The 115,343-nt window shown below is 55.2% G+C and carries 104 protein-coding genes, 3 tRNA genes, 1 rRNA gene and 1 pseudogene (1 of these 109 running past the window's edge); 77 read left to right on the forward strand and 32 right to left on the reverse strand.

All coding sequences use genetic code 11. The annotated features are described in order from the left end of the window. Nucleotides 1-111 precede the first annotated feature (111 nt). From rrf to dkgB, 3 genes are all read left to right on the forward strand, one after another. A 5S ribosomal RNA gene (gene rrf / locus QMN93_RS01795) occupies nucleotides 112-227 on the forward strand. Between the two features lie 54 nt (nucleotides 228-281). After that, nucleotides 282-358 (forward strand) — tRNA-Asp (locus tag QMN93_RS01800). 160 nt (nucleotides 359-518) lie between these two features. Then, nucleotides 519-1,322, forward strand: coding sequence for a 2,5-didehydrogluconate reductase DkgB (dkgB, locus tag QMN93_RS01805; RefSeq protein ID WP_193138858.1), 804 nt, complete (start codon nucleotides 519-521; stop codon nucleotides 1,320-1,322). A 29-nt stretch (nucleotides 1,323-1,351) separates the two neighbouring features. On the opposite strand, the gene yafC is transcribed toward dkgB, so the two are convergent. After that, nucleotides 1,352-2,257 carry a DNA-binding transcriptional regulator YafC gene (gene yafC / locus QMN93_RS01810; RefSeq protein WP_182383064.1) on the reverse strand — a complete coding sequence of 302 codons (906 nt, stop codon included), beginning with the start codon at nucleotides 2,255-2,257 and terminating at the stop codon, nucleotides 1,352-1,354. 104 nt (nucleotides 2,258-2,361) lie between these two features. Here yafC and QMN93_RS01815 point away from each other — a divergent pair, with 104 nt between their 5' ends. From QMN93_RS01815 to QMN93_RS01825, 3 genes are all read left to right on the forward strand, one after another. Next, a complete protein-coding gene (locus QMN93_RS01815; protein ID WP_323620007.1) occupies nucleotides 2,362-3,537 on the forward strand; it encodes an MFS transporter in 1,176 nt (391 codons plus the stop codon). Between the two features lie 136 nt (nucleotides 3,538-3,673). Continuing rightward, nucleotides 3,674-4,474: an endonuclease/exonuclease/phosphatase family protein gene (locus QMN93_RS01820; protein ID WP_024909448.1), complete on the forward strand. Its 801-nt coding sequence runs from the start codon at nucleotides 3,674-3,676 to the stop codon at nucleotides 4,472-4,474. A 75-nt stretch (nucleotides 4,475-4,549) separates the two neighbouring features. Then, nucleotides 4,550-5,323: a class I SAM-dependent methyltransferase gene (locus QMN93_RS01825; protein ID WP_182383066.1), complete on the forward strand. Its 774-nt coding sequence runs from the start codon at nucleotides 4,550-4,552 to the stop codon at nucleotides 5,321-5,323. 53 nt (nucleotides 5,324-5,376) lie between these two features. Here the strand turns inward: QMN93_RS01825 and mltD are convergent, their stop codons facing one another. After that, complete coding sequence (mltD, locus tag QMN93_RS01830; RefSeq protein ID WP_032661729.1) at nucleotides 5,377-6,741, reverse strand: murein transglycosylase D; 1,365 nt, start codon at nucleotides 6,739-6,741, stop codon at nucleotides 5,377-5,379. Between the two features lie 68 nt (nucleotides 6,742-6,809). Continuing rightward, nucleotides 6,810-7,568: a hydroxyacylglutathione hydrolase gene (gene gloB, locus QMN93_RS01835; protein WP_069303691.1), complete on the reverse strand. Its 759-nt coding sequence runs from the start codon at nucleotides 7,566-7,568 to the stop codon at nucleotides 6,810-6,812. Nucleotides 7,569-7,600: 32 nt separating this feature from the next. Between gloB and QMN93_RS01840 the strand changes: the two genes are divergently transcribed. Beyond that, a complete protein-coding gene (locus QMN93_RS01840; RefSeq protein WP_023310484.1) occupies nucleotides 7,601-8,320 on the forward strand; it encodes a class I SAM-dependent methyltransferase in 720 nt (239 codons plus the stop codon). Here QMN93_RS01840 and rnhA read toward each other — a convergent pair. After that, nucleotides 8,317-8,817 (reverse strand): ribonuclease HI, encoded by a 501-nt coding sequence (gene rnhA, locus QMN93_RS01845; protein ID WP_223239960.1) that lies wholly within the window; start codon nucleotides 8,815-8,817, stop codon nucleotides 8,317-8,319. The genes QMN93_RS01840 and rnhA overlap by 4 nt on opposite strands. Nucleotides 8,818-8,848: 31 nt before the next feature. Between rnhA and dnaQ the strand changes: the two genes are divergently transcribed. The 9 genes from dnaQ to QMN93_RS01890 all read left to right on the forward strand — a co-directional run bounded on the left by dnaQ (nucleotide 8,849) and on the right by QMN93_RS01890 (nucleotide 17,943). Beyond that, entirely contained in the window at nucleotides 8,849-9,580 is a 732-nt protein-coding gene (gene dnaQ, locus QMN93_RS01850; RefSeq protein ID WP_055703371.1) for a DNA polymerase III subunit epsilon, read from the forward strand. Between the two features lie 132 nt (nucleotides 9,581-9,712). Further along, nucleotides 9,713-9,789, forward strand: a tRNA-Asp gene (locus tag QMN93_RS01855). A 379-nt stretch (nucleotides 9,790-10,168) separates the two neighbouring features. Next, the gene (locus QMN93_RS01860; protein WP_023334601.1) at nucleotides 10,169-10,888 is read left to right on the forward strand and encodes a FadR/GntR family transcriptional regulator; all 720 of its coding nucleotides are present in this window, start codon (nucleotides 10,169-10,171) and stop codon (nucleotides 10,886-10,888) included. Next, entirely contained in the window at nucleotides 10,885-11,898 is a 1,014-nt protein-coding gene (locus tag QMN93_RS01865; protein WP_182383068.1) for an ABC transporter ATP-binding protein, read from the forward strand. The genes QMN93_RS01860 and QMN93_RS01865 overlap by 4 nt, the downstream gene beginning before the upstream one ends. Further along, on the forward strand, nucleotides 11,895-12,977 hold the full coding sequence (locus tag QMN93_RS01870) for an ABC transporter ATP-binding protein (protein ID WP_039263859.1): 1,083 nt from the start codon (nucleotides 11,895-11,897) through the stop codon (nucleotides 12,975-12,977). The genes QMN93_RS01865 and QMN93_RS01870 overlap by 4 nt, the downstream gene beginning before the upstream one ends. Before the next feature lie 2 nt (nucleotides 12,978-12,979). Continuing rightward, nucleotides 12,980-14,494, forward strand: coding sequence for an ABC transporter substrate-binding protein (locus QMN93_RS01875; protein WP_029739693.1), 1,515 nt, complete (start codon nucleotides 12,980-12,982; stop codon nucleotides 14,492-14,494). An 18-nt stretch (nucleotides 14,495-14,512) separates the two neighbouring features. After that, on the forward strand, nucleotides 14,513-15,454 hold the full coding sequence (locus QMN93_RS01880) for an ABC transporter permease (protein WP_023310491.1): 942 nt from the start codon (nucleotides 14,513-14,515) through the stop codon (nucleotides 15,452-15,454). Nucleotides 15,455-15,456: 2 nt separating this feature from the next. Continuing rightward, entirely contained in the window at nucleotides 15,457-16,332 is an 876-nt protein-coding gene (locus tag QMN93_RS01885) for an ABC transporter permease (RefSeq protein ID WP_029739694.1), read from the forward strand. A 9-nt stretch (nucleotides 16,333-16,341) separates the two neighbouring features. Then, the gene (locus tag QMN93_RS01890) at nucleotides 16,342-17,943 is read left to right on the forward strand and encodes a gamma-glutamyltransferase family protein (protein WP_182383947.1); all 1,602 of its coding nucleotides are present in this window, start codon (nucleotides 16,342-16,344) and stop codon (nucleotides 17,941-17,943) included. Between the two features lie 51 nt (nucleotides 17,944-17,994). Here QMN93_RS01890 and QMN93_RS01895 read toward each other — a convergent pair whose 3' ends face one another. Continuing rightward, nucleotides 17,995-18,765 carry an amidohydrolase gene (locus tag QMN93_RS01895; protein WP_039263863.1) on the reverse strand — a complete coding sequence of 257 codons (771 nt, stop codon included), beginning with the start codon at nucleotides 18,763-18,765 and terminating at the stop codon, nucleotides 17,995-17,997. Nucleotides 18,766-18,873: 108 nt separating this feature from the next. Then, complete coding sequence (fadE, locus tag QMN93_RS01900; protein WP_182383069.1) at nucleotides 18,874-21,318, reverse strand: acyl-CoA dehydrogenase FadE; 2,445 nt, start codon at nucleotides 21,316-21,318, stop codon at nucleotides 18,874-18,876. Nucleotides 21,319-21,557: 239 nt separating this feature from the next. On the opposite strand from fadE, the gene lpcA reads away from it, so the two are divergent. Next, nucleotides 21,558-22,136 carry a D-sedoheptulose 7-phosphate isomerase gene (gene lpcA, locus QMN93_RS01905; RefSeq protein WP_010427884.1) on the forward strand — a complete coding sequence of 193 codons (579 nt, stop codon included), beginning with the start codon at nucleotides 21,558-21,560 and terminating at the stop codon, nucleotides 22,134-22,136. A gap of 46 nt (nucleotides 22,137-22,182) precedes the next feature. After that, nucleotides 22,183-22,950 (forward strand): class II glutamine amidotransferase, encoded by a 768-nt coding sequence (locus QMN93_RS01910; RefSeq protein ID WP_023310496.1) that lies wholly within the window; start codon nucleotides 22,183-22,185, stop codon nucleotides 22,948-22,950. Here the strand turns inward: QMN93_RS01910 and dpaA are convergent. Further along, complete coding sequence (gene dpaA, locus QMN93_RS01915; protein WP_033144698.1) at nucleotides 22,921-23,661, reverse strand: peptidoglycan meso-diaminopimelic acid protein amidase; 741 nt, start codon at nucleotides 23,659-23,661, stop codon at nucleotides 22,921-22,923. The genes QMN93_RS01910 and dpaA overlap by 30 nt on opposite strands. Nucleotides 23,662-23,959: 298 nt before the next feature. Between dpaA and QMN93_RS01920 the strand changes: the two genes are divergently transcribed. The 8 genes from QMN93_RS01920 (at nucleotide 23,960) to dinB (ending at nucleotide 31,168) form a co-directional block, all read left to right on the forward strand. Further along, nucleotides 23,960-25,303, forward strand: a complete 1,344-nt coding sequence (locus tag QMN93_RS01920) for a Na(+)-translocating NADH-quinone reductase subunit A (RefSeq protein WP_193138859.1) — start codon at nucleotides 23,960-23,962, stop codon at nucleotides 25,301-25,303. Nucleotides 25,304-25,306: 3 nt separating this feature from the next. Next, a complete protein-coding gene (locus QMN93_RS01925) occupies nucleotides 25,307-26,542 on the forward strand; it encodes an NADH:ubiquinone reductase (Na(+)-transporting) subunit B (protein WP_029739701.1) in 1,236 nt (411 codons plus the stop codon). Continuing rightward, on the forward strand, nucleotides 26,535-27,329 hold the full coding sequence (locus QMN93_RS01930) for a Na(+)-translocating NADH-quinone reductase subunit C (protein WP_048976533.1): 795 nt from the start codon (nucleotides 26,535-26,537) through the stop codon (nucleotides 27,327-27,329). Before QMN93_RS01925 ends, QMN93_RS01930 begins: the two co-directional genes overlap by 8 nt. Further along, entirely contained in the window at nucleotides 27,322-27,960 is a 639-nt protein-coding gene (locus QMN93_RS01935) for an NADH:ubiquinone reductase (Na(+)-transporting) subunit D (RefSeq protein ID WP_014882676.1), read from the forward strand. Before QMN93_RS01930 ends, QMN93_RS01935 begins: the two co-directional genes overlap by 8 nt. Nucleotides 27,961-27,966: 6 nt before the next feature. After that, nucleotides 27,967-28,563, forward strand: coding sequence for an NADH:ubiquinone reductase (Na(+)-transporting) subunit E (gene nqrE, locus QMN93_RS01940; RefSeq protein ID WP_008500255.1), 597 nt, complete (start codon nucleotides 27,967-27,969; stop codon nucleotides 28,561-28,563). 10 nt (nucleotides 28,564-28,573) lie between these two features. Next, the gene (gene nqrF, locus QMN93_RS01945) at nucleotides 28,574-29,797 is read left to right on the forward strand and encodes an NADH:ubiquinone reductase (Na(+)-transporting) subunit F (protein WP_193138860.1); all 1,224 of its coding nucleotides are present in this window, start codon (nucleotides 28,574-28,576) and stop codon (nucleotides 29,795-29,797) included. After that, nucleotides 29,797-30,000 carry a (Na+)-NQR maturation NqrM gene (gene nqrM, locus QMN93_RS01950; RefSeq protein ID WP_023615899.1) on the forward strand — a complete coding sequence of 68 codons (204 nt, stop codon included), beginning with the start codon at nucleotides 29,797-29,799 and terminating at the stop codon, nucleotides 29,998-30,000. Before nqrF ends, nqrM begins: the two co-directional genes overlap by 1 nt. 109 nt (nucleotides 30,001-30,109) lie before the next feature. Then, on the forward strand, nucleotides 30,110-31,168 hold the full coding sequence (gene dinB, locus QMN93_RS01955) for a DNA polymerase IV (RefSeq protein WP_064673479.1): 1,059 nt from the start codon (nucleotides 30,110-30,112) through the stop codon (nucleotides 31,166-31,168). Nucleotides 31,169-31,245: 77 nt separating this feature from the next. Here the strand turns inward: dinB and pepD are convergent, their stop codons facing one another. Beyond that, the gene (gene pepD, locus QMN93_RS01960) at nucleotides 31,246-32,703 is read right to left on the reverse strand and encodes a cytosol nonspecific dipeptidase (protein ID WP_064673478.1); all 1,458 of its coding nucleotides are present in this window, start codon (nucleotides 32,701-32,703) and stop codon (nucleotides 31,246-31,248) included. 260 nt (nucleotides 32,704-32,963) lie between these two features. Between pepD and gpt the strand changes: the two genes are divergently transcribed. The 3 genes from gpt to crl all read left to right on the forward strand — a co-directional run bounded on the left by gpt (nucleotide 32,964) and on the right by crl (nucleotide 35,230). Next, entirely contained in the window at nucleotides 32,964-33,422 is a 459-nt protein-coding gene (gene gpt, locus QMN93_RS01965; protein ID WP_010427903.1) for a xanthine phosphoribosyltransferase, read from the forward strand. A gap of 104 nt (nucleotides 33,423-33,526) precedes the next feature. Continuing rightward, complete coding sequence (frsA, locus tag QMN93_RS01970; RefSeq protein ID WP_039263866.1) at nucleotides 33,527-34,771, forward strand: esterase FrsA; 1,245 nt, start codon at nucleotides 33,527-33,529, stop codon at nucleotides 34,769-34,771. A 57-nt stretch (nucleotides 34,772-34,828) separates the two neighbouring features. Then, the gene (gene crl, locus QMN93_RS01975) at nucleotides 34,829-35,230 is read left to right on the forward strand and encodes a sigma factor-binding protein Crl (protein ID WP_023310506.1); all 402 of its coding nucleotides are present in this window, start codon (nucleotides 34,829-34,831) and stop codon (nucleotides 35,228-35,230) included. A 150-nt stretch (nucleotides 35,231-35,380) separates the two neighbouring features. Here crl and phoE read toward each other — a convergent pair whose 3' ends face one another. Then, nucleotides 35,381-36,433 carry a phosphoporin PhoE gene (gene phoE / locus QMN93_RS01980; RefSeq protein ID WP_033144705.1) on the reverse strand — a complete coding sequence of 351 codons (1,053 nt, stop codon included), beginning with the start codon at nucleotides 36,431-36,433 and terminating at the stop codon, nucleotides 35,381-35,383. A 304-nt stretch (nucleotides 36,434-36,737) separates the two neighbouring features. On the opposite strand from phoE, the gene proB reads away from it, so the two are divergent. From proB to QMN93_RS02000, 4 genes are all read left to right on the forward strand, one after another. Next, a complete protein-coding gene (gene proB, locus QMN93_RS01985) occupies nucleotides 36,738-37,841 on the forward strand; it encodes a glutamate 5-kinase (RefSeq protein ID WP_069303698.1) in 1,104 nt (367 codons plus the stop codon). 11 nt (nucleotides 37,842-37,852) lie between these two features. Next, nucleotides 37,853-39,106, forward strand: coding sequence for a glutamate-5-semialdehyde dehydrogenase (gene proA / locus QMN93_RS01990; RefSeq protein WP_193138861.1), 1,254 nt, complete (start codon nucleotides 37,853-37,855; stop codon nucleotides 39,104-39,106). Nucleotides 39,107-39,217: 111 nt separating this feature from the next. After that, nucleotides 39,218-39,293 (forward strand) — tRNA-Thr (locus QMN93_RS01995). Between the two features lie 714 nt (nucleotides 39,294-40,007). Next, nucleotides 40,008-41,993, forward strand: coding sequence for an ATP-binding protein (locus QMN93_RS02000; RefSeq protein WP_323619997.1), 1,986 nt, complete (start codon nucleotides 40,008-40,010; stop codon nucleotides 41,991-41,993). A 129-nt stretch (nucleotides 41,994-42,122) separates the two neighbouring features. Here QMN93_RS02000 and catA read toward each other — a convergent pair whose 3' ends face one another. The 8 genes and pseudogenes from catA to QMN93_RS02040 form a co-directional block, all read right to left on the reverse strand. Next, entirely contained in the window at nucleotides 42,123-42,800 is a 678-nt protein-coding gene (catA, locus tag QMN93_RS02005) for a type A chloramphenicol O-acetyltransferase (RefSeq protein WP_193138863.1), read from the reverse strand. Between the two features lie 63 nt (nucleotides 42,801-42,863). Next, nucleotides 42,864-44,795 (reverse strand): bifunctional diguanylate cyclase/phosphodiesterase, encoded by a 1,932-nt coding sequence (locus QMN93_RS02010; protein ID WP_193138864.1) that lies wholly within the window; start codon nucleotides 44,793-44,795, stop codon nucleotides 42,864-42,866. A gap of 17 nt (nucleotides 44,796-44,812) precedes the next feature. Further along, nucleotides 44,813-45,306, reverse strand: a pseudogene (locus QMN93_RS02015) (molybdopterin-dependent oxidoreductase). A 676-nt stretch (nucleotides 45,307-45,982) separates the two neighbouring features. Further along, entirely contained in the window at nucleotides 45,983-46,678 is a 696-nt protein-coding gene (locus QMN93_RS02020) for a potassium channel family protein (RefSeq protein WP_069303709.1), read from the reverse strand. 92 nt (nucleotides 46,679-46,770) lie between these two features. Then, entirely contained in the window at nucleotides 46,771-47,067 is a 297-nt protein-coding gene (locus tag QMN93_RS02025) for a hypothetical protein (protein WP_048979327.1), read from the reverse strand. Nucleotides 47,068-47,116: 49 nt separating this feature from the next. Next, entirely contained in the window at nucleotides 47,117-48,661 is a 1,545-nt protein-coding gene (locus QMN93_RS02030; RefSeq protein WP_226852603.1) for a DHA2 family efflux MFS transporter permease subunit, read from the reverse strand. A gap of 13 nt (nucleotides 48,662-48,674) precedes the next feature. Further along, the gene (locus tag QMN93_RS02035; RefSeq protein WP_193138865.1) at nucleotides 48,675-49,817 is read right to left on the reverse strand and encodes an HlyD family efflux transporter periplasmic adaptor subunit; all 1,143 of its coding nucleotides are present in this window, start codon (nucleotides 49,815-49,817) and stop codon (nucleotides 48,675-48,677) included. A 49-nt stretch (nucleotides 49,818-49,866) separates the two neighbouring features. Further along, nucleotides 49,867-51,363, reverse strand: coding sequence for an efflux transporter outer membrane subunit (locus QMN93_RS02040; protein ID WP_319987995.1), 1,497 nt, complete (start codon nucleotides 51,361-51,363; stop codon nucleotides 49,867-49,869). A 179-nt stretch (nucleotides 51,364-51,542) separates the two neighbouring features. Here QMN93_RS02040 and QMN93_RS02045 point away from each other — a divergent pair, with 179 nt between their 5' ends. Together QMN93_RS02045 and QMN93_RS02050 are read left to right on the forward strand one after the other, a co-directional pair. Then, nucleotides 51,543-52,187, forward strand: a complete 645-nt coding sequence (locus QMN93_RS02045) for a TetR/AcrR family transcriptional regulator (protein ID WP_048975098.1) — start codon at nucleotides 51,543-51,545, stop codon at nucleotides 52,185-52,187. A 123-nt stretch (nucleotides 52,188-52,310) separates the two neighbouring features. Further along, entirely contained in the window at nucleotides 52,311-52,715 is a 405-nt protein-coding gene (locus QMN93_RS02050) for a helix-turn-helix domain-containing protein (RefSeq protein ID WP_029739732.1), read from the forward strand. Nucleotides 52,716-52,727: 12 nt separating this feature from the next. Here QMN93_RS02050 and QMN93_RS02055 read toward each other — a convergent pair whose 3' ends face one another. Both QMN93_RS02055 and QMN93_RS02060 read right to left on the reverse strand, forming a co-directional pair. Further along, nucleotides 52,728-54,512, reverse strand: coding sequence for a diguanylate cyclase (locus QMN93_RS02055; RefSeq protein WP_193138867.1), 1,785 nt, complete (start codon nucleotides 54,510-54,512; stop codon nucleotides 52,728-52,730). A gap of 120 nt (nucleotides 54,513-54,632) precedes the next feature. Then, a complete protein-coding gene (locus tag QMN93_RS02060) occupies nucleotides 54,633-55,742 on the reverse strand; it encodes an AI-2E family transporter (RefSeq protein WP_033144729.1) in 1,110 nt (369 codons plus the stop codon). Nucleotides 55,743-55,910: 168 nt separating this feature from the next. Here QMN93_RS02060 and QMN93_RS02065 point away from each other — a divergent pair, with 168 nt between their 5' ends. The 7 genes from QMN93_RS02065 (at nucleotide 55,911) to tauD (ending at nucleotide 62,953) form a co-directional block, all read left to right on the forward strand. Then, complete coding sequence (locus QMN93_RS02065; protein WP_182383096.1) at nucleotides 55,911-56,294, forward strand: GFA family protein; 384 nt, start codon at nucleotides 55,911-55,913, stop codon at nucleotides 56,292-56,294. Between the two features lie 253 nt (nucleotides 56,295-56,547). Further along, the gene (gene mmuP, locus QMN93_RS02070; RefSeq protein ID WP_032661626.1) at nucleotides 56,548-57,948 is read left to right on the forward strand and encodes an S-methylmethionine permease; all 1,401 of its coding nucleotides are present in this window, start codon (nucleotides 56,548-56,550) and stop codon (nucleotides 57,946-57,948) included. After that, nucleotides 57,935-58,867, forward strand: a complete 933-nt coding sequence (gene mmuM / locus QMN93_RS02075; protein ID WP_182383097.1) for a homocysteine S-methyltransferase — start codon at nucleotides 57,935-57,937, stop codon at nucleotides 58,865-58,867. Before mmuP ends, mmuM begins: the two co-directional genes overlap by 14 nt. A gap of 673 nt (nucleotides 58,868-59,540) precedes the next feature. Further along, the gene (gene tauA, locus QMN93_RS02080) at nucleotides 59,541-60,503 is read left to right on the forward strand and encodes a taurine ABC transporter substrate-binding protein (RefSeq protein ID WP_069303717.1); all 963 of its coding nucleotides are present in this window, start codon (nucleotides 59,541-59,543) and stop codon (nucleotides 60,501-60,503) included. A gap of 10 nt (nucleotides 60,504-60,513) precedes the next feature. Further along, a complete protein-coding gene (gene tauB / locus QMN93_RS02085; protein WP_069303718.1) occupies nucleotides 60,514-61,281 on the forward strand; it encodes a taurine ABC transporter ATP-binding subunit in 768 nt (255 codons plus the stop codon). Further along, complete coding sequence (tauC, locus tag QMN93_RS02090; protein WP_010427972.1) at nucleotides 61,278-62,105, forward strand: taurine ABC transporter permease TauC; 828 nt, start codon at nucleotides 61,278-61,280, stop codon at nucleotides 62,103-62,105. The genes tauB and tauC overlap by 4 nt, the downstream gene beginning before the upstream one ends. Beyond that, nucleotides 62,102-62,953, forward strand: a complete 852-nt coding sequence (tauD, locus tag QMN93_RS02095) for a taurine dioxygenase (RefSeq protein ID WP_033144732.1) — start codon at nucleotides 62,102-62,104, stop codon at nucleotides 62,951-62,953. Before tauC ends, tauD begins: the two co-directional genes overlap by 4 nt. 69 nt (nucleotides 62,954-63,022) lie before the next feature. Here tauD and QMN93_RS02100 read toward each other — a convergent pair whose 3' ends face one another. Both QMN93_RS02100 and hemB read right to left on the reverse strand, forming a co-directional pair. After that, nucleotides 63,023-64,747: a lysophospholipid acyltransferase family protein gene (locus tag QMN93_RS02100; protein ID WP_182383098.1), complete on the reverse strand. Its 1,725-nt coding sequence runs from the start codon at nucleotides 64,745-64,747 to the stop codon at nucleotides 63,023-63,025. 127 nt (nucleotides 64,748-64,874) lie between these two features. Further along, on the reverse strand, nucleotides 64,875-65,849 hold the full coding sequence (gene hemB, locus QMN93_RS02105) for a porphobilinogen synthase (protein WP_021241687.1): 975 nt from the start codon (nucleotides 65,847-65,849) through the stop codon (nucleotides 64,875-64,877). Nucleotides 65,850-66,300: 451 nt separating this feature from the next. Here hemB and QMN93_RS02110 point away from each other — a divergent pair, with 451 nt between their 5' ends. Further along, nucleotides 66,301-69,075 (forward strand): autotransporter outer membrane beta-barrel domain-containing protein, encoded by a 2,775-nt coding sequence (locus QMN93_RS02110; RefSeq protein ID WP_182410780.1) that lies wholly within the window; start codon nucleotides 66,301-66,303, stop codon nucleotides 69,073-69,075. A gap of 94 nt (nucleotides 69,076-69,169) precedes the next feature. Continuing rightward, nucleotides 69,170-69,793 carry a helix-turn-helix domain-containing protein gene (locus QMN93_RS02115; protein WP_033144736.1) on the forward strand — a complete coding sequence of 208 codons (624 nt, stop codon included), beginning with the start codon at nucleotides 69,170-69,172 and terminating at the stop codon, nucleotides 69,791-69,793. A 1-nt stretch (nucleotide 69,794) separates the two neighbouring features. On the opposite strand, the gene ampH is transcribed toward QMN93_RS02115, so the two are convergent. Continuing rightward, a complete protein-coding gene (gene ampH / locus QMN93_RS02120; protein ID WP_023310524.1) occupies nucleotides 69,795-70,955 on the reverse strand; it encodes a D-alanyl-D-alanine-carboxypeptidase/endopeptidase AmpH in 1,161 nt (386 codons plus the stop codon). A 204-nt stretch (nucleotides 70,956-71,159) separates the two neighbouring features. On the opposite strand from ampH, the gene QMN93_RS02125 reads away from it, so the two are divergent. The 3 genes from QMN93_RS02125 (at nucleotide 71,160) to QMN93_RS02135 (ending at nucleotide 74,141) form a co-directional block, all read left to right on the forward strand. Continuing rightward, nucleotides 71,160-71,693 (forward strand): isochorismatase family protein, encoded by a 534-nt coding sequence (locus tag QMN93_RS02125; protein WP_033144738.1) that lies wholly within the window; start codon nucleotides 71,160-71,162, stop codon nucleotides 71,691-71,693. A gap of 115 nt (nucleotides 71,694-71,808) precedes the next feature. Beyond that, nucleotides 71,809-73,029, forward strand: coding sequence for a peptide antibiotic transporter SbmA (gene sbmA / locus QMN93_RS02130; RefSeq protein WP_033144739.1), 1,221 nt, complete (start codon nucleotides 71,809-71,811; stop codon nucleotides 73,027-73,029). 14 nt (nucleotides 73,030-73,043) lie between these two features. Continuing rightward, nucleotides 73,044-74,141 (forward strand): DUF1615 domain-containing protein, encoded by a 1,098-nt coding sequence (locus QMN93_RS02135; protein ID WP_126796918.1) that lies wholly within the window; start codon nucleotides 73,044-73,046, stop codon nucleotides 74,139-74,141. Here the strand turns inward: QMN93_RS02135 and QMN93_RS02140 are convergent. Continuing rightward, nucleotides 74,138-74,437, reverse strand: coding sequence for a DUF2755 family protein (locus tag QMN93_RS02140; RefSeq protein WP_008503287.1), 300 nt, complete (start codon nucleotides 74,435-74,437; stop codon nucleotides 74,138-74,140). The genes QMN93_RS02135 and QMN93_RS02140 overlap by 4 nt on opposite strands. 249 nt (nucleotides 74,438-74,686) lie before the next feature. Here QMN93_RS02140 and QMN93_RS02145 point away from each other — a divergent pair, with 249 nt between their 5' ends. Beyond that, nucleotides 74,687-74,914 (forward strand): DUF2754 domain-containing protein, encoded by a 228-nt coding sequence (locus QMN93_RS02145; RefSeq protein ID WP_033144741.1) that lies wholly within the window; start codon nucleotides 74,687-74,689, stop codon nucleotides 74,912-74,914. Here the strand turns inward: QMN93_RS02145 and ddlA are convergent. Further along, nucleotides 74,911-76,011 (reverse strand): D-alanine--D-alanine ligase, encoded by a 1,101-nt coding sequence (ddlA, locus tag QMN93_RS02150; protein ID WP_029739746.1) that lies wholly within the window; start codon nucleotides 76,009-76,011, stop codon nucleotides 74,911-74,913. The genes QMN93_RS02145 and ddlA overlap by 4 nt on opposite strands. Before the next feature lie 103 nt (nucleotides 76,012-76,114). Between ddlA and QMN93_RS02155 the strand changes: the two genes are divergently transcribed. The 6 genes from QMN93_RS02155 to adrA all read left to right on the forward strand — a co-directional run bounded on the left by QMN93_RS02155 (nucleotide 76,115) and on the right by adrA (nucleotide 81,784). Beyond that, nucleotides 76,115-76,798: an extensin family protein gene (locus QMN93_RS02155; protein ID WP_182383100.1), complete on the forward strand. Its 684-nt coding sequence runs from the start codon at nucleotides 76,115-76,117 to the stop codon at nucleotides 76,796-76,798. A 168-nt stretch (nucleotides 76,799-76,966) separates the two neighbouring features. Then, complete coding sequence (locus QMN93_RS02160) at nucleotides 76,967-78,181, forward strand: multidrug efflux MFS transporter (RefSeq protein WP_063620927.1); 1,215 nt, start codon at nucleotides 76,967-76,969, stop codon at nucleotides 78,179-78,181. 210 nt (nucleotides 78,182-78,391) lie between these two features. Then, nucleotides 78,392-78,652: an anti-adapter protein IraP gene (iraP, locus tag QMN93_RS02165; protein WP_069303723.1), complete on the forward strand. Its 261-nt coding sequence runs from the start codon at nucleotides 78,392-78,394 to the stop codon at nucleotides 78,650-78,652. Nucleotides 78,653-78,752: 100 nt separating this feature from the next. After that, nucleotides 78,753-80,168 (forward strand): alkaline phosphatase, encoded by a 1,416-nt coding sequence (phoA, locus tag QMN93_RS02170; RefSeq protein ID WP_182383101.1) that lies wholly within the window; start codon nucleotides 78,753-78,755, stop codon nucleotides 80,166-80,168. Nucleotides 80,169-80,257: 89 nt separating this feature from the next. Further along, nucleotides 80,258-80,578 (forward strand): phosphate starvation-inducible protein PsiF, encoded by a 321-nt coding sequence (psiF, locus tag QMN93_RS02175; RefSeq protein ID WP_023334671.1) that lies wholly within the window; start codon nucleotides 80,258-80,260, stop codon nucleotides 80,576-80,578. A 102-nt stretch (nucleotides 80,579-80,680) separates the two neighbouring features. Continuing rightward, a complete protein-coding gene (adrA, locus tag QMN93_RS02180) occupies nucleotides 80,681-81,784 on the forward strand; it encodes a diguanylate cyclase AdrA (protein ID WP_182383102.1) in 1,104 nt (367 codons plus the stop codon). A gap of 14 nt (nucleotides 81,785-81,798) precedes the next feature. Here the strand turns inward: adrA and proC are convergent, their stop codons facing one another. Next, the gene (gene proC, locus QMN93_RS02185; RefSeq protein ID WP_024906789.1) at nucleotides 81,799-82,608 is read right to left on the reverse strand and encodes a pyrroline-5-carboxylate reductase; all 810 of its coding nucleotides are present in this window, start codon (nucleotides 82,606-82,608) and stop codon (nucleotides 81,799-81,801) included. A 97-nt stretch (nucleotides 82,609-82,705) separates the two neighbouring features. On the opposite strand from proC, the gene QMN93_RS02190 reads away from it, so the two are divergent. From QMN93_RS02190 to ppnP, 5 genes are all read left to right on the forward strand, one after another. Then, nucleotides 82,706-83,164, forward strand: coding sequence for a YaiI/YqxD family protein (locus QMN93_RS02190; RefSeq protein WP_010428006.1), 459 nt, complete (start codon nucleotides 82,706-82,708; stop codon nucleotides 83,162-83,164). Between the two features lie 143 nt (nucleotides 83,165-83,307). Beyond that, nucleotides 83,308-83,832 (forward strand): shikimate kinase AroL, encoded by a 525-nt coding sequence (gene aroL / locus QMN93_RS02195; RefSeq protein ID WP_029739752.1) that lies wholly within the window; start codon nucleotides 83,308-83,310, stop codon nucleotides 83,830-83,832. Between the two features lie 44 nt (nucleotides 83,833-83,876). Beyond that, entirely contained in the window at nucleotides 83,877-84,068 is a 192-nt protein-coding gene (yaiA, locus tag QMN93_RS02200; protein ID WP_032638425.1) for a protein YaiA, read from the forward strand. A gap of 237 nt (nucleotides 84,069-84,305) precedes the next feature. Continuing rightward, nucleotides 84,306-84,983 carry an AroM family protein gene (locus QMN93_RS02205; RefSeq protein ID WP_008503271.1) on the forward strand — a complete coding sequence of 226 codons (678 nt, stop codon included), beginning with the start codon at nucleotides 84,306-84,308 and terminating at the stop codon, nucleotides 84,981-84,983. Between the two features lie 71 nt (nucleotides 84,984-85,054). Then, complete coding sequence (gene ppnP, locus QMN93_RS02210) at nucleotides 85,055-85,342, forward strand: pyrimidine/purine nucleoside phosphorylase (protein WP_008503270.1); 288 nt, start codon at nucleotides 85,055-85,057, stop codon at nucleotides 85,340-85,342. A gap of 48 nt (nucleotides 85,343-85,390) precedes the next feature. Here ppnP and rdgC read toward each other — a convergent pair whose 3' ends face one another. Then, nucleotides 85,391-86,305, reverse strand: coding sequence for a recombination-associated protein RdgC (rdgC, locus tag QMN93_RS02215; RefSeq protein ID WP_023310540.1), 915 nt, complete (start codon nucleotides 86,303-86,305; stop codon nucleotides 85,391-85,393). A gap of 123 nt (nucleotides 86,306-86,428) precedes the next feature. Here rdgC and mak point away from each other — a divergent pair, with 123 nt between their 5' ends. Next, on the forward strand, nucleotides 86,429-87,334 hold the full coding sequence (mak, locus tag QMN93_RS02220) for a fructokinase (protein ID WP_069303724.1): 906 nt from the start codon (nucleotides 86,429-86,431) through the stop codon (nucleotides 87,332-87,334). A 156-nt stretch (nucleotides 87,335-87,490) separates the two neighbouring features. On the opposite strand, the gene sbcC is transcribed toward mak, so the two are convergent. Together sbcC and sbcD are read right to left on the reverse strand one after the other, a co-directional pair. Beyond that, nucleotides 87,491-90,622, reverse strand: a complete 3,132-nt coding sequence (sbcC, locus tag QMN93_RS02225) for an exonuclease subunit SbcC (RefSeq protein WP_193138869.1) — start codon at nucleotides 90,620-90,622, stop codon at nucleotides 87,491-87,493. Next, nucleotides 90,619-91,824, reverse strand: a complete 1,206-nt coding sequence (gene sbcD, locus QMN93_RS02230; RefSeq protein WP_182383104.1) for an exonuclease subunit SbcD — start codon at nucleotides 91,822-91,824, stop codon at nucleotides 90,619-90,621. The genes sbcC and sbcD overlap by 4 nt, the downstream gene beginning before the upstream one ends. Before the next feature lie 187 nt (nucleotides 91,825-92,011). Between sbcD and phoB the strand changes: the two genes are divergently transcribed. From phoB to QMN93_RS02265, 7 genes are all read left to right on the forward strand, one after another. Beyond that, entirely contained in the window at nucleotides 92,012-92,701 is a 690-nt protein-coding gene (gene phoB, locus QMN93_RS02235; RefSeq protein WP_008503265.1) for a phosphate response regulator transcription factor PhoB, read from the forward strand. A gap of 21 nt (nucleotides 92,702-92,722) precedes the next feature. After that, the gene (gene phoR / locus QMN93_RS02240; protein WP_048975262.1) at nucleotides 92,723-94,018 is read left to right on the forward strand and encodes a phosphate regulon sensor histidine kinase PhoR; all 1,296 of its coding nucleotides are present in this window, start codon (nucleotides 92,723-92,725) and stop codon (nucleotides 94,016-94,018) included. A 409-nt stretch (nucleotides 94,019-94,427) separates the two neighbouring features. Further along, nucleotides 94,428-95,747 (forward strand): branched-chain amino acid transporter carrier protein BrnQ, encoded by a 1,320-nt coding sequence (gene brnQ / locus QMN93_RS02245; RefSeq protein ID WP_024906795.1) that lies wholly within the window; start codon nucleotides 94,428-94,430, stop codon nucleotides 95,745-95,747. Nucleotides 95,748-95,828: 81 nt separating this feature from the next. Further along, complete coding sequence (proY, locus tag QMN93_RS02250; RefSeq protein WP_029739758.1) at nucleotides 95,829-97,202, forward strand: proline-specific permease ProY; 1,374 nt, start codon at nucleotides 95,829-95,831, stop codon at nucleotides 97,200-97,202. 139 nt (nucleotides 97,203-97,341) lie between these two features. Beyond that, entirely contained in the window at nucleotides 97,342-99,159 is a 1,818-nt protein-coding gene (malZ, locus tag QMN93_RS02255; protein ID WP_182383105.1) for a maltodextrin glucosidase, read from the forward strand. A gap of 88 nt (nucleotides 99,160-99,247) precedes the next feature. Next, entirely contained in the window at nucleotides 99,248-101,863 is a 2,616-nt protein-coding gene (locus tag QMN93_RS02260; RefSeq protein ID WP_193138870.1) for a DUF2339 domain-containing protein, read from the forward strand. Further along, on the forward strand, nucleotides 101,860-103,245 hold the full coding sequence (locus QMN93_RS02265; RefSeq protein WP_182383107.1) for a DUF3999 domain-containing protein: 1,386 nt from the start codon (nucleotides 101,860-101,862) through the stop codon (nucleotides 103,243-103,245). The genes QMN93_RS02260 and QMN93_RS02265 overlap by 4 nt, the downstream gene beginning before the upstream one ends. A 43-nt stretch (nucleotides 103,246-103,288) precedes the next feature. On the opposite strand, the gene QMN93_RS02270 is transcribed toward QMN93_RS02265, so the two are convergent. Continuing rightward, nucleotides 103,289-103,891, reverse strand: a complete 603-nt coding sequence (locus QMN93_RS02270) for a peroxiredoxin (protein ID WP_014168840.1) — start codon at nucleotides 103,889-103,891, stop codon at nucleotides 103,289-103,291. A 127-nt stretch (nucleotides 103,892-104,018) separates the two neighbouring features. Then, nucleotides 104,019-104,600, reverse strand: coding sequence for an ACP phosphodiesterase (gene acpH / locus QMN93_RS02275; RefSeq protein ID WP_029741678.1), 582 nt, complete (start codon nucleotides 104,598-104,600; stop codon nucleotides 104,019-104,021). A gap of 92 nt (nucleotides 104,601-104,692) precedes the next feature. On the opposite strand from acpH, the gene queA reads away from it, so the two are divergent. From queA to QMN93_RS02310, 7 genes are all read left to right on the forward strand, one after another. Then, the gene (queA, locus tag QMN93_RS02280; RefSeq protein WP_023310550.1) at nucleotides 104,693-105,763 is read left to right on the forward strand and encodes a tRNA preQ1(34) S-adenosylmethionine ribosyltransferase-isomerase QueA; all 1,071 of its coding nucleotides are present in this window, start codon (nucleotides 104,693-104,695) and stop codon (nucleotides 105,761-105,763) included. Nucleotides 105,764-105,816: 53 nt separating this feature from the next. Further along, on the forward strand, nucleotides 105,817-106,944 hold the full coding sequence (gene tgt, locus QMN93_RS02285) for a tRNA guanosine(34) transglycosylase Tgt (RefSeq protein WP_003859110.1): 1,128 nt from the start codon (nucleotides 105,817-105,819) through the stop codon (nucleotides 106,942-106,944). Between the two features lie 22 nt (nucleotides 106,945-106,966). Further along, the gene (yajC, locus tag QMN93_RS02290) at nucleotides 106,967-107,299 is read left to right on the forward strand and encodes a preprotein translocase subunit YajC (RefSeq protein ID WP_003859109.1); all 333 of its coding nucleotides are present in this window, start codon (nucleotides 106,967-106,969) and stop codon (nucleotides 107,297-107,299) included. A gap of 27 nt (nucleotides 107,300-107,326) precedes the next feature. Continuing rightward, nucleotides 107,327-109,174, forward strand: a complete 1,848-nt coding sequence (secD, locus tag QMN93_RS02295) for a protein translocase subunit SecD (RefSeq protein WP_071789390.1) — start codon at nucleotides 107,327-107,329, stop codon at nucleotides 109,172-109,174. 10 nt (nucleotides 109,175-109,184) lie between these two features. Further along, complete coding sequence (gene secF, locus QMN93_RS02300; RefSeq protein ID WP_023334689.1) at nucleotides 109,185-110,156, forward strand: protein translocase subunit SecF; 972 nt, start codon at nucleotides 109,185-109,187, stop codon at nucleotides 110,154-110,156. A gap of 142 nt (nucleotides 110,157-110,298) precedes the next feature. Beyond that, nucleotides 110,299-110,664 (forward strand): VOC family protein, encoded by a 366-nt coding sequence (locus QMN93_RS02305; RefSeq protein ID WP_033144761.1) that lies wholly within the window; start codon nucleotides 110,299-110,301, stop codon nucleotides 110,662-110,664. A gap of 14 nt (nucleotides 110,665-110,678) precedes the next feature. Beyond that, nucleotides 110,679-111,359 carry a YafY family protein gene (locus tag QMN93_RS02310; RefSeq protein ID WP_047061231.1) on the forward strand — a complete coding sequence of 227 codons (681 nt, stop codon included), beginning with the start codon at nucleotides 110,679-110,681 and terminating at the stop codon, nucleotides 111,357-111,359. Nucleotides 111,360-111,504: 145 nt separating this feature from the next. On the opposite strand, the gene QMN93_RS02315 is transcribed toward QMN93_RS02310, so the two are convergent. Both QMN93_RS02315 and QMN93_RS02320 read right to left on the reverse strand, forming a co-directional pair. Continuing rightward, nucleotides 111,505-112,383, reverse strand: coding sequence for a nucleoside-specific channel-forming protein Tsx (locus tag QMN93_RS02315; protein ID WP_039264090.1), 879 nt, complete (start codon nucleotides 112,381-112,383; stop codon nucleotides 111,505-111,507). Between the two features lie 267 nt (nucleotides 112,384-112,650). Further along, on the reverse strand, nucleotides 112,651-113,190 hold the full coding sequence (locus tag QMN93_RS02320) for a DUF3251 domain-containing protein (RefSeq protein WP_033146491.1): 540 nt from the start codon (nucleotides 113,188-113,190) through the stop codon (nucleotides 112,651-112,653). 152 nt (nucleotides 113,191-113,342) lie between these two features. Here QMN93_RS02320 and nrdR point away from each other — a divergent pair, with 152 nt between their 5' ends. The 3 genes from nrdR to ribE form a co-directional block, all read left to right on the forward strand. Continuing rightward, nucleotides 113,343-113,792 (forward strand): transcriptional regulator NrdR, encoded by a 450-nt coding sequence (nrdR, locus tag QMN93_RS02325; protein WP_008503337.1) that lies wholly within the window; start codon nucleotides 113,343-113,345, stop codon nucleotides 113,790-113,792. Between the two features lie 4 nt (nucleotides 113,793-113,796). Further along, nucleotides 113,797-114,900: a bifunctional diaminohydroxyphosphoribosylaminopyrimidine deaminase/5-amino-6-(5-phosphoribosylamino)uracil reductase RibD gene (ribD, locus tag QMN93_RS02330; protein ID WP_069303731.1), complete on the forward strand. Its 1,104-nt coding sequence runs from the start codon at nucleotides 113,797-113,799 to the stop codon at nucleotides 114,898-114,900. Between the two features lie 87 nt (nucleotides 114,901-114,987). Further along, nucleotides 114,988-115,343: the 5' portion of a 6,7-dimethyl-8-ribityllumazine synthase gene (ribE, locus tag QMN93_RS02335; RefSeq protein ID WP_006176874.1), read on the forward strand. It continues 115 nt past the right edge of the window; only the first 356 of its 471 coding nucleotides appear in the window; the start codon lies at nucleotides 114,988-114,990; its stop codon lies beyond the right edge, outside the window.

Genomic DNA, 115,343 nt, shown 5'->3' on the forward strand with positions numbered 1-115,343 from the left:
GTTGAGCTAACCGATACTAATGAACCGTGAGGCTTAACCTTACAACGCCGAAGCTGTTTCGGCGGATGAGACAGACATGATTTTCAGCCTGATACAGATTAACAGAATTTGCCTGGCGGCTTTAGCGCGGTGGTCCCACCTGACCCCATGCCGAACTCAGAAGTGAAACGCCGTAGCGCCGATGGTAGTGTGGGGTCTCCCCATGTGAGAGTAGGGAACTGCCAGGCATCAATTAAGTAGTAAGCCGGTGCATAAATCCGGTGGTTACAGCAGTCTTCGGTGGAGCGGTAGTTCAGTCGGTTAGAATACCTGCCTGTCACGCAGGGGGTCGCGGGTTCGAGTCCCGTCCGTTCCGCCACTTATTAGAAGCCCTGAGCTAACGCTCAGGGCTTTTTTCTTATCTGTCGTTTAATTATTGCGAAATTAGCAAAAATCCTCTGCGTTTTGCGCTCTTTTTCTCTATAACAACCCCAGCGATAATCTTCCTCAGTTTACGAACATAATGATTGAGGAATAGTATGACTCTCCCTGCATTTGGTCTGGGCACTTTCCGCCTGAAAGACGACGTTGTTATCGCATCTGTTAAAATCGCACTCGAACTGGGCTATCGTGCAGTTGATACGGCACAGATCTATGAAAACGAAGCTGCCGTTGGACAAGCTCTCGAAGAGAGTGGTGTACCGCGTAACGAACTGTTTATCACCACGAAAATCTGGATTGAGAATCTCAGCAAAGATAAGCTGATCCCTAGCCTGAAAGAAAGTCTGAAAAAACTGCGTACTGACTACGTAGATCTGACCCTTATCCACTGGCCATCACCGAATGATGCCGTCTCAGTAGAAGAATACATGCAGGCGCTGCTGGAAGCGAAAAAGCAGGGCTTAACCCGTGAAATTGGGATCTCCAACTTCACCATTCCGCTGATGGAAAAAGCCATTGCTGCTGTTGGTGCAGAAAATATTGCAACCAACCAGATTGAGCTGTCTCCATACCTTCAAAACCGCAAAGTCGTGGACTGGGCAAAACAGCACGGGATCCACATCACCTCCTACATGACGCTGGCCTACGGTAAAGCGCTGAAAGATGAGGTAATTACGCGTATCGCAGAGAAACATAACGCGACTGCTGCGCAGGTGATTCTGGCATGGGCAATCGGTGAAGGTTATGCCGTGATCCCATCATCAACTAAGCGTGAAAACCTGGCCAGCAACCTGTTAGCAACGGATCTTCATCTGGATGCAAATGATAAAAAAGCGATCGCAGCGCTGGAGTGCAACGATCGCCTGGTAAGCCCGGAAGGTTTAGCTCCTGACTGGGATTAAGTTTGACCCGCCCTCTGTAACCTGAACCCTCACACAGCTCCTCCGGGAGCTGTTTTTATATGTTCACTCAGGAAGTCAATAAAGGCACGAATGCGCGTACTCACCGCTCTGTCACTGTAATACACTGCGCTAAAAGGCATTTCGACCGGCAGGCGTTTATCGGCCATTAGCTCCACCAGTTCACCCCGGGCTATCTCCTTATCAATCATATAGTCTGACAAGCAGGCGATACCATTTCCTTCGAGACACAGCTGCTTCAGCGTTTCCCCGCTGTTTGACGATATTCCGCAGGTAATTTCATGAAGTTGACCATCATGACAGGCGACAGGCCAGGTGTTCAGCGACACCGGCTCCGTAAAGCCAAGGCACAGATGCTGCTTCAAATCTTCAACCGTTTCCGGTTTCCCATGTTCGGCAATATACTCTGGCGATGCGATAATTTTGCGGTAGCTGGCAAACAGAGGGCGGGCACGCAAGCTTGAATCTGTCAGGGTTCCCGCCCGGATAGCCACATCCACTTTCCGCTCGATGAGGTTGATAAACGTCTCTGAGGAGACCAGCGATAGCGTCATCTCCGGATAGCGTTCGCGGAAAGGTTTGATCAGCGGCATCAGAAAATGGAGCACAACCGGCGTGGCCGCATCAATGCGCAGCAAACCACGCGGCGTGCTGCGGGTCTCCATAATCTCCGTCTCCGCTGCAGCCATCTCCTGCAGTACCGACTGCACGCGGCGGAAGTAACGCTCTCCCTCTTCCGTCAGGCTCAGCTGCCGCGTCGTTCGGTTAAGCAGACTCACTCCAAGCTTCATCTCCAGTTTTTTTACCGAACGGCTGATGGCTGAGTTAGCCTGACCCAGCTGTTCGGCCGCGCGGCTAAAGCTGCCGCTTTCAACGACGGCGACAAAGATTGTCAGCTCTTCCGATGTTGCTTTCATTTTTGCACCACCTGCAAAATTCTATTGAGATTTTGACCATTTTTGTTATTTAAGCACTGGCGCATACTGCCTGTCATCTTAATCCTGATGATACGGAGTATTTTATGCCACTGGCGCTACTTGCCCTGACGATCAGTGCCTTCGCAATTGGCACGACCGAATTTGTTATCGTGGGTCTGGTTCCCACTATTGCTAACCAGCTTGCGATCTCGTTGCCTTCCGCCGGATTGCTGGTGTCTATCTACGCCCTGGGCGTCGCCGTCGGTGCGCCAGTGCTGACGGCCCTGACCGGACGTTTTCCGCGTAAGCAGCTGTTAGTCGCGCTGATGGTGCTGTTCACCGCTGGCAACATTCTGGCCTGGCAGGCGCCGGACTACACCACGCTGGTGATTGCGCGTCTGTTAACCGGCCTTGCACACGGCGTGTTCTTCTCGATTGGTTCCACCATTGCAACCAGCCTGGTGCCCAAAGAGAAAGCGGCTTCGGCGATTGCGATCATGTTTGGTGGACTGACCGTCGCACTCGTTACGGGCGTACCGTTGGGAACGTTTATCGGACAACACTTCAGCTGGCGTGAAACGTTCCTGGCCGTCTCCTTACTGGGCGTCATCGCCCTGGTGACCAGCCTGCTGCTGGTACCGTCGAATATCCATGGCCGGGCGAGCGCCAGCCTGCGCGATCAGCTGAAGGTGCTCACGCATCCGCGTTTGCTGATTATCTACGCGGTAACTGCATTGGGCTATGGCGGCGTATTCACGGCTTTCACCTTCCTGGCGCCGATGATGCAGGACCTGGCAGGCTTTTCACCTAATGCCGTGAGCTGGATTTTGCTGGGATACGGTATTTCCGTTGCCGTTGGCAATATCTGGGGCGGCAAGCTTGCGGATAAGCATGGTGCGGTACCGGCGCTGAAATTCATCTTCGCCGCCCTGGTGGTTCTGCTGATGATTTTCCAGTTCACGGCTTCGGTACACTACGCCGCGCTGGTCACTGTGCTGGTCATGGGGATCTTTGCCTTTGGTAATGTCCCCGGGCTTCAGGTTTACGTTGTCCAGAAAGCCGAGCTCTATACGCCAAATGCGGTGGATGTGGCGTCCGGTCTGAACATTGCCGCATTTAATATCGGCATCGCGCTGGGCTCCATCATTGGCGGACAAACCGTAGCGCATATTGGATTAGCCCAGACTCCGTGGATTGGCGCGGTGATTGTCCTGGTCGCCTTCCTGCTGATTGGACTGAGTGGACGTCTCGATAAGCCAGCCAGGGTCGCGCTGGGTTAACATCAGTAAGTGCTTGCTTACAAAACTGGAAAGCGGTTTCTCAGAAATTGCGTTGAAAGTATGACCTAAAGTCCCTATAACATTAGAACCAGTCCGTTTTCCGGGCTGGTTCATGTTACAGAGGCTGTTTCCAAAAGTGCGAAAAAATACCTATGCCATGCGTTATGTTGCCGGAATGCCCGCGGAGAGGATCTTGCCTCCGGGGTCATTTGCGAGCATAAGCCAGGCATTACCCGCCGGCACACCGTTAAGCAGCGATGAGAAAATCCGTGTACTGGTGTGGAATATCTTTAAGCAGCAGCGTGCCGAATGGTTATCGGTACTCAAGAATTTTGGAAAAGATGCCCACCTGGTTCTGCTCCAGGAGGCACAAACCACCCCTGAACTGGTACGCTTTGCCACCACGAACTATCTTGCCGCCGACCAGGTGCCTGCGTTTGTCCTGCCACAACACCCCTCAGGTGTGATGACGCTTTCAGCAGCACATCCGGTCTATTGCTGTCCGCTGCGCGAACGTGAACCTATCCTGCGTCTGGCAAAATCGGCGCTGGTGACGGTCTATCCGCTGCCGGATACCCGAATGCTGATGGTCGTGAATATCCACGCGGTAAACTTCAGCCTGGGCGTGGATGTCTACAGTAAGCAGTTACTTCCGATCGGCGATCAGATTGCCCATCACAGCGGGCCCATCATTATGGCCGGCGATTTCAATGCCTGGAGCCGTCCGCGCATGAATGCGCTGTATCGCTTTGCGCGCGAAATGTCGCTGCGTGAAGTTCGTTTTAGCGATGACCAGCGCAAAAAAGCCTTTGGTCGTCCTCTCGATTTTGTCTTCTATCGTGGTTTGAGCGTGCACGACGCCTCGGTTCTGGTGACGCGCGCCTCGGATCATAACCCTCTACTAGTCGAATTCAGTCCCGGCAAACCTGATAAATAATGGTGTGTCAGGTCTGCCGTGGGGCAGGCCTGTGCGGGTGCTGCCCTTTATTTTTCACTCACAAAGGACAGTACGATGACAACAACACGCTCCCATCATGACAACGTAGAAAAACAGTTTGGTTCTCAGGCAAGTGCCTATCTGAGCAGCGCCGTGCATGCTTCTGGCCGCGATCTGGTGCGTCTCGGTGAACGTCTGGCGGCGTTCCCGCAGGCACACGTGCTGGATTTAGGCTGCGGGGCAGGGCATGCCAGCTTTACCGCTGCGCAGCGGGTCGCGCACGTTACCGCGTATGACTTATCCAGCCAGATGCTGGACGTCGTTGCCGGGGCGGCAAAAGCGAAAGGGCTGAACAACATCAATACGCGCCAGGGCTATGCCGAATCCTTACCGTTCGATGATGCATCGTTTGAGGTGGTGATCAGCCGTTATTCCGCGCACCACTGGCACGATGTCGGCCAGGCATTGCGCGAGGTCAAACGTGTTCTGAAGCCGGGCGGCACCTTCATCATTATGGATGTAATGTCTCCTGGACACCCGGTGCGCAATATCTGGCTGCAGACGGTAGAAGCGCTGCGCGATACCTCGCACGTGCAAAACTACGCCAGCGGAGAGTGGTTGTCGCTTATCACTGAAGCGGGGCTGATCGCGCGCGCGTTGATTACCGATCGCTTACCGCTGGAGTTCAGCTCCTGGATCGCGCGTATGCGCACCCCGGAAGTATTGAGCCAGGCGATCAGACTGTATCAGGAGAGTGCGTCCGCGGAGGTAAAGGCGTACTTTGAACTGCAGGCCGATGGATCGTTTACCAGCGATACCATCATGGCCGAAGCGCAAAAAGCGGAATAAATAAAAAAAGGCACCGAGGGGAATCGGTGCCTTTTTATCTTTCGATCGTGCTATCAGGAGTCTGGCGTCGCGCTGTTCTTCACAAACAGCGTCAGCTGGTCGCCAGGTTTCAGATTGTCAGTATCATTGTTCCAGCGCATCACATCCTTGATGTTCACGCCGTGCCGTTTTGCGATACTGGACAGTGAATCGCCCTTGCGTACGCGATAGGTAATGCTATCGCTGTTGCTGGCGAGGCGCTGTGCGCTGCTACCTGCACCTACCGTCAGAGTCTGACCCACTTTCAGGCCGGAACTGCGCAGATTATTCCACTGCTGCAGATCTTTCGCATTCACGCCAAGACGTGACGCGATGCCCGAAAGCGTATCACCTGAACGAACCTTATAGCTGCGGCTGTTAACTGATGATGCATCCGCGATCAGCGTTGACTGAACGGCGGCGATTTCACCAGAAGCTAAAGACTCGCGTAACTGCTCAGCATGTTTCTGCGGAACCATTACATACTGCGGGCCACTTGCCCCCAGGGTTGAGCCTTTAACGCCAGCATTAAAGGTTTTCAATTTACTTACCGACATACCCGTCATATCAGCAACCTGTTGAATATCAACTGGATTGCTGAGGCGAACACGCGCCAGTGCACGACTTTCGTCTGGTGTTGGCAGTTGTACACCGTAACGCTTGCTGTTCTTGAGAATATCGCTCAATGCCAGCATTTTCGGTACGTAAATCTTTGTTTCCTGTGGCAGTGAGAGCGACCAAAAATCGGTGGATTTACCCCGTGCTTTATTCGCTTTCATTGCCTTCAGTACACGACCTTCGCCACTATTATACGCTGCGACCGTTAATAGCCAGTCGCCGTCAAACATCTTGTTCAGACGTTGCATCATGTCGAGAGCGGCTGTCGTTGAAGCGACAACATCGCGACGCGCATCATAGTTGCGGGTCTGTTTCAGACCATAGTTTCGCCCGGTGCTCGGAATGATCTGCCAAATGCCTGCGGCATTGGCGCCAGACGTCGCGTGTGGGTCAAAAGCGCTCTCCACTATGGGTAGGAGTACCAGCTCCATAGGCATGTTACGTTTCTTAACTTGCCCGGCTATCCAGTACATATACGGCTCTGCCCGTAACGTTACATCGTGGAGATAGCTCTTATTACTTAAATACTTCTGTTTCTGTTCGCGAATCCGGGGATTTTCCGGAATTCCCATCTTTAGCTCGTCGCCAATAGAGGTCCACAAGTCTTGATCCTGCGCGTAAGATGTTCCATCGTCCATCCAGCGCGCCGAACTTGCAAACTTCCCTGCTTCCCCTTGACCAGCTGCAGAAAGGCTCTGTGCGTGCTGTTGTACGTTGCTGCCGTTTTGCGACTGGCAACCTACAAGCAGGACAGAGGCGAGTAATATCGCTTTTGCCTTCATGTGTGTGTCAATAGTTGCTTAAAAGACGAGCGATGATAACGGCGAAATTTTGAAAAGGCAACCCGCAATTATCTGAAGTTATCTTTCTTTGACCTTAACCATGCAAATCGCTGTTCTGGTTGTTGCAAATTTGTTTCTTGGTTAATTTTATTAATTAAATCAATATCATCTGTGCGTAAAAATAAATTAATTTGGCGCTCATTTTTCAGAATTACGGGGAGTGTTTTTTGGTTTTTTGCACGTAACTCCTTCACTTTGTGATAATAATCCTGAATCGCTCGATCCTCGGGTAAGAGGCTCACGGCAAACTTCATATTTTCTAATGTATACTCATGGGCGCAACAAATGAGTGTCTCATCGGGTAGCGCGTTAATCTTCTGTAAAGACTGATACATTTGAGCTGGCGTGCCTTCAAATAGTCTTCCGCAGCCTCCAGAGAAGAGCGTATCGCCGCAAAAAAGATAAGGCTTACTGTAGAAACACAGATGTCCCAAAGTGTGACCCGGTGTAGCAAATACGGAAAACTCCCACTCGCGTATGAGGATATTTTCGCCTTCTTCGACTACATGCGTGATTCCCTTATCTTGTGCCTCTGCCGGTCCGTAAACCACAAGATGCGGAAAATGAGCGCGCAGTTCAGGCACGCCGCCAGTGTGATCGCTATGATGATGCGTCAACAGAATGGCTTCTGGCTGCCAGCCGTTCTCTTTTATGGCGTGCAGTACAGGGGCGGATTCTCCGGGATCGACAATGACGCAGCGGCGATCGTCGTCAACCAAAACCCAGATGTAATTGTCCTGAAACGCTGGAATACTGATAAGATTCATACATTACCTCTTAGAGCGTGGCGGGTGTTTTGATGAAACCGGCAAGGATACCTCAGACTGTCGCAGCACCGGAACGTTGGGCGGAATTGCCCTGGGGTGAATACTATCGCGAAGCGTTAGAACAGCAGCTGAAGCCCTGGCTCGCGAAAATGTATGGCTTTCACCTGCTTAAGATTGGCAATCTCAGCGCGGAAATCAATACCGAAAGCTGCGCTATCTCGCATCAGGTTAACGTCTCTCTCGGCGGATCGCCGGTTCAGGTGAAAGCAGACCCGTTGCATCTGCCGTTTGCGGAAAAATCCGTCGATGCGTGTTTGCTCGCACATACGCTACCCTGGTGCAGCGATCCGCATCGTCTGCTTCGCGAAGCCGATCGCGTGCTGATTGATGACGGCTGGCTGGTACTTAGCGGATTCAATCCGCTAAGCCTGATGGGCCTGCGTAAGCTGGTACCGGTGCTACGCCGGACTCCACCTTACAACAGCCGGATGTTCACCATGATGCGCCAGCTCGACTGGCTTTCACTGCTGAACTTTGAAGTGCTTTGCTACGGAGGTTTTCAGGTGCTGCCCTGGGCGCGGCAGGGGGGCGTGGTACTGAGCACCCATCTCCCCGCGTTGGGCTGTTTGCAGTTTATCGTTGCGCGTAAGCGAACCATTCCTCTTACGCTTAACCCCATGAAGCAGAGCAAGTCGAAAACGCCCATCCGCCAGACCGTCGGCGCCACGCGGCAGTACAAAAAAACCGATTAGGCGTCGGGCTGATAGCCCGCATCTTCATGTGCGGGATTGGATGCCGCAGCACGCGCCAGTTCGTCGCAGCGTTCGTTTTCCGGGTGGCCTGCGTGGCCTTTAACCCACTCCCACTTAATCTGGTGCTGGCCCAGCGCAGCATCAAGACGTTTCCAGAGATCGACGTTCTTGACCGGCTTCTTATCGGCGGTCTTCCAGCCGCGTTTTTTCCAGTTATGGATCCACTGGGTGATCCCCTGACGCACGTACTGACTGTCGGTGCTTAATACCACGTCACAATGTTCTTTTAACGCCTCCAGCGCCACGATGGCCGCCATCAACTCCATCCGGTTGTTGGTGGTCAGAAAATAGCCTTCGCTAAAGGTTTTTTCGTGCTGGCGATAGCGCATAATCGCGCCGTAGCCGCCGGGTCCTGGGTTACCGAGACAAGATCCATCGGTGAAAATTTCTACCTGTTTACGCATCTCTGGTAGACTTCCTGTATTCGAAACGTTCAGTTAAACGATAAGTCTGACATAAATGACCGCTATGAGCACTGCAATTACTCGCCAGATTGTCCTCGATACCGAAACCACCGGTATGAACCAGATCGGCGCGCACTACGAAGGGCATAAGATCATCGAGATCGGTGCCGTTGAAGTGGTGAACCGTCGTCTTACGGGGAACAACTTCCACGTCTACCTCAAACCCGATCGGCTGGTTGATCCGGAAGCATTCGGCGTTCACGGTATTGCCGATGAGTTCTTGCTGGATAAGCCGACTTTTGCGGATGTCGCTGACGAGTTCCTGGAATACATCAAGGGCGCCGAGCTTGTCATCCATAACGCATCGTTCGATATCGGCTTTATGGATTATGAATTCAGCAAGCTTAATCGTGATATTCCGAAGACGAACACCTTCTGTAAGGTGACGGACAGCCTGGCGCTGGCAAGGAAGATGTTCCCCGGCAAGCGTAACAGCCTGGATGCACTCTGCTCGCGCTACGAGATAGACAATACCAAGCGAACGCTCCACGGGGCGTTGCTCGATGCCCAGATCCTGGCCGATGTCTATCTGACGATGACCGGCGGGCAGACGTCAATGAAGTTCAGTATGGAAAATGAATCCCAGCAGACGCAAGGCGAAGCGGGCATTCAGCGCGTTGTTCGTCAGGCCAGTCGGTTGCGGGTTATTTTAGCCAGTGACGAAGAGCTTCTTAACCACGAATCCCGGCTTGATCTGGTCCAGAAGAAGGGCGGCAGCTGTTTGTGGCGCGCCTGAAAAAACGCCTTAATGCCTGTAAAATCATCGTTTGGGCGATTTTTGCAGCAAACGATTCAAAACGTGAGAAAAAGCGTTGACGAGATCGGAGGCGCACCGTAATATGCGCCTCGTTCCCCAAACGGGAACAGTGGAGCGGTAGTTCAGTCGGTTAGAATACCTGCCTGTCACGCAGGGGGTCGCGGGTTCGAGTCCCGTCCGTTCCGCCACTATTCAGAAAGCCTGAATCAGAAATGATTCAGGCTTTCGTCGTTTCAGCCTTCAGTAATCTCATTCTCTCCCTTATCGTTAACAAAAAATTAATATGCATAGTGCAATTTATTAACAATTGCACGGATATAGTGCATTATTTGCACTGTAATTGTGCATTACTCCATCACTCCTCTCTTCGCACCTCATTCAGAATGTTTCTTTCTGTAAAAATAATTCACGCAGAATCATCTGGTTATCTCCTGCTTTCCAAAAATATACCGAACCAATTGCGTATTGGTTTGGTTATTGCTTAATCATTAGCACGATAAGCTTCATTCCATATCAATAACTTATCGTTAATAAAAATAAAGTCATGATGAAAGCGAGCGAACCAATATGGAAAAACCGTCACGGTTTCTGGCCAATTCCAGCACCGCGCTTGAGCAGTTGCGCGGGCTTATCAACCAGCATGAGTCAACACCAGGCATACCGCTGCCCACGGAACGTGAGCTGTCGGACACTCTCGGCGTAGGACGACGTGAAGTGCGTCGTGCGCTGGACGTGCTGGAAGAAGAGGGGCGCATCTGGCGTAAGCAGGGCAAAGGGACCTTTATTGGCCCGGCGGCACCTGTTGAACCGCTGGCCCTTCAGGGATTGGTTCAGCAAACCAACCTTCTGGAAGTGATGGAAGCTCGTCTACAGCTCGAACCCGGCTTAGCCCGGCTTGCGGCACTGCGTGCCACCAGGGAAAACCTCGCGCTCATGCAGCGCATGCTGGAACGCATCGACAAGGTCAGCCCGGACGACCGCGATCTCAACGAACTCTGGGACAGCGCATTTCATCGAGCGATTGCCGAGGCGGCGGGCAACCGTCTGATGCTCGGCCTGTTTGATGCCATTGATGCCGTTCGGCGCGAACCGGGCTGGCAGCATCTGCGCGAGCTGGCACGCACCCCCGAACGTGTCGACAGCTATAACGACCACCACCATAAGATCATGTCTGCGATTATCCATCGCCAGCCTAATGAAGCCGCGGCCGCCATGCGCGAACACTTGCTCAGCCTGCAAACCGCCCTGATTCAGGCGATCCACCTTGAGGACGACTTCACGCCATGACGACAATACCCTTTAAGGACGCCACACCCGTATTGCGAGTGCAAAACCTCAACGTTACGTTTGCTGGCTCGCCGGTTAGCGTGCTTGATGGTATCTCGCTGACCGTCAGGGCGGGCGAAACGCTGGCGCTGGTGGGGGAGTCAGGATGCGGGAAAAGTATCACCTCCCTGGCGCTGATGGGATTACTGCCCGCCAGCGCGCAGATTGTCAGCGGTGAGATGCAGTTTCGCCGCCACAATCTGCGAAAGCTCTCACCGCGGGAGTATGCCGATCTGCGCGGCAGCGAGCTGGCGATGATTTTTCAGGAGCCGATGACCTCGCTCAATCCGGCGTTCACGCTGGGGGATCAGCTGAGCGAGGCGGTTATGCGACACCAGAACGTCTCGCGCGCAGAGGCGATGAAGGTCGCGCTGCAGATCCTCGAGAAGGTGCAGATCCCGGCGGCAGAGATGCGCCTGAAAGCATATCCCCACCAGCTTTCCGGCGGCATGCGCCAGCGCGTGATGATTGCGATGGCGTTGATTAACCACCCCAAACTGCTGATTGCCGACGAGCCGACCACAGCGCTCGACGTCACCATCCAGGCGCAAATCCTCGCCTTGCTCAACGCCTTAAAAGAGGAAACCGGCACGGCGGTGCTGATGATCACCCACGATTTAGGCGTGGTGGCAGAAGTCGCCCAGCAGGTCGCGGTGATGTATGCCGGGCAGGTGGTGGAGCAGGGGAGCGTGGAGGCAATATTCGCCGACCCGCAGCACCCGTACACCATCGGCCTGATGGGGTCGATCCCCTCGCTGGGCGCACGCAAGGGCCAGCTCTCCACCATTCCCGGCGCGGTCCCGCTCCCGGAATCCATGCCGAAAGGCTGCCGTTTTGCCACCCGCTGCCCGTTTGCGCAGTCGCGCTGCCATGATGAAAAACCGCCGCTCACCGCGCTCGGCGCGGGCCATCAGGTCGCCTGCTTCCGCGTGCCGCTCGAACACCACATTGCCCTGGGAGAGACCGCATGACCACGCCCATTCTTGAAGCCCGTGACCTCAGCAAGCTTTTCCCCGGCCCCAAAAAACTCTTTACCCCGGCACGGTTTGTCACCGCGGTCGATCGCGTTTCGCTTGCCGTAATGCCGGGCGAAACGCTGGCGATCGTCGGCGAGTCCGGCTCCGGGAAATCTACGCTCGGTCGTCTGCTGCTGCGCCTGCTGGCCGCCAGCGAAGGGCGCGTGTTTTATCAGGGGGAGGAGATCACCGACGCCTCCGGTGCCCGCCTGAACCAGCTCCGGCGCGAGCTGCAAATCATCTTTCAGGATCCCTTCGCCTCGCTCAACCCGCGCATGACGGTGGAGCAAATCGTCGGGGAGCCGCTGTGGCTGCATCAGAACATGAAAAAAGCGGATCGCCAGTACCGCGTTGCCGAGCTGCTTAAAACCGTGGGCCTGCCTGCCGCCTGGGCCGGGCGCTATCCGCACGAGTTTTCCGGCGGGCAGCGCCAGCGTATCGGCATTGCGCGTGCGCTGGCTTCCGGGCCGAAGCTGCTGCTGGGCGATGAGCCGGTATCCGCGCTGGATGTGTCCGTTCAGGCGCAGGTGGTTAATCTGCTGGAGAGCCTGAAGCACCAGCTGGGGCTGACGATGGTGATTGTCGCCCACGGTCTGGCGGTGATCCGCCATATGAGCGACCGAGTGGCGGTCATGTATCTCGGGCAAATCGTCGAGCTTGCCACCGTCGACGAGATTTTTGACGCGCCGCTGCACCCCTACACCCAGGCGCTGATTGCCTCGGCACCGCAGATGCAGCCGGGCGTTGAGCGAGATGCGCCGCTGCTGCAGGGGGATCTGCCCAACCCGGCCAGCCCGCCGTCCGGCTGCCGTTTCCACACCCGCTGCCCGTACGTCACCGATGAATGCCGCCAGGTTGAGCCGATCAATCAGGTGCTCGACGGCGGACGTCAGGTTGCCTGCCACCGCTGGCAGGAGATCAACCGCGATCGCAGCGTTATTCAGATCGCACCGCCATCCGCCGCCTTTCTGCGCCGCCGCGCGCTGTTTGAACACGCGGCCACTCACTCGTCCCTTCCTTCAAGGAACTCATGATAATGACAATGCGTAATTCTCTTTTGACCGTACTGGGAAGTGTTATGTTGCTTGGCGCGGCGCTGCCCGCCCATTCTGAAAGCGTGCTGCGAATCGGCCTGGGCGCTGACCCGGACATGCTCGACCCGCATCTGGCGCGCACCTACTATGGCCGCTTCGTCTTTGCCTCCCTGTGCGACAGGCTGGTGGACGTGGATGAAAATCTGAAGGTCGTCCCCGGCCTGGCTAAAGACTGGGCGTGGAGCGAGGACGGTAAAACCCTGACGCTTAATCTGCGCGAAGGCGTCACCTTCCACGACGGTGAGAAATTCGATGCCGCCGCGGCAAAATACAACCTCGACCGCGCCCTGACCCTGAAAGGATCCCTGCGTAAGAGCGAGATCTCCTCCGTTGAATCGGTCGAGGTCACCGGCCCGATGCAGATTGCGCTGCACCTGAAGACCCCCGATGCCGCGCTGCTGATGCAGCTCACCGACCGCGCCGGGGCAATGATGGCCCCGGAGGCGGCGAAAAAGCCGGACTTTGCCGCCCACCCGGTCTGCTCCGGCCCGTATAAATTCGACAGCCGCGTGTCCCAGGACCGCATCGTTCTGACCCGCTTCGACAACTACTGGAACAAAGACGCTTACCACTTCGACAAAATTATCTATCTGCCGATCCCGGATGCCTCCGTGCGACTCGCGAACCTCCGCGCGGGCGATCTCGACCTGACCGAAGGCATCGCCGCCAGCGACGTTAAAACCGTTGAAGCCGACAGCAAGCTGGCGCTGGCGAAGGTAACCGGTCTCGGCTATCAGGGCATTACCTTCAACATCAACAACGGCAAGGTACCGGCCAACGATCCCTTCAAGGACGCCCGCGTGCGCGAGGCGTTTTCTCAGGCCATCGACCGCGATGCGTTAAACCAGGTAGTCTTCGAAGGGCTTTACACCCCGGCAAACCAGGCGTTTTCCCCGGTCAGCCCGTATCACGTTAACCTGCCGGTTCCGCCGCGTGACGTCGACAAAGCCAAAGCGCTGCTGAAGGCGGCAGGCGTCACCGCGCCGCTGACCGTCAACCTGCTGGTGCCGAACAACCCAACCTCTCAGCAGGTGGGCCAGGTGCTGCAGGCGATGGTCGCCGAGGCCGGATTTAACCTGAACCTGCAGATGACCGAATTCGCCACGCTGCTCGACCGCCAGCAGAGCGGCGACTATCAGCTGAGCTTCTCCGGCTGGTCGGGACGCCCGGATCCGGACGGCAGCATCTACGGCTTTATCAACAGCAAAGGCACCCTTAACGACGGCCGCTACAGCAACGCGCAGGTCGATGAGTGGCTGACCCAGGCGCGCCAGAGCACCGACCAGGCCGCACGCCAGCCGCTGTACGACAAGGTGGTGAAGCAGCTGCAAACCGACATGCCGATTGCCTACCTCTACTTCGAGCCGCGCATTTTCGGTCTGAACAAAAGCGTGCAGGGCTTTAAGCCGTACCCGGACGGCATCGTGCGTCTGGCGGGTTTGACGCTGGCGAAATAAAGGTCCCGAGGAGAACCCATGCTGGAACTGATTTGCAAACGTCTGCTGCTGGCTATACCAACCCTGCTGCTGGTGAGCATGATGGTCTTCGGGCTGCAAAAGCTGCTGCCCGGCGACCCGCTGATCGCCATGGCCGGGGAGGAGCGCGACCCGGCGGTCATCGCCCAGCTGCGCGCGGAACTGAACCTCGATGCGCCAATCCCCGTGCAGTATTTCCACTGGCTGACGCGCGCGCTGCAGGGCGATCTGGGCGTCTCCTTACGCACGCACGAACCGGTGACGCAGCTGATCGCGAGCAAGCTGCCGGTCACGCTGGAGCTGTCTCTGCTGGCGATGATTATCGCGCTGGTGTTTGGCATCAGCATGGGGATCCTCGCGGCGGTGAACAAAAACAGCTGGGTCGATCACGGGGCGAACTTCGTGGCGATCTCGGGGATCTCGATCCCGCACTTCTGGCTGGGGATCCTGCTGATTCTGGTCTTTTCGGTGAACCTGCAGTGGCTGCCCGCGTCCGGCTACGTGCCGTTCAGTGAAGATCCGCTCCAGAACCTGCGCACGCTGCTGCTGCCCGCGTCCGTGCTCGGAACGGGCCTTGCGGCGACGCTGATGCGCCATACCCGCGCCTCGATGATTGCGGTTCTGAAGGCGGATTACATCCGCACCGCGCGCGCTAAGGGGCTGCTGCCAAAGGCGGTGATCCTGAAGCACGCGTTTCGCAACGCGCTGGTGCCGGTCATCACCCTCACCACGCTGCTGTTTGGCGAGCTGCTGGGCGGCGCGGTGCTGACCGAGCAGGTCTTCACCATTCCAGGCTTCGGCAAGATGATCGTCGACTCGGTATTTAACCGTGACTACGCGGTGGTGCAGGGCGTGGTGCTGATCGTGGCGATCGGCTTCCTGATGCTCAACCTGCTGGCCGACGTGCTCTACGTCCTTATCAACCCGAAAATGCGAGGTTAACCATGGCGGAACTGACGACGCAAACCGTTACGCCCGCGCTGCCGCGCGCGCAGAACCGGGTGCTGAAGAAATTCCTTGCCAACAAAAGTGCGGTGATTGGCGCGGTGGTGGTGGGATTCTTTGTGCTGGTGGCGCTGCTGGCGCCGTGGATTGCCCCGTTCGACCCGGTCAAAGCCAACTTCCTGGCGGTGCGCAAAGCGCCGTCGGCGATGTACTGGTTCGGCACCGACGAGCTGGGGCGCGACATTTTATCCCGCATTATCTGGGGTGCGCGCACCTCGCTGATGGCAGGCTGTATGTCGGTCGTTATCGCGGTGGTCATCGGCGTGCCGCTGGGGCTGGTGGCGGGTTACTTCCAGAAGATGTGGGACGGCGTGATCTCGCGGTTTATCGAGGCGCTGCTGGCCTGTCCGTTCCTGATCATGGCGATCGCGCTGGGGGCGTTTTTGGGCCCGAGCCTGACGAACGCCATGATCGCCATCGGTCTTTCGGCGATGCCGATCTTCGCCCGCCTGACGCGCGGCCAGGTGATCGCCATTCGCAACGAAGAGTATATCGACGGCGCGCGGGCGATTGGCCTGCCGGATCGCTGGATCATCATTAAATACGTCCTGCCGAACGTGATGTCGCCGATCCTGGTGCAGGCCACGCTGGCGATTGCCTCGGCAATTATCGCCGAAGCCAGCCTGTCGTTTTTAGGGCTGGGGCAGCAGCCGCCCAATCCGTCCTGGGGCTCCATGCTCAACACCGCGAAAGGGTTTCTTGAGCAGGCGCCGTGGATGTCCGTCTTCCCCGGCGTGGCGATTTTTCTCGCCGTGCAGGGCTTTAATTTACTCGGTGACGGGCTGCGCGATGCGCTCGATCCGCGCCACGACTAAGGAGTCATGATGACCAAAGCGCTTGATTTTACGTCCGGTTACGCTTCACGACGCCCGCCAATGATGGGCCATAACGCCGTTGCCACGTCGCAACCGCTGGCGGCGCAGGCTGGAATGAAAATGCTGCAGCTGGGCGGCAACGCCGTTGATGCGGCGATTGCCACCGCGATGGCGCTGACGGTGGTTGAGCCGACCGGCAACGGGATCGGCAGCGACGCCTTTGCCATCGTCTGGGACGGTGAAAAGCTGCACGGTCTGAACGCCTCGGGCCGCTCGCCTGCGAGCTGGCATGCGGATCTGTTTGCCGGTAAAACGGCGGTGCCGGAAATTGGCTGGGACGCGGTGACCGTGCCGGGAGCGGTATCCGGCTGGGTCGCGCTGGCGGAACGCTTCGGCACGCTGCCGCTGACCACCCTGGCGCAGCCAGCCATTGACTACGCGCGCAACGGTTTCCCTGTCTCCCCGCTGATCGGCCATCTCTGGCAGCGCGGCTATAGCAAGCTGAAAGATCAGCCGGGCTTCAGCGCCTGCTTCGCGCCGGAAGGCCGCGCCCCGCGCGTGGGGGAAATCTTCCGTAACCCGGCGCAGGCGAACTCGCTGGAGCTGATTGCCCGCACCAACGGTGAAGCCTTTTACCGCGGCGAGCTGGCGCAGAAAATTGCCGCTTTCGCCAAAGAACACGGCGCGCACCTGACGGCTGAAGATCTGGCAAACCACCGCGTGGACTGGGTAGAGCTGCTGTCGCGCGACTTCGCGGGCGGTTCGGTGCAGGAATTGCCGCCAAACGGCCAGGGGATCGCCACGCTGATTGCGCTCGGCATTCTGGAGCAGTGCGGCATTGAGAAGCATCACCCGGATTCCGTGCAGTCCCTGCACCTGTCCATTGAGGCGATGAAGCTGGCGCTGGCGGATCTCGACCGCTACGTGGCGGATGAAGACCATATGGCGTTCGCGGCGAAAGAGCTGCTGAGCGACCCTTATCTAAAGTCGCGCGCGGCGCTTATCAATCACGAGCACGCCTCTGATTTCGTTTACGGTTCCCCGACGCAGAGCGGCACGGTCTACATCAGCACCGCCGACGCCAGCGGGATGATGGTTTCGTTTATTCAGTCCAACTACATGGGCTTCGGTTCAGGCATTGTGGTGCCGGATACGGGGATCAGCCTGCAAAACCGGGGTTGCGGGTTTGTGCTGGATCCCAATCACCCGAACGCGCTGGCGGGCAGCAAGCGACCGTTCCACACCATCATTCCGGGCTTTGCGATGGACGGCAGCGGCCAGCCGCTGATGTCTTTCGGCGTGATGGGTGGCCCGATGCAGGCGCAGGGGCACATGCAGATGGCATTGCGCATTATGCTGCACGGGCAAAACCCACAGGCGGCAATCGATGCCCCGCGCTGGCGCGTGGTGCAGGGCAGGGAGGTGATCGTTGAATCGACCTTCGATCGCAATACTATCGCCGCGCTGCGCGAGCGGGGTCATCAGATCGTGGTGGAAGATCCGCTTCAGGATTACAACTTCGGCGGGGCGCAGGTGATTTATCGCCTGCCGGAAGGGCACTACGTGGCCGCGACGGAAAGCCGTAAAGACGGGCAGGCGCTGGTGAGTTAATGTTTTATCCTCCCTCTCCCGTTGGGAGAGGGGCGGGGTGAGGGGAAAATTTCAGCCAATGCTAAACGGATCCGCATCCTGCCAGGCCGGAAACTTCTCGCGATACTCCTGCAGCGCCGTCAGCGACAGCTCCGCATCAATGCGCGTCGCCTGATGCGGCTCGGCGGTGGCAATGATCTCGCCCTGCGGATTCACCACCCGGCTGTCGCCGCGGTAGTGATGCCCGTTGCCGTCGGTTCCCACGCGGTTACAGCCCACCACGTACGCCTGGTTCTCAATCGCGCGCGCTACCAGCAGCGACTGCCAGTGGAGGGAGCGCGGTGCAGGCCAGTTGGCAACATACAGCGCCAGGTCGTAATCGTTGCGGTTGCGCGACCACACCGGGAAGCGCAGGTCGTAGCAGACCAGCGGCAAAATACGCCAGCCGCGCCACTCGAACACCACGCGCTCGTGACCCGCTTCATAGTGATGATGCTCATCCGCCATGCGGAACAGGTGGCGTTTATCGTAAAAATGCACTTTCCCTTCCGGCTCCACCAGCAGGAAGCGGTTCACCGGCCCGCGATCCGTTTGCAGGGCGGCGCTCCCGGCGATCAGCGCGTTGGTCTGCTGCGCTTTGGCATGCATCCAGGCCACCACCTCATCCTGCGGCATTGACTGTTGTGCCGCTTCCATGGCGAAGCCGGTGGTGAACATTTCCGGCAGGACAATCACATCACGCCCGGTAATCTCTTCCAGTTGACGATCAAAGTGGCGCAGGTTGGCGGGGCCATCCATCCACACTAAAGGTTGCTGCAAAATAGAAATCTTCAAACCAGGCACGATACAGACTCCTCAAAAGACCGCTTTTTGACACTGTAGCACGTCATTACGAGAAAATGTGGCAATAAAAAACCCCGCGCGAGGCGGGGTTTGTATAAGCGAAACGCGTTACGCCGCTTCAGGCTTGCGGTGCTTCTCCGGGAGCTTTACCGGCTGCGTCGCCAGCTCATCGGGTTCGAAATCATCCACGTTAATGCTGCGCAGACGGCTCTCTTCGGCTTTCACCAGCAGCGCGGCTTCATCTTTATTGATAATGCCGCCGGCCAGCGCCTGTTTTGCCAGTTCGTCCAGACGGGTAAACGGCAGGTTTTTGCCCAGCTGTTTACAGATCTTCTGGTGAATCGGATCGGCAGCCATCACGTCCAGCAGCGCCTCTTCCAGCAGACCCACCGGGTTATGCGGCGTCGGCGTCAGATACTGACCACGACCGATACGGGAGCGGGTTGCGCTCGGTACCTGCAGGATCTTCGCCACCTTGTGGTCCAGCTTGTCGGACGGCGCAAGGTGGTGACGTCCGGTCGGGAAGATCACCGCGCGCAGAGCGCCCGCCACGAAGCGGTTCGGGAAGTTCGCCAGCAGGTCGTCAATCGCCTGTTCAGCCTGATACATCGCATCCTGAACGCCCCAGTGCACCAGCGGCAGATCCGCTTCCTGACGGCCTTCGTCGTCGTAACGCTTCAGGACCGCAGAGGCCAGGAAGATCTGGCTCAGCACATCTCCCAGACGGGCAGAGATACGCTCGCGACGCTTCAGGCTTCCGCCCAGCACCGCCATGGAGACGTCAGACAGCAGAGCCAGGTTGGCGCTCAGACGGTTCAGATGCTGATAGTAACGTTTGGTCGCATCGCCGGTCGGCGTCGCGCTGGTAAGACCGCGCGTCAGGCCCAGCCAGAAGCTGCGTACCTTGTTGCTGCCCACGTGACCGATATGTTTGAACAGCAGCTTATCGAAGGCATCCACGTCGTTGTTCTGCGCGGCAGCCATCTCTTCCAGCACGTACGGATGGCAGCGAATTGCGCCCTGACCAAAGATCATCATGCTGCGGGTCAGGATGTTTGCCCCTTCCACGGTGATGGCAATCGGTGCGCCCTGGTAGCCGCGCGCCAGGAAGTTGCCTTCGCCGAGCATAATGCCTTTACCGCCTGCGATATCCATCGCGTCAATGATCGACTGCTGCGCGCGGTGGGTACAGTGGTACTTCACAATCGCGGACAGCACGGCCGGTTTTTCGCCCAGCATAATGCCGTAGGTAATCAGAGAAGCCGCGGCATCCATTACGTAGGCGTTGCCCGCGATACGCGCCAGCGGCTCTTCGATACCTTCCATCTTGCCGATGGAGATTTTGAACTGACGGCGGATGTGGGCGTACGCGCCAATCCCCATCGCGACCGACTTCAGACCGCCGGTTGAGTTCGACGGCAGGGTAATGCCGCGGCCCACGGACAGACATTCCACCAGCATGCGCCAGCCCTGACCGGCCATTTTCGGGCCACCGATGATGTAGTCAATCGGCACAAAGATGTCCTGACCGCGGGTTGGACCGTTCTGGAACGGCACGTTCAGCGGGAAGTGACGGCGACCAATTTCAACGCCTGGAGTAGAGGTTGGGATCAGCGCACAGGTAATGCCCAGATCTTCTTCACCGCCCAGCAGTTTTTCCGGGTCAGAGAGCTTAAAGGCCAGACCCAGCACGGTGGCGATTGGCGCCAGGGTGATATAACGCTTGTTCCAGGTCAGGCGCATGCCCAGCACCTGCTCGCCCTGCCACTCGCCCATGCAGACCACGCCGGTATCCGGGATCGCGCCTGCATCGGAGCCCGCTTCCGGGCTGGTCAGCGCGAAGCAAGGGATTTCCTGACCGCGTGCCAGACGCGGCAGGTAGTGATCTTTCTGCTCTTCCGTACCGTAATGCTGCAGCAGTTCGCCCGGGCCTAAGGAGTTAGGCACGCCAACGGTAATCGCCAGGATCCCGGAGACGCCAGCCAGCTTTTGCAGGACGCGAGCCTGAGCGTAAGCGGAGAATTCCAGGCCGCCATACTCTTTCTTGATGATCATCGCGAAGAAGCGATGTTCTTTCAGATACGCCCACAGCTCTGGCGGCAGGTCGGCCATTTCATGGGTGATGGCAAAGTCATTGGCCATGCGGCACGCTTCTTCCACCGGGCCGTCAATAAAGGCCTGCTCTTCTGAGGTCAGGCGCGGCTGCGGATAGTTGTGCAGCTTTTTCCAGTCCGGGTTGCCCTGGAACAGATCGCCTTCCCACCAGGTGGTGCCCGCATCAATCGCTTCTTTCTCGGTGCGCGACATGGGCGGCATCACTTTGCGAAAGCCCTTGAACACCGGCGCAGAGATCATTGATTTACGCATCGGCGCCAGGTTAAACGGCAGAAGAATGATGGCAAGAGGGACTAAAAGCCAGATATTCCAGAGGCCTGCGACGCCAAGCGCAGCCGTCCAGGCCAGAAGAATCAGGCTGCTCAGGAATAAACTTACGCGGTGATAGAACAACACACCGAGCAGTACAACGGTTGCGAGAATGCTCAAAATCATCATAAAGAAAAGCTCCCTTGCTTGTAGGAGGTCTGACCACTTGTGATGATATGGTTGTAGTTGATGTAAATTCCTTTAGCAATGTGTTTACAAAATAATTACAACCTGGTTCACATTGTTCGTGTTTTAGCCGGCACAAAAAATCAAAACGCCGGACGATTCGCATGGCTTTAGCTTCTCGCTTTTCCCGCTATCCGGTACACTCCACTGTGTTATTTCATCAATACTGAAGGATTATCCTCATGTACCAGGATCTTATTCGTAACGAACTGAACGAAGCGGCGGAAACGCTGGCGAACTTTCTGAAAGATGATGCCAATATTCACGCTATTCAGCGCGCAGCGGTCCTGCTGGCCGACAGCTTCAAAGCCGGTGGCAAAGTGCTTTCCTGCGGTAACGGCGGCTCCCACTGTGACGCTATGCACTTCGCAGAAGAGCTGACCGGACGCTATCGCGAAAACCGCCCGGGCTACCCGGCGATTGCGATTTCAGACGTGAGCCACATCTCCTGCGTAGGCAACGACTTCGGTTACGACCACATCTTCTCCCGCTACGTTGAAGCGGTAGGCCGTGAAGGCGACGTGCTGCTGGGGATCTCTACCTCTGGTAACTCCGGTAACGTGATCAAAGCGATCGCCGCCGCGCGTGAAAAAGGGATGAAAGTCATCACCCTGACCGGTAAAGATGGCGGTAAGATGGACGGTACGGCGGATGTCGAAATTCGCGTTCCGCACTTCGGTTATGCTGACCGTATTCAGGAAATTCACATCAAAGTGATCCACATCCTGATCCAGCTGATCGAAAAAGAGATGGTTAAGTAAGACTTCGCTGGGGGCACTCTTGCCCCCGCTGTTGTGGAGGTGACGTATGTGCGAACTGCTCGGGATGAGCGCCAATGTGCCAACCGATATCTGCTTTAGTTTCACCGGGCTGGTTCAGCGCGGTGGAGGAACCGGGCCGCATAAAGACGGCTGGGGCATCACCTTCTACGAAGGCAAAGGATGTCGCACGTTCAAAGATCCACAGCCCAGCTTTAACTCACCGATTGCCAAACTGGTTCAGGACTACCCGATCAAGTCCCGCTCGGTAATCGCCCACATCCGTCAGGCCAACCGTGGCGAAGTGGCGCTGGAAAATACCCATCCGTTTACCCGTGAACTGTGGGGCCGTAACTGGACCTATGCGCACAACGGGCAGCTCACGGGCTATAAGTCACTGGAGACGGGCAATTTCCGCCCGGTCGGGGAGACGGACAGCGAAAAAGCCTTCTGCTGGCTGCTGCACAAGCTGACGGAGCGCTATCCCCGCACGCCCGGCAACATGACTGCCGTGTTCAAATACATCGCGACGCTGGCATCTGAACTGCGTGAAAAAGGCGTGTTCAACATGCTGCTCTCTGATGGCCGCTATGTGATGGCGTTCTGCTCGACGAATCTGTTCTGGATCACCCGCCGTGCGCCGTTTGGCGTTGCGACGCTGCTCGATCAGGATGTGGAGATAGACTTTCAGAAGGAGACCACACCGAACGATGTGGTCACTGTTATCGCAACGCAGCCGCTGACGGGCAACGAAACCTGGCAAAAGATTATGCCAGGCGAGTGGGTGCTATTTTGTCTCGGGGACCGTGTAATTTGACGCCAGCTGTGGATGGACGACTTCGTGGCTCAGCGGTTTGCTGACCACGTAACGGCCATCGACGATAGAGACCACTGGCGGCTTGTGGGTCTGCTCAAAGTAGTCGTAACCCGGCTTCAGCTGTTTCCAGAAATCCGCGTAGTATGAGTACTTGTGACGCGTCATGTTGGCGTCCGTCATGCGGAACGGATAGATGCTGACCTGTACGTTAGGCTGCCCAAAGACCAGCGCGCCCGTCACGAACTGGAAAATCTCATCAATGCCGGAGTCGGTCATCGCATAACAGCCGATAGACACGCAGGCACCGTGGATCATCAGATATTTACCTTCATAACCGTGTGCACGGTCATAGGCATTCGGGAAGCCGATGTTAATGGCTTTATAGAAGCGGCTGTCAGGCTTGAGCTGGCTGCGCTGAACGTTGTAGAACCCTTCCGGACTTTTGAAGTCGCCCTGACGCTGTTTTGGCCCCAGTCCGCCGGAGTAGTTACAAATTTTGTAACTATCAAGCAGCTGATATGTCTCGCCCATTTTGACAAACAGATCGAGAGTGCGCTCTTCCTTGAAGATCTGAATATAAACCGGCGATCCCATTAACTGCTGTTTATATTCCTTGCTGACCGGCGTCGTTGAGCTATTACTGCTGAGCAGTCCGGCAAACGACATGCACGGCATCAGAAGCATCGCAATGAACAATGCGATTTTACGCATACTACTAGTTCCTTGATAAAACCATGACCAACTTGCCAGGACGGCAAAAGAGACCCGAAATCAGATTATTCTGTTAGGAGCGCTCACATTAGCACCGCTATAGATTTTCGCAAGAGCCGGGCGGTGAGTTTACAAATTAGTTTTACTTTATAAACCATCAAAATTGCGATGGCTCCAGGAACTTTGCGCATTAGCTCGCAATTTGGCGCGCGTGACGGCGGATTCCCTGCCCGCGTGAAGGGGAAAATGTTACACTTTGCGCCCACTGGATTGTTGTTCATGGAAACCTGCTAACCACATGTTTAAAATTAAAAAAGGACTTGATCTGCCGATTGCAGGCGTGCCAGCGCAGCACGTTTCGACAGGCGCAAGTGTCCGTCATGTCGCCATTTTGGGCGAAGACTACCTGGGTATGCGTCCTTCAATGCTGGTACAGGAGGGCGATCGCGTTATCAAAGGACAGGCGCTCTTTGAGGACAAAAAAAATCCCGGCGTGATGTTCACGGCCCCCGCGAGCGGCACCGTTGTGGCCATCAACCGTGGCGAACGGCGCGTTCTGCAGTCGGTGGTTATCCGCATTGAGGGCGATGAAAAGCGTGAATTTGCCCATTACGATATAGCAGAACTCGCGTCGCTGAACCGCGACGCCGTTCAGGATCAGCTCCTGGCATCCGGTTTATGGACCGCGCTTCGTACGCGCCCCTTCAGCAAATCCCCTGTTCCGGGCACGGAACCGGCCGCGATTTTCGTCACGGCCATCGACACCAACCCGCTCAGCGTGGACCCGGAACCGGTTATCCTGGCGCAGCGAAAAGCTTTTGATGCAGGACTCACTATTCTAACCCGCCTCACGCCCGGAAAAGTGCACGTTTGCCAGGCCGGCGGCGGCAAGCCTGGCGGGCATCCGCTGGGGCAGGTCACGTTTAATGAATTTTCTGGCCCGCATCCGGCGGGGCTGGTCGGGACGCACATCCATTTCCTTGAGCCAGTCAGCCTGACGAAACAGGTCTGGCACCTTAACTATCAGGACGTCATCGCCATCGGTAAGCTCTTTACTACGGGTGAGCTCTGCGCTGAACGGATAATCGCCATCGGCGGACCGCAGGCTGCAAATCCGCGCCTGGTGAAGACGCTGCTGGGTGCTGACATCAACGAACTGCTGGTGGGGGAAACGAAAGAGGGCGAAAACCGCCTGATTTCCGGCTCGGTCCTCAGCGGCCGCCATGCGGCCAATGCGCACGCGTACCTGGGACGCTTCCATTTGCAGGTCAGCATTGTGCAGGAAGGGAGTGAGAAAGAGCTATTTGGCTGGGTTCTGCCAGGCGCGGAAAAATACTCCGTCACCCGAACCACGCTGGGCCACTTCCTGCGTAATAAGCTGTTTAGCTTCTCAACCAGCACGCACGGCGGCGAGCGCGCCATGGTCCCGATTGGCAACTACGAGCGCGTCATGCCGCTGGATATTCTGCCCACCGTGCTGCTGCGCGATCTGCTTGCTGGCGATACCGACGGCGCGCAGGCGCTGGGCTGTCTGGAGCTTGACGAGGAAGATCTGGCGCTCTGTACCTATGTCTGTCCGGGCAAATATGAATATGGACCGGTATTGCGCGAGGTGTTAACCCGCATTGAGCAGGAAGGATAACCGATGGGCTTAAAACACCTCTTTGAAAAAATTGAGCCGCACTTTACCGAAGGGAAGCTCAAAAAGTACTACCCGCTGTATGAAGCAACGACGACCATTTTCTACACGCCGGGGCTGGTGACGAAAGGGGCGGCGCACGTTCGCGATGCCATCGACCTGAAACGCATGATGATCCTGGTGTGGTTTGCGGTCTTCCCGGCGATGTTCTGGGGAATGTACAACGTCGGCCTGCAGACCATTCCGGCGCTGCACCACATGTACGATGCACAGCAGCTGGCGCAGGTGATCCAGTCCGACTGGCACTACCGTCTGGCCCAGTCGTTAGGGGTAAGCTTCGCTGCAGACGCGGGCTGGCTGAGCATGATGACGCTGGGTGCCGTGTTCTTCCTGCCGATTTACATCACGGTATTTGTCGTGGGCGGCTTCTGGGAAGTGCTGTTTGCCATCATCCGTAAACATGAGATCAACGAAGGCTTCTTCGTGACCTCTATTCTGTTTGCCCTGATTGTTCCCCCGACGCTACCGCTCTGGCAGGCGGCGCTTGGCATCAGCTTCGGCGTGGTGATTGCCAAAGAGATCTTCGGCGGCACCGGGCGGAACTTCCTCAACCCGGCGCTGGCGGGACGCGCGTTTCTGTTCTTTGCTTATCCGGCGCAAATCTCGGGCGACCTCGTGTGGACTGCGGCAGACGGTTTTTCCGGCGCGACGCCGCTTTCACAGTGGGCGGCACACGGCGGCGAAACGCTGGTTAACAACGCGACGGGTCAGCCAGTCACCTGGTTTGATGCCTTTATTGGCAACATTCCGGGCTCCATCGGAGAAGTCTCTACGCTGATGATTTTGCTTGGCGGCGCGATCATTCTTTTTGGTCGCGTGGCCTCCTGGCGGATCGTTGCGGGCGTGATGATCGGCATGGTGCTGACCGCCACCCTGTTCAACGTTATCGGTTCGACCACCAATCCGATGTTCTCCATGCCGTGGTACTGGCATCTGGTGCTGGGTGGCTTCGCGTTCGGCATGATGTTCATGGCGACGGACCCCGTCTCTGCATCGTTTACAGACAAAGGTAAATGGAGCTATGGCGTGCTCATTGGCGCGATGTGCGTTCTGATCCGCGTGGTCAACCCGGCGTATCCGGAAGGGATGATGTTGGCCATTCTGTTTGCCAACCTGTTTGCGCCGCTCTTCGATTACCTGGTGGTGCGGGCCAATATCAAGCGGAGGAAGGCGCGTGGCTGAGGTTAAAAATAACGACAGCATCAGCAAAACGCTGCTGGTGGTGCTGGTGCTCTGTCTGGTCTGTTCTATTGTCGTGGCCGGCTCTGCCGTGGGGTTAAAACCCCTGCAGCAGGAGCAACGTGCGCTGGATAAACAGCGCAACATCCTGGCCGTCGCCGGGCTGATGCAGGAAGGAATGAGCGCGGACGAGGTTTCGGCCGTCTTTGCTGAACGTATTTCGGCGCGTCTGGTGGATTTAAAAACGGGTGAACTGCTGGATAAAGACCCGGCAAAATTCAACCAGGCGCTGGCGCTTAAAGATCCGCAGATGAGCCTGACGCTGGAGGCATCGCAAGATCCCGCCGGGATTAAGCGTCGCAGCAACCTGGCCGAAATCTATCTGGTTCGCGATCCCCAAAAACGCATTCAGGAAGTGGTACTGCCTGTTTACGGTAACGGTCTGTGGTCAATGATGTACGCGTTTGTGGCCCTTGATACCGATGGGCGCACGGTCAAAGGCATTACGTATTACGACCAGGGTGAAACGCCGGGGCTGGGTGGCGAAGTTGAAAACCCTAACTGGCGGGCACAGTTTGTCGGCAAAAAAGTGCTCGACGATAACGGCCTGCCTGCGCTGAAGGTGATGAAAGGGGCGGCACGTCCCGGTGACGACTACGCCGTTGACGGGCTTTCCGGCGCTACGCTCACCTCAAAAGGCGTGCAGCACAGTTTTGATTTCTGGATGGGCGAGCTGGGCTTTGGTCCTTTCCTGAAAAACGTACGTGAAGGAGCGCTGAACAATGGCTGATACCGGTGAACTGAAAGAAGTTAAAAAGGTGCTCATTGGCCCACTGTTAGCCAATAACCCGATCACGCTCCAGGTGCTGGGTGTCTGTTCTGCTCTGGCGGTGACGACCAAGCTGGAAACGGCAGTCGTGATGACGCTGGCGGTCACGCTGGTCACGGCGTTCTCCAGCATGTTTATCTCGATGATCCGCCACCATATCCCCAACAGCGTGAGGATCATCGTACAGATGGCGATCATCGCCTCGCTGGTGATCGTGGTCGATCAGCTGCTGCGCGCCTTTGCCTATGAAACCTCCAAACAGCTCTCGGTGTTTGTCGGGCTGATTATCACCAACTGTATCGTCATGGGGCGTGCGGAAGCCTACGCCATGAAAATGCCGCCGCTGGCGAGCTTTATGGACGGCATCGGCAACGGCCTGGGCTACGGCGTGATCCTGCTGACCGTGGGGTTCCTGCGCGAGCTGATTGGCAGCGGCAAGCTGTTTGGCATCACGGTGCTGGACACGGTGCAGAACGGCGGCTGGTATCTGCCAAACGGCCTGTTCCTGCTGGCCCCTAGCGCATTTTTCATTATCGGTTTGTTGATCTGGCTGATTCGTACGCTGAAGCCAGAACAGCAGGAAAAGGAGTAACCGACGATGGCTCATTACCTGAGTTTGTTTGTGCGGGCGGTGTTTGTTGAAAACATGGCGCTCGCGTTTTTCCTCGGCATGTGTACGTTCCTTGCGGTTTCCAAAAAAGTGTCGACGGCATTTGGTCTCGGTATCGCGGTTACCGTGGTGCTCGGCCTATCTGTACCGATCAACAATCTGGTGTACAACTTTGTGCTGCGGGACGGCGCGCTGGTGGAAGGGGTTGATCTCAGCTTCCTGAACTTCATCACCTTTATCGGGGTGATCGCGGCGCTGGTGCAAATCCTCGAGATGATCCTCGATAAGTATTTCCCGTCGCTCTACAACGCGCTGGGGATCTTCCTGCCGCTGATCGCGGTGAACTGCGCCATCTTTGGTGGCGTCTCGTTTATGGTGCAGCGTGATTACAACTTCAGCGAATCCGTGGTGTACGGTTTTGGTTCCGGCATCGGCTGGATGCTGGCGATTGTCACCATGGCGGGGATCCGCGAGAAAATGAAATATGCCAACGTGCCTGCGGGTCTGCGTGGCCTGGGGATCACCTTTATCACCACCGGGCTGATGGCGCTGGGCTTTATGTCCTTCTCCGGTGTGCAGCTATAAGGGCAAACAGATGGAAATTATCCTTGGCGTGGTGATGTTCACGCTGATTGTACTGGTGCTGTCAGGGCTTATTCTGGCGGCGCGCGCGAAGCTGGTGAATTCCGGCGACGTGGTCATTGATATTAACGACGAGCCGCAGAATCAGATCCGCACGCCGGCGGGAGACAAGCTGCTCAACACGCTCTCCGGTAACGGCATTTTTGTCTCCTCAGCCTGCGGCGGCGGCGGTTCCTGCGGGCAGTGCCGCGTGACGGTAAAAGAGGGCGGTGGCGATATTTTGCCAACCGAGCTGGCGCATATCACAAAGCGTGAGGCAAAAGAGGGCTGTCGTCTGGCCTGCCAGGTCGCGGTGCGTCAGAACATGAAGATTGAGCTGCCGGAAGAGATCTTCGGCGTTAAAAAATGGGAGTGCGAGGTTATCTCTAATGATAACAAAGCCACCTTTATTAAAGAGCTGAAGCTTCGGGTGCCGGAAGGGGAAGATGTTCCGTTCCGCGCCGGGGGATACATTCAGATTGAGTGTCCTGAGCATACCGTGTCCTATGCGGACTTCGACGTGCCGGATGAATACCGCGCCGACTGGGACAAATTCAATCTCTTCCGCTTTGTATCAGAGGTAAAAGAGCCGACGCTGCGCGCCTACTCGATGGCCAACTACCCGGAAGAGAAGGGCATTATCATGCTCAACGTGCGTATCGCCACGCCGCCACCGAATGTGCCGGACGCGCCGCCGGGCGTGATGTCGTCATACATCTGGTCTCTGAAGGCGGGAGATAAGGTGACCATCTCCGGTCCGTTTGGGGAGTTCTTCGCGAAAGATACCGATGCGGAAATGGTCTTTATCGGCGGCGGTGCCGGTATGGCCCCGATGCGCTCGCACATCTTCGACCAGCTCAAACGTCTTAGCAGCAAGCGTAAAATTAGCTTCTGGTACGGGGCACGCTCGCTGCGCGAGATGTTCTATGAAGATGAGTTTGAACAGCTGGCGCGTGAAAACCCGAACTTCACCTTCCATGTGGCGCTTTCCGATCCGCAGCCGGAAGATAACTGGACGGGCTATACGGGGTTCATCCACAACGTGCTGTATGAAAACTACCTCAAACAGCACCCGGCGCCTGAGGACTGCGAGTTCTATATGTGTGGTCCGCCGATGATGAACGCCGCCGTGATTAAGATGCTGAAAGATCTCGGTGTTGAAGATGAGAACATTATGCTCGATGACTTTGGAGGCTGATGATGCTGACGTTTCTGGCAACCTTTGTGGTTTTTGTGCTTGTCATCTTCGGCATGTCGTTAGGCTGGATCGTTAAGCGGAAAAGCATTCAGGGCAGCTGCGGCGGCATTTCCTCTATTGGGATGGAAAAGGTCTGCGACTGCCCGGAACCGTGCGATGCGCGGAAGAAAAGGATGGCCCGCGAGCAGCAGCGCATTATTTAATTTTTTTGTAGGCCGGGTAAGGCAAAGCCGCCACCCGGCGTTCTCACATCTGCTTCTCAATCCTCATTTGTTTACTGTATACTTATCCAGTGATGAGTGAGGGCTTACTATGCGCAAAATAATCCATGTCGATATGGACTGCTTTTTTGCCGCAGTGGAGATGCGTGACAACCCGGCGCTGCGGGACATTCCCATCGCCATTGGCGGCAGCCGCGTTCAGCGTGGTGTCATCAGCACCGCCAACTATCCTGCGCGCAAATTTGGCGTGCGCAGCGCGATGCCGACGGCGATGGCCTTAAAGCTTTGCCCTCATCTCACGCTTCTGCCCGGCCGGTTTGAAGCCTATAAAGAGGCTTCCCTCCATATTCGGGAAATCTTCTCCCGCTATACCTCTCTGATAGAGCCGCTGTCGCTGGACGAAGCCTATCTGGATGTGACCGACAGCGTGCACTGCCACGGCTCCGCCACGCTGATGGCGCAGGAGATCCGCCAGACGATTTTCCACGAGCTGAATCTGACGGCATCGGCGGGCGTCGCGCCCGTTAAATTCCTCGCCAAAATCGCCTCCGATTTAAATAAGCCCAACGGTCAATACGTCATCACGCCTGACGAGGTGCCGGCGTTTTTGAAAACGCTGCCGCTCGGCAAAATCCCCGGCGTGGGAAAAGTCTCCGCCGCAAAGCTGGAAAGCATGGGGCTACGGACCTGCGAAGACGTGCAGCGAAGCGATCTCGCCATGCTGCTCAAGCGCTTTGGAAAGTTTGGCCGCGTGCTGTGGGAGCGCAGCCAGGGAATTGACGATCGCGATGTGAACAGCGAGCGGCTGCGGAAATCCGTCGGCGTTGAGCGCACCCTCATTGAAGATATTCATGACTGGTCTGAATGCGAAACCATTATCACGGAACAGCTTTACCCTGAGCTGGAACGACGCTTAAGCAAGGTGAAGCCGGACCTGCTCATTGCCCGTCAGGGTATCAAATTAAAATTCAACGACTTCCAGCAGACCACGCAGGAACACGTCTGGCCGCGTCTGAATAAAGACGATCTTATCGCGACGGCGAAAAAGGCATGGGAAGAGCGCCGGGGCGGGCGAGGGGTCAGGCTGGTGGGATTACACGTCACGCTGCTGGATCCGCAGTTAGAGCGACAGCTGGTTCTGGGATTGTAAAAAAGCCCGGTGGCGCTACGCTTACCGGGCCTACGTTTTTCACCCTCTCCCTGTGGGAGAGGGCTGGAGTGAGGGTATTACTTAACGGGGATCGCTTTCAGCAGTTCAGTCAGCAGCGTCCAGTAGTGACCGACGCTTTCGATATGAACCTGCTCATCCGGCGAATGCGGACCGGTAATGGTTGGCCCGATGGACACCATATCCATATCCGGATACGGTTTCTTGAACAGGCCACATTCCAGACCGGCGTGGATCACCTGAATGTTCGGCGTGCTGTTGAACAGACGCTGATAGGTTTCACGCACCAGCGCCATCACCGGAGAACTTGCATCCGGCTGCCAGCCCGGGTAGCTGCCTTTTGCAGACGTTTTGGCGCCCGCCAGCGTGCCCAGTGATTCAAGCATGCTCACCACGTACTCTTTACCGCTGTCGATAAGGGAGCGGATCAGGCAGATGATTTCCGCGCTGTCGTCGCTCATGGTCACCACGCCCACGTTCAGCGAGGTTTCCACCACGCCTTTCGCCACGTCAGAGTTGCGGATCACGCCGTTTGGCGTCGCGTTCAGCAGCTGAACGAAGGTGTCACGAGACTGCGCGGTCAGCGCGTCTTTATCCGTAGATACGGATTCCAGCACCACGGTCAGGTTTTTCTCTTTCGCCGACAGTTCGTTTTTCAGGATATCCAGGTATACGGTGGAGAGTTTTTTCAGCTCGTCCGCTTTTGCCGCTGGAACCGCTACGGTGGCGAAGGCTTCACGCGGGATTGCGTTACGCAGGGTACCGCCGTTGAAGTCCACCAGACGCAGATCCAGCTCGGCCGCATGGCCTGCCAGGAAGCGCGCCAGCAGCTTGTTGGCGTTACCCAGACCCAGGTGAATATCACCGCCGGAGTGGCCGCCTTTCAGCCCTTTCAGCGTCAGCTTGAAGGTCTGGAAGCCAGCAGGAATCGCTTCGCGCTTCAGCGGCAGGGTAGAGATGAAATCAATCCCGCCCGCGCAGCCCATGTAGATCTCGCCTTCTTCTTCAGAGTCGGTGTTGATCAGGATGTCCGCCTGCAGCCAGTTCGCCTGCAGACCGAACGCGCCGTCCATGCCCGCTTCTTCGGTCATGGTCAGCAGCACTTCCAGCGGACCGTGCTCAACGCTGTCGTCGGCCAGCACGGCCAGCGCAGAGGCCATACCGATGCCGTTATCCGCGCCCAGCGTGGTGCCGCGTGCTTTCACCCAGTCGCCGTCGATGTACGGTTGAATCGGGTCTTTGGTGAAGTCGTGAACGGTGTCGTTGTTCTTCTGTGGCACCATGTCCAGGTGCGCCTGCAGCACAACCGGTTTGCGGTTTTCCATGCCTGCGGTAGCCGGTTTGCGGATCAGAATGTTGCCAACCTGGTCGCGTTCAGCATGCAGACCTTTTTCCTTCGCCCAGCCCATAATATGTTCGGCAAGCTGTTCTTCGTGGTAGGAAGGGTGTGGAATGGAGCAGATTTTCGCAAAAATATCCCACAGCGGCTGCGGAGATAATTGAGACAGTTCAGACACGATAAGTCTCCTTGTCGAGGCGCTGCAAACAGGGTTGCAGGTCACAGGGTTAGCAGGTTAATAGTTACCACAAGTCAGGCTTGCGAGATGAAACTGAGAATACCACTTTCTCTGCTGGCTGGTAGCATAAAGCATGTAAAAACTCAGGCAGAGGGCGCTAAACACTGGTTTTTAGTGCGTCAGATCTCTATAATCTCGCGCAACCTATTTCCCCCTCGAACACTTTTTAAGCCGTATAAAAACAGGCTGGGACACTTCACATGAGCGAAAAATACGTCGTCACCTGGGACATGTTGCAGATTCACGCACGCAAACTGGCTGCGCGTCTGATGCCTTCCGAACAGTGGAAAGGCATTATTGCCGTCAGCCGTGGCGGTCTGGTACCGGGGGCGCTGCTGGCACGTGAGCTGGGTATTCGTCATGTCGATACCGTTTGCATCTCCAGTTATGACCATGACAACCAGCGCGAGCTGACCGTGCTGAAACGTGCGGAAGGCGACGGCGAAGGTTTCATCGTTATTGATGACCTGGTGGATACCGGCGGTACTGCGGTCGCTATCCGCGAAATGTATCCGAAAGCGCATTTCGTTACTATCTTCGCGAAGCCTGCTGGCCGCCCGCTGGTTGACGATTACGTGATTGATATCCCGCAGGACACCTGGATTGAACAGCCATGGGATATGGGCGTGGTCTTCGTACCGCCTATTTCAGGCCGTTAATACCAGTACGTAACTTTACACGCCCGACTATGTCGGGCGTTGTTCTTTTTGGCCTGCCACGCGTTACAATAGTCTCTATACGTCGTATTCATGGAGGCAACGCAATGACGCAGGCGAATCTCACCGAGACTCTCTTCAAACCCCGTTTCAAACACCCTGAAACGTCGACGCTGGTGCGTCGCTTCAATCCGGGTACCCAGCCTGCAGTCCAGTCCGCGTTAGACGGTAAAAACGTGCCTCACTGGTATCGCATGATTAACCGCCTGATGTGGATCTGGCGCGGTATTGACCCCCGTGAAATCCTCGATGTGCAGGCACGTATCGTGATGAGTGAAGCCGAACGTACCGACAGCGAACTCTACGATACGGTGGTGGGCTACCGTGGCGGAAACTGGATCTACGAGTGGTCTAAACAGGCGATGCTCTGGCAGCAAAAAGCCAGCCAGGAAGAGGATGCCACGCGCAGCGGCAAGCACTGGCTGCACGCCGCTAATCTTTACGGCATTGCCGCTTACCCCCATTTAAAAGGGGATGAACTGGCGGAGCAGGCTCAGGCGCTGGCGAATCGCGCCTATCAGGAGGCGGCTCAACGCCTGCCGGGCCGGATGCGTGAACTTGAGTTCACCATTTCAGGGGGCGCTTCCGTTACCGGATTCCTGCATATGCCTGAAGGTGAAGGTCCGTTCCCGACCGTCCTCATGTGCGGCGGGCTGGATTCGCTGCAAATTGATTATTACAGCCTGTATGAGCGTTACTTCGCACCAAAAGGGATCGCGATGCTGACGCTTGATATGCCTTCAATTGGTTTCTCATCCAAATGGAAACTGACTCAGGATTCCAGCCTGCTGCACCAGCATGCGCTAAAAGCGCTGGAAAATATTCCGTGGGTTGACCACACCCGCGTGGCGGCATTCGGCTTCCGTTTCGGCGCGAACGTCGCGGTGCGTCTGGCTTATCTTGAATCTTCTCGTCTGAAAGCTGTCGCCTGCCTCGGCCCGGTCGTACACGCTCTGCTCAGCGATCCTGCCCGCCAGGGGAGCGTACCTGAAATGTACCTTGATGTGCTGGCCAGCCGTCTTGGCATGCATGATGCATCAGACGAAGCGCTGCGCGTTGAGCTCAATCGTTACTCGTTAAAAACGCAGGGGTTGCTGGGACGTCGCTGCCCAACGCCGATGCTGTCAGGGTTCTGGAAAAACGATCCGTTCAGCCCGGAAGAAGAGTCGCGATTAATCACTTCGTCATCTGCGGATGGCAAATTGCTTGAGGTGCCGTTCAGCCCGGTCTATCAGAATTTCGACAAATCACTGAAAGAGATTACGCGCTGGATCGCTCAGAGATTGTGTTAATAGATTGCTAAATTTCGCTGGTTTGGTAAAACAGTGGCTTCACAAAAGGAGATCGCAATGACGTTACCGAGTGGACACCCGAAAAGTAGACTGATTAAGAAGTTTATGGCTCTCGGCCCGTATATTCGAGAAGAGCAGTGTGAAGAGAATCGCTTTTTTTTCGACTGCCTGGCTGTATGCGTCAACGTGAAGCCTGCACCCGAAAAACGTGAATTCTGGGGCTGGTGGATGGAAATGGAAGCAGAGGAAAAACGCTTTACGTATAGCTACCAGTTTGGCCTGTTTAATAAAGACGGCAACTGGCAGGCGACCACGATTAAAGATCAGGAAGTGATTGACCGCCTGGAATATACGCTAAAAGAGTTTCACGATAAGGCACGCGCACTGCTGGCTACCCTGGATCTCAAGTTCGAACCTGCGGATGACTTTTCCAGCGAAGCGGTGAAGCTGACTGCCTGATGGTGTCACAGCGCCGGGTGGCGGCTTCGCCTTACCCGGCCTACAAATTCTCCCTCTCCCCGTGGGAGAGGGTCGGGGTGAGGGCACCAGACCGCATTAATCCCGACAATAAAAAAACCGGCATCAAGCCGGTTTTTTTATTTCACATCATCAGAACTGGTAGGTCATACCTACAGCAACGATGTCATCGCTGCTCACGCCCAGTTTATTTTTGTCGTCAATCTGGTTGATTTTATAATCAACAAAGGTGGACATATTTTTGTTGAAGTAATAGGTCGCGCCAACGTCAATATATTTCACCAGATCTTCGTCACCAATACCTTCGATATCTTTGCCTTTAGACTGGACATAGCCCAGGGACGGGCGCAGACCAAAGTCGAACTGATATTGTGCGACAACTTCAAAGTTCTGCGCTTTATTTGCAAAGCCGCCGGAAATTGGCGTCATATTGCGGGTTTCAGAATACATTGCAGCCAGATAAATATCGTTCGCATCATATTTCAGACCGGTTGCCCAGGCTTCTGCTTTCTGACCCTGGCCACGCGCCAGCAGGTTCTGAGCATTGGTGCGGTCAGAGTTGGTGTAGGCGCCGCTGACGGCGAAATCGCTGCCGCCGAAGTCATAGGTCAGAGAGGTACCAAAACCGTCACCGTTCTGTTTCTTGGCGTCACGGTTCTCGTTTTTGCCCTGGTACTGCAGCGTCATGTCCAGACCGTCAACCGCGCCGAAGAAATCGGTGTTACGGTAGGTGGCCAGGCCGGTAGCGCGCTTGGTCATGAAGTTATCGGTCTGCGCGGAAGAGTCGCCGCCGAACTCAGGGAACATATCGGTCCATGCTTCGACGTCATACAGGGCACCCAGGTTACGACCGTAATCCAGTGAACCAAAGTTTTTCAGCTTCAGGCCCGCAAACGCCAGACGCGTTTTCTGAGTAGAGTCGCTCTCGGCTTTGTTACCTGCAAATTCAGATTCCCAACGGCCATAGCCCGTCAGCTGATCGTTAATCTGCGTTTCGCCTTTAAAACCGAAACGAACGTAAGTCTGATCGCCATCTTTGGTGGCATCATCACTGATGTAGTGCATGGCTTTCACTTTGCCGTACACGTCCAGTTTATTACCATCTTTATTATAAACTTCAGCTGCGTGAACGGATGCAGAAGCCACTACGCCCATAACCATTAATGCCAGAGTGCTCTTTTTCATTTTCGATCCTGTCTTATAAACGCGCTAAAAAATTCGCTGGACGATAAGCTCATGCTTAAGTCCCGTGAAAAAACAGGAAGGGTTTTATCGTTCTGGAATGAAACTTTTATGACAAACTAAGAATAATTTTAAAAAACTGTGATTTATTATTTCGGTAATAAAAGTGTCAAAATTTCCCGCTAGGCTTCCTGATCCCGCGCAACAAAGTGTTTCGCGATGTGCTAAGGCAGTTGGCAACGGGGCTGACTCCTGTTAAAACGTTCGTTCGACATTACTTTCCCTTATCGTTGAACGGCAGAGAATCATGAGTGACAGCCAGACGCTGGTGGTAAAACTCGGTACCAGTGTTTTAACAGGCGGATCGCGCCGCCTAAATCGCGCCCACATTGTTGAGCTTGTACGTCAGTGCGCTCAGCTACATGCCGCAGGGCATCGTATTGTGATTGTGACCTCCGGGGCGATTGCCGCCGGGCGTGAACACCTGGGTTACCCCGAACTCCCCGCGACGATCGCTTCCAAACAGCTGCTGGCCGCCGTGGGGCAAAGCCGACTCATTCAACTCTGGGAACAGTTGTTCTCCATCTATGGCATTCACGTCGGGCAGATGCTGCTGACGCGTGCGGATATGGAAGACAGAGAGCGCTTCCTGAACGCCCGCGATACTCTGCGCGCGCTGCTGGACAACAACATTGTTCCGGTCATTAACGAGAACGATGCCGTTGCCACCGCTGAAATCAAAGTGGGTGATAACGATAACCTCTCGGCGCTGGCTGCGATTCTGGCCGGTGCCGATAAATTACTGCTTCTGACCGATCAGCAGGGGCTGTTCACCGCCGACCCGCGCTCGAATCCGCAAGCCGAGCTGATTACCGACGTTCACGGCATCGACGATGCGCTGCGCGCTATCGCCGGCGACAGCGTTTCAGGCCTCGGAACGGGCGGAATGGGGACCAAGCTGCAGGCAGCTGACGTCGCATGCCGCGCCGGTATCGACACCATCATTGCGGCGGGCAGCCGCCCCGGCGTGATTGGCGACGTAATGGAAGGCATCTCCGTCGGTACCCGCTTCCACGCCCAGGAATCCCCGCTGGAAAACCGCAAGCGCTGGATATTTGGCGCGCCTCCAGCTGGCGAACTCGTCGTCGATGAAGGGGCTACCGCCGCGATTCTGGAACGAGGAAGTTCATTACTTCCTAAAGGAATTAAAAGCGTGACAGGCAACTTCTCCCGTGGTGAAGTGATCCGTATCCGTAACCTCGAAGGCCGCGACATCGCCCACGGCGTAAGCCGTTACAACAGCGACGCGCTGCGCCGCATCGCGGGTCACCACTCGCAGCAGATCGACGCCATTCTGGGCTATGAATATGGCCCGGTTGCCGTGCATCGCGATGACATGATTATTCGTTAAGGAGCCAGAACATGCTGGAACAAATGGGCGCTGCCGCGAAGGCTGCCTCTTACAAACTGGCGCTCCTTTCCAGCCGCGAGAAAAACCGCGTGCTGGAAAAAATCGCTGATTATCTGGAATCCCAGTCTCAGGAAATTTTGCTCGCCAACGAGCAGGATTTACTGGAAGCGCGTCGTAACGGCTTGAGCGAAGCGATGCTCGACCGTCTGGCGCTGAATCCGGCACGCCTGAAAGGCATCGCCGACGATGTGCGTCAGGTCTGCAATCTGGCCGACCCGGTAGGGCAGGTGATCGACGGCGGGCTGCTCGACAGCGGTTTACGCCTGGAGCGCCGCCGCGTGCCGCTCGGCGTCATCGGCGTTATTTATGAAGCCCGTCCAAACGTGACGGTGGATGTCGCCTCCCTGTGCCTGAAAACCGGTAACGCCGCTATTCTGCGCGGTGGGAAAGAGACCTGGCGTACCAACGCCGCGACGGTGAAAGTCATTCAGCAGGCGCTGGAAGAGTGTGGCTTACCGGCGGGGGCCGTACAGGCGATCGAGAGCCCAGACCGCGCGCTGGTCAACGAAATGCTGCGCATGGACAAATACATCGACATGCTGATCCCACGCGGTGGCGCGGGCCTGCACAAGCTGTGCCGCGAGCAGTCGACGATCCCGGTGATCACCGGCGGTATCGGCGTGTGCCATATCGTGGTGGATGACAGCGCGGAGATTGAACCGGCGCTGAAGATTATCGTTAACGCGAAAACCCAGCGTCCAAGCACCTGTAACACCGTAGAAACGCTGCTGGTGCATCAGGATATTGCGAACAGCTTCCTGCCGGCCCTGAGCAAACAGATGGCAGAGAGCGGCGTGACGCTGCATGCTGACGCCAGCGCGCTCGCACTGCTTCAGGATGGCCCGGCTAACGTTGTTCCCGTAAAAGCGGAGCAGTACGACGACGAGTTCCTGTCACTGGATCTAAACGTGAAAATCGTTGCCGATCTCGACGACGCCATTGCCCACATTCGTGAACACGGCACGCAGCATTCTGACGCGATCCTGACGCGTACCCTGCGCAATGCCGATCGCTTCGTGAACGAAGTGGATTCTTCAGCATTATATGTGAATGCCTCCACCCGCTTTACCGACGGCGGCCAGTTCGGCCTCGGGGCTGAGGTGGCGGTCAGCACGCAGAAACTGCACGCGCGCGGTCCGATGGGGCTGGAAGCGTTGACCACTTACAAGTGGATCGGCTTCGGTGACGATACGATTCGTGCGTAAATAATCATGGGTGATGCAAAAATAGCCGTTTGATTCAAAAGGGCATTGACGCATCACCCGGATAGATCTAACCTTTTGCCCCGTGGTTACGCTCGTAACCGGCCTCTCAGGGCCGATATAGCTCAGTTGGTAGAGCAGCGCATTCGTAATGCGAAGGTCGTAGGTTCGACTCCTATTATCGGCACCATCCTCAATTCACACACGATTAATCCCACGCTTTGCGCGGCCAGGGACGGATTAAAGATCTAATGGATGCCTTGCCACCGGACGAGCGACAAAAAGCATTAGAACTTCTACTGGCAGCCAAAGAGAGCCACTGAACGGTTCGCCGGGAGTTACTGAAATTTTCCCGGCTTCGGTTCATTAAATTTCAGCTGCTTAAGAAAAAATGGCTATAAGAATCAGTTACTTAACTTTTAAGTGTGCCGTTAGTTAACATAAAAAATCTCACCTAAAATTTTATAGCTCTTTACTATCAATAGCTTAATTCAAGTGATTACGATGTTGGAGTAAAGCTAAACTGAAAAAGCTGAAATTCTTTTCACTTTTTTCAGTTCCCTGCTCGCCGTATATCCCCAGTTGTGGCGCGGCCTGACGCTATCATTTGTAAAAAATCCCAACTGAAAAATTTTTGTGATCTGAAAACCGCAGGCGGGTGCGGTGTAGTGCGATTTTTGTCATAGTAAATTTTGAGTGGCATCATATAGAAATTTTGGATTTATCATAATCATATGATTTTTAAATTGTTTTCTATTTTTCTCTTTCTGTCCGGACTTGGCATGCATCAGATCAAGACCAAAAAGTCAAAAATCTGCGATTTTGTTCTCTTTGCCTGGTTAATTTATTGGTTTATTATAGGAATAGATTAAAGTTTATATTTTAGAGCTATGGAGAAAGCTTTATGGCCAGCACAAAAAGAACAACTAAAAATACTGGGCAAAGTGTTCTTAGTCAGTTGGAGAATCTTTCCACGAGCAAAGCTCTGTGTGAGTATGTTTGGAATGCATTTGATGCTGGTGCAAAAACAATCCACATCAATTCGAAACCAAATGGGCTTAGTGGTCTTTCAGAAATATCTATATCCGATGATGGATTAGGAATTGTTTATTCTGAGCTGGATCAGACATTTGGTAAGTTTCTCGACTCTCAAAAAAAACAAAAATGCTCACCTATTACGAGAGGACGAAAAGGAAAGGGGCGTTTTTCTTTTGTAAAATTTGCACAAAGAGCACTGTGGACAACTTTTGATGGAAAAGGTACAGAGTTTACGATAGATCTTAAAGCTAGCCATATTAATGAATATGTGGTCAGCGCACCGATAGTAATGCCACAGAATCAAAGAGGAACAGTAGTATCATTTTCACCTATCACCATAGGTGAAGACGAGTTCAACAATCAAATGATTGGATATATTCAGAATGATATATCATGGTTGTTGCTTGCTGATCCTAATATTCAAGTTTATATAAATCAGCTAAAAGTTAAACCCATTGATTATTTGTCTCATAATTATGACAAAGAATTGAATGGGTATAAGTTTGATATCAAAACGACTCAATGGTCGCAGCGACCGGTCAAAGAAAAATCATTCATTTATTTTATAAATAGCTCAGGAATCATAGTCCATAAAGAGTTATCTGAGCTTAATGGTAAGAAATTTTATTGTTCAGCATATGTCTCTTCATCATTTTTCGATTCGTTCGACATACATGCGGACTTATTAGGTTCTCATGAAAACAATACTAAATCTGAAGAGTATAGATTTATAGTTTCAGAAGTAAAAAAAATACTCAAGGAAGAATACCGAATCTGTAAGAGTAGCGTGGCCGATCAACTTATTCAGGAATATCTTTCTCAAGGTATATTACCTGAGTATCCCGGAGATAATGTCGCTTACAATGAATTTAGAAGGAATCAACTCATTGAAACTATTAAGGTGATTTACGAGGCTGAACCATTGCTTTTCTCCAAGACACTAAATATTAAACAAAAGAAAATTTTTGTTAAGTTACTAGATAGGATTGTTGAGACGAATAGTTTAGCAAATCTCTTTGATATCTTTGAAGGGATCGTCGAGTTAAGCGATCAAGAAGTTGATAAATTATCTAATGTCATTAAAAGAACCTCTCTGTCGAATATTACAAAAACCATCTCATTTATTAATGATAGATTGGATATACTCGAATATTTCCAAGCTTTGATAAAAGATCCTGAGAAAGATACTTACGAAGTCAAACACATACAAAAATCAGTGGAAGATAATTTATGGTTGTTTGGTGAACAATATACTTTATTGGCCTCTGAAGAGGATAAGTTTGATAAAGCACTTAGAGTGTTTTTAAAAGAAGTGAAGGGTTTTGATGAAGAACACTTCGATAAGTATTCCGTAGACCATCCTGACAGTAAAAAGGAAATGGATATTTTTGCAGCCTTAAAAGGAAAGAGATACGATGATGCTGGTAAAGAATATTTTCACTGTGTAGTGATTGAATTGAAACGACCGAGTGTTAAATTGACGGATAAGGAATACGAACAAGTCAAAAAGTATAAGAATGTAATAAGTTCTAATGCTGAATTTACTAATGATAATACCCGTTGGGATTTTATTTTAGTAGGGAATGATATATCCGACAATCAAAACAATACTGCTAATATTCGTGATGAACTTGAAAGTAATAAACATCATGGAGAATATGGGTTGCTTCAAAAGAGCGGAAGTAAGCGTATATACATTAAAACATGGAAGCAAATTATTAATGAATTTGAATTGCGATATCATGATTTAACAGACAAACTACGTTTAAAAGAATTGGTGATAAATCAAGAAACACCCGATGAGTTAACATCTAGAATACTCGAGATCAATAGAGAAGGAACTGCTGCATAAATCTAAAGCCCCTATCAATTGCTACTGATTTTGATGGGGGCATTTTTATTTTGTTCTAATTTTTTTTCTTATCAATGCTTTGCTGTGTTTTTCTGTTCCTATTATCTTCTAAAATAGTCCTCTGTCGTATCAGCTATTTAATCCCTCCGACAGCTCCGGCAAACCATCACACATCTCCTGCAACTCATTAAACATCCTTGCCACATGGAAACCATCGCACACCGAGTGATGTACCTGTACCGCCATAGGCAACAGCACTTTCCCATCCTGCTCGTAGTATTTTCCAAACGTGAACATAGGGGAAAAGAAGTTCTTCATGTGCGCAATGTTCATCGTAAAGTTCGTAAACGTTACCCAGGGAATAGACGATACGAAAAAGACATTTTCCCGGGACTCTTCCTTAGGCCAGTAAGAAAGGTTATTGCCATAGCGCGCAATGTCTTCTGCATAAGTGTTCTGGAAGTGATGAATATTGCCGTCGAAGTGACTCCACAATGACGAAAAGGTCTCTGTTTCAGGGTGGAAAATGGTATAGCTGGGATGAATTTCATTCCATATGACAAGCTCATTGTCCTTCACGGCCATACGGAATTCCGGATGCCGGTTCATGATTTTAGAGAGGAGGAAAATAATCGTCGGATAAAACTTCCAGCCGACCTCTTTGATATGTTTTCGCAGCGCGGTGATGTCGATCAGAACCGTTTGGTTAATTGTACACTCAGCAAATGACTGGAATACTTCAAAATGCTCCTTCCTGGCCCAACGAGATAAATCAACAGGCGTATATTCCGGGGCTGTTTTTTTCATTATTTAACCTTTGATTATCAATCGACTAAAGGGTTTTAGGCCAGAAAAAGCCGCGCAACCATTTCAACCGTATCTAATCTTCCTGTCAATCTCAGCCTGTGGTTTTCCGAACAGATATCCCTGCACGAGATCGCAGCCTAGCGCCTGAAGACGTTCGAGCTGCGCTTCGGTTTCAACACCTTCTGCAATGACCCTCATATTGAGGCTCTTCGCCATGCCGGTTATCAATTTAACGATATTAAGGGCATCATCCTGCGTGGATATCGGGTTCACAAAGGATTTGTCGATTTTAATTTTATCAAAATTCAGTTCACTCAGACGTGAGAGCGACGAATAACCCGTCCCGAAATCATCGATTGAAATTCTTACACCCAGCGTTCTCAGCTTTTTGAGAATAGTGATTGGCGTGTTGCTGTCGCTGAAGAGCGATGACTCCGTAACCTCTAATTCAAGACGGTTTGCCGGAAGTCCTGTCTCCTTCAGGATGGACTGTACCATTGCCGTAAAGGATTTCGTGCCCAGCTGAACGGGTGAGACGTTCACAGAGATCCTTGCCGGAACCGCCCAGGAAACCGCTTCCCGGCAGGCAAGCTCCAGCACGGTTTTGCCGATCTGGTTGATCATCCCCGTTTTTTCAGCGACGGAAATAAAGTAATCGGGTGACAGTAGCCCCTTCACCGGGTGTATCCAGCGAATAAGCGCTTCATAGCCGTAAATTTCATTGCTGAATGAATCGACAATAGGCTGGTAATAAACAACGAATTCATGGTTATCGATCGCCAGTGCCATATCATGTTCAAGGGTTCTGCTTTCCTGCAACTTTTGCAGCATCCACTGACGGAAAACTTTTATCTGCTGTGAACCCTCTTTTTTGGCTTCGTAGAGCGCCAGATCGGCAAATTTATAAAGGTAGTCAGAGCGCCGTTCATTATCAGATAAAACGATACCCACACAGGTGGCGATTTTTATCAGCTGGTTATTAATTGTATAGGGCTGGCTGATATGTTCGCTGATTTCTTTGGCGCGCGAAACGGCGGCTGCTTCAGTGAGGCCACTGGAAAGCAGGGCGAACTCATCTCCGCCCAAACGGTAAAACGTATCAGTGGCGCTGCTCATTGAGGTGAGGCGTCTGGATACCTGATTCAGCAGCAAATCTCCGGCATCATGGCCATAGGTATCGTTGACCTCTTTGAAGCGGTCTAAATCAAATAACATCACCGTGACGGGGATGTGGTTTTTATCTGCCTGAAGATTAATTTTGTTGAGATCGTCCCAGAAGAAAAGGCGGTTTTTCATGCCGGTGAGGGAGTCATGATAAACATCATATTCCAGCTTCGAGTTCTGAATTTGCAGCGTTTCTTTTGATATCTGAAGCTCGTCAGCAAGGCTTTTAACCTGCATGTGCGCTTTGAGAATGTTTTTATTCTGGTAGATCATTAAGAAACCCAGAATAAAGCTTAATATCACCAGTAATAATGAAAGTACCGAATAAATATAATACAGGATTTGTATTTTATGGTTGGATTCATTAACCGTGTTAATATCTTTCGTCAATGCCGTTGCAGAAAGCTGGCTCAGCGGCGCATCAAGTTCATGCATATTTGTCAGGTATGCCTGTAGTTCTGGGTGGCTCATTTTTTCAAGATGGCTATCCAGATAGGCCAGTATTTTCTCTAAGCGCAAAGCGAGCTCCTGATGCGCTTTATCACTGTCAATATAGCGACCTAAATCACCCCCTTTCATTAAATCGCTCTGGCTGAGCATAATTTCAAGACGCATGCGGACCTGGTCTATCGTAACGTCATCGGTATCGGTTGCGTATAGACCAAGCCATGATTCAAAACGGTAATACTCTGATACCAGTTGTGCCACGGACCAGGACTCAGTGTATTGAGTCAGTTTTTGCAATTCCTGCTGGCGATCGTAAACAAGGAATGCAATATATCCTGTCGTGATAAAAAGAGAAAAAATGATACCAACCAGTATCCTGTTCATTATGTTCTCCTGAACGACTACTCAATCTTCATTTTGCTAACCTGCCATGCTGATCGTGAGTAATAAATCTGATTATTCAACTCAGGAAGACTGTCATAGGGGTATACAATGAACGATGGGCCTTTATCGCGGATGCGCATATATTCGCCATTGACCTTTAAGGCAAGTATGGCGTTGTATTTTTTAAAGTCGCTGAGAGGGATCACGGTTGAGTAATCATTGAGCGCAATAACATTAACGTTAGTTCCTTCGCACCCACATACTCCATGAGTTTGTTCATTGGAACACCCTCAAACTTCGTACGACCATTATACCAGGGAGATGTCGTCTCGAAACTCACTACTCCGAGTTTTTCAAGGCTGGCGAGATCAAACACTGCTTTTCCATTTTCATTGGTATTTTCTATATTACCGTAAATCGTTAAAATGGGTTTACCAACTGGTTTTGGCAGGTCGCCAGCCCAGGTTACACTTTGTACGAGACAGCATAACAGCAGTAGGGTTAATCGCATTTTGACCTCCACCTTTTGAACATAAGTATAAGAATTATAATTTAGATATCACACGAGTTTATATATTTTGTTGAGTACTAATGGTTTTTAGAATTTTTATTGGTTTTATTTCAATAAAATCAATAAGTTATTGATTTGCGTTGAGAGGGTGTAAGACAGTGTGATGACGCTTAACTTTTTGAAAAAAGCTAAAGTTGCTTGCATAAGCTCTCTTGTGTTTAAAAAATGATCGCTTTAATTGATTGTAATCATCTTACACCATTGATTTTACCTGTGTTGAAACAGCGAGCGTGCAACCGCTCAGCATCTGTCCTTCGCGGGTATCGCCCTCCTGAAAGTGGTGCGGCCTGCGCTGTGCACAATTCGTCCACCTCACGTGAAAAGCCACTGGTTACGTAGCTCCGACGGGATGAATACTATCCTGCCGGTTTGCGCGGGTAACACGCCCGCTAAAAACGCTAACGCCTGCAGAATGAGTTTTTTCTTATGCCATGGCAGAAAATGTAAATAATGAAGAGAAGAGGGTGTGAGATATTATCGATGAGATCGTCAGTTTACGGTTTCAATCTGTGTCTGAATAATTGCCTGATTTTTGGACGCTTCTTCCACTGGGAAGCGTCCACTTTTTTCTGCCAGCAAAAAGATATATATCCGGCATGTTAAAAATAGCGTTTATTCATTTTTTTGACGCAGGAGCCCTCTGTGCTATATGTAAACCGACTAAAATAGCGATCATCGTACCCATATAGAATTGACCCATCACCGCTTCAAGCATCGCCAGATTACGTGCAAAAGGATGTATTGCCAGAATATCTCCATAGCCAAGGGTGGTTAGCATGGTCAGGCTGAAGTAAAGCATCGTTTCAATTGAGTTATCGTCCGATATTCCTGTATATGCATCTGGAATGAATCCCACCAGTAAACAGTCCAGCAGCGCAAACAAAAGTGAGATATTCAGATAGATAACCATGGCGCCGCGAATGCGATGAAGCGTCACAACACCCTCATCGAAAACCTGTTTTGCCACAATCCAGCTAACGTTGAGACAGAAAAAAATCCCTGACAGGAGAACCAGTATCCCTGTGGTTTTGTGCGTGGTCGTTGTTGACCCGACGGCCAACCCGACCAGACAAAAAGAAAAACTGAGTATAGCCAGATACCTTTTTATATCCTTCGAAACAATGAATACCGAAATCAAGGCCATCGCTGAGAACAATGCATTGTTTAGCCAGTGATAGTTTTTATGTTCGCTCTCCGTCACAGGGGAAATGATAAAAATAGTTAAAACCTGCAGTATTAGAAGAATGGTGAGACAAACATCCTTATAATCGCTATTCTTTTCAATAAGACATTGAAAGTCACTCATTTTCATGATGTTAACCTGAATTTAGCGTTTTTATATATGTCACATCCGGAATGTTAATCAGCCGGGAAACGGCTTATTACGTTACTTGCCCGATGGTTTCAAAGCAGAAAGCCCGTCAGCCATGTTCGGTCAGGATGGTTCTCAGGTAATTGTTCAAGGATATGAATTAACGTATTCTGGTTGTCTTGCCCGCTGTTGATAAATCTAAAGAAATTGCTGTCACATTTGCTTTTGTGATATTGCATTTTATAGAACTCTTTTTTCCTTAAAAAAGTACGTTCTAGCCAGTTGAACTTTTTTATTTCCCTTTCAAGATATTTCATTTCGGAAATTGAAAGGAATATTTTCTTGTACAAAATATCCCGACTGCCCGGCGTATATGATTTACTGTCCATCAGATTTTCTCTGTTTTTTTGATACTCACGTCCTTGTGCTGAATAAATATCAGTGTCCTACAGACGCGGCATCCACCACGCGCGAAGGTTTAGGCGCTAATGCAATTGCAAATGCAGCGATAAAAAATATCACGCCGATCGACATCATCAGATTATTGGTCGACAGCATCATGCTCTGGCTGTTTACCATCTTGTCAAAAAGCTCACGCACAAATTGTCCACCTTGCTGAGGGGCCGAACTAATGTAGTGCGAAACATCGCCAGTAGGGTCGACGACGGACGCCAGTTTGTCATGCGCAATATAGCGCTGGTCTTGCCATGACGTCGTTACGAGCGATGTGGCAAATGCACCCGATAACGTTCGAACAAAGTTCATTAGCCCCGCCGCTGAAGCCATTTCCGTTTCATCTACAGAGCCCATTGCAAGCCCCGTAATCGGGACATAGTACAGCGGCATTCCAACGCCCATGAATAACAAAGGTACGCAGATAGACCAGTAGTCCATATCGGTCGTCGCATAGGATCGCCAGAAGGTGTCGAGACCCAACCAGGCGCAGCCAAAGAAGATAAGAATACGCGGATCGATTTTGTTAGAAAGGTTAGCGGCAACCGGAGAAAATACCACCTGCAAAAGCCCGCCCCAGGCCACCACAATCCCTGCCCATGTTGTTGTATACCCTAAGTTATATTGTAGCCACAAAGGCGTGAGGACATTCAGACCAAAAAAACATCCAAACGCGAGTGCGAGCACAAACATGCTGGCCGAAAAACCGCGATGGCGAAACACTCTGATATCGACGATCGGATGTTCAGCGGTCAGCTCCCAGATGCAGAAACTTAAAAAGCCGATACAGGCAATAATCGCCAGAACGCAAATTTCTTCTGAGGCAAACCAGTCAAGATCTTTCCCTTCATCGAGCATGATCTGCAGGGCACCAACCCAGATCACCAATAAAATAAACCCAACGATATCAATAGAGTTATTTATCAGCTTATCTTCGAAGATTTTCAGTACTGACCACGCCACGACTGAAAAAGCGATTGCCATCGGAACGTTGATGATAAACACCCACGACCAGCTGTAATGATCGCAAATCCATCCGCCAAGAACCGGGCCTATCACGGGCGCGAGCAATGTTGTCATCGCCCATAATCCCGTCGCCTGCATGGATTTTTCTTTCGGGAAAATACGCAGCAGTAAGGTTTGTGATAAGGCCATCAGGGGGCCTCCCGCCATGCCCTGAAAAACCCTCATCAGCAGCAGCATTCCCAGCGAAGTGGAAAGGCCGCAAAGCAAAGAGAAAATACCGAACATGAACACGGAAACGGAGAAAACGCGCACGCCGCCGAACCGTGTGGTTAACCATCCTGATAGCGGTACCGTAATGGCTTCAGCCACGGCATAGGCCGTGATGATCCACGTGCCCTGGCTGGTTCCTGCGCCCAGGGCACCAGCCATGTTGGGTTGAGTGACGTTTGCAATGGTCATGTTGAGCACGGCTAAAAAGTTAGCCATTGCAAGTACCAGGGCACCAATCCATAACATACCGCCTTTCAGCGAAGGCGGCTGATTATCGATAACTAATGTAGACATGGCCTGGTTTCCGTTATTCACTTTTTAAGTTAACTGTCGCTTTCATGGACAGACCAACCCGCAACGGATGCGCTGCAAGCTCATCAGCATTGAGTTTGATGCGCACGGGCAAACGCTGAACAACCTTAATCCAGTTACCCGTTGCGTTCTGCGCAGGAATAATTGAAAACGCTGCGCCGGTGCCGCCATCAAAGCCTTCTACCGTTCCATGGAAAGGCACGTTGTCGCCATACAGATCGCTCACCAGTTCTACCTTCTGTCCCACTTTTACATGCTGGAGCTGAACTTCCTTGAAGTTGGCATTGACGTGAATTTGCTGAACCGGCACCACGGACAATAACGGTGTGGAAGGCTGGACGCGTTGTCCAAGCTCGACCTGGCGACGAGCAACCACGCCATCGACAGGCGAACGGATCACGGTTCTTTCCAGATCCAGTCTGGCCTGATCGCGCTTCGCTCTGGCGAGAGCAACTTCAGGGTTGGTCTCGGTATTTGCATCCTCAATCATCACGGCATTCGCCTGTCTTGCGCCCACCGCCGCCTGTCTCGCCGCATCGGCTTGCGCCACGGCGGCTTTAGCGGCATTCAGGTTTGCCAGTGCGGAAGCGTAAACGTTTTGAATTCGCGTCAGTTCGTCGCCTGAAATCGCACCCGTCTGCATTAACGCTTCGCGTCGCTTGAGGTCAACCGTCGCGCGCTGGAAGTCAGCGTTTGCGGCATCAACCTGGGCCAGCAGGCGTTTTTGCTCTTTTTCATTCGCCACAACTTCTGCGCCGAGTTTTGTGTCGGTGGCCTTGTATCCATTTACCCGCCGTATGGCCAGGTTCAGGTTTGCTTCCGCCTGATTAAGGGCTAACTCTGCGTCAGTAGGATCCAGCTGGATCAGAACATCGCCTTTTTTTACCACCTGAGAATCCGTGACCAGGATGGCACTGACCGTACCGGTGATCGCGGAAGAGAGCTGAGCGGACTCAACATCGGTATAGGCGTTATCGGTTTCAACATATCGGGAACCCACTAATTCCCAGTATGCGAACGAGCCTACGCCAGCCAGCGCGATGCTTAATGCGAGATAAGAGAATAAACGTTTTCTTTTTTTCTTTTTGATATCGGATGATTCAATATTTTGATCTTCAATAGCTGCAGAATGACTCATTTTATTTCCTTTCTTTCCACTATTTAGTAATTAACCTGGTGTTAAAAAATCACTGTTTGTTCGAGGTATATCCGCCGCCTAATGCGCGCGCTAATGCGACGTCAATCGTAAAGGCGCGAGAATTCACATCGGCTAATTTTCGGCGGGCCGCGACCAGCTCATCTTCCGAGGACAAGACGTCGAGATAGTCAGCAACCTTTCCTTCATATCTTTGTTTGGTGAGGGAATACGCCTTTTCTGCCGACGTGACTGCGCCCTGAGAATAAAGCATCTCGTCTTTCAGTGAGGCTCTGCTGGTGAGCGCATCGCTCACTTCCCGAAGTGCATTCGTTAACGTGTCGTTATAAACCTGCACCGCAATGTCATATTCACCGCTGGCGTATTTCAAATCACCCTGGAGCTTCTGCGTATTAAATATTGGCAACGATATGGCCGGGCCAAAGCTGCCAATTGCTGAGCCACTCCGGGTAAGGTTGTTAATACCCAATGACTGGAACCCGGCAAAGGCAACCAGATTAACGCTTGGGTAAAAACCGGCTTTTTTCTGTTTGATTTGCTCTGCTGCCGCCTCGGCGCGTAAACGTGCCGCGACAATATCAGGACGGCGACCAATCAGATCCAGCGCAATATTCGGAGGAAGTTCCTCATGCGCTAAAAGCGTTGCCTTAGGCGCGGTGATTGCCAGCGATCTGTCAGGCCCATCGCCGATCAGTGCAGCGAGCTCATGTTTTTTGATCGCAATAGCTTCATCTATTGCCACCAGGTTTGCTTTTGCGTTGAGTTGACGCGTCTCAACCTGTTGAAGGCTGGATAAATCTTCAAGCCCCGCGTCATGTCGTTGCTGGAACAACGCGAGCGTACTGGTTCGTATAGTGAGGGTGTCGTTAAGCGTTTCGCGAACGGTGTATAAATGCGCCAGCTCCGCGTAAACGGTAACAATAGAAGAAGAGAGCACCAGCCTTGTTTGTGCTTCTTCCGCTACCGCCGCCATTTCACCAGACGTCGCAGCCGCGAGCGCTGCGCGGTTTTTACCCCAAAAATCAATTTCCCAGCTCATATCAAGCGTGGTGCGCCCATAGCTGTTCCAGTTTTGAGGCGTTGCGCTTTCAGGCGTCACATAGTTGTAACTCATTTTGTCCCGCATAAAGCTGGCGTTTGCGGTGACCTCAGGGAAAAGCGAACCGCTCGCACTTTGCGTCATCGCCTGCGCCTGTTTCACGCGAGCTTCGGCGATGTTAAGCGTGGGGGAATTTTTAAGCGCGTCATCAATCAGCCCGTTGAGCTGCTCGTCACCGTATTTCTTCCACCAGTAATCTTTCGGCCACTGGCCGTTCTGGTGCGGGAAACTTTGATCGCTTTTAAGTTGTGTGACCGTCTTCATAGGCGGTGGGGTGCCAGGATCGGGGATCATGGCGCATCCGCTCATACTGATGGCGGAAATGACAACACAGCTCACCACTATCCTGGACCGGGTTAAACCGGAAATACGACACCTCGGGAGTGTCTCCTGAAAACCTTTCATCAGTACGCTCGTCATGCTGTTCATAGAGAAGTCCAAATGCAGTACCGTACAGTACGGTACACTTTATATCTTGACTTCTGAGCGCCGTCAAATGAAAATGTACTCGTCAGTACGATTACGAACCCTACTATCTGACGTGATTCCGAAATCAGAGAACAAAAAGTGTTGGCCCCGGCCAGGCACCTAAACTAACGAGGAAACATATGGATAAAAGAGCGCTTAAACGGCAACAGATTCTGGAAGTCGCATCCGGACTGTTTCGACAAAAAGGATTTGATGCCACGTCTATCTCAGAAATTAACGCGATTGTTGGTGGCTCAAAATCGACAATTTACAGTCACTTTTCTTCGAAAGAAGAGCTATTTGTAGAATGCATGTCTTCAGAAACTGAACAGTATATAAAAAGCATGACTATTGAAACTGCAGGGCAGGTGCGCCTTTTCAGAAAATCACCACAGCTGGTTATCGAGCAATTTGCCGTTGCCTTTTTACGCTATATTTGCTCTCCGGATATTGTGGATTTGCAAAGATTAATGATTTCCGAGGCCGGAAGATCGGGTATCGGAGAATTATATTATGCGCGAATGCAAAAACTGCGTTCAAATGTTTCGGCGCTTTTTACCGATTTAATGAATCAAAATATTTTAAGGAAAGATGATCCTGTGCTGGCGGCCGAGTATTTTCGTTCTCTTCTCCAGGCCGACATACTGGAACCCTTGCTTTTAAAAGCAAGAAAGGATCAGCCTGACGAAAGTGAAATCGTCATGAAAGCGCAGGCCTCCGTTAATGCGTTTATGAAACTGTATGGTCCTGAAAAAATTGAGGATGTAGCAAAGACATCTTTATAAAATACAGTAAGCGTTCTTTCACCCTATTATTAGGGTGATTTTTCTTTTAGGAATATTTATTTTCAATTGTCATTGGATGACTTTGCCAACGGCCTTCTTGTAAATAAAATTTCGTGGATACTTATGTGTATAAAGTTTACTCTCTTAAAAGATCGTGAAGCTGTAATTAAGTCTCTTACTCACTGGATTGACTCGAATTTATACCGGCCCATTACCGTTTTAGATGTGGCGCGGAAATCCGGTTATTCATTGGCTTACATTCAGCGGAACTTTCGCCAGGAGTGTGGCATAAGTATAGGCCTTTATATCCGAAGCCGGAAACTTGAAAAGGCCGCGCATATGCTCAGACATACGCAGCTCTCTGTTTCAGATATATTCACGATGTTAGGGTACGAGGAGCCGTCAACGTTCAGCAGAGCCTTCTCGAATCAATATGGACTCTCCCCAACCAAATACCGCGAGCAGGCTAAAAAAAGTCACTACATGAATGGATTGTCGATGTTGATTACTGAGGTAACGCGCGAATAAAGCGATAATCCGCTAACCCGCCTCCAGCATCCCAAAGCTCACAATCCGCGCGCGGCCCAGCTCTTTCGCCCGGTACAAGGCCACATCCGCGGCGCGCAGCAGGTTGTCAGTCTGGGCATGTTGTGGGTAGCTGGCAATGCCAATCGACACATCCACCGGCCCAATCTCGGTCAGCCCGTAGCGAAGCGACAGCTCATGCACGCTATTGTAAATCTTCTGCGCGCAGGCGTGCGCCTCTGGTTCATCGGCACCGGTAAGCAGGACCAGAAACTCCTCGCCCCCGTAGCGGAATGCGAGTCCGTTGTCATGTGCGGCCCGCTGAACAATTGACGCCACGCTTTTAATCACCTGATCGCCCGCTTCATGGCCGAAGCGGTCATTGATGCTCTTGAAGTGATCGATGTCGATCATCATGCAGCTTAACGGTTCGCCGGTGCGCAACGCCTGTGCCGTTTGGGTTTGCAGGGTATCTTCCAGATGATGACGATTACGCAGGCCGGTGAGCGGGTCGAACAAGGCTTTTTCCAGCAACGCGTCGCGCAGACGCTGGTTGGCCAGCGCCAGACCGAGCGCTTCGGCCATCAGTTCCAGATAGGCGCGGGATGGGGCGTTGTCCGCCGTAATATTCTGGAAGGAGAGCAGGCCAATGGCCTCGCCCTGGGCGATAAGCGGCACGCACAGCGAGCTTTCCGCCTGGGAGGACGGCAGATGGTAGCAGGCGATATCCGGCTCACCGTTTACCGGCGGGTGGCTCTGCCCGCGGCGCACGGCCCAGCACTCGTCAGGGTGGAAGCTCGTCTCTTCCCCAACCGGTGAAAGCCAGTGTGCGACGCAGCGCATCTGCCATGGCTCCCGGTCAAGGACGTAAAGTCGCCCCGCGATCCCCGGCGCGATATTGGGCGCAAACAGCTCCGCCACGTTAATCACATCGTTAAAGTTCTCACACCCCTGCAGCCGCTGGGTCATGCGCGCCAGCAGCTCGCGGATGGCCCAGTCGGCATCGCGCTCTTTTTCCAGACGCTGTCGCGCCAGGCCGTTTTCGCGGAAGATGCGGATGGCCTGGGCCATATCGCCTATCTCATCAATCTGGTTGAAATTGGGCGTTTCAACCGCGTAATCCTGGGATGCCAGGCGGTGCACCACGTCGCTCAGACGCACCACGGGACGCAGCACGCGGCGCTTTAATATAAAGCCGAGAACAAACAGGAACAGCAGGGCGGTCAGGCCGACCATCAGCTCAGAGGCCGTACGCAGCGCTTTCGATTTTTTTGTCGCATCCTGAACGGAGGCAATGACGCGTTTGTCGAGTATCTGGCGGAAGTGATCGAGCTGGTTCTGCGCGCGCTCCAGCTCCTGCTCATAGGGCGCACCGTAGAGTAGCGCAACGGCCTGCGCGTCTTCTCCTCGCTCAAGGCTGGAAAGGGCGGTTTGCTGTTCGTCCTGCAGCTCATCGACGATCTTTATCCCTTCATGCAGCAGGGCCAGTTCTTCATCCGATGCGCCGTTATCCTGCAACTTTTCCAGCCGAAGCTCGATGCTCTTCAGGCTGTTTTCCGCCTGGTTATATTCCTTGAGAACCTGAGGATCTTTTTTAATGACGTACAGCCGCGCTAAATCAGACTGGGCCCAGATATCGGTTTCGATATCTTCCGTTAGCTGATCAAATTTCTGCCGTTGTTCAACGGCCTGACGCTCGAGGGTATCAGCGCTGGACGCCATCAGCATGATGATGCCGGAGGCGATGGTCAGGCAGACCGTGGCACCATAGGCCCAGTTTGTTATCGTTGCGATTCGCACCTGATGATCCTTTTACGACATGAGTAGGATGGCGTTCTTTCAAATTATAGAAAACGTTTGATTTAAGGCGAAAAAAAAGGCGGCACAGCGCCGCCTGGTGTGGTCTATATCGTCACATCCTCACAATTCTGGAGGATTTTTTCCTTCTTCGATGAAGTCGGGGTCCAGCTCTTCGGCGTTACCTTCGTGATCGCGCCCTGAGAAGAGATTCCAGCAGGCGATAAACAGCGCGGCAATGAGCGGCCCAATCACAAAGCCGTTAATGCCATACAGCTCCATGCCGCCGAGGGTGGAGATCAGAATCAGGTAGTCCGGCATTTTGGTGTCTTTCCCGACCAGCAGCGGGCGCAGGATATTGTCCACCAGCCCGACGATAATCACGAAGAAGCCGACAATAAACAGCCCTTGCCAAAGCTGATGGGTGGCGAACAGGAAGATGGCTGCGGGAACCCAGACAATCGCCGAGCCGATGGCGGGCACCAGCGAGAGGAAGGCCATCAGCGCGCCCCAGAGCACGCTGCCGTCAATACCGGCAATAGCAAACGCAATCCCGCCGAGGATGCCCTGAACCACCGCCACCGCCGCCGTTCCTTTTACCGTGGCACGCGACACGCCGACGAATTTGGCGAACAGGTGCTGTTTCGCGAAATCAGACAGCGGCAGGGAGTCAAGGATTTGGCGCACCAGATACGGGCCGTCTTTCAGCAGGAAGAACAGCAGATAAAGCATGATGCCGAAGCTAATCGCAAAGCCAAACGTGCCCTTGCCAATCAGAAACGCGCTGCCGGCGAGATATTGCCCGCCCTGCAGGGCGACGTCAGAGAGTTTTTTCTGGATCTGCGCCGCGTTGGTCAGGTTGTGATCCGCCAGGAAGCCGCTGGCCCAGTCAGGCAGATGGTTGAAGATGCTCGCCACCACTTCCGGAAACTGGGTGTTGTTCTCCTGAAGCTTCGTGTAAACCACGTTCAGCTCAATGGCGAGCGAGGAGAGGATAACCATCAACGGAATAAAAACGATCAGGCAGATAATGCCAATGGTCAACAGCGAGGCGAGCCCGTTGCGATCCCCCAGCGCGGCGCGCAGCCTGTTTTTTACCGGATTGAAGATGACGGTCAGAATGGCGGCCCACAGTATCGCGGAGAAGTAGGGCGACAGTATGTCGAAGAAGGCCCAGGTGACGAGGGCGAGAATAAAAATGAAGAAACCTTTGGTCAGTCCGTTAAAGCGCATAGTGATTCCTGGTAACGAATAAGCAGAGTCGACTATAGAACTGATTTGAGGATTTACCAATAATTCTGCCGCCGGCGTGCCGGGCGATGGCTTCGCGCCAGACCCGGCATACAGACCTCAATAATGTGTTATGTTTTGATGAGATTTTAAACAGCTCAGGACGACAGCATGGAAAAGGTCTTTTCAGGTGGGTGCTTATGCGGCGCGGTTCGCTTTACCGCTGCGAATGGGGGCAATGTGCACACCTGCTCGTGCGATATCTGTCAGAAACACACCGGCGCACAAACCGTCGTATGGATTGAGTTCCCGGCGGAAAACGTGCAGTGGATCGGTCCGGGCGGACGTCCGGCGACATGGCGATCGTCGGACTACTCCAGCCGGGCGTTTTGCCCCACCTGCGGCAGTTCAATTGGCGCGATTGATGATTCACCCACCGTTGCCTTTTTTACTGGCGTGTTTGACGATTCGGATCAGTCGGAGTTTGCCCCGGAAAATCACTCCTTCTACGACATGATGCCTGCCTGGTGGCGACATACCATGAGGGAAGCGTAAAAGTATGATCCGAGGGTTCATCGTTACCACTTTCGACTGACCGAAGATCGCCTTTTCCCGCACCATGCTGTAAGTATCTGCTTGCGGAGGTGCTTATGGCCTGGCGTCCGATTCTCTATGTGATCCTCACTACCCACCCCAGACTCAGCGCGAGGCGTGCCCGTTTGCGTCTGGTCATCTAGCTTTTTATTAACAATCGCGGTATAACACACCTTCTTTGGATGTTTAGATGTCCATACGTATAGAAGGTAATATGCAAACACAACAAGAAAATGGGCAGCTTAAGCGCACCATGAAAACACGCCACCTGATTATGCTCTCGCTGGGTGGCGTGATTGGGACAGGGCTATTCTTCAATACTGGATACATCATTTCAACGACCGGGGCGGCGGGCACGCTGCTGGCGTACCTGATAGGCGCGCTGGTGGTCTGGCTGGTGATGCAGTGTCTGGGCGAGCTTTCCGTGGCGATGCCGGAAACCGGCGCGTTCCACGTCTACGCCGCCCGCTATCTTGGCCCGGCGACGGGCTATACCGTGGCGTGGCTCTACTGGCTCACCTGGACGGTGGCGCTCGGCTCGAGCTTCACCGCCGCGGGCTTCTGCATGCAGTACTGGTTCCCGCAGGTACCCGTCTGGGCGTGGTGCGTGGTCTTCTGCGCGGTGATTTTTGGCCTGAACGTCATCTCTACGCGCTTCTTTGCGGAAGGCGAATTCTGGTTCTCCCTGGTGAAAGTCATCACCATCATCGCCTTTATTATTCTTGGCGGCGCGGCGGTCTTTGGCTTTATCCCGATGCAGGACGGTTCCCCCGCGCCGGGCTTAAGCAACATCACTGCCGAAGGCTGGTTCCCGCACGGCGGCCTGCCGATCCTGATGACCATGGTGGCGGTGAACTTTGCCTTCTCCGGGACGGAGCTCATCGGCATCGCGGCGGGCGAAACGGAAAATCCGCACAAGGTGATTCCGGTTGCGATCCGCACCACCATCGCGCGCCTGATTATCTTCTTTATCGGCACCGTGTTTGTGCTGGCGGCGCTGATCCCGATGCAGCAGGCGGGCGTGGAAAAGAGCCCGTTCGTGCTGGTGTTTGAAAAGGTCGGTATTCCTTACGCGGCTGACATCGTTAACTTCGTGATCCTGACGGCGATCCTCTCGGCGGCGAACTCGGGACTGTACGCTTCCGGGCGCATGCTGTGGTCGCTGTCGAACGAGAAAACGCTGCCGCGCTGCTTTGCCCGCGTGAACAAAAACGGCGTGCCGCTGACGGCGCTCTCGGTTTCTATGCTCGGCGGCGTGCTGGCGCTGTTCTCCAGCGTAGTGGCCCCGGACACGGTGTTTGTCGCGCTCTCGGCGATTTCTGGCTTTGCGGTGGTGGCGGTGTGGATCAGCATCTGCGCGTCGCACTTCGTTTTCCGTCGCCGTCATCTGCAGTCCGGCCAGCCGCTCTCTGCGCTGCAGTACCGCGCGCCGTGGTATCCGCTGGTGCCGGTGCTCGGTTTTATCCTCTGCGTGGTGGCCTGTGTCGGCCTGTGGTTTGACCCAAGCCAGCGCATTGCCCTTTATTGCGGGCTTCCGTTTGTCGCCCTGTGTTATGGTGCGTACTACCTGACCCGAAATATGACATCGCAGGAGCCTGAACATGTCGCAGAATAACCCGCTTACCGCCATCCTTGAAAAACAGCCGTTTGTGGTGCTGGATGGCGCGATGGCGACGGAGCTGGAAGCGCGCGGCTGTAACCTGGCAGACAGCCTCTGGTCAGCCAAAGTGCTGGTGGAAAACCCGGAACTCATTCGCGAAGTGCATCTCGATTACTACCGGGCGGGCGCGCAGGTGGCGATCACCGCCAGCTATCAGGCCACGCCTGCGGGCTTTGCGGCGCGCGGTCTGGACGAAGCGCAGTCCCGCGCGCTGATCGGTAAAAGTGTGGAGCTGGCGCGTAAGGCGCGCGAAGCGTATCTGGCAGAAAACCCGCACGCGGGCACGCTGCTGGTGGCGGGATCCGTTGGGCCGTATGGCGCGTATCTGGCGGATGGCTCAGAGTATCGCGGCGACTACGTGCGCAGCGCCGGGGAGTTTACTGCCTTCCACCGCCCGCGCGTGGAAGCGCTGCTGGATGCGGGCGCTGACCTGCTGGCCTGCGAAACGCTGCCTTCGTTTGTGGAGATCAAGGCGCTGGCGGCGCTTCTGGCCGGGTACCCCCGCGCCCGGGCGTGGTTCTCCTTTACCCTGCGCGACAGCGAACACCTGAGCGACGGCACGCCGCTGCGTGAGGTGGTCAGCGCGCTGGCAAACTCTCCGCAGATTGTCGCGCTGGGCATTAACTGCATCGCCCTGGAAAACACTACGGCGGCGCTGAAGCATCTGCAAAGCCTGACGTCGCTGCCGCTGGTGGTCTATCCGAACTCGGGCGAGCATTATGACGCGATAACCAAAACCTGGCACCACCACGGTGAAGCGTGCGAGACGCTGGTAGGGTATCTGCCGCAGTGGCTGGAAGCCGGCGCGAAGCTGATTGGTGGATGCTGTCGCACCACGCCGAAGGATATTGCTGAGCTGAACGCGCAGCGCTGAGTGCTTTGCCGGGTGGCGGCTACGCCTTACCCGGCCTACATCTAAGGTTTGTGCGCCTGATGCTCTCACCCTGATCCTCTCCCACGGGGCTGAGGGAACCCCACATAATAATACCTCCACGGACGGCTCCCTCTCCCTCAAGGGAGAGGGCTGGGGTGAGGGGGAACATACGGCTGTGGTGGTCATTCCGTTCACTTCATGTTCCTTGCTACTTTGTAACGACATGGCCTGTGAACGTGCCAGGGCGGCTCAATCGCCGCCGCCCTGGCGACCCGGGCTCCCGGCGGTAAATCGCCGCTTCGCGGTGCCCTCAGCTTATTCCTTCAGGCTATCGGGTCGGGCATGAGCCTGCATCCCTGCAGGCCACGCCCTCTCGGCGCATCCGTGCGCCTCGCCCCGGCCTTACGGAAACGCTTCGGCGATTTACAGCCGGACCGAAACATCGCTTTAAGCCATTTATTTTCCAGATACCACATGCATCGCTTCAGGTGAAAAAATTACTGGGTAACCCTCCGCCCACGGGGAGAGGGAAAAAAACGAACCGCACAAAATTCGCTATCCTTTCCCGCTTTTTATCTAAAAACGAATCGTTATGAGCGATTCATTTTTATTCCTTTATCAAAATTCCCGCGCCGGAAATACTGCCCTCATAACAACAAGGGGAGCAGGCACTATGGCAATTTCATCGCGAATCACACTTCTCGGCGCACTGGCGCTGTGGGCATTTCAGGCGCAGGCGGTGGACGTCACCGTCGCGTATCAAACTTCTGCGGAACCGGCGAAAGTCGCGCAGGCGGACAACACCTTTGCCAAAGAGAGCGGCGCGAAAGTCGACTGGCGCAAGTTCGACAGCGGGGCGTCCGTCGTGCGTGCGTTAGCCTCCGGCGACGTGCAGATCGGCAATATCGGCTCCAGCCCGCTGGCGGTTGCGGCCAGCCAGCAGGTGCCGATCGAGGTTTTCCTGCTCGCCTCGCAGCTCGGTAACTCTGAAGCGCTGGTGGTGAAGAAAAACATCACCAAACCCGAAGATCTGATCGGCAAACGTATCGCCGTGCCGTTTATCTCCACCACCCACTACAGCCTGCTGGCGGCGCTCAAACACTGGGGCATCAAGCCGGGTCAGGTACAAATTATCAACCTGCAGCCGCCGGCGATTATCGCCGCCTGGCAGCGCGGGGATATTGACGGGGCTTACGTCTGGGCTCCGGCAGTGAACGAACTGGAAAAAGACGGCACCGTGCTGACCGACTCTGAAAAAGTGGGCCAGTGGGGCGCGCCAACCCTCGACGTGTGGGTCGTGCGCAAGGACTTCGCCGAGAAACATCCCGAAGTGGTGAAATCCTTCGCCAAAAGCGCGATTGACGCCCAGCAGCCGTACATCTCTAACCCGGATGAATGGCTGAAGCAGCCCGCCAACCTGGAAAAACTCTCCCGCCTGAGCGGCGTGCCGGAAGCGGACGTGCCGGGGCTGGTGAAAGGCAATACCTATCTGACCCCCGCGCAGCAGGTGCAGCAGCTGACCGGGCCGGTGAACAAAGCGATTGTGGATACCGCCACCTTCCTGAAAGAGCAGGGCAAAGTGCCTGCGGTAGCGGCGGATTACAGCCAGTACGTGACCGATCGTTTTGTGAAATAAGGAGTACGCCATGCTGAATATTACGAACCTGTACGCCGATTACGGTGGTAAGCCCGCGCTGGAGGACATCAACCTGACGCTGGACAGCGGTGAACTGCTGGTGGTGCTGGGCCCGTCCGGGTGCGGAAAAACCACGCTGCTGAATCTGATCGCCGGGTTTGTCCCTTATCAGCATGGCACCATTCAACTGGAAGGCAAAAAGGTGGAAGGCCCGGGCGCCGAGCGCGGCGTGGTCTTCCAGAACGAAGGGTTGCTTCCCTGGCGCAACGTGCAGGAAAACGTGGCGTTTGGGCTACAGCTTGCGGGCATCAACCGCGAACAGCGGCTGGAAATGGCGCGGGCGATGCTGAAAAAAGTGGGGCTGGAAGGGGCGGAAAAACGCTTTATCTGGCAGCTTTCCGGCGGCCAGCGTCAGCGCGTCGGTATTGCCCGCGCGCTGGCCGCGAATCCGCAGCTGTTGCTGCTGGACGAGCCGTTCGGGGCGCTGGATGCCTTCACCCGCGAGCAGATGCAAACCCTGCTGCTGCGCCTGTGGCACGAGACGGGCAAGCAGGTGCTGTTGATTACCCACGATATCGAAGAGGCGGTGTTTATGGCGACGGAGCTGGTGCTGCTCTCGCCGGGGCCGGGCCGCGTGCTGGAGCGCTTGCCGCTGGATTTCGCCCGCCGCTACGTCGCGGGAGAGCCCGTGCGCAGCATCAAATCCGATCCGCTGTTTATCGAACAGCGTGAATACGTTTTAAGCCGCGTGTTTGAACAACGGGAGGCTTTCTCATGAGCATCGTCTTCAGTGAAAAAACGCGCCGCACGCGTCTGGCGCTGCGCTGGCCTTTCTCGCGCCAAATCACGCTGAGCGTCGGTACGCTGCTGGTGCTTCTGGCGGTGTGGTGGGCGGTTGCTGCCCAGCAGTGGGTCAGCCCGCTGTTTCTGCCGCCGCCGGGCCAGGTGCTGGCCAAACTCATTACCATCGCCGGGCCGCAGGGCTTTATGGATGCCACGCTCTGGCAGCACCTTGGAGCCAGTCTGGCGCGTATTCTGGTGGCGCTGCTGGCAGCGGTAATTATCGGGATACCGGTCGGGATCGCGATGGGCTTAAGCCCGACGGTGCGCGGTATTCTCGATCCGCTGATTGAGCTTTACCGTCCGGTGCCGCCGCTGGCCTATCTGCCGCTGATGGTTATCTGGTTTGGCATCGGTGAAACGTCAAAAATCCTGCTGATTTATCTGGCCATTTTCGCCCCGGTTGCCATGTCGGCGCTGGCGGGCGTGAAGAGCGCCCAGCAGGTGCGGATCCGCGCGGCGCAGTCGCTGGGTGCCAGCCGCACGCAGGTGCTGCTGTTCGTGATTTTACCGGGCGCGCTGCCGGAGATTTTAACCGGGCTGCGCATCGGCCTCGGCGTGGGCTGGTCCACGCTGGTGGCGGCAGAGCTGATTGCGGCCACGCGCGGCCTTGGCTTTATGGTGCAGTCGGCGGGAGAGTTCCTGGCGACTGACGTGGTGCTGGCAGGGATCGCGGTGATCGCCGCGATCGCCTTCGGATTAGAACTGGGGCTGCGCGCGTTACAGCGCCGCCTGACGCCCTGGCATGGAGAAATACAATGAGTGAACGTCTGACCATTACCCCGCTGGGGCCGTACATTGGCGCGCAGGTATCGGGCCTGGATGTGACCCGTCCGCTGAGCGATAACCAGTTCGAGCAGCTGTACCACGCGGTGCTGCGCCATCAGGTTGTTTTCCTGCGCGAACAGGCGATCACCCCGCAGCAGCAGCGCGCTCTGGCCCTGCGCTTTGGCGATCTGCATATCCACCCTGTCTATCCGCATGCGGAGGGGGTGGAGGAGATTATCGTTCTGGACACCCACAACGATAACCCGCCGGACAACGACAACTGGCATACCGACGTGACCTTTATCGAGACGCCGCCCGCCGGGGCGATTCTGGCGGCGAAGCTGCTGCCGGAAACCGGGGGGGATACGCTGTGGACCAGCGGGATTGCGGCGTATGAGGCGCTCTCCGCGCCGTTCCGGACGCTGCTGAGCGGGCTGCGGGCGGAGCACGACTTCAAAAAATCGTTCCAGGAGTACAAGTACCGCAAAACGGAAGAGGAGCATCAGCGCTGGCAGGAGGCGGTTGCGAAACATCCTCCGCTGCTGCACCCGGTGGTGCGGACCCATCCGGTCACCGGCAAGCAGGCGCTGTTCGTGAACGAAGGGTTCACGACGCGCATTGTGGATGTGACGGAGAAAGAGAGCGAGGCGCTGTTAAGCTTCCTCTTCGCGCATATCACCAGGCCGGAGTTTCAGGTGCGCTGGCGCTGGCAGGAGAATGACCTGGCGATCTGGGATAACCGCGTGACGCAGCACTACGCCAATGCGGACTATCTTCCGCAGCGCCGGATTATGCAGCGGGCGACGATCCTGGGGGATAAGCCGTTCTACCGTGCGCCTTGATCCCCTCACCCTAACCCTCTCCCCAAAGGGGCGAGGGGACTGCCCGGTGCGGTTTTCACCCTCTCCCTTTTAGGGAGAGGGCTGGGGTGAGGGTATTAAATGCGCCTCTATATACCGCTGATACCGGTTCGCCTTCAGGTAACACAAATCCACCAGCACCAGCCCGTCGACGCAGTCGTTAAATGCCGGGTCGCTGCCAAAATCAATAAACTGCACGCCGCCGGGTTCACACAGCTCGGAATATTGTTTGTAGAGCGGCGGAATGCCGCAGCCCAGATTGCCGAGCAGGGATTTGAGCTTTGTCAGGTCGTCCACGTAATCCACGCCGCCAAACTGCGCGAGCACGTCCGGCAGCGATGCAGGATACGGCTGACGTGACGCGGCGAGCGGATGCGTTGCCGGGAACCACAGGCGGTAAAAGGCCACCAGCAGATCCCGCGCGGCAGGCGGTAAGCCGCCGGAAATGGAGACCGGGCCAAACAGGTAGCGGTAGTTCGGATAACGCGCCAGGTAGGCCCCAATGCCGGACCATAAATAGTCCAGGCCACGGCGTCCCCAGTAGCGCGGCTGAATAAAGCTGCGTCCCAGCTCAATGCCGTGCTCCAGCACGTCCTGCATTTTGTCGTCGTAGTGGAACAGGCTATAACTATACAACCCTTCCAGACCGCGACGTTCAACCTGTCTGGCGGTCGGCATAAAGCGATACGCGCCGACGATCTCCAGATCCTCATCATCCCACAGGATCAGGTGCAGATAATCATCATCGTAGCAGTCGGTGTCCCGGCGTTTGCCGCTCCCTTCCTCGACCGCGCGAAAGGCAATCTCGCGCAGGCGGCCAAGCTCGCGCAGCAGCGGGGCGTCTTCCTGACCGTTGCGCTGCCAAAGATAGATGGTTTTACCGTCGCTGGTATTGCCCAGACATTCGGCCTGCGCCAGCGCGCGTTTCAGGGTGGCCCGGTCTTCCGGACGGGCAATGGCGCACTGGGTTTTATAGACGCCAGGCAATCCCTTGCCAAGACGCATCACGTGCTGACGGCACTGTTCGGCCATCTCACGCGACGAAAGGGTGGCGCTGTGCCAGTGATGCCAGGCGATCTGCTGGCCGATTTTAATCGGCAGCTGGCTGTGGCGGCGGCGGAACATCTGCTGCATCAGCAACAGCATCGACAGCGTCGGGGAGACCAGCGTGCTGGCATAGAAGAGCAGGCTGTTATGCGCCTGAATATGCACCGGCAGCAGCGGGGCGCGCAGCTTGCTGGCGAGTTTGATAAAGCCAGAGTGCCATTTTTTATCGCGAATGCCCTTGCGCGTGGGGCGGGAAACTTCTCCGGCCGGGAAGAAGATCAGCACGCCCGCGTTTTGCAGATGCTGTTCCATCTGCACCAGGGACGATTTCGCCGTCCTGCCGCCCATATTGTCCACCGGAATAAACAGCGAGCTGAGGGGCTCAAGGTGGGTCAGCATCCGGTTGGTCACGACTTTAACGTCGCGTCGCACGCGGGAGACGGCGTACATCAGCGCCAGGCCGTCCAGCGTACCCGTCGGGTGGTTGGCAATAATGACCAGCGGGCCATGTTCGGGGATTTGTTCAAGATCGCGGGCGGAAACGGTGCAGAGAATATCAAGGTGTTCCAGAACTTGCTCCACCATATCCAGTCCTTTCAGGTGGCGGTGTGCTGCGGCAAATTGTTGAAATTCGTCTTCGTAAAACAGTCTTTTTAACAGACTTTTTTGCCAGGGTGCAGGCCTCGCCTGAGGCCAAAGATCGTCGAGAACGCTATCGAGGCTAAACATGGTTACTCCTCCTGCCGTCTTGCGAAGACAGTAGAAGGCGCAGATGTCGGTTGTATTGCAGTTTGGTGAAGATTAGCGCAGAGAGCAGGCCGGGTAAGGTGAAGCCGCTACCCGGCGCTAGAGCGGATTAACGCAGGATTTTCTTCTCGGCCAGATCCAGCGCGAAGTAGCTGAAGATCAGATCCGCGCCTGCGCGTTTGATGGCGCCGAGGCTTTCGAGGATCACTTTCTCTTCATCAATCGCACCGGCCAGCGCGGCGAATTTGATCATCGCGTACTCGCCGCTGACCTGGTAAGCGCCCAATGGCAGCTCGGTGCGCTCGCGGATGTCGCGCAGGATATCGAGATACGCGCCCGCTGGTTTCACCATCAGGCAGTCTGCGCCCTGGGCTTCATCGAGCAGGGATTCGCGAATCGCTTCCCGACGGTTCAGCGGGTTCATCTGATAGGTTTTACGATCGCCCTTCAGCGCCGTACCGGCCGCTTCGCGGAACGGGCCGTAGAAGGAGGAGGCAAATTTGGTGGAGTAAGACATGATGGCGGTGTCGGTAAAGCCCGCCGCGTCCAGCGCCTGACGGATCGCCTGAACCTGTCCGTCCATTGCGGCAGAGGGCGCGATGAAGTCCGCACCGGCAGCGGCAGCCACGACCGCCTGTTTGCCGAGGTTCAGCAGGGTGGCATCGTTATCGACACCGTGATCGCACAGCACGCCGCAGTGGCCGTGAGAGGTATATTCGCAGAAGCAGGTGTCTGACATTACCACCATTTCCGGCACGGTCTCTTTGCAGATGCGCGACATGCGGGCAACGAGGCCATCTTCTTTCCACGCGTCGCTGCCGGTGGCATCGGTATGGTGAGAGATGCCGAAGGTCATCACCGAGCGGATCCCCGCGTTGGCGATGCGTTCAATCTCACGCGCCAGATATTTCTCCGGAATGCGCATTACGCCCGGCATGGCTTCGATGGCTTTGTAGTCATCGATCTCTTCTTCGACAAAAATCGGCAACACCAGATCGTTTAAGGTCAGGGTTGTCTCTTCAAACATAGCGCGCAGTGCAGGTGACTTGCGCAGGCGGCGGGGACGTGCAATTAAATCGGTCATGGTATGCCTGATGTTTGTGGAACAAAGAAGGCTAGTGTACCTCAAAGTGAAGACCGGTGTTTTGGTAAAAGTGGGCATTTTATTTTTGTAAAATGTGATGGGTCTGACTTTCTGGCATCAATATATAATGCAGGGCAGTATAACGCCGAAATGGAGATGAGTTATTCATATTGTTTTTATATTAAATAGAAAACATCATTGAAAATGATTCATTATATATTTTTATATGTGTCTTATTGTTGTGTCTGTATTTTAATGCTTTGTTTTTATAATATTTATCTGTAGTGACAGATGCTTTCTCGGTTTTGATGTGTTATTAGTCTGGATACGGACTTAATGGAAACATTCATTGAACCTTTTCGAAATGAAAATGCATAATTCCCTCCGCAATTAAACATTGCAAAATCATTGATGGACAAACTTGCTTACGTCCCTGAGGAGGGATGACCCAATGCAAACATGGAAAAAGAAACTCGTTGTATCTCAACTTGCATTAGCCTGCACCCTGGCTATCGCTTCTCAGGCAAATGCGAAGGATATTTCCGGTACGACATATAATACATTCGGATACGATAATACCGCTTCCACCCCTTGGTATTATGGCTATGCCGACTGGGATTACTCAGGCGCTACCCATGACGGTGATATTTATCCGGTGATTAATAAAAGCACCGTGAATGGTGTTATTTCAACATACTATCTGGATGATGGCATCAATGGTCGGGCGAATGCGTTAAGCATTTCCAACAATACCATTAATGGCATGATTACCTCTAAGTGTATGACCCCCTCGTGTGCTGACGGCGTGGATACCGATGGCACCAACCATTCTCAATACGATCGTTTTAGCCTGACCGTAGATAATTCCACCATTAACGATACCTATGAGCATTATGCGTATGATGTCGTGAATGGGGAAAATACGGAAAGACACTATCTGGATACGTATAATCTGGGTAATGCGATCACCCTGGATGTGGAGTCCGATATTGTTATCCAGAACAATTCCCACATTGCCGGTATTACCCTGACGCAGGGTTATCAGGAGCCGGATAATACCCCTTACGACGGTGTGGAAGGCGTAGCCAACAGCAGCAAAGTATTTACCGACACGCTGGTGGTGAAAGACTCCGTACTGACCTCAGGCGCGTACCGCGATCTGGGGACCAGCGGGTTCTACGGTCAAACCGCGAAGCCGAGCGACTACGGTGAAACGAATGCCACGGCAGCAGATGATGCGGCGCTGATCGTTGCCGCTAGCGCGTCTGATAACGCGATGCAGACCACTGCCACGTTCGATCATTCCACCGTTACTGGTGATATTCTGTTCTCCAGCACCTTCGACAACAACTTCTATCCGAACGGCGATCCGGCAACGGATACGAGTGCAGACGGTGTCTATAACCCAACCACCAACGGCTGGGATGGCACCGATAAGCTGGATGTCACCCTGACCAACGGCAGCAAATGGGTCGGTGCAGCACAGTCCAGCGTCGAGGCTATCGGCCCAGCGCAGATGTATGGCCTGGGCTACAGCAACGTAGACTGGAGTAGCTTATCCCCTAACAGCATTTGGCCGGATTCCATTTATGACAGCAACGGACACGTTACGGGTGAAGCGGTATATCAGAGCGGGCTGTTTAACATCGCGCTGGATAACGGCTCTGAGTGGGATACCCGCAAGCTTTCAAACATCGACACGCTGACGGTAAACAACCAGTCTCAGGTTAACGTTGAAGACTCTGATCTGCTGGCGGACTCCATCACCCTGACCAATGCTTCATCAATGAATATTGGAGACAGCGGTGCTGTGGCGACCGACCATCTGTATCTGGACAGCTATAGCCGTGCGGCACTGACGGAAGAAACGTCCCAACTGTATGCCAACACCATCACCGTGGATAACGGTGCTGAGCTGGCGCTGGGGCTGGGTCAGGTTGATACGCATAATATGGAACTGACCGATGGCGGGGTGCTGAACGTTGCCAGTCGTGATTACGTCCTGAACAGCGATCTGAACAACGCACGCTATATCACTAACGATAAGTACAATGCCGATTACGACTATGGTGTTGTGGCGATTAACTCAGATGGCCATCTGTCAGTTAACGGTGATGTTGCAGGTAACTACCAGGTGCGCATCGACGATGCGACCGGTGCCGGTTCCGTTGCCGATTACAAAAACAAAGAGATTATTCGCGTCTATGACAATAACGCGGATACCACAGCCAGCTTTACTGCCGCAAACAAAGCCGATTTAGGTGCTTACACCTATCAGGCGCAGCAGCAGGGTGACGCCGTTGTCCTTCAGCAGAAAGAGCTGACCGACTCTGCCAACATGGCGCTGAGCATCCCATCTGCCAATACCAATATCTGGAATCTGCAGCAGGATACCGTCGGCACGCGTCTGACCAACAGCCGTCACGGCCTGACGGATAACGGCGGGGCGTGGGTGAGCTACTTCGGTGGCAACTTCGACGGTGACAATAGCGTTATCAGCTACGATCAGGACGTGAGTGGTATTATGGTGGGTCTGGACACCCAGATTGACGGTAATAACGCGAAGTGGATCGTCGGTGGTGCGGCAGGTTTCGCGAAGGGTGATATCAGCGATCGTACCGGTCAGGTCGATCAGGATAGCCAGACAGCGATGATCTATGCGTCAGCGAAGTTCATGAACGATCTGTTCCTCGACAGCTCCCTGAGCTACACCCGCTTCAACAGCGATCTCTCTGCCAACATGAGCAACGGTAAGTATGTTGACGGCAATACCACGAATGATGCTGTTGGTTTTGGGCTGAAGCTGGGCTATGACTGGAAACCAAACCTCTCTGGCTACGTTACGCCATATGCAGCCGTATCTGGCCTGTTCCAGTCTGGCGATGATTATCGTCTGAGCAATGACATGCGCGTAGATGGACAATCATACGATAGCCTGCGTTATGAACTCGGTGTTGATACGGGTTACACCTTCAACTACGGCGGCGAACAGGCTCTGACGCCTTACTTCAAACTGGCCTACGTCTATGACGATGCCGATAACAATGCCGATATTAACGGTGACAGCATTGATAACGGCGTGAAAGGCTCCGCTGTGCGGGTAGGGCTGGGCACCCAGTTTAGCTTCACGAAGAACTTCAGTGCGTACACCGATGCCACTTATCTGGGCGGCGGCGACGTTGATCAGAACTGGGGCGCAAATCTGGGCGTGAAATATACCTGGTAATGAATAAAAGCGGGGGAGTGGTTATCTCCCCCGCTTTTTATAGAAGCAATAAAAATAATATTGGACCGACAAATACGGATGACTTGAGGTCTGCATGAACGTTAATGCGAAACCGCTTTCTGAATTACGCCGGCTCGAACAGTATTTAACAGCGGCCAGTACCCCTTTTACATGTGCGCCCCAGCAATTAATTACGTCAGGCGAATGGAATGAGCCTTGTACGATCGTATTACAAACCGGCGTTATTGAGGTTTATCGAACTTCTGATGAATTGCTGGTGGGGATTGCGACTGCCCCTTTTATATTCGGGCTGTCTACGGTGGTGATTAATCACTCTCACGAATACAGGGTGATTGCTAAAACGGCCTGTACCGGTTTTTATTTGCCCACGGAAACCACCCGTCAACTCATCCAGCAGTATTCACTCTGGAAAGAGGCCTTCTGCTGGTTATCCTGGATAACTTACATTCTTGAGAAACGCGATAAGCAGCTGGTGGGAAATAATTCCTATCACCAGATCCGCTCGATGCTGCTGAATATGGCGGAATGGGATGAAACGCTGCGTTCAAAAATCGGTGTGATGAATCATATTCAACAGAGCACACGAATTTCACGTTCCGTTGTTGCCGAGGTGCTTGCCGCCCTGAGGCAGGGAAACTATATCAACATGAGCCGGGGCAAGCTGGTCAGCATCAACCGCTTGCCCACGGAATATTAGATTAGTTAGACGCGGTGAGAACCTGGGCTTTATTGGCGCTCAGTTCAGCCACTAAGTTATTAATCCCGTCACTCATATTGACGAAACGCGTATGCGGGGAGCGGGTGACCACCACAAATGCGCCCACGTTTGACTGCGGGATCATGGCCATATAGGTGATGAATCCACCGCCGCCGCCTGTTTTCTGAATAATACCCGGACGGCCATTTTTCGGTGCCATATAGACCCAGCCCATACCGAGCGCGTCGGCTTTACCCGGCACGTCCATCCCGATGACGCGTTGCAGCTGAGTGCGCTGATAAATCAGGGTCTGCATGCGATCGGCCTGGCTGCTGCGTGCGTAGAAATCTGAGGAAAGGAACTGTTGCATCCAGCGCATCATGTCGCCAGGCGTGGAATAGACCCCGCCGCTGCCCACGGCCGCCAGCGTATTATTACAGGGGCTAGCGCCTTTCTCCGCCACCATCAGGCGACGGCACTGATCCGGAGATGGGGTAAAGGTGGTGTCTTTCATACCCAGCGGACGGGTTATCTGCTCTTCAAACAGCTGCGTGTAGGGTTTGCCAGCCGCCGTTGAAAGGGCGTCCGCCAGCAGGTCAAAGGCCAGGTTTGAATAAGAGGCCTGCGAACCCGGCGCCGCCTTCAGCGTGGCGGTACTCAGGTAGCTCCAGCGCTGGTCGCGCGTTGGCCAGACAAATACGTCACGGTGCGCCGCCCCGCCTGGCTGCTCACGCGGCAGGGCGCTGGTGTGGGTGGCAAGGTTCACAAGCCGAATCGGCGTACCCTGATAGGTTGGAACCCGGGCGCCTGGAGGTGCGTATTTGCTGAGCGGGTCGTCGAGTTTTACCACGCCCTGATCGAGCAATTTCACCAGCATTTCGCTGGTCATCAGCTTGGTTAAGGACGCGATGCGAATAACGGAATCCAGCTGCGGGTGAACGTTATTTCCTGGGCGCGTCTCGCCAAAGCTGCGGAATACACGCTGGTTGCCGTCGATGACGACCATCGCCATCCCGGTCGCGCCGCTGCCGTAATAGATAAGGTTCGCGTAGCGATCGGCAATATCTGAAGCTAAAACGGGCGCCGTCAGCGGTTGGGCTGCCTGGGCGGTAGAAAAGCTCACCGCACACAGCGCGGCAAAAGAGAGCAGACAACGTTTCAACGAAAAGCATCCATGAAGTGAATGAAGAAAGTAATGGGTATTTATACTACTAATCGGTACCGCGCAATGCCCCGAATTGCATAACGATAGCGAGAAAAACGTAACCATGGGTAAATATGAACAATTTACTTACGAGCCATCTCCCATTTTGTGACATCGGGCTTATGATAGGCACCAGTGTCACTCAATCTTACGGAGAACGGTATGTCTGAGAAGCGTGTGGTTATGGTTGTCGATATGCAGAACGGGGTATTTGAAACCCCTCGTCATCAGCGCGAAAAATGTGTCTCTCTGATCAACCAGCTTACGCAGGCAGCCGACAAGGTCATTTTTATTCAGCATACCGAGGCAGGGGGCCTGGAAGAGGGAAGTGAAGGGTTTGCGCTACTGCCTGAACTCCATCAGCCAGCTGACGCGCTATATGTGACCAAAACCGCCTGTGATGCCTTCTATAACACCGTGCTTGAGGCGCTGCTGCGTGAGCAGGGCATTCGCGAGTTTGTCATCTGCGGCTGCGCCACCGATTACTGCGTCGATGCGACGATCAAGAACGGCGTCAGCCGGGGTTATCATATCACCGTGGCGGAAGATGCCCATACTACCGCCAATCGCCCGGCGGCAGATGCGCGGATCCTGATTAACCACCACAACGACGTCTGGCGTAACTTCATCGCGCCGGCGAATCCTCTCGCGGTGAAACGCACCGAAACAATTCTCGAAAACTGGAAAGCGAACTAATAATCAACCCTCGGGTCTGACCTTTTTGCCTGAGTCGGGAGGCTGGCTCGGGCAGGTTTTTCGTGTGGTAACGTGTTGTGCACAGCAACAGCCATAACAACAAGAAGGAAGCATTATGTTTAAGTCTTTTTTCCCAAAGCCGGGGCCTTTTTTCCTGTCGGCATTTATTTGGGCACTCATCGCTGTCATTTTCTGGCAGGCGGGCGGCGGCGCATGGCTGACGCGCATCACGGGAGCAACGGGCGAGGTGCCGATTAGCGCGGCGCGCTTCTGGTCGCTCAGCTATCTGCTGTTTTACGCCTACTACACGGTGTGCGTAGGGCTGTTTGCCCTGTTCTGGTTTATGTATTCTCCGCACCGCTGGCAGTACTGGTCTATCCTCGGCACATCGCTAATTATCTTTGTCACCTGGTTCCTCGTGGAGGTGGGCGTGGCGGTTAACGCCTGGTATGCGCCGTTCTACGATTTGATCCAGACCGCGCTGAGCTCGCCGCATAAGGTGACCATCAACCAGTTCTACCATGAAGTCGGCGTCTTCCTCGGTATCGCCCTTATTGCGGTGATCATCGGCGTGATGAACAACTTCTTCGTCAGCCACTACGTTTTCCGCTGGCGTACCGCGATGAACGAACATTACATGGCGCACTGGCAGCACCTGCGCCATATCGAAGGTGCCGCACAGCGTGTGCAGGAAGACACCATGCGTTTTGCCTCCACCCTTGAAGACATGGGCGTCAGCTTTATCAACGCCATCATGACGCTAATCGCCTTCCTGCCGGTGCTGGTGACGCTCTCGGCGCACGTGCCGGATCTGCCGATTGTCGGCCATATTCCTTATGGTCTGGTGATTGCCGCGATCGTCTGGTCGCTGATGGGCACGGGCCTGCTGGCGGTGGTGGGGATCAAACTGCCGGGCCTGGAGTTTAAAAATCAACGCGTGGAAGCCGCTTACCGTAAAGAACTGGTTTACGGCGAAGATGACGCCAACCGCGCCTCGCCGCCAACCGTCCGCGAGCTGTTTGGCGCCGTGCGTCGTAACTACTTCCGACTCTACTTCCACTATATGTATTTCAACATTGCCCGTATTTTGTATCTGCAGGTGGATAACGTTTTCGGTTTGTTCCTGCTGTTCCCGTCGATTGTTGCGGGTACGATTACGCTCGGTCTGATGACGCAGATCACCAACGTTTTCGGTCAGGTTCGCGGGTCGTTCCAGTACCTGATCAGCTCCTGGACCACCCTGGTAGAACTGATGTCCATCTACAAACGTTTGCGCAGTTTTGAACGTGAGCTGGACGATCGTGACCTGCAGGAAGTCACCAACACATTTAGCTAATACAGGAAGTTGCTATGTCTTTTGCCGTACCGCGCGCGTTACCGTTGTCCTTGCTGGCCGCTCTTGTGCTGGCAGGCTGTGCCGAAAAAGGGGCCGCTCCGCTCAAAAAGGGGGAGAAGCCCGTCGATGTGGCGAGCGTTGTGCGGCAGAAAATGCCCGCCAGCGTGAAGGATCGCAACGCGTGGGCAGATGCGCTGGCAAAAACCTTTGAAAGCCAAAAGATTGCTCCGACCGAGGAGAATATCTGCTCGGTGCTGGCGGTGGCGCAGCAGGAGTCGATGTACCAGTCAGACCCGGTGGTGCCGGGTCTGAACAAAATTGCCTGGAAAGAGATCGACCGTCGAGCGGAGTCCATGCATATCCCGGTTTTCCTCGTGCATACCGCGCTTAAAATCACCTCGCCGAACGGCAAAAGCTACAGCGAACGGCTGGACGCGGTGAAAACCGAAAAACAGCTCAGCGCCATCTTTGATGATTTTATCAGTATGGTCCCGATGGGGCAGAAGCTGTTTGGCTCGCTGAACCCGGTACACACCGGTGGCCCGATGCAGGTGAGCATTGCGTTCGCGGAGAAGCATACCGACGGCTACCCGTGGAAAATCGACGGTACGGTACGTCAGGAGGTCTTCTCCCTGCGCGGTGGGCTGTGGTTTGGCACGTATCATCTGCTGAACTATCCGGCGAACTACAATGAGCCGCTGTACCGCTTTGCCGACTTTAACGCGGGCTGGTATGCCAGCCGTAATGCGGCATTCCAGAGTGCGGTCAGCCGCGCAAGCGGCGTTAAGCTGGCGCTGGACGGCGATCTCATCGCTTACGGCAGCAGCGAGGCGGGAAGCACCGAGCTGGCAGTACGGAAATTATCCACCACGCTTGGCTTGAGCAATAGCGACATTCGTCATCAGCTTGAGAAAGGCGATAGCCTGGCCTTTGAGAAAACGGATCTGTATAACAAGGTGTTTGCGCTTGCAGAGAAGAAGAGTGGGAAAGCGTTACCGAGGGCGATCCTGCCGGGGATCCAGCTGGAAAGCCCGAAGATCACGCGTAACCTGACCACCGCATGGTTTGCAAAACGCGTGGACGATCGTCGGGCGCGCTGTATGGGGCTTTAACGGCGACGGCGAAAGCGCAACACTAACGCCACAACGCCCAGAATCATACATCCCGCGAGGAAGGGGATCAGGCCGAACAGGGTGCTGACGCCAAACCCAATCTCAACTCGCGGGCGTCCGTTATCCTGCACCTGCATCAGGTGTTCATAAACGCCAGGGGCATGGACCAGCATATTGAGCAGCTGGGAACCGGCCCAGAAGCAGAACAGGACAAACAGGGCATAAGCGATATTACCCGCCGTGGAGGTTTTTGGTTTGCCGCCAAAAATCGGTTTCGACAATGTAAAGTCAGCCATGTTGACCTCCCGTGGTATCACTCTGTTTTAATACGCGTCTTACGGGGTGAGTTTGACAGGTCATCGCATTTGTCAATATCAGAATCGTGGTAATTTACGCGCCGGAATCCTCCTGGATTGTCGATTTCTGCAGCACATCACAATTTCATCACTTAAGTGAAATTGCGTCGCGTTTCAGAATTTCCGTATCTGCCACAGACCTGGCCGTAAAACTGTGAGAGGATGTCTTTTTTTCCTGCCGGAGTTGTTATGAAGCTCACGTCCAAACTACGCCGTGACTGGCACTACTACGCCTTTGCTATCGGGCTGATCTTTATTCTTAATGGTGTCGTGGGCCTGTTGGGGTTTGAAGCAAAAGGATGGCAAACCTATGCCGTCGGGCTGGTGACCTGGGTGATAAGTTTCTGGCTGGCGGGGCTGATTATCCGCCGTCGTCCTGAAGAGACGACAGCGGATGAGGCGAAGCGCGCCGATTAACCGTTTACGGAACTTTTAAGCGCGCTGTCGGCGGCGTGACGCTCCAGCGCCAGTTCGATCAGGCGGGTGATCAGTTCCGGGTAGCTCAGGCCGCTGGCCTGCCACAGTTTCGGATACATGCTGATGTTTGTGAACCCCGGCAGCGTGTTGATTTCATTGATCACCACTTCGTTTTCCGGCGTCAGGAACACATCCACGCGCGCCATGCCGCAGCAGCCGAGCGTCTGATAAGCGCGAATGGCGATCGCCCGGATCTTATCGTTAATCGCCGGATCGATATCCGCAGGAACGACAACCTGCGCGCCTTTGTCATCAATGTATTTGGTGTCGTACGAGTAGAAGTCGCTGTTTAAGACCACTTCGCCGCAGGTGCTCGCCTGTGGAAAATCGTTGCCCAGCACGGCGCACTCAATTTCACGGCCTTTGATGCCCTGCTCAACCACCACTTTATGGTCGAACTCAAACGCCAGACGGACGGCCTGCGTGAACTCTGCTTCGCTGGTGACTTTGCTGACGCCCACGGAGGAGCCCTGGTTTGCCGGCTTCACAAACAGCGGCAGACCCAGCTCTCCGCTAATTTGCGCGAAGCTGTGCTTGTCGCGGTTGGCGCGGGTGAGGGTCACGAATGGCGCAATATTCAGCCCGGCATCGCGCAGCAGGCGTTTGGTGACGTCTTTGTCCATGCACGCGGCAGAGCCGAGGACGTCCGAGCCGACGAACGGCAGGTTGGCCATGCGCAGCATGCCCTGCAGGGAACCATCTTCGCCCAGGGTGCCGTGAACGATAGGGAAGACAACGTCGATCTGGGCGAGAGCCTGTGCGTTGCCGGCGTCGATGAGCTGTCCCTTCACGACGCCGGGTACGGTGGCGACGCTCACTTCCGAAGGATTAAGGGCGATATGCGCCGGATCGTGAGCATTCAGCAGATACTGGCTGGCATCGTTAACGTGCCATTGGCCCTGTTTATCAATGCCCAGCAGCACGACGTCGAAACGGCTTTTATCGATCGCATCGACGATATTTTTGGCCGATTGCAATGACACTTCGTGCTCCGCTGATTTTCCCCCAAAGACAATACCTACGCGCTGCTTAGCCATCTCACTCTCTTCCAGTCTGACGAAAAGCCAATAACATACCACGATGCCCGGCGGGTTTCGCGGCCTTCTGCCATAATGTTTTGGGGAATGTTGAGGGGGGAGAGTGAAAGGAAAAACGCTGCTGACCGTATTCATCATTGTGGCCGTTGCAACGGTGGGTTACCGCTGGTTGCCGCCTTACTACAACCCTTTCATGCCGCTGACGCTTGACGACCCGCCGGGCCGTATCACCCAGTATAAGCTCCGGCGCTTAACTCCCGAGGCGTGCGCGACGCTGCTTTCGCAGGCTAACCAAAGAGATCTTATCCGCACCCAGCCGGTGGCCGACAGCGGCGGCGCGTGTCCGCTTAACAACGTCGTGCGCGTGCGTGATTTCGGCCCGGTCGGCCTGAACAGCAGCTTTCTTGCCAGCTGTCCGCTGGCGCTCAGCTCTGCGCTGTTTATCAGCCAGCAGGCCCGGCCGCTGACAAAACGCTATACGGGCAGCGACCTGGCGCGTATCGATCATCTCGGCAGCTTTGCCTGCCGCAACATTTACCACCGCCCTGAAGCGCGACGCAGTGAGCATGCCACGGCGGAGGCGCTGGATATCGCCGCCTTTCGGCTGGCGAACGGGGAGCGCGTCACGGTACTGAACGGCTGGAAGGCGGCAACAACGCAGCCATGGCTGAAGGCCATGCTGGCGGCAAGCTGCGGCTACTACGGAAACGGCCTGGGGCCGGAGTATAACGCGGCGCATGCCAACCATTTTCATCTGGGAATGCGCGGTTTCGGACTCTGCCGGTGAAGCATAATATTCCGCCAGAAAATGGATGAATTGTGACTTATTTCACAAATATGATGACTGGGAAGATAAAACACCAAAGTCAGTCTGGCCGCATCTCTGGTGCGACGTCAAAACGCGTAACTTGCTAATCTGTAGGCGAATTCGCCTAAAAATGAAGACTATTTCTTTATGGAATCCTGGAAAGTTAATCTCATCTCGGTCTGGTTCGGCTGCTTCTTTACCGGGCTGGCCATTAGCCAGATCCTGCCGTTCCTGCCGCTGTACGTCTCGCAGCTGGGGGTGACCTCGCATGAAGCGCTCTCCATGTGGTCCGGCCTGACGTTCAGCGTCACGTTTCTGGTCTCCGCCATTGTGTCACCGATGTGGGGCAGCCTGGCGGATCGGAAAGGCCGAAAACTGATGCTGCTGCGCGCCTCGCTCGGGATGGCGATTGCCATTCTGCTCCAGGCCTTCGCCACCAACGTCTGGCAGCTGTTTTTCCTGCGTGCGGTGATGGGGCTGACGTCAGGGTACATTCCGAATGCCATGGCGCTGGTCGCCTCTCAGGTGCCGCGCGAGCGTAGCGGCTGGGCGCTGAGTACGCTCTCCACGGCACAGATCAGCGGCGTCATCGGCGGTCCGCTGCTGGGCGGTTTTCTGGCGGACCACGTCGGGCTGCGCGCGGTATTTATCATCACCGCGATCCTGCTGGTGGTCAGTTTTCTGGTCACGCTCTTTCTTATCAAAGAGGGAGGCCGCCCGGTTATCAGTAAATCTGAACGCCTGAGCGGCAAGGCCGTCTTCGCCTCGCTGCCCTATCCGGGACTGATGATCAGCCTGTTTGTGACCACTATGGTTATCCAGCTCTGTAACGGTTCGGTCGGTCCGATTCTGGCGCTGTTTATCAAGTCGATGGAGCCGGATAGCACAAATATCGCTTTTCTGAGCGGCATGATTGCCGCCGTGCCGGGCGTATCCGCCCTGATTTCCGCGCCGCGTCTGGGAAAACTGGGTGACAGGATCGGCACGGCGCGCATCCTGATGGCGACGCTGATCTTTGCGGTCGTGCTCTTCTTCGCGATGTCGTTTGTCACCTCTCCGCTTCAGCTTGGCGTATTGCGATTTCTGCTCGGGTTTGCTGATGGTGCAATGTTGCCTGCGGTACAGACCCTGCTGGTTAAATATTCCAGCGATCAGGTGACGGGGCGTATTTTTGGATATAACCAGTCATTTATGTATCTGGGGAATGTTGCCGGTCCGCTTATTGGCGCATCCGTTTCCGCGATGGCCGGTTTTCGTTGGGTATTCGCCGCCACGGCGATTGTCGTTTTAATCAATATTATCCAGCTGGCTATTGCGCTGCGTCGCCGCAGACAAATGGCGGAAGCGAAATCGGCGAGATAATCGTTTCGTTGATGTATTATATATTCTTATGGTAGCCGCATTTTTATATAACAAAATGCGGCGCTTCTTTATAGAAAAACGTTTCGCTCACCGCGGCGGTCCTTTATTTCCATTCCTGCATCACTTTTGCATGCCATAATAAATTTCTTCTCTTTGCATTATGGATTCAGAATGCTAACTTCAGACAAAACTGAAAAAGGAACTGGCACGATGAAAAATCTCATTGCTGAATTGCTGGTCAAGCTGGCACAAAAGGAAGAGGAGTCAAAAGAGCTGGTTGCTCAGGTCGAAGCGCTGGAAATTGTGGTCACCGCGCTGCTGCGACAAATGGCGAAAACCGAACAACAGGCGTTGATTGAGAGCGTGGAAGGCGCGCTGGACAGCGTCAGGCCTGAATCGCAGGTTCCGGTTGAGGATGCCGAGATGCTCCACCAGTACGTAAAGAAGCTGTTAAGGCATCCGCGCAGCTAAACCGTCACAGGACGTAACGACGTGTCATAGAATTGTCATGCAGGATGCCTATAGTCGCTCTGTTTTTATTTTTTATGTATTTGTACATGGAGAAAATAAATTGAAACAGAGCGCACTTTTCATCGCATTACTTCCCCTGTTAATTACCCCTGCCGTTTATGCCGATACTGCCCAAACCAGCGTGCTGGATAATCGCGCGGCAAAAGGGGATATCACCCAGCCTGGCGGCGCACGCCGTTTATCAGAAGATCAAACTGCCGCTATTCGCGCTTCGCTGAATGATAAGCCAGCGAAAAATATTATTCTGCTTATTGGCGATGGAATGGGGGATTCCGAAATCACGGCGGCGCGAAATTATGCCGAGGGTGCGGGCGGCTTTTTTAAAGGCATCGACGCATTACCGCTGACCGGACAATATACCCATTACGCGCTGGATAAAAAAACCGGTAAACCGGATTACGTCACGGACTCCGCGGCCTCTGCTACGGCGTGGTCCACCGGCGTGAAAACCTATAATGGCGCGCTGGGTGTGGATATTCACGAAAAAGATCACCAAACCCTTCTGGAGATGGCAAAAGCGGCGGGCCTGGCGACCGGCAACGTCTCCACCGCTGAACTTCAGGATGCAACGCCCGCGGCGCTGGTGGCGCACGTGACCTCGCGTAAATGCTACGGTCCGTCAGTGACCAGCGAAAAATGCCCGACGAACGCGCTGGAAAAAGGCGGCAAAGGCTCGATTACGGAACAGCTGCTGAACGCGCGTCCTGACGTGACCCTGGGCGGCGGCGCGAAAACCTTCGCAGAAACCGCAACGGCGGGCGAGTGGCAGGGCAAAACGCTGCGCGAGCAGGCGCAGGCCCGCGGCTATCAGCTGGTGAGTGACGCAAATTCTCTGGCAGCCATCACCGAGGCGAACCAGGACAAGCCGCTGCTGGGGCTATTCTCTGACGGCAACATGCCCGTGCGCTGGGAAGGACCAAAAGCCTCTTATCACGGCAATATCGATAAACCTGTCGTAACCTGTACGCCTAACCCGAAACGCACGGACAGCGTACCGACGCTGGCGGCGATGACCGATAAAGCCATCTCTCTGCTGAGCAAGAGCGAAAAAGGGTTCTTCCTGCAGGTTGAGGGCGCGTCGATTGATAAGCAGGATCATGCGGCGAATCCGTGCGGCCAGATTGGCGAAACCGTCGATCTGGACGAAGCGGTGCAGAAGGCGCTTGAGTTCGCGAAAAAAGACGGCAACACCCTGGTGATCGTCACCGCGGACCATGCCCATGCCAGCCAGATCATTCCGGCAGATACTAAAGCCCCGGGCCTGACGCAGGCGCTGAATACCAAAGATGGCGCCGTTATGGTGTTGAGCTACGGCAACTCTGAGGAAGAGTCCATGGAGCACACCGGCACCCAGCTGCGCATTGCGGCCTACGGTCCGCACGCGGCAAATGTGGTAGGCCTGACCGATCAAACGGATCTGTTCTACACCATGAAGGCGGCGCTGGGTCTTAAATGATAAAATCCCGGCGGAAATCACATCTGTCGGCTGGTTTTTTTCCTGTCACGAACCAGACTTACAGGGAATGTTCACAAAAGGATGGTGCAATGAAAACAACATTACTGGTTACTCTGCTCTCCGGCCTGTTCCTGGTCGCATCGGCGAACGCGGAAGAGAAAACGCTAACGCCGCAACAACAGCGTATGACCACCTGTAATCAACAGGCGACGTCGCAGAGTCTGAAGGGAGATGCTCGCAAAACCTACATGAGCGACTGCCTTAAAAATGGCGCCGCGAAGCCGGCTGAAAAAAGCCTGACGCCGCAGCAGCAAAAAATGCGCGAGTGTAATGCGAAAGCGACCGAGCAGTCCCTGAAGGGGGACGACCGCAGCAAGTTCATGAGCGCGTGCCTGAAGAAAAAAGTGTAGTTCAAACGGGTGAGCGGCTCCGGCGGCTCACCCGAAATTTCATACTTTCCCCGCAGACCCCCTCTCTATAATTTGGGAAAATGTTTCAGAATATTCCCAAAAATGATGAATGATGAAACGTATTACAACAAAAAGCGCATTCGGGAAGAGTGGAATCTAACCCTTTCTCAGGATGACCCTCACCGCGCCGGCATTCAGTTTGCCCGGCGAGTTCGGCTGGCGCGCGCCGTCGGGCTGGCGGCGATGTTTTTCCCCGTTGCGGGGATGCTGGTCACCCATTTTTTACCCGGTGGCTGGTGGCTTTTACTGGTGGGATGGTCGTTCGTCTGGCCCCATTTTGCCTGGCAGCTGTCCTGCCGCGCCGCTTCACCCCATCAGCAGGAAATTTTCAATCTTAAAATCGATGCCATTATTGCCGGGCTTTGGATCGGCGTAATGGGGATGAGTGCGTTACCCACCGCAGCGCTGGTAATGATGGTGGGGATGAATATGATGGGTTCCGGCGGCTGTCGTCTGTTTATCCCGGGGATCGCGTTGACGCTGCTCTCCGCGCTGGTGACCCTGCCACTCGTCGGGAAAGTGGCCGTCTTCAACCCCGACCTCGTGGAGTGGGGCTTAACGTTACCCGTACTCGTGCTGTATCCCATGCTGTTTGCCTGGCTCAGCCACCGAACCGCCGTCAGGCTTGCGGAACATAAGCAGCGGCTGGAAATGATGAGCACCCGCGACGGGATGACCGGGGTCTTTAACCGTCGGCACTGGGAAATGCTGCTGCGAAATGAATTTGAGCATTGTCGGCGCGACCACAGCACCGCCACGATATTGCTGATTGATATCGACCACTTTAAAAACATCAACGACACCTGGGGGCACGACGTGGGCGACGAGGCGATCATTGCTATTACGCGTCAGCTCCAGCGGTCGGTACGGTCAGGCGATGCGATCGGTCGGTTTGGCGGGGATGAGTTTGCGGTGATTATGTCGCAGACCGCGGCGGAAAGCGCCATCGCCGTGATGTCGCGACTGCATGAGCGGCTGGAAAAACTGACGTTACCGTGCGCGCCAAAAGAAGCGCTGCGCATCAGCGTAGGCGTTGCCCCCTGGGGGCCGCAGTTTGGACATTATCGGGAGTGGCTAAAGGCGGCAGACGTGGCGCTGTACAGGGCGAAAAATGCCGGGCGCGGCCGCACCGAAGTGGCCGCCTGACGCCCGGTCAGAAATCAGGATTTACTCAGCTTCTCTGATTTTTCCATGCATTTTGCCATCGCTTCAATGACGGCCGAGCGGAATCCGCGCTCTTCCAGCACCCGCACCGCTTCGATAGTGGTACCGCCCGGGGAGCAGACCATATCTTTCAGTTCACCCGGGTGTTTGCCGGTTTCCAGCACCATTTTGGCGGAGCCCATGACGGCCTGCGCGGCGAACTTATACGCCTGCGCGCGCGGCATTCCGCCAAGCACGGCGGCGTCGGCCATCGCTTCTAAAAACATGAACACATAGGCAGGGGCTGAGCCACTCACGCCGACCACCGGATGGATCATCGATTCGGCAATCACTTCTGCCTCACCGAAGCAGCGGAAAATATTCAGCACATCGGCCACTTCTTCTGTGGTCACCAGCGCGTTAGGCGTGACGGAGGTCATGCCGGCATTGACCAGCGAGGGGGTGTTGGGCATGGCGCGGACGATTTTACGATCGTGACCCAGCGCGCGCGCCAGCTGATCGAGCGTGACGCCTGCGGCAATCGATACGACCAGCGTCTCTTTATTCAGGCTGGAGGTGATATCGCTCAGCACTTTGATCATGATGTTTGGCTTGACGGCGCCAAAGACGATATCGGCGACCTGGGCGACTTCCTGCGCGCTTTCGGCGGCGTTGATCCCGTATTGATCGCGCAGTGCGGCGACTTTGTCCGGTGATGGGGTATAGACCCAAATCTGACCCGGCAGCACCTGCCCGCTGGCGATCAGACCGCCCAGGATGGCTTTGCCCATGTTACCGCAGCCGATAAACCCGATTTTCTTGTCCATCACGATTCTCCGTCATTATGCGTTGTTTTCTCTGATTGATAGCTTAACAACGAAATGCAGGCGACAATAGTCGGCAGACTCATTATGGGGAGACAATATGGCGATTTGGGTTGATGCGGACGCGTGTCCGAACGTGATTAAAGAGATTTTATTTCGCGCCGCCGAGCGCGTTCAAATGCCGCTGACGCTGGTGGCGAACCAGAATATTCGCGTACCGCCTTCGCGGTTCATCCGCTCCTTGCGCGTGCCGGCCGGGTTCGACGTGGCGGATAACGAAATTGTTCGCCTGTGCAGCGCGGAGGATCTGGTGATCACGGCGGATATTCCGCTGGCTGCCGAAGTGCTGGAGAAAGGGGCGGCGGCGCTCAATCCGCGCGGGGAGCGTTACTCGCCTTCGACCATTCGCGAGAAGCTCACCATGCGCGATTTTATGGATACGATGCGGGCCAGCGGCGTGCAGACCGGTGGACCGGACAGCCTGTCCCAGCGCGATCGCCAGCAGTTCGCTGCCGAGCTGGATAAATGGCTGCTGGAAGTGAAGCGCCGCACAGCGTAATGATAATTATTGTCAATTTGTGGTACAGTGTGGCCTCCACAGGGTTGTCATCCCGTACCGCTTTGCAGTAAAGTAATCGCAACATCTTCTGCAATTATTTCTTTACACTCTTCAGCCATTCGGCATCAAGGGGAACACCTGGCATGACCCAACCCATCTTTTTAGTTGGCCCCCGCGGCTGTGGGAAAACCACCGTTGGCCTGGAGCTGGCACGCGTGTGTCATCGCCAGTTTGTTGATACCGACCACTGGCTGCAAACCGAGGCCGGAAAAACCATCGCCGAGATTGTTGAGCAAGAGGGATGGGAGAGCTTTCGCGCGCGCGAAACCGCCGCGCTGAAAGCGGTCACGACCCCGTCAGCCGTGATCGCGACCGGCGGAGGCATCGTTCTGGCGGAGTGCAATCGACACTTTATGCGCGAAAAGGGGATTGTGATTTATCTCAGCGCGCCGGTGTCGGCTCTGGTAGGGCGTCTGGAAGCTTTTCCGGAAGAGGGGCAACGCCCCGCGCTGACCTCCAGGCCGCTCAGCGAAGAGGTGAGCGAAGTGCTGGCCGAACGCGATGCGCTATACCGCGAAGCGGCTCACCACGTGGTGGATGCGTCAGCCTCTCCCGAAGACGTTGTGATTCAGATTATTACCGCCCTGCGTTTGGCTTGTGCCAGCTAACCGGCGTCTATACTTATAGCTCAGACATAAAAAAAGGATGAGCTATGCCAACCAGACCTCCCTATCCGCGTGAAGCACGTATTGTTACCGTTGAAAAAGGCCAGACGGGTCATACCGTGACCTGGTATCAACTGCGTGCCGATCACCCCAAGCCGGACTCGCTGATCAGTGAACACGAGACTGAACAGGAAGCGCTGGACGCGAAACGGCGCTATGAAGATCCCGATAAAACCTGACCCTTTTCCTAAACGTTCCAGTATCGTGCCTGAATCACACTTTTTACTCATCGGGAAAGTTAAGCAGGAGTTAATATTTAGTTATTACAAGTAACTCCGGTATCGGCAGGCGATCTTTACATTTCGATGTCGGGATCACCTGCTACGCTTGGTGCTGTTTTGTTGAAAAAATGAACTGTGCAGCGTAGTGAGCCTGTACCTGTGTGCACGATGTTGGAGTAATGGAAGGCGATCAAGATGAAGGCAACGTTGGCGATCCTCACCATTGGTGTGGTCCCTGTAAGCGAAGTGTTACCGCTCTTAACCGAGCATGTATCTGAACAACAGATAACGCATCTTAGCCTGCTGGGGAAGATGAGTCGGGAAGAGGTCATGGAAGACTACGCTGTCGAGGCGGGGGAGGATCCCCTGGCGACGTTATTAAGCGACGGTAAACTGGCGCACGTTTCGCGTCAGAAAATCGAGCGCTCGCTGCAGGGCGTAATAGAAGTGCTCGATAATCAAGGTTATGACGTTATTTTGCTGATGAGTACCGCGCCCATTAAGGGCCTCACGGCGCGTAATGCGATTTTGCTTGAGCCGATGCGGATCATTCCACCGCTGGTGGCCTCCATCGTGGATGGTCATCAGGTGGGGGTGATTGTGCCCATTGAGGAGCTCATGGATAACCAGGAAGCAAAATGGCACGTGCTGGAAAAAGTGCCCTTGTATGCGCTGGCAAATCCGTTCTGGGACAGTGAGGCAAAACTTATTGCTGCCGGGAAGGAACTGCTTGAGAGAGGAGCAGATGTCTTGATTCTGGACTGCCTCGGTTTCCATCAGCACCATCGTGATCTGCTGCAAAAAGCGCTGGATGTGCCCGTGCTGTTATCCAACGTTCTGATGGCTCGCCTGGCCTCGGAACTGCTCATGTAATGATTTTGCGTGACAGGTGATGAGCATGGCCCCTATAGTGAATTTTTATCTATAAATATAAGGGCCAGTTCATGCTTCAAAGTAACGAATACTTTTCCGGTAAAGTGAAATCCATTGGTTTTACCAGCAGCAGCACTGGCCGCGCCAGTGTCGGCGTTATGGCGGAAGGGGAATACACCTTTGGCACGGCGGAAGCTGAAGAAATGACGGTCGTCAGCGGTGCGCTGAACGTCTTACTGCCGGGTGAAACGGAATGGAAAGTTTACGCTGCCGGGCAAGTTTTCAACGTCCCTGGCCACAGCGAGTTCCATTTGCAGGTCGCTGAACCTACCTCTTATCTGTGCCGCTACCTGAAATAAAAAATAAGCCGGGTGGCGCTAACGCTTACCCGGCCTGCGTTTTGCCTGTTATCTTTGCGCTTCGCCGCCGAGACCTTCCACCAGATTCTGAATCAACGCGGCCAGCTCGCCGGTCATCAGGATGAAGTCCGCGTCAAAGCGCTGGGCATAATCTTCCCTGTCGATATCTTCGTTCTGATCGCGCAGCTCGTCGCAGAACTTCAGACGCTTCACGGAGCCGTCGTCGCACATCACGAACTGAATGCGCTGCTGCCAGTCGAGCGCCAGTTTAGTGACCACTTTACCCGCTTCGATGTGGACGGCGATCTCGTCGCTCACCAGATCCTGCTTCTTCGCGCGGATCACGCCGCCATCTTCCAGCAGGGCTTTCAGCTCGGCTTCATCAAGGATCTGGAAACCCTGAGCCGCAGCGCCGCTGCGTACCCATTCGGTCAGCGTCAGCTCGATCGGCGTTTCCAGCGCCAGCGGAACGACTGGTAAAGATCCGATGCTTTTACGCAGCAGGGCCAGCGTATCTTCTGCTTTCTTGGCGCTGGCGCAGTCCACCATGATCAGCCCGTTGACGGTGTCGATCCACATCATGGTCTGGCTGAAGCGGCTGAAGGCGCGCGGCAGCAGGGAGTGCAGCACTTCGTCTTTCAGCGAATCTTTCTCGGTCTTTTTCAGCTTGCGGCCCTGTTCGGCTTCCAGCTTGAAAATTTTCGCTTCGAGCGCCTGCTTAACCACCGGCGTCGGCAGGATTTTCTCTTCTTTACGGGCGCAGACGATGATTTGACCCGTGCTGCTGGCGTGGGTCAGTGCATCGCTTTGTGAACCCATTGGCGGAACCCAGCCGGTTTTCGCCATATCCTGGCTACCGCAAGGGGAAAAGGTATAAGCGGCTAACTGTTTTTCCATCTCTTCTGCACGCAGCGAAACGTCGCGGCTGAGACGGTAAACCATCAAATTTTTGAACCACAGCATGATAATTTCCACGGCCTTGTCGTTAAATCAGCGGGCATGATAACGAATTGTCGCATCGCTTGCATTGCTAATCGGGAAGCGTGCTTCTACTCTGTTGATAATCAAAATAATGAGGAGAGTCTTGTGCGTATTGGGATCGATTTGGGCGGCACCAAAACAGAAGTCATCGCACTGAGCGAGCAGGGGGAGCAGCTGTTCCGCCACCGTCTGCCGACGCCGCGCGATGATTATCACCAGACTATCGAGACGATTGCCAGCCTGGTTGAGATGGCAGAGCAGGCGACAGGCCAAACCGGCAGCGTCGGTATGGGGATCCCGGGGTCGATCTCCCCGTATACCGGGGTGGTTAAAAATGCCAACTCCACCTGGCTCAACGGTCAGCCGTTAGATAAAGATTTGAGCCAACGTCTGAACCGGGAAGTGCGTCTGGCCAACGACGCTAACTGTCTGGCGGTCTCTGAGGCCATCGACGGCGCGGCGGCCGGTGCCCAGACCGTGTTTGCCGTGATCGTCGGTACCGGCTGCGGTGCGGGCGTGGCGTTCGGCGGGCGCGCCCATATCGGCGGTAACGGTACCGCGGGCGAGTGGGGACACAACCCGCTGCCGTGGATGGATGAAGACGAGCTTAAATACCGCGCTGAGGTGCCGTGCTACTGCGGAAAGCAGGGCTGTATTGAGACGTTTATCTCCGGCACCGGTTTTGCGACCGACTACCACCGCTTAAGCGGCCAGCCGCTAAAGGGCAACGAAATCATGCGTCTGGTCGAAGAACAGGATCCGGTCGCCGAGCTGGCCCTTAGCCGCTACGAAATGCGGCTGGCGAAATCCCTGGCGCACGTGGTGAATATTCTCGATCCGGACGTGATTGTGCTCGGCGGCGGCATGAGCAACGTCGACCGGCTGTACGCCACGGTACCGAATCTGGTGAAACAGTGGGTGTTTGGCGGCGAGTGTGAAACCCCGATCCGCAAAGCTGTCCACGGTGACTCCAGCGGCGTGCGCGGCGCGGCGTGGCTGTGGCCGGAATAAAAGCAAATAATGTTTATTCCCTCTCCCTGTGGGAGAGGGCCTGGGTGGGGCAAGGTAAAAGCAAAACAGCAACGCAAGTTGCTGTTTTTGGTGTTTTTACCCTCTCCCTGTGGGAGAGGGCTAGGGTGAGGGCATCAGACCGCACCGACCTACCATTCAGCCCACCGCAAATTCCTTATCCAGCCTGCTATAACCCAGCCCGTTAATTTTCTTCACCTTGATCTGCACCGGAATGCGCTCTTTCATCGCCTCAACGTGGCTGATCACGCCGATGGTTTTCCCGGTGGCGTTCAGCGCGTCGAGCGCATCCAGCGCGGTATCCAGCGTTTCACTGTCGAGCGTGCCGAACCCTTCATCCAGGAACAGGGAATCGATCCGCGTCTTATGGCTCACCAGATCGGAAAGAGCCAGCGCCAGCGCCAGGCTGACCAGGAAGCTCTCGCCGCCCGAGAGCGTTCGGGTATCGCGAACCGCATCCGCCTGCCAGGTATCGACCACTTCCAGCTCCAGCGCGTCGCTGGCCTTGCGCTGCAGCAGATAACGCCCGTGCAGACGGTTAAGCTGCTGGTTAGCAAGCCAGACGAGATTATCCAGCGTCAGCCCCTGCGCGAATTTACGGAACTTGTCGCCGGTGCTGGAGCCGATCAGCGCGTTCAGATAACCCCAGTCGTCCGCCTGGCGCGCGGCCTCTTCAATTTGCTGCATCAACGCCAGCTGGTGCTGACGGTTATCGCTGTCCTGCTTAAGCTGCTGGCGGATCTCGCCCTGATGCGTGGTGTTCTCGCGAAGCCTTTCCGCCAGCTGCTGCAGCTGGCTTTGCAGCGCAGGAGCATCTGCGTTGAGCCCTTCCGGCCGCAGCGCCAGATGAGCCTGCAGCTGCTGGTTAGCCTGGCCGGAAAGGGCCGCGGCCTGCTGTATCTGGCTTTCCAGCGACTGCTTCAGCTGTTCGAGGCGACGAATAGCGTCGTCATCCAGCAGCGCGGCAAGGAACGCGTCCCGATCGGCAAAGCAGCTCGCTGCGAGCGCCGCGGTGAACTGCGTCTGCGACTGCTGCAGGCGCTCTTGCTCCAGCTTTTCCTGCTGCTGCTGCGCGCTGAGCTGGCTTTGTAGCGACACGCATTCATCGTGAACGTCGCGCCAGCCGTCAGGAATGGCCGGTTCGGCCTCTTCGCCGTTCGTTTCCGGAAGCGTGTCGAGCAGCGGCTTCAGCGCGTTTATGCGTTCCAGAAGCACGCCGTGCTGCGTTTGTTTCTCCTGCCACTGCGCGAATTCCGCTTCGCGGGCGTGCAGCCAGGCGGCTTCATTGCCGTCTTCAGGTACGTTAAGCGATAGCGAGAGCAGGGTGTTTTCCAGCGCCTGGCGCGCGGCCGTCAGCTGCTGCTGATACTGTCGCTCCAGCACTTCCTGCTCGTTTAGCTGGTTTTGCAGGGTCAGACGCTGGCTCAACTGATAAAGCTGGCGCTCGTACTGTTCCTGCTCGTTCATCCATGGCGTGATATCTTCCTGAATATTCAACGCGATGTTCAGGGAAGCGCAGTCCTCCATCCACTCTTTAGTGAGCGCTTGCTCTTCCTGAGAGAGAGTCTGCGCTTCGTCTGACTCGCGCTGGATCTGCTGCGTCAGGGCATTAACCTGTCCCAGCACCAGCAGCCCTTCCTCTTTAAGTGCGGCGACCTCTTTTTCCAGGAGATCGCGGCGGCGCTGGTTATCCGTCAGCTCAAGCGACTGGTATTGCGCAACGGCGGGATGCTCGCTGGAGCCGCACAGCGGACAGGGTTTGCCTGCCTCAAGCCGGGAACGATAGCTTTCCAGGTCTTTAATCGTCGCTTCGCGTTCGCAGAGGGCTTTAAGATCCAGAAAGTGCTGGTGTTTCTCTTTGTACTGCTGGCGACGCAGCGTCAGCGTTTCATTGAGTTTGTTTTGATCGGCCTGGGCCTTCTGCACGCTTTCACCGCTCTGGCGCAGGCGCTTTTGCAGCGGCTGATAGCGGGCATGCAGCGACGTCAGCCGCTGGCGCAGCGTGCGTGACCGGGACTGCTGCTCCATGGCCGCGCTGACCTCATCCGCCGTCAGCGTCAGCGCATTTTCCGGCATCTCAGCCAGCCTGTTGCGTAATTCACCCATCCGCGCAGCAAGCGAGGCTAACTGCGTTTTGTCGCGGTTAAGCTGTGAGAACTGGGCACGCCAGCCGGCAATCTCCTGCCCCAGCAGGCGATAGCGCTCGTGCTCCGCCAGCCACTGCGCCAGCGCCTTCAGTTCGGTCTGAAGCTGCTCATGATTACGCTGGGCGGTATGACGGATCCGCGCGCGCAGTGCGGTTTTGGCTTGTAAGCGAGTATTTACTTCAACAATTCGCTGCTGGGTTTGCGTCAGGCGCGCGGTTTGCTCCTGCTGGTGCGCCCAAAGCGGTCGAAGCTGGGCGGCGGGCAGGGCAAGCTGGAGCTTTGCCAGCTCTGGCGCAGCGTTCGTCAGCGCCTGTTGCGCCTGCTGCTGCATTGCGGTGACGCGCTGTTGCTCAAGCACGAGCTCATCATGGCGCGTAAGCCACTGAAAATCTTTCTGTTGGCTTTGCTGCTGAACCAGCAGGATTTTCTCTTCGTCAGTAAGCGCCTGCAAACTTTGCTGCAACTGCTGCTGTTGCTCTTCGCTCAACAGCACGACGCCCGCCGCCTGCGCCTCGCACTTTTCAAGCACGCTGCGGGCGGCTTTATGTTTTTCAAACACCATGGCGGAAATCTGTCCGTAGATCTCGGTGCCGGTCAGCTCTTCCAGCAGCTCGGCGCGATCGCTCGGCCTGGCATTAAGGAAGGCGGCAAACTGCCCCTGTGAGAGCAGCATCGAGCGGGTGAAGCGGCCATAGTCCAGCCCGGTGAGCGCGGCGGTTTGCTCCAGTTTATCCGTCACTTTGTCGGCCAGGATTTTGCCATCTTCGCAGCGCGCCAGCTCCACGCGCGGCGCCTGCAGGTTTCCGTCCGGCTGGTTGCGCGCGCGGTTCTGGCTCCAGAATGCGCGATAGGCGGTGCCTTTTACCTCGAACTCCACTTCCGCCAGGCACTCGGCGGTGTCGCGCGTCATCAGGTCGTTTTGCGCCTGAGAGACCTTCTGCAGGCGCGGCGTTTCGTGATAAAGCGCCAGGCAGATGGCGTCGAGCAGGGTGGTTTTACCTGCCCCGGTCGCGCCGGTAATGGCAAACAGCCCGTTGCTGGCAAACGGCTCCGCGGTAAAGTCAATTTTCCACTCGCCCTTGAGGGAGTTGAGATTTTTCAGGCGCAGGCTCAAAATTTTCATGCGTTTTCTTCCTCATCATTGAGCGCATGCAGGGTATGGCTGAACAGTTCGCTGAGTCTTGCGCGCTTCGCGTCGTCAATTTCCTCCTGCGAGAGCCTGCGTTCAAACACCTCTTCAACCCGCAGTTCACTGAGCGTTTCGCGTTGAGCGCTTAACAGAATTTTCTCGCGCTGCTCGCGGCTGCGGCGTACCAGTAAGACCTCGACGGGTAAATCTTCCGTCAGCGCCTGAATTTTACGCTGCATATCGTGCAGGTAGTCGTCGGTGGTGATTTCGATATCCAGCCAGACGGGCGGGTTAAGCGCTGTTCCGCGCCACTGCTCAAGCTGGGCGGTAATGGCGGCAAGATCGCCCTTCAGCACCGCCAGCGGCTGGGTGACCGGGACCTCCAGCGTCTCGACGGCGTGAAGTTTTCCGTCGGAAAAGCTCACCAGGTGGACGGATTTGGCCTTGCCCGTTTCGTCAAAGCTGAGCGAAATTGGCGAGCCGCAGTAGCGGATGTGCTCGCTGCCGCCGACGATCTGCGCCCGGTGAATATGTCCGAGCGCAATGTAGTCGGCTGGCGGGAAGTTCTGCGCCGGAAAGGCATCCAGCGTGCCGATATAGATGTCGCGTACGGCGTCACTTTTACTGGCCCCGACGGTGGTGAGATGCCCGGTCGCAATCACCGGAATCGGCTGGTCGCCGCGCAGGGCGCAGGCATCGGCGTGCTGCTGGTGATAATAGTCGGTGATGGCCTGCAGGAGATGCTGCTGTTTTTCCGCGCCCGACAGCCCCGCCTGACTTTGCACGATGTCCCGCGGACGCAAAAAGGGAATGGGGCACAGCACCGCCCCCGGCGTGCCGTCGTGTTTTTTCAGGATCTGCGGGGCGTGCCCGGCGCTGGCGACGACGGTGGTATTGAGAAATGCCAGGATGTCGCGGGATTCATTGAGCGTCGCGACGGAATCATGGTTGCCGGCGACAATCACCAGATGACAGCCGGTTTGCTGCAAATTCACCACGAAGCGGTTGTACAGTTCACGCGCATAGCTGGGGGGCGAGCCGGTATCAAAGATGTCACCCGCCACAATAATCGCGTCCACCTCGTGCGTCCGGGCCGTTTCCAGCAACCAGTTCAGGAAAGCTTCATGTTCAGCCGCACGGCTTTTGCTGTAAAAATTTTGACCCAGATGCCAGTCCGAGGTGTGAAGTATGCGCATAGCTGATCCGTGGCAAAAAAGAGAAAGCAGGATTATAAACGTTCAGAGACGGGAAAATAACCGCTGTAATAAAACAACGGTTTGCCCGTTATCGTGGTACTGTTTTTCATAAATCTGTCATAAATCTGACGCATAATGGCGCCGAATTACAAACTTGTAACTTAAATAAGATAAGACAGGGCAAAGTATGGCGAGACGTATTCTGGTCGTAGAAGATGAAGCTCCAATTCGTGAAATGGTGTGCTTCGTGCTCGAGCAAAACGGCTTCCAGCCGGTTGAAGCGGAAGATTATGACAGCGCAGTGAACCAGCTGAATGAACCCTGGCCCGATCTGATTCTGCTGGACTGGATGTTGCCCGGCGGCTCCGGACTGCAGTTTATCAAACACCTGAAGCGCGAGGCGCTGACCCGCGACATCCCGGTTGTGATGCTCACGGCGCGCGGAGAAGAAGAGGATCGCGTGCGCGGTCTGGAGACCGGCGCGGACGATTACATCACTAAACCGTTCTCCCCAAAAGAGCTGGTTGCCCGCATTAAAGCCGTGATGCGCCGAATTTCGCCGATGGCGGTGGAAGAGGTGATTGAAATGCAGGGGCTGAGCCTTGACCCCACCTCACACCGCGTGATGACCGGTGAAAATCCCCTCGACATGGGGCCTACCGAATTTAAACTTCTGCACTTCTTTATGACCCACCCGGAACGCGTTTACAGCCGCGAGCAGTTGCTGAATAACGTCTGGGGAACTAACGTGTATGTCGAAGACCGGACGGTTGACGTACATATTCGCCGCCTGCGAAAAGCACTGGAACTGAGCGGCCACGATCGCATGGTGCAGACGGTCCGCGGCACGGGTTATCGTTTTTCTACCCGTTTCTGAACAATGACAGGAGTGTGACGCGTGCTGGAACGTCTGTCATGGAAAAGGCTCGTCTTTGAACTGATCTTATGCTGTATTCCGGCCTTCCTTCTGGGGGCCTTTCTTGGACACCTGCCGTGGTTTCTGCTGGCGTCGGTCACCGGGCTGCTGATCTGGCATTTCTGGAACCTGCTGCGCCTCTCCTGGTGGCTGTGGGTTGACCGAAGTATGACGCCGCCGCCGGGAAGCGGCAGCTGGGAGCCGCTGCTGTACGGTCTGCATCAGATGCAGATGCGTAATAAAAAGCGTCGCCGCGAGCTGGGAAGCCTGATTAAGCGTTTTCGCAGCGGTGCAGAGTCGCTGCCGGATGCCGTTATTCTGACGACCGAAGAAGGGACGATCTTCTGGTGTAACGGCCTTGCGCAACAGCTGCTGGGCCTGCGCTGGCCCGACGACAATGGCCAGAATATCCTCAACCTTCTGCGATATCCCGAGTTCACGCTGTATCTGAAAAAGCGTGATTTTACCCGCCCGCATAATCTGAAGCTCAATAATGGTCGCCATCTGGAAATCCGCGTGATGCCCTACAGCGATAAGCAGTGGCTGATGGTGGCGCGCGATGTCACCCAGATGCACCAGCTGGAAGGGGCGCGTCGCAACTTCTTCGCCAACGTCAGTCACGAACTGCGTACACCGCTGACCGTGCTTCAGGGATACCTGGAGATGATGCAGGAGCAAACGCTTGAAGGCGCGCCGCGTGAAAAAGCGCTGCACACCATGCGCGAGCAAACGCACCGGATGGAAGGGCTGGTGAAGCAGCTGCTGACGCTCTCGAAGATTGAAGCGGCGCCAACGCTCGCGCTAAATGAGACCATTGATGTCCCGATGATGCTGCGGGTCGTTGAGCGTGAAGCGCAGACGCTAAGCCACAAAAAGCATCACCTGACCTTTGAGGTCGACAATACGCTGAAGGTGCTGGGCAGCGAAGATGAACTGCGGAGCGCCATTTCCAACCTGGTGTATAACGCGGTGAATCATACGCCGGAGGGGACGAATATCGTGGTGCGCTGGCACCATGCCCCAACGGGGGCTGAGTTTAGCGTGGAAGACAACGGGCCGGGGATCGCGCCTGAGCATATTCCGCGTCTGACCGAGCGCTTTTACCGTGTGGATAAAGCGCGATCCCGGCAAACAGGCGGAAGCGGCCTGGGGCTGGCAATTGTGAAACACGCGGTGAATCACCATGAAAGCCGTCTCGATATTCAGAGTACGCTGGGTAAAGGAACCCGCTTCAGTTTCGTTATTCCGGAACGATTAATTGCCAAAAAGATCGCCTGACGGCAGGCGTGTCATTTTACCTTTCCACGGGTCAGCGTCTGCTGGCCCGTTTGCTTTGCAGTCAAGCGAAACGCGGATGAATTTTATACGGCTGACTGTTTTTTGTTCGCATGATTAGCCATGGGTTTTTCTTATAAATAGCGTATTGTTCTGACGTGTATTTTCATGCTGGCATATTGTTCTGGTTTTACGATCCCACCTTGCCTTTAAACGTTATAAGCGTTTAAATTGCGCCCCAGATACTGTCAGACCGACTGTATTTGCGTGGTAAATCGAAAAACTATTCTTCTCCACGCCAGGACGGGAGCATTTCCCGCTGAAATTGAGCAAATTTTCGGCTGTATCATCCCGTCAGGGATATCGAAAATCTCAATGTTTTCAACACCACATCCACAGGCAGTAAGGTTTTATGACCCATCACTTAAAATCGCGTGACATCATCGCGCTGGGCTTTATGACATTTGCGCTGTTCGTTGGCGCAGGCAACATCATTTTCCCTCCAATGGTTGGCTTACAGGCGGGTGAACACGTCTGGACCGCCGCGTTTGGTTTCCTGATTACTGCCGTGGGTCTGCCGGTTCTGACCGTCGTCGCGCTGGCGAAAGTCGGCGGCGGTGTGGATAGCCTCAGCACCCCGATTGGCAAAGTGGCAGGCGTTCTGCTGGCAACCGTCTGCTATCTGGCCGTTGGCCCGCTGTTTGCGACCCCGCGTACGGCAACCGTGTCCTTCGAAGTGGGTATTGCTCCCCTGACCGGTGACGGTGCGATGCCGCTGTTTATCTACAGCCTGATCTACTTCGCAATCGTGATTCTGGTTTCCCTCTATCCGGGCAAGCTGCTGGATACCGTGGGTAACTTCCTGGCTCCGCTGAAAATTGTGGCGCTGATTGTTCTGGCGGTAGCGGCCATCGTCTGGCCAGCGGGCCCGATTAGCGACGCGATGGACGCCTATAAAAATGCCGCGTTTTCCAACGGCTTTGTGAACGGCTACCTGACGATGGATACGCTGGGCGCGATGGTGTTTGGTATCGTTATCGTTAACGCCGCGCGTTCCCGCGGTGTGACCGAAGCGCGTCTGCTGACCCGCTATACCATCTGGGCTGGCCTGATGGCCGGCGTGGGGCTGACGCTACTGTATCTGGCGCTGTTCCGTCTGGGCTCCGACAGCGCCATGCTGGTCGATCAGAACGCCAACGGTGCGGCTATCCTGCACGCCTACGTTCAGCACACCTTCGGCGGTGCGGGCAGTATGCTGCTGGCAGCGCTCATCTTCCTTGCCTGTCTGGTGACGGCGGTTGGCCTGACCTGCGCCTGCGCAGAGTTCTTTGCACAGTATCTGCCGCTCTCTTACCGCACCCTGGTGTTTATCCTCGGCATCTTCTCCATGGCGGTGTCCAACCTCGGTCTGAGCCACCTGATTCAGGTCTCTATTCCGGTGCTGACGGCGATTTATCCGCCGTGTATCGTGCTGGTGGTGCTGAGCTTTACTCGCCCGTGGTGGAACAACTCTTCACGAATTATTGCGCCAGCCATGTTTATCAGCCTGATTTTTGGTATCCTTGACGGGATTAAAGCATCAGCTTTCGCGCACATACTGCCGGCATGGACACAGCGTCTGCCGCTGTCCGAGCAGGGTCTGGCCTGGCTGATGCCTACCGTTGTTGCACTGGTTCTGGCGATTATCTGGGACCGTGCTGCAGGGCGTCAGGTCGCATCGAACGCTCATTAATCAACGGCAACAAACTGTTTAACCACGGGGCTTAAGGCCCCGTGGTTTTTTGTTTTTTTCGTGTTGAATGGCAAGATTTAAATGGAAAGCACTAACAAACTTAAACGTGGATTGAGCACGCGCCACATCCGCTTTATGGCGCTGGGCTCTGCTATCGGCACCGGTCTTTTTTATGGCTCGGCAGATGCCATCAAAATGGCCGGTCCCAGCGTTCTGCTGGCGTACATCATCGGCGGCGTGGCGGCGTATATCATCATGCGCGCCCTCGGCGAAATGTCGGTTCACAACCCGTCCGCCAGCTCCTTCTCCCGCTACGCGCAGGAAAACCTCGGCCCGCTGGCCGGGTTTATCACCGGCTGGACCTACTGCTTTGAAATCCTGATTGTGGCGATTGCCGACGTGACGGCGTTTGGCATCTATATGGGCGTCTGGTTCCCGGCGGTGCCGCACTGGATTTGGGTGCTGAGCGTGGTGCTGATCATTTGCGCCGTCAACCTGATGAGCGTGAAGGTGTTCGGCGAGCTCGAATTCTGGTTCTCCTTCTTCAAGGTCGCCACCATCATCATCATGATCGTGGCCGGTTTCGGCATCATCATCTGGGGAATCGGCAACGGCGGGCAGCCGACCGGCATCCATAACCTCTGGAGCAACGGCGGCTTCTTCAGTAACGGCTGGCTCGGAATGGTCATGTCGCTGCAGATGGTGATGTTCGCCTACGGCGGTATCGAGATTATCGGTATCACCGCCGGGGAAGCGAAAGATCCGGAGAAATCCATTCCGCGCGCCATCAACTCGGTGCCGATGCGTATTCTGGTGTTCTACGTGGGCACGCTGTTCGTGATTATGTCCATCTACCCGTGGAATCAGGTCGGCACCAACGGTAGCCCGTTTGTTCTGACCTTCCAGCATATGGGAATTGCCTTTGCGGCCAGCATTCTGAACTTTGTGGTGCTCACCGCGTCACTCTCCGCGATCAACAGTGACGTCTTTGGCGTGGGCCGTATGCTGCACGGCATGGCGGAGCAGGGCAGTGCGCCGAAGGTGTTCGCCAAAACCTCACGCCGCGGCACGCCGTGGGTAACCGTTGTGGTGATGACCGTAGCGCTGCTGTTCTCGGTTTACCTGAACTACATCATGCCGGAGAACGTCTTCCTGGTGATCGCATCGCTGGCGACCTTCGCGACGGTGTGGGTGTGGATTATGATCCTGCTGTCGCAGATTGCGTTCCGCCGTCGTCTGTCGCCGGATGAGGCGAAAGCGCTGAAGTTCAAAGTACCGGGCGGCGTTGCGACGACCGTCGTCGGGCTGATCTTCCTGGTGTTTATCATTGCCCTGATTGGCTACCATCCGGATACCCGCATTTCCCTGTACGTGGGCTGCGCGTGGATCGTCCTGCTGCTGGTGGGGTGGGTGTTTAAATGCCGCCGTGACCGTCAGCTGGCGGAAGCGCAGTAATATCCTTTTCCCCTCTCCCCTTGGGAGAGGGAATTTTGCCTCATCCTCCTTTCTCCTCCCCCAATAATCCCGAACGTGATGAGCTATCCTTAACCACCCTGTGGCAAGGTGACGTCAATTTCATCAGAGGGGATTCGTGATGTTAAACGCCTGGCACCTTCCGGTTGCCCCATTTGTTAAGCAAAACAAAGACAACCTTGTGATTACGCTCTGGCTGGCGGGGGAAAATCAGCCTGAACGCGTGACGCTCCGCGCCGAAATAGATAACGAAGAGACCGGCCTGAAAATGCACAAGCTGCGCAGCCAGCCGCAGCCGGGGATCACGGCGTGGCGGGCGAATATCGACCTGAATACTGGGCAGCCGCGCCGCCGTTACAGCTTTAAGCTTTTGTGGAATAACCGCCAGCTGTGGTTTACCCCGCAGGGGTTTAGCCGTTTCCCGCCCGCACGGCTGGAGCAGTTTGCGGTCGATTACCCGGATAACGGCCCGCAGTGGGTTAACGATCAGGTGTTTTACCAGATTTTCCCGGACCGTTTTGCGCGCAGCGAAAAGCGTACTGCGCAGCAGGATAAGGTTTATTACCACCACGCGGCGGGTCACGACGTCATTATGAAAGCGTGGAATGACCCGGTGACGGCGCAGGCTGGCGGCTCGACGTTTTACGGCGGCGATCTCGACGGCATCAGCGAAAAGCTGCCGTACCTGAAAAAGCTCGGCGTGACGGCGCTGTATCTCAACCCGGTGTTTAAAGCCCCGAGCGTGCACAAATACGATACCGAAGATTATCGCCACGTTGACGAACAGTTTGGCGGTGACGAGGCGCTGCTGCGCCTGCGAAAGAACACTCAAAACGAAGGCATGCGCCTGATTCTGGATGGCGTGTTCAACCACAGTGGAGATTCGCACGCCTGGTTTGACCGCCATAACCAGTCGATGGGCGGGGCGTGTCATAACCCGGACTCGCCGCAGCGCGACTGGTACAGCTTTAACGAGGAGGGCCGCGCGCTGGACTGGCTGGGCTACGCGAGCCTGCCGAAGCTGGATTTCCAGTCGCCAACGCTCGTGAATGAAATCTACGGCGGCGAAGACAGCATCGTCCGTCACTGGCTGAAGGCGCCGTGGAATATGGACGGCTGGCGGCTGGACGTGGTGCATATGCTCGGTGAAGCCGGCGGAGCGCGGAATAACCTTCAGCACGTCGCCGGGATTACGCGCTCGGCGAAAGCGGCCCAGCCGGAGGCGTTCGTTTTTGGCGAACACTTTGGCGACGCGCGCCAGTGGCTGCAGAACGATGCGGAAGATGCGGCGATGAACTATCGCGGCTTTACCTTCCCGCTGTGGGGATTCCTCGCTAACACCGACATCTCCTACGATCCGAATCATATCGACGCTGAAACCTGCATGGCGTGGATGGAGAACTATCGCGCCGGTCTGTCCCATCAGCAGCAGCTGCGGATGTTCAACCAGCTCGATAGCCACGATACCGCTCGCTTTAAATCCCTGCTCGGCAAGGATGTTGCGCGTCTACCGCTGGCGGTGACCTGGCTCTTCACCTGGCCGGGCGTGCCGTGCATCTATTATGGAGACGAAGTGGGGCTGGACGGCAACAACGATCCGTTCTGCCGTAAAACCTTCCCGTGGGAGCCAGAGAAGCATGACAAGGTGCTGTTCAGCCTGTATCAGCGGCTGGCGAAGCTGCGTAAGCAGAGTCTCGCTCTGCGCTACGGCGGCTGTCAGGTGGTCTATGCGCACGATAACGTCGTGGTGTTTGCTCGCGTCTATAACCAGCAGCGCGTGCTCGTGGCGATCAACCGGGGCGAGGCCTGCGAAGTGGTGCTGGATGATTCACCGCTGCTGAAGGTGGCTGCGTGGAAGAATAAAGAGGGCAAGGCGACGATACAGGACGGCGTGCTGGCGCTGCCTGCGGTATCCGCGACAATCTGGTTCGGCAGTTAAGACCTGCTAATGTTTCCACCTTTTAAGATGGCGCAAATGCAACTATTTGTGTCAATCTTAACGGATCGTTTACGGTGAAGGTGGAAACATGGACGAGCTTTACATCCTTGGCTGTTTGTTCCTGGTTTTTGCGCTGGTGGTTGCGCCCGTGCTTGCGGTTATTGGCTTTAATCGAAGTACGGCGGCGCGACAGGAGATCGCCCGGCTACGCCAGCGCATTGAGGCGCTTGAGCAGCGCGACGTACCTGAAAGCGCGCCGGAGCCCGTGCAGCCTACCGCGCCAGTGGCTGTGACCGCGCCGGTGGTTGAGGACGCTCCCGCGCCTGTCGACCCCTGGCGTTCCGATATTCCCGCAGCCGTGGCAGAACCCGCTCCGGCCCCGACGCCTGCGGCAAAACAGCCTTCTGCCTTTGGCGGTATCCTGACGTCGCTGGCGCGCTGGTTTATGCAGGGTAATCCGCTGGCGAAGCTTGGGATCCTGCTGCTTTTCCTCGGTCTTTCATTCCTGTTGCGCTATACCGTTGAACATTCCCTGTTCCCGCTTGAGCTGCGCCTCGTGGCAACGGCGCTGTTTGCCATCGTTCTGCTGGCGGTGGGGTGGCGGCTGCGGCATAAGCAGCGTGTCTATGCGCTGATCCTCCAGGGCGGGGCGACCGGCGTGCTCTACCTGACGGTGTTTGGCGCATTCCGGCTCTGGCAAATGCTGCCGATGACGCTGGCCTTTGCGCTTCTGGTGGTGATTTGCGCGGCGAGCGTCGGGCTGGCGGTGCTGCAGAAGGCGCTGAGCCTGGCCATGCTGGCGAGCCTCGGCGGGTATCTTGCGCCGCTGCTGTTGTCCACCGGGGGCGGCAGCTTTGTGGCGCTGTTCTCATTCTATCTCCTGCTTTCCATCGGGATTCTCGCTATCAGCATCTGGCAGCACTGGCGCGAGCTGAACCTGCTCGGGCTGCTGATTACGTTCGGCGTGGGCGGCCTGTGGGGGCTGAATGACTACCAGCCTGAAGACTATTGGGTCTGCCAACTGTTCCTGATTGCCAATACGCTGATATTTGGCGTCCTGAGCGTGGCGCTGTCGCTGCGGGCGCAGGAGAAAGGGAAGCAGATTATCGACGGCGTGCTGCTGTTTGCCCCGCCGCTGATCGGTTTCGGGATGCAGTACGGCATGACCCGGCACTGGGAGTATGGCCCGGCCCTGAGCGCGCTGGGATACGGCGCATTTTATCTTACCCTCGCGTTCCTTGCGCTGCGGCGCTATCCCTCCATCGGACGACCGCTGGTCATGGCGGCGCTGGCAATCGGCGGCGGATTTGCCACGCTCGCCATTCCGCTGGCGCTGTCGGCGCGCTGGACGGCGATGGCCTGGGCGCTGGAAGGGCTGGGTATCCTCTGGCTGGGCGTACAGCAGAACCAGCGTCGCATGAGCTATAGCGGGACGGTGCTGCTGGTGCTGGCGCTCGGCAGCGCGCTGTGGGCGCAGACGAACGGCGTTACGTCCCTCAGCCTGCTGCTGATCTTCACCATCCTCAGCCTTTGCTGGCTGGCTGCGGCCTGGCTGTGGCGGACTCTCTTTCTGCCGGTCAGCTGGGCGCTGCTGGCAGGTGGGCTGCTGTTCTGGCTCGTGGCGCTATTGGGCGCATCGCGGCTGGCACTGACGAAGGAATTACCCATTCTGGCGGGCGTGCTGGCGCTGACGGCGGCGTCGGTCTGGGGCTGGCGGCAGGCGGCTGCTCGTCTGGCGTGGCGGGAGCTGGATACCAGCAAATGGCTGCTGTGGTCGGTTATGCTGCTGATGGTGGGTTATCAGCTCTGGCACCAGCAGATCGTTGCCGCCGGCTGGTCAAATCTCGCCTGGTGCGTAGCGCTTCCTGCCGCGCTGATGCTGCTGCGGCGCGACGGTGAAAGACTCCTGCCGCGCATCGCGATGGGGCTGCATTTGTCGCTGTTCTGGATGATTTTGCTGGCGCTGGCCGCGGAGCTTTACTGGTTTGCCCGGTCGCTGCCGTGGGGCATGGCGGCCTGGGGCAGCGGACTGGCGATGGCAGCAGGCGGCGGGGTGATTATGGGGCTCTCTGCAGCCGTACGGCGTCGCGGGTGGCCGTTCCGGGAGTGGCCTGCGCTCTACGCCTGCCTGGCACCGATCCCCGTGGTCGTGGCGCTGCTGGTACTGCTGGTGGTGACCAATTTCCAGGACGGCGTGGTCTATCGCCAGACCTGGCTGCCGCTGATAAACCCGCTTGAGGAAGGCGCGGCGTTCGCATTGCTGGGGCTGGTGGTCTTTTATCGGGCAGTGGATCGCTACTACCCGGCGTGGCTCTCGCAGGCCCGCCCGTGGCCTGCCGTCGCGATGATGGCGTTTGGCTTCTGGTGGCTTAATGGTGCGCTGATGCGCGCCCTGGCCTGGTACGGCGACGTGGCCTGGAATATGGCATCGCTGTGGGATTCGCGGCTTATCCAGACCAGTTTTGCCCTGTTCTGGATGCTGAGCGCGCTGGTGGTCATGATCCATGCCACCCGTCGGGCTTCCCGGCAGGAGTGGCTCTGCGGTGCCGTGCTGCTGGGCGTGGTGATGGTTAAACTGATGCTGGTGGACAGCGCGGGCGGAGGCGGTTTGTCGCGCGCGGTGGCGTTTATCGGCGTGGCGATACTGGTTCTGATCGTGGGGTATTTCTCACCGCTACCGCCCAAAACAGGAGATGAAAAATGAAATGGATGAAAGCGGTAGCCTGTACCGCGCTGCTGGCGCTTTCCGGCCCGGCGTTCTGCGACGAGGGACAAACGGAATCGCCCCGGGACTATGCCTTTGGTCTTTCACTGGATACGTCTGTTCCTTCCCAGTGGTATCGGGTGATGCTGCCGCTCGCCGTCTATGAGCAAAGCACGTCGCCGGATCTGCATGATGTCCGCGTCTTTAACCAGTCGGGCGAGGCGGTTCCCTTCAGCCTGGTCAGCGCGACGCGTCCGCAGGTGCCAGCGCAATCCACCGCGCTGCGCCTTTTCCCGCTGGACGCCTCGCCGCTAGCGGCTTCTCGAGGATCCGGTGATAGCGATAAGATCCTGCTTCGTTCCGGAAGCGGCGTTGAGATTGTGCTGGAGGGGCAAAAAGCCGCCGCAGCCGGGCAACATTATCTGCTGACCCTGCCGGAACAGGCGACGGGCGAGATCGCTATATCCCAGCTGCAGCTGCTCTGGAATACCCCGCAGACGCCGTGGCAGGGAACGGCGTCGGTCTATTACAGCGAGGATCTTAAGCGCTGGTATACCCTGCGCGAGGATATGCCATTGCTGGACGTCGTCAGCGGTCAGGATCGTCTTAAGCTCGATCGGATCGATACCGATACCGTTTTATCTCCCGATGCAAATCGCTATCTCATGGTGGTGCTGAATGCGCAGAGCCAGGGGATAACTTTGACCGGCGTAAACGCAATCAGCGCACCCGCGCAGGCAGGCCCGGAAGCGGTCGACCTTGAGGGCGAAGGGGAGCAGCTATCGACAAGCGAAGCGCAGTGGCACTGGGCGCGCCCGCAGCCGCTGAGTGCTGTCAGCCTCTCACTGAATGGCGATGGCGTCCTTCCCGTGGAGATCGCGTGGCGGAGTACGGAAAAAGACGCATGGCACCCGCTTAAAAAAGAGGTTCTTTACCGTCTTGAGGGAAAAACGTCGCCACCGGTTTCGCTTAACGGGGGCCTGGTGCAGGCAGTGAAAATCACGACGCTGAATGCGCGTCTGCCAGAATACCTGCCGGGCGTCACGGGACATCGCGACCGCTATGACCTGGTGTTCAACGCGCAGGGGAAAGCGCCGTACGTGCTCGCCTGGGGCAACGGCGCCGCGAAGCCTGCCAGCGTGGAGCCCGGCATGCTGATCCCGGCCGACCTGCGCAAGACCTATGATATGGCGAACCTGCCGCAGGCCGACATTCTGGATGATGTTGCGTTAGGCGGCGAGGGGCGTCTGACCGCTACCTCTGCGGCTGAGCGGGAGAGCAGGATGAACACGCTTCTGGTATGGGGCGTGCTGATTGCGGGGGTGATTCTGCTGGCGGGCATGGCCTGGCGTATCTGGCGAGAGACGCAGCGTAAGGCATAAAAAAAGGCCCGCATAAGCGGGCCTTTTTCGTAAACCGTGCCGATTACAGGCTGGATACGTTCTCAGACAGGTATTTAGCCACGCCGTCTGGAGACGCGTTCATGCCTTCTTTACCTTTTTCCCACTGAGCCGGGCACACTTCGCCGTGCTCTTCGTGGAACTGCAGCGCGTCAACCATGCGCAGCATTTCGTCGATGTTACGACCCAGCGGCAGATCGTTCACAACCTGGTGACGAACGATGCCGTTTGCGTCGATCAGGAAGGAGCCACGCAGCGCAACGCCAGCGTCCGGATGTTCGATACCGTAAGCCTGCTGGATTTCGCGTTTGATGTCCGCAACCATTGCGTATTTCACCGCACCGATGCCGCCTTTGTCGACAGGGGTGTTACGCCATGCGTTGTGTACAAATTCAGAGTCGAAGGAGACGCCAACAACTTCCACGCCACGCTTCTGGAATTCTTCATAACGTTTGTCGAAGGCAATCAGCTCAGACGGGCAAACGAAAGTGAAGTCCATTGGCCAGAAGAACAGAACGGTCGCTTTACCGTTGGTGTGCTGTTTGAAGTTGAAGTTTTCAACGATTTCACCGTTGCCCAGAACTGCTGCAGCTGTAAAATCCGGAGCCGGACGAGTTACCAGAACCATATGATTCTCCTGTAGATACTAAGGTTATTTGGAACGCAACGCGAGCCAGTATAGAGAGTGTTCATGGATAAGACAAAGAGGTGGTGACAATCGTTCCGCCAGCTTTTACCTATCAATGTGAATTCTGTCAGAGCTGTTTGTTTTTCGCCTGTACCATCATCCGCGGGTAAAACTGCCAGAAACGCGCTTCCAGGGCATCGTAATGTTCATCCAGGTCATACCAGGAATCCCGCAGCGCATCCAGTCGCGGTCGGCGGCTCGCCATCCCGTTCAGCACGTTCTGGATGAAATCCATCTCGCGATAGCGCTCCAGCCAGCGTTCCGACCATAAATAGTTATTCAGATTCACAAAGCGCGGCGGCGAGTCGGGCAGAATGATCGACACCTGCTGGTGGGCATAGCGCACAAACGCCGGCAAGGGCATCTCCGGCGACAGCTGTTCCCAGTGGCGCGACAGAAAGTGATCCCACATCACGTCGAGCGTGATCGGCGCAACGCGGCGCGTTTCAGGGCGAAACCACGCTTTGGCTTCCGTCACTTCCGGCAGCTTATCCGTCAGCACGTCGATGCGGCGGTGCATGAAAATCCCGTCGACAACCTCCGGGGAATAGTCCTCAGCGGGGTTGCCGCGTACGAAATCGGCCAGCAAATTGCCGGACAGGGAGCTGTCAGCGAGGTGAGCGAGATGCAGGTGAGCGAGAAAATTCATGCGTTTTATTTGTCCGGGGGCGGCTAGTTGTTGCAGCAAAAGGGTGTGAGCACTAGACTATGCCGCCTGTTTTTAAGTCACGAGTATACGTCATGCGCGTCGCCGATTTCTCCTTTGAACTACCTGAATCCCTGATTGCTCACTATCCCATGCCTGAGCGCAGCAGCTGTCGCTTACTGTCACTGGATGGGCCAACGGGCGAGCTGACGCACGGTACTTTCACCGATTTGCTCGACAAGCTCAACCCTGGCGATCTGCTGGTCTTTAACAATACCCGCGTGATCCCGGCGCGCCTGTTTGGCCGTAAAGCCAGCGGCGGCAAGATTGAAGTGCTGGTCGAACGTATGCTCGATGATAAACGTATTCTGGCACATATTCGCGCGTCTAAGGCGCCGAAGCCGGGCGCTGAACTGCTGCTGGGCGATGATGAGAGCATCAAAGCGACCATGACCGCGCGCCACGATGCGCTGTTTGAGGTGGCGTTCGATGACGAACGTACGGTGCTCGATATCCTGAACGCCATCGGCCACATGCCGCTGCCGCCGTATATTGAGCGTCCGGACGAAGAGGCCGATCGCGAGCTGTACCAGACCGTCTACAGCCAGAAGCCGGGTGCCGTCGCTGCGCCGACCGCGGGCCTGCATTTTGATGAGCCGCTGCTGGAGAAACTGCGCGCGAAGGGCGTGGAGATGGCGTTCGTGACGCTGCACGTCGGGGCGGGAACCTTCCAGCCGGTGCGCGTGGACAGCATTGAAGATCACATCATGCACTCTGAGTATGCCGAAGTGCCTCAGGATGTTGTGGACGCGGTGCTGGCGGCGAAAGCGCGCGGTAGCCGCGTCGTGGCGGTCGGTACAACGTCCGTACGCTCACTCGAGAGCGCCGCGCAGGCGGCGAAGAGCGATCTTATCGAGCCGTTCTTTGGCGATACGCAGATCTTTATCTACCCGGGCTATCAGTACAAAGTGATTGACGCGCTGGTGACCAACTTCCATCTGCCTGAATCAACGCTGATTATGCTGGTGTCGGCATTTGCCGGTTATCAGCATACGATGGCGGCCTACAAGTCTGCGGTAGAACAAAAATATCGCTTTTTTAGCTACGGGGACGCGATGTTTATCACGTACAATCCGCTGGCTTTGAATGAGCGTGTCGGGGAATAAGTCCGCGGCACCGTTTTACAACGTTGGACTGTTTTTCTGACGTCGGAGAAAAAATGAAATTTGAACTCGATACCACCGATGGCCGCGCGCGTCGCGGTCGCCTGGTGTTTGATCGCGGCGTGGTGGAAACCCCCGCGTTTATGCCTGTGGGCACGTACGGCACCGTAAAAGGGATGACGCCGGAAGAAGTAGAAGCCACTGGCGCACAGATTATCCTCGGCAACACCTTCCACCTGTGGCTGCGTCCGGGTCAGGAGATCATGAAGCTCCACGGCGACCTACACGATTTCATGCAGTGGAAAGGCCCAATCCTGACCGACTCCGGCGGCTTCCAGGTCTTCAGCCTGGGCGATATCCGCAAGATCACCGAGCAGGGCGTACACTTCCGTAACCCGATCAACGGCGATCCGATTTTCCTCGATCCCGAAAAATCGATGGAGATTCAGTACGATCTCGGCTCTGACATCGTCATGATCTTCGACGAATGTACGCCGTATCCGGCCGACTGGGATTACGCAAAACGCTCCATGGAGATGTCTCTGCGCTGGGCGAAGCGTAGCCGTGACCGTTTTGACTCCCTGCAGAACAAAAATGCGCTGTTCGGCATTATCCAGGGCAGCGTTTACGAAGATTTACGCGATATCTCTGTTAAAGGTCTGGTAGAGATAGGTTTTGATGGCTACGCTGTCGGCGGTTTGGCTGTGGGTGAACCGAAGGAAGACATGCACCGCATTCTGGAGCATGTCTGCCCGCAAATCCCGGCGGATAAACCACGATACCTGATGGGCGTGGGTAAACCAGAAGATCTGGTTGAAGGCGTACGCCGCGGCATTGATATGTTCGACTGCGTCATGCCAACCCGCAACGCGCGTAACGGCCATTTGTTCGTTACCGATGGCGTGGTGAAAATCCGTAACGCGAAGCATAAGAGTGACACCAGCCCGCTCGATTCCGAGTGCGATTGCTATACCTGTCGCAATTATTCTCGCGCGTATCTGCATCATCTCGATCGTTGCAACGAGATTTTGGGCGCGCGTCTCAATACCATTCATAATCTTCGTTATTATCAGCGCTTAATGGCTGGTTTACGTAAGGCTATCGAAGAGGGTAAATTAGAGAGCTTCGTGACTGATTTCTACCAACGTCAGGGGCGGGATGTTCCACCGTTGAACGTTGATTAATTTTAATAATGAGGGAATTTGAATGAGCTTTTTTATTTCTGATGCGGTAGCGGCAACAGGTGCTCCAGCGCAGGGCAGCCCGATGTCTCTGATTCTGATGCTGGTTGTGTTCGGTCTGATCTTCTACTTCATGATCCTGCGTCCACAGCAGAAGCGCACCAAAGAGCACAAAAACCTGATGAACTCCATTGCGAAAGGCGATGAAGTACTGACTAACGGTGGTCTGGTGGGTCGCGTAACCAAAGTGGCTGAAAACGGCTACATTGCTATCGCCCTGAACGACACCACTGAAGTGGTCATCAAACGTGACTTCGTAGCTGCCGTTCTGCCGAAAGGCACCATGAAGGCGCTGTAATCCCAACTTTTCCCAAAGGGAACTGCCGTGTTAAACCGTTATCCTTTGTGGAAGTACATCATGCTGGTCGTCGTGATTCTCGTCGGCCTGCTGTACGCGCTTCCCAACCTGTATGGTGAGGATCCGGCTGTTCAAATCACTGGCGCGCGCGGTGTTGCCGCCAGTGAGCAAACGCTGATCCAGGTCCAGAAAACGTTACAAGAAGAAAAAATTACCGCTAAGTCTGTGGCTCTGGAAGAGGGTGCAATTCTTGCTCGCTTCGACACCACCGACACGCAGCTCCGCGCTCGCGAAGCGCTGATGGGCGTGCTGGGTGACAAATACGTCGTGGCGCTTAACCTTGCCCCTGCAACCCCGCGTTGGCTGGCTGCGATGAAAGCAGAGCCAATGAAACTCGGTCTTGACCTGCGTGGCGGCGTTCACTTCCTGATGGAAGTGGATATGGATACCGCGCTCGGCAAGCTGCAGGAACAGAATATCGACAGCCTGCGCAGCGATCTGCGTGATAAAGGCATCGCTTACACCACCGTGCGTAAAGAAGATAACTACGGCATGAGCATCACGTTCCGAGACAGTGCGGCGCGCGATCAGGCTGTAGATTACCTGACCCAACGTCACCGTGACCTGGTGATCACCTCTCAGGGCAGCAACCAGCTGCGCGCGGTGATGACCGATGCGCGTCTGAAAGAAGCGCGTGAATATGCCGTTCAGCAGAACATCAACATTCTGCGTAACCGTGTAAACCAGCTGGGCGTGGCTGAGCCGCTGGTACAGCGTCAGGGTGCTGACCGTATCGTGGTTGAATTGCCGGGTATCCAGGATACCGCGCGTGCGAAAGAGATTCTGGGTGCGACTGCAACCCTGGAATTCCGTCTGGTGAACTCCAACGTCGATCAGTCCGCTGCTGCCGCAGGGCGTATTCCGGGTGACTCCGAAGTGAAACAGACCCGCGAAGGTCAGCCAGTTGTGCTGTACAAACGCGTGATTCTGACCGGTGACCACATCACCGACTCCACCTCGAGCCAGGACGAATACAACCAGCCGCAGGTTAACATCTCGCTGGATAGCGCGGGTGGTAACATCATGTCTAACTTCACCAAGGACAACATTGGCAAACCGATGGCGACCCTGTTCGTGGAGTACAAAGACAGCGGTAAGAAAGATGCAAACGGTCGTGCGGTGCTGGTGAAAGAGGAAGAGGTGATTAACATCGCCAACATCCAGTCTCGTCTGGGTAACAGCTTCCGTATTACCGGTATCAACAACCCGAACGAAGCGCGTCAGCTCTCCCTGCTGCTGCGTGCCGGTGCGCTGATTGCGCCAATTCAGATTGTTGAAGAACGTACCATTGGTCCAACTCTGGGTATGCAAAACATCCAGCAGGGTCTGGAAGCGTGTCTGGCCGGTCTGGTGGTCTCTATCCTCTTCATGATCTTCTTCTACAAGAAGTTTGGTCTGATTGCGACCTCCGCGCTGATCGCCAACCTGGTGCTGATCATCGGCATTATGTCCCTGCTGCCGGGGGCGACGCTGACCATGCCGGGCATTGCTGGTATCGTTCTTACCCTTGCGGTGGCGGTCGACGCCAACGTACTGATTAACGAACGTATCAAAGAAGAGTTGAGCAACGGTCGCTCTATTCAGCAGGCGATTGACGAAGGCTATAAAGGCGCGTTCAGCTCCATCTTCGATGCGAACGTAACAACACTGATTAAGGTTCTTATCCTGTATGCAGTGGGTACTGGCGCGATCAAAGGCTTTGCGATTACAACCGGTATCGGTGTCGCAACGTCAATGTTTACCGCTATTGTCGGCACCCGTGCCATCGTGAACCTGCTGTACGGCGGCAAGCGCGTCAAAAAGCTGTCTATCTGAGGAGTGCGTTGTGGCACAGGAATATACTGTTGAACAATTGAACCACGGCCGTAAAGTCTGGGACTTTATGCGCTGGGACTACTGGGCCTTCGGCATTTCAGGTTTACTGCTGATTCTGTCCATCGGCATTATGAGCGTGAAAGGCTTTAACTGGGGTCTGGATTTCACCGGCGGTACGGTCATCGAGATCTCCCTGGAAAAGCCGGTCGATATGGACCAGATGCGTTTGTCTCTGCAGAAAGCGGGCTTTGAAGAGCCGCTGCTGCAGAACTTCGGCAGCAGCCGCGACATCATGGTGCGTATGCCGCCGGTGCACGATGCCAACGGCAGCCAGGAGCTGGGCAGTAAGGTTGTTAGCGTGATTAACGAAACAACCAGCCAGAACGCGGCGGTCAAGCGTATTGAGTTCGTCGGCCCAAGCGTGGGTGCTGACCTGGCGCAGACCGGTGCGATGGCGCTGCTGGTAGCGCTGATCTCCATCCTGGTGTACGTCGGTTTCCGCTTTGAGTGGCGACTGGCGGCCGGTGTGGTTATCGCTCTGGCGCACGACGTGGTGATCACCATGGGCATACTGTCGCTGTTCCACATTGAGATTGACCTGACGATTGTGGCATCCCTGATGTCCGTTATCGGTTACTCACTGAACGACAGTATCGTGGTATCTGACCGTATCCGTGAAAACTTCCGTAAGATCCGTCGCGGTACGCCGTACGAAATCTTTAACGTGTCGTTGACCCAGACGCTGCACCGTACCTTGATCACATCCGGTACCACTTTGATGGTGATCCTGATGCTGTTCCTCTTCGGTGGTCCGGTACTGGAAGGCTTCTCGCTGACCATGCTGATCGGTGTCACCATCGGTACGGCGTCGTCTATCTACGTCGCATCCGCTCTGGCACTGAAACTCGGCATGAAGCGCGAGCACCTGCTCCAGCAGAAAGTCGAGAAAGAAGGGGCGGATCAGCCGTCCATTCTGCCGTAAGGCGAGGTTTAGCGCGTTATCGAAATCCCGGTCTGTTGACCGGGATTTTTTTTATCTGCTCCTGACAAACACTCCTGACAGTATGCTGTCAGGAGCCCTGTCGTAGACTTCTTCTGAACCCAAACAACAGGCAGGAGAATATATGAAAAGCGTCATTAACTGGTTTGAAATTCCGGTCGCGGATATGGATCGCGCCATCAAATTTTATGAGCCGGTGATGCAGCTCGCGCTGCGTCGCGAGAAAATGGACTGTGCGGAGCTGGCCGTTTTCCCGCATGAGGATCCGTATACCGGCGGGGCGCTGGCAAAATTTGACGGCGTTACACCGTCTTTGCAGGGCGCTATTATCTACCTGCATACTGACAATCTGGCGGCCACGCTCGATCGCATCGCCTCTGCGGGCGGCGAGTGCGTGTTTGGCCCGCTGGAACTGCCGCATGGCATTGGCACTATCGCATTGTTTACCGACAGCGAGGGTAACCGCGTCGGCCTCCATCAACCTGCCTGAGAGCGGAATAAGATATGACCCGACGCGCTGACCGTTTGTTTCAGATTGTGCAGATCCTGCGGGGCAGGCGTCTGACAACGGCAGCGCATCTGGCGGACCGGCTTGGTGTGTCCGAGCGCACGGTCTACCGCGATATCCGCGATCTGTCGCTTTCCGGCGTGCCGGTGGAAGGTGAGGCGGGGAGCGGATATCGGCTGATGTCGGGTTTTGACCTGCCGCCGCTGATGCTGACAAATAAGGAGTCAGAGGCGCTGATCGTCGCGATTCGCCTGCTCAAAACCTGGGGAGGGGAATCGCTTTCGCGCGAGCTGGAGTCGGCTCAGGAGAAGGTGCTGGCTATCCTGCCCGAGGAGAGTCGTCGAAAGGCGGAGCAGACGCGGATCTACGCCCCGGATTTTTGCATGCAAAGCCACTCCCGCAGCGATTTTGACATGATCCATCAGGCGATTTCCGCCCAGCGCGTGCTGGCGCTGCATTACCGTGATGAAGCCGGACAGCTCTCAAAGCGCGAGGTTCAGCCGCTGGGCTTGTTCTTCTGGGGGGAGCGCTGGCTGCTGGCGGCGTGGTGCGAACGGCGCGACGACTATCGCTGTTTCCGGCTCGACCGCTGTCTCAATATTGTGCAGACGGAGAGGCGGTTTAGCGAGAGTGCGGACAGATCGCTGGCGGATTTTTTGCGGAAGGTTAAGCAGTAAAAAGCCAGCTCTTGAGCTGGCTTTTTTTGCCCGGCGGCGAGGTAAAAGTAAAACGGCAACGAATGTTGCCGTTTTTTGTATTTGTTCCCTCTCCCTGTGGGAGAGGGTCAGGGTGAGGGCATCAGCCCGCACAGTCCCGAACAGGTTAGAAGTTATAACCTACAACCAGGTAGCCACCCCAACCGGTAGAACGGACGTTTTCGTTCATCCATACCAGTTTCGCGTCGTCGTTCCACTGACCGCCGTTGTGCCAGTAACGCGCAACAACAGAGTAGTGCCAGTGATCGTAGTTCAGCGCCAGAATGTGGCTTGAGGCGATGGAATTGTTGGTACGCTGCTTGATACCGTTCTCTGCGTAACCGCTCTTATCGCCCAGCTCTGAACCCCAGTCGAAGTTGGTGAAGCCGATATAGCTCAGGTTACCGCCCCACAGCTGAGTGATTGGCACAAAGTATTTCACTTTGAAACGGTAGCCATCCCACTCATTCTGGTTTTCGGCACCGTAGTTCTGCCACTGGTATTTCGCGTACACGTTCAGGGACAGGCTCATTGGCAGGCCGGTGTCAACGTCGGTACCCAGACCCATATACCAGGTGCTCTGACGACCGGACTCGTTGCGGCCCATGTCGTAGATATAGTTGTTCGCGAAGTACCACTCTTTGAACGGGCCGAAGCTCAGGTCTGTGCCGGTCAGCTTGTCGATGGAGAAGCGCGGTTCGATCTCCATGAACAGTGGAGAACCGTGGTTCCAGATACCTTTAGCCTGCGAGTTACCGCCGAAGAAGACCGGTGCATCCATATAGCCGTAGAAATCAAACCAGTCTTTCTTGGCGAATGCTTCGTACTCCAGGTAGGTATCGTTGCGGATCTGAGGTCCGAAACGCGTGTGGTAGCTGCCGACCACGTTAACACTCTGGTGCCACCAGTCGGAGAGGTATTGTGGTTTATCGTTTTCCGCTGCGTTAACAGTGAAAGAAGAGGAGAGTGCCAGTACAGCGCCGGCTGCGAGTAATGTTTTTTTCATAATCATGCCACTGATTGAAATTCCCTTCCGGGAGTGAAAAATGCGCGAATTGCGTTTCTAAATATTTCGTGTTTCTGCGGTGCCTATTATAGGAATCCCTGCTCACAAAAATATGTGTTGTTTCACATATATCTCATACGCGTAATCGATTGCGTTCACGTTTGCGTACTTTAAACGGGCGGGATTGTAGCGGCAATCATTTATGTTGCCAATCCATACGAAATGTAAATGTTAGCGGAGTGACATTTCACTCCGCTAAAGGGAGGGTTATTGCGCGGCGGGCTGGATATCGTGAATGCGGATGAAACCTAACCGATCCGGAGTGAGTCCGTTAAGCTGCAGCGGAATGTCAACATCGCTCGGAGCCAGCACGCTGGCCGGTGCGGTGAACAGCTGACTGTTAACATTCACCTCCTGGTAGCTCTCAGTGGTGCCCTGGATCTGTCCCCATTCGACGGTGCCGCTGAAGGCAGGCAACGGATCGTTGGACTCGCCCTGAATGCGTAATGTTGCGCGAGTACCATTTGCATTCGCCGCCACATTCACCAGAGACATTTTTAGCGTGCCAATCTGACTATTGAGACGCGCAGGCGTATTCGCTCCCGGCAGCAGATAAACCCCGCTGCTGGATTTGGCGTTTAGCGCGTTTTGCTGGGTGATCTTCACCGTTTCTTTGTTCAGTTTGTCCATCGCCGCATTGAGCGTGTTCACGCTCTGTTTCATCTGACGGACTTCGGTTTGCTGTGCACAGGCGCTAAGGGTGAAGAGGCTCCCCACCAGCAAAATTTTAAGGTAACGTCTTGTCATTGCGTTTATTTCCTTGAAATAACGGATCGCCTTAATGGTAGCCAGCCTCGACGTTTCAGACATAGATCCTTTGTCTCAAAAAGCTCTTCCTTTGTTGTCAGGCCAGATCAGGGTAAAATGAAAATTAGTTAACCACATAACAGGGATACCGTATGCATTGCCCATTCTGCTCCGCTGTGGATACCAAAGTCATCGACTCTCGTCTTGTGGGCGAAGGGTCATCCGTACGCCGTCGTCGGCAGTGTCTGGTGTGCAACGAGCGTTTCACGACCTTTGAGGTTGCAGAGCTGGTAATGCCGCGCGTGGTGAAAAGCAACGACGTGCGCGAGCCGTTTAACGAAGAGAAACTGCGCAGCGGGATGCTGAAGGCCCTGGAAAAACGTCCCGTCAGCGCGGATGACGTTGAGATGGCGTTAAACCACATAAAATCTTACCTTCGTGGTTTGGGTGAGCGTGAAGTGCCGAGCAAAATGATCGGTAACCTGGTGATGGAGCAGCTGAAAAAGCTCGATAAGGTTGCCTATATCCGCTTCGCCTCGGTCTACCGCAGCTTCGAAGACATCAAAGAGTTTGGCGAAGAGATCGCCCGCTTACAGGATTAAGCTCATGCAGGATGAGATTTACATGGCGCGAGCCATGAAGCTGGCGCAGCGCGGTCGTTTTACCACCCATCCCAACCCGAACGTCGGGTGCGTTATCGTTAAAGATGGCGAGATCGTAGGGGAGGGGTTTCACTATCGTGCCGGCGAGCCGCATGCCGAGGTTCATGCGCTGCGCATGGCGGGTGAGAAGGCGCGCGGCGCCACAGCCTACGTCACGCTGGAGCCCTGCAGCCATCACGGGCGTACGCCGCCGTGCTGCGAAGCGCTGATCGCGGCAGGCGTTTCACGCGTGGTCGCATCGATGCAGGACCCGAATCCGCAGGTTGCCGGACGCGGCCTGTATCGCCTGCAGCAGGAAGGCATCGACGTCAGCCATGGGCTGATGATGCAGGACGCGGAAGCGATCAACAAAGGCTTTCTGAAGCGCATGCGCACGGGGTTCCCGTATATTCAGCTCAAGCTGGGCGCCTCGCTGGACGGTCGTACGGCGATGGCAAACGGCGAAAGCCAGTGGATTACCTCTCCACAGGCAAGGCGCGATGTGCAACGTCTGCGCGCGCAAAGCCATGCTATCCTCACCAGCAGTGAAACCGTTTTGGCTGACGATCCGGCCATGACCGTGCGCTGGGACGAACTGAATGCCGATACCCAGGCGCTGTACCCGCAGGAGAACCTGCGCCAGCCGCTGCGTATTATCATTGATAGCCAGAACCGCGTGACGCCGGAGCACCGCATCGTGCAGCAGCCGGGTGAAACCTGGATTGCCCGCACTAAAGAAGATACGCGCGAATGGCCGGAAGGCGTGCGCAGCATTATGGTGCCGGAGCATAACGGTCATCTGGATCTGGTAGTGCTGATGATGCTGCTCGGCAAGCAGCAGGTGAACAGCATCTGGGTGGAAGCGGGGCCAACGCTCGCCGGTGCGCTTTTACAGGCCGGACTGGTGGATGAACTGATTGTTTACGTTGCGCCTAAACTGTTAGGTCACGACGCGCGCGGCCTGTTTGTGCTGCCCGGCCTTGAAAAACTGGCCGACGCACCGCAACTCAAATTTAGCGAGATTCGTCCGGTAGGCCCGGATGTCTGCCTCCACTTAACGACAGCGTAATTGCTCCTGAAATAGGGAAGCAGTGCGCAAAGTATTATGATAAAATCCGCCCCCCTGCGGGGCCAAATGAACCCGTAAAGGAAGAGTATGAACATTATTGAAGCTGCTGTAGCTACCCCGGACGCTCGCGTCGCCATCACCATTGCGCGTTTCAACAACTTCATCAACGACAGCCTGCTGGAAGGTGCGATTGACGCCCTGAAACGTATCGGCCAGGTTAAAGATGACAACATTACCGTTGTTTGGGTTCCAGGCGCTTACGAACTGCCACTGGCGGCGGGCGCGCTGGCGAAAACCGGTAAATACGACGCGGTGATTGCGCTGGGTACCGTTATTCGTGGCGGCACTGCGCACTTCGAATACGTTGCGGGCGGTGCAAGCAACGGTCTGGCACACGTTGCGCAGGATGCTGAAATTCCTGTCGCGTTCGGCGTGCTGACCAC

This window comes from Enterobacter sp. R-1.6.2 (assembly GCF_035064085.1).
Lineage (GTDB): Bacteria > Pseudomonadota > Gammaproteobacteria > Enterobacterales > Enterobacteriaceae > Enterobacter > Enterobacter asburiae_B.

Coding starts and splice junctions, on each gene's coding strand:
- QMN93_RS02125 (WP_033144738.1), top strand. CDS start 71,160: ATGTCTGAGAAGCGTGTGGTTATGGTTGTCGATATGCAGAACGGGGTA.
- QMN93_RS01840 (WP_023310484.1), top strand. CDS start 7,601: ATGAAACCGGCAAGGATACCTCAGACTGTCGCAGCACCGGAACGTTGG.
- iraP (WP_069303723.1), top strand. CDS start 78,392: ATGAAAAATCTCATTGCTGAATTGCTGGTCAAGCTGGCACAAAAGGAA.
- queA (WP_023310550.1), top strand. CDS start 104,693: ATGCGCGTCGCCGATTTCTCCTTTGAACTACCTGAATCCCTGATTGCT.
- malZ (WP_182383105.1), top strand. CDS start 97,342: ATGTTAAACGCCTGGCACCTTCCGGTTGCCCCATTTGTTAAGCAAAAC.
- dkgB (WP_193138858.1), top strand. CDS start 519: ATGACTCTCCCTGCATTTGGTCTGGGCACTTTCCGCCTGAAAGACGAC.
- tauC (WP_010427972.1), top strand. CDS start 61,278: ATGAGCATCGTCTTCAGTGAAAAAACGCGCCGCACGCGTCTGGCGCTG.
- QMN93_RS02000 (WP_323619997.1), top strand. CDS start 40,008: ATGGCCAGCACAAAAAGAACAACTAAAAATACTGGGCAAAGTGTTCTT.
- QMN93_RS01825 (WP_182383066.1), top strand. CDS start 4,550: ATGACAACAACACGCTCCCATCATGACAACGTAGAAAAACAGTTTGGT.
- QMN93_RS02010 (WP_193138864.1), bottom strand. CDS start 44,795: ATGAACAGGATACTGGTTGGTATCATTTTTTCTCTTTTTATCACGACA.
- mmuM (WP_182383097.1), top strand. CDS start 57,935: ATGTCGCAGAATAACCCGCTTACCGCCATCCTTGAAAAACAGCCGTTT.
- frsA (WP_039263866.1), top strand. CDS start 33,527: ATGACGCAGGCGAATCTCACCGAGACTCTCTTCAAACCCCGTTTCAAA.
- QMN93_RS01860 (WP_023334601.1), top strand. CDS start 10,169: ATGGAAAAACCGTCACGGTTTCTGGCCAATTCCAGCACCGCGCTTGAG.
- adrA (WP_182383102.1), top strand. CDS start 80,681: ATGATGAATGATGAAACGTATTACAACAAAAAGCGCATTCGGGAAGAG.
- QMN93_RS02040 (WP_319987995.1), bottom strand. CDS start 51,363: ATGAACAGCATGACGAGCGTACTGATGAAAGGTTTTCAGGAGACACTC.
- ribD (WP_069303731.1), top strand. CDS start 113,797: ATGCAGGATGAGATTTACATGGCGCGAGCCATGAAGCTGGCGCAGCGC.
- aroL (WP_029739752.1), top strand. CDS start 83,308: ATGACCCAACCCATCTTTTTAGTTGGCCCCCGCGGCTGTGGGAAAACC.
- ppnP (WP_008503270.1), top strand. CDS start 85,055: ATGCTTCAAAGTAACGAATACTTTTCCGGTAAAGTGAAATCCATTGGT.
- QMN93_RS02190 (WP_010428006.1), top strand. CDS start 82,706: ATGGCGATTTGGGTTGATGCGGACGCGTGTCCGAACGTGATTAAAGAG.
- QMN93_RS02135 (WP_126796918.1), top strand. CDS start 73,044: ATGTCTTTTGCCGTACCGCGCGCGTTACCGTTGTCCTTGCTGGCCGCT.
- yaiA (WP_032638425.1), top strand. CDS start 83,877: ATGCCAACCAGACCTCCCTATCCGCGTGAAGCACGTATTGTTACCGTT.
- QMN93_RS01885 (WP_029739694.1), top strand. CDS start 15,457: ATGGCGGAACTGACGACGCAAACCGTTACGCCCGCGCTGCCGCGCGCG.
- QMN93_RS02050 (WP_029739732.1), top strand. CDS start 52,311: ATGTGTATAAAGTTTACTCTCTTAAAAGATCGTGAAGCTGTAATTAAG.
- QMN93_RS02270 (WP_014168840.1), bottom strand. CDS start 103,891: ATGGTTCTGGTAACTCGTCCGGCTCCGGATTTTACAGCTGCAGCAGTT.
- QMN93_RS01890 (WP_182383947.1), top strand. CDS start 16,342: ATGACCAAAGCGCTTGATTTTACGTCCGGTTACGCTTCACGACGCCCG.
- tauB (WP_069303718.1), top strand. CDS start 60,514: ATGCTGAATATTACGAACCTGTACGCCGATTACGGTGGTAAGCCCGCG.
- crl (WP_023310506.1), top strand. CDS start 34,829: ATGACGTTACCGAGTGGACACCCGAAAAGTAGACTGATTAAGAAGTTT.
- acpH (WP_029741678.1), bottom strand. CDS start 104,600: ATGAATTTTCTCGCTCACCTGCATCTCGCTCACCTCGCTGACAGCTCC.
- QMN93_RS02030 (WP_226852603.1), bottom strand. CDS start 48,661: ATGTCTACATTAGTTATCGATAATCAGCCGCCTTCGCTGAAAGGCGGT.
- QMN93_RS02020 (WP_069303709.1), bottom strand. CDS start 46,678: ATGAAAATGAGTGACTTTCAATGTCTTATTGAAAAGAATAGCGATTAT.
- mltD (WP_032661729.1), bottom strand. CDS start 6,741: ATGAAGGCAAAAGCGATATTACTCGCCTCTGTCCTGCTTGTAGGTTGC.
- proC (WP_024906789.1), bottom strand. CDS start 82,608: ATGGACAAGAAAATCGGGTTTATCGGCTGCGGTAACATGGGCAAAGCC.
- QMN93_RS02140 (WP_008503287.1), bottom strand. CDS start 74,437: ATGGCTGACTTTACATTGTCGAAACCGATTTTTGGCGGCAAACCAAAA.
- nrdR (WP_008503337.1), top strand. CDS start 113,343: ATGCATTGCCCATTCTGCTCCGCTGTGGATACCAAAGTCATCGACTCT.
- QMN93_RS02305 (WP_033144761.1), top strand. CDS start 110,299: ATGAAAAGCGTCATTAACTGGTTTGAAATTCCGGTCGCGGATATGGAT.
- phoE (WP_033144705.1), bottom strand. CDS start 36,433: ATGAAAAAGAGCACTCTGGCATTAATGGTTATGGGCGTAGTGGCTTCT.
- QMN93_RS02310 (WP_047061231.1), top strand. CDS start 110,679: ATGACCCGACGCGCTGACCGTTTGTTTCAGATTGTGCAGATCCTGCGG.
- proB (WP_069303698.1), top strand. CDS start 36,738: ATGAGTGACAGCCAGACGCTGGTGGTAAAACTCGGTACCAGTGTTTTA.
- catA (WP_193138863.1), bottom strand. CDS start 42,800: ATGAAAAAAACAGCCCCGGAATATACGCCTGTTGATTTATCTCGTTGG.
- QMN93_RS02260 (WP_193138870.1), top strand. CDS start 99,248: ATGGACGAGCTTTACATCCTTGGCTGTTTGTTCCTGGTTTTTGCGCTG.
- tauD (WP_033144732.1), top strand. CDS start 62,102: ATGAGTGAACGTCTGACCATTACCCCGCTGGGGCCGTACATTGGCGCG.
- yafC (WP_182383064.1), bottom strand. CDS start 2,257: ATGAAAGCAACATCGGAAGAGCTGACAATCTTTGTCGCCGTCGTTGAA.
- QMN93_RS01875 (WP_029739693.1), top strand. CDS start 12,980: ATGACAATGCGTAATTCTCTTTTGACCGTACTGGGAAGTGTTATGTTG.
- sbcD (WP_182383104.1), bottom strand. CDS start 91,824: ATGCGCATACTTCACACCTCGGACTGGCATCTGGGTCAAAATTTTTAC.
- QMN93_RS02145 (WP_033144741.1), top strand. CDS start 74,687: ATGAAGCTCACGTCCAAACTACGCCGTGACTGGCACTACTACGCCTTT.
- QMN93_RS01910 (WP_023310496.1), top strand. CDS start 22,183: ATGTGCGAACTGCTCGGGATGAGCGCCAATGTGCCAACCGATATCTGC.
- QMN93_RS01870 (WP_039263859.1), top strand. CDS start 11,895: ATGACCACGCCCATTCTTGAAGCCCGTGACCTCAGCAAGCTTTTCCCC.
- QMN93_RS01865 (WP_182383068.1), top strand. CDS start 10,885: ATGACGACAATACCCTTTAAGGACGCCACACCCGTATTGCGAGTGCAA.
- QMN93_RS01935 (WP_014882676.1), top strand. CDS start 27,322: ATGGCTGATACCGGTGAACTGAAAGAAGTTAAAAAGGTGCTCATTGGC.
- proA (WP_193138861.1), top strand. CDS start 37,853: ATGCTGGAACAAATGGGCGCTGCCGCGAAGGCTGCCTCTTACAAACTG.
- dpaA (WP_033144698.1), bottom strand. CDS start 23,661: ATGCGTAAAATCGCATTGTTCATTGCGATGCTTCTGATGCCGTGCATG.
- sbcC (WP_193138869.1), bottom strand. CDS start 90,622: ATGAAAATTTTGAGCCTGCGCCTGAAAAATCTCAACTCCCTCAAGGGC.
- QMN93_RS01925 (WP_029739701.1), top strand. CDS start 25,307: ATGGGCTTAAAACACCTCTTTGAAAAAATTGAGCCGCACTTTACCGAA.
- QMN93_RS02065 (WP_182383096.1), top strand. CDS start 55,911: ATGGAAAAGGTCTTTTCAGGTGGGTGCTTATGCGGCGCGGTTCGCTTT.
- yajC (WP_003859109.1), top strand. CDS start 106,967: ATGAGCTTTTTTATTTCTGATGCGGTAGCGGCAACAGGTGCTCCAGCG.
- proY (WP_029739758.1), top strand. CDS start 95,829: ATGGAAAGCACTAACAAACTTAAACGTGGATTGAGCACGCGCCACATC.
- QMN93_RS02060 (WP_033144729.1), bottom strand. CDS start 55,742: ATGCGCTTTAACGGACTGACCAAAGGTTTCTTCATTTTTATTCTCGCC.
- QMN93_RS02115 (WP_033144736.1), top strand. CDS start 69,170: ATGAACGTTAATGCGAAACCGCTTTCTGAATTACGCCGGCTCGAACAG.
- nqrF (WP_193138860.1), top strand. CDS start 28,574: ATGGAAATTATCCTTGGCGTGGTGATGTTCACGCTGATTGTACTGGTG.
- nqrM (WP_023615899.1), top strand. CDS start 29,797: ATGATGCTGACGTTTCTGGCAACCTTTGTGGTTTTTGTGCTTGTCATC.
- QMN93_RS02035 (WP_193138865.1), bottom strand. CDS start 49,817: ATGAGTCATTCTGCAGCTATTGAAGATCAAAATATTGAATCATCCGAT.
- QMN93_RS02320 (WP_033146491.1), bottom strand. CDS start 113,190: ATGACAAGACGTTACCTTAAAATTTTGCTGGTGGGGAGCCTCTTCACC.
- QMN93_RS02160 (WP_063620927.1), top strand. CDS start 76,967: ATGGAATCCTGGAAAGTTAATCTCATCTCGGTCTGGTTCGGCTGCTTC.
- dnaQ (WP_055703371.1), top strand. CDS start 8,849: ATGAGCACTGCAATTACTCGCCAGATTGTCCTCGATACCGAAACCACC.
- rdgC (WP_023310540.1), bottom strand. CDS start 86,305: ATGCTGTGGTTCAAAAATTTGATGGTTTACCGTCTCAGCCGCGACGTT.
- QMN93_RS02205 (WP_008503271.1), top strand. CDS start 84,306: ATGAAGGCAACGTTGGCGATCCTCACCATTGGTGTGGTCCCTGTAAGC.
- phoB (WP_008503265.1), top strand. CDS start 92,012: ATGGCGAGACGTATTCTGGTCGTAGAAGATGAAGCTCCAATTCGTGAA.
- QMN93_RS01880 (WP_023310491.1), top strand. CDS start 14,513: ATGCTGGAACTGATTTGCAAACGTCTGCTGCTGGCTATACCAACCCTG.
- sbmA (WP_033144739.1), top strand. CDS start 71,809: ATGTTTAAGTCTTTTTTCCCAAAGCCGGGGCCTTTTTTCCTGTCGGCA.
- gpt (WP_010427903.1), top strand. CDS start 32,964: ATGAGCGAAAAATACGTCGTCACCTGGGACATGTTGCAGATTCACGCA.
- QMN93_RS02100 (WP_182383098.1), bottom strand. CDS start 64,747: ATGTTTAGCCTCGATAGCGTTCTCGACGATCTTTGGCCTCAGGCGAGG.
- QMN93_RS02110 (WP_182410780.1), top strand. CDS start 66,301: ATGCAAACATGGAAAAAGAAACTCGTTGTATCTCAACTTGCATTAGCC.
- tgt (WP_003859110.1), top strand. CDS start 105,817: ATGAAATTTGAACTCGATACCACCGATGGCCGCGCGCGTCGCGGTCGC.
- QMN93_RS01815 (WP_323620007.1), top strand. CDS start 2,362: ATGCCACTGGCGCTACTTGCCCTGACGATCAGTGCCTTCGCAATTGGC.
- lpcA (WP_010427884.1), top strand. CDS start 21,558: ATGTACCAGGATCTTATTCGTAACGAACTGAACGAAGCGGCGGAAACG.
- gloB (WP_069303691.1), bottom strand. CDS start 7,568: ATGAATCTTATCAGTATTCCAGCGTTTCAGGACAATTACATCTGGGTT.
- QMN93_RS02315 (WP_039264090.1), bottom strand. CDS start 112,383: ATGAAAAAAACATTACTCGCAGCCGGCGCTGTACTGGCACTCTCCTCT.
- tauA (WP_069303717.1), top strand. CDS start 59,541: ATGGCAATTTCATCGCGAATCACACTTCTCGGCGCACTGGCGCTGTGG.
- hemB (WP_021241687.1), bottom strand. CDS start 65,849: ATGACCGATTTAATTGCACGTCCCCGCCGCCTGCGCAAGTCACCTGCA.
- ddlA (WP_029739746.1), bottom strand. CDS start 76,011: ATGGCTAAGCAGCGCGTAGGTATTGTCTTTGGGGGAAAATCAGCGGAG.
- QMN93_RS01920 (WP_193138859.1), top strand. CDS start 23,960: ATGTTTAAAATTAAAAAAGGACTTGATCTGCCGATTGCAGGCGTGCCA.
- QMN93_RS02025 (WP_048979327.1), bottom strand. CDS start 47,067: ATGGACAGTAAATCATATACGCCGGGCAGTCGGGATATTTTGTACAAG.
- QMN93_RS02045 (WP_048975098.1), top strand. CDS start 51,543: ATGGATAAAAGAGCGCTTAAACGGCAACAGATTCTGGAAGTCGCATCC.
- nqrE (WP_008500255.1), top strand. CDS start 27,967: ATGGCTCATTACCTGAGTTTGTTTGTGCGGGCGGTGTTTGTTGAAAAC.
- fadE (WP_182383069.1), bottom strand. CDS start 21,318: ATGATGATTTTGAGCATTCTCGCAACCGTTGTACTGCTCGGTGTGTTG.
- brnQ (WP_024906795.1), top strand. CDS start 94,428: ATGACCCATCACTTAAAATCGCGTGACATCATCGCGCTGGGCTTTATG.
- dinB (WP_064673479.1), top strand. CDS start 30,110: ATGCGCAAAATAATCCATGTCGATATGGACTGCTTTTTTGCCGCAGTG.
- mmuP (WP_032661626.1), top strand. CDS start 56,548: ATGCAAACACAACAAGAAAATGGGCAGCTTAAGCGCACCATGAAAACA.
- QMN93_RS02265 (WP_182383107.1), top strand. CDS start 101,860: ATGAAATGGATGAAAGCGGTAGCCTGTACCGCGCTGCTGGCGCTTTCC.
- psiF (WP_023334671.1), top strand. CDS start 80,258: ATGAAAACAACATTACTGGTTACTCTGCTCTCCGGCCTGTTCCTGGTC.